Raw genomic sequence first — 115343 nt, 5'->3', positions numbered from 1 at the left:
GCAGTGGCGCTCCGCCCTCAAGGGGGGCGGTCGCATTGAAAACGGCGTTTCCGCCCGTGACGAGTGGGAGCAGTTTTTGCCCTATCTGCCCGCCACCCTGGGCGACATGCCCGCAGGCGAGATTCGCGACGCCCTCTTGGCGCGCGGACCGTGGCCGCTGGAGGAGCCGTTGCAGGAGCTGCTCGTTACCGACTTCTCCCGCATCGCCGTGCATCTGCGCCTGCCCGGCTGCGAAGCGGAGATGGCGCTGGATTGCGGACAGGTGCGCGCCAATGGCCTCGCTCATGATTTGGTGGAGGTGGAGTTGGAGTTGCTGGAAGGCGATTTCGCCCCGTTGGACGCCCTCGCCGCCGAGCTGCGCCAGCGCCACGATCTGACCCCCTCGCGCTACTCCAAGTACGCCCTGGGGCTGAAATTGATGACCGATCCGGGCTTGCCGGATGAGCTGTAATGCGTCCAACGCTTGCCGGTTGGGCGCGCGCTCAGTATAGTTTCGCCCAGTCATTGGTGTTGGATGTTGAAAGAGACTGGGGCTTCGCCCCAGACCCCAGCAGGGCTTCGCCCTGCACCCACGAGGGCGCCGCCCTCGACCCGCTGGGGTCGCGGACCCCAGACCCCGGAAGATCGCGCCAATAAATGTCGCGATCTTCCACCTTGGCGGCCTTTCGCCAATCCCGAATAGAGGAGCTTTTCCGTGCGTTATATCAGCACCCGAGGCGGGGTCGAGCCCGTCGCTTTCGCCGACGCCGTGATGATGGGCCTGGCCACCGATGGCGGTCTGTTGATCCCCGAATCCGTGCCCTTCATCCCCGCCGAAACCTTGCGGACTTGGGCCAAACTACCGTTCCAGACCCTCGCCTTTGAGGTGATGAGCCCCTTCATCGGCGACGAGATTCCCGCCGATGATCTCAAATCCCTCATCGATCGCGCCTACGCCTCGTTCGCCCACAAGGAGATCACCCCGGTGGTCAAAGTGGGCGACAAACGCATCCTGGAGCTGTTCCACGGCCCCACCCTGGCGTTCAAGGATGTGGCGCTGCAGTTCCTGGGCAATCTGTTCGAGTACCTGCTGGCCCGCGACGGCGGCCATTTGAATATCCTCGGCGCCACCTCTGGCGACACCGGCTCGGCGGCGATTCACGGCGTGCGCGGCAAGAGCAACATCCGCATCTTCATTCTGCACCCCGACGGACGGGTCTCCCCCATCCAGGAGCGGCAGATGACCACCGTACTGGATGACAACGTCCACAACATCGCCATTCGCGGCTCCTTCGATGACGGCCAGGCCATCGTCAAAGCACTGTTCAACGATCTGGAGTTCAAAAAGTCCCACAGCCTGGGGGCGGTCAACTCCATCAACTGGGCGCGCATCCTGGCGCAGATCGTCTACTACTTCTACGCCTGGGGCCGCGCCACCGGCGGCGATGACAGCCAACGTCTCGTCTTCTCCGTGCCCACCGGCAACTTCGGCGACATCTATGCGGGCTATCTGGCCATGCAGATGGGCTTGCCGGTGAGCAAGCTGATTCTGGCCACCAACCGCAACGACATCCTCTCGCGCTTTGTGCGCGAAGGGGTCTATGAAGTGGGCGATGTGCATCCCACCATCAGCCCCTCCATGGATATTCAGGTCTCCTCCAACTTCGAACGCTATCTGTTCGACCTACTCGGTCGCGACGCCGACGCCGTGCGCGCCTGCATGGCCGATCTGGCGGAGAAAGGCCGCTTCTCCATCAGCGAAGAGAAGCGCGCGTTGATGAACGAAACCTTCGCCGCCGCCGCCGTGAGCGAAGAGGAGACTCTGGAACAGATCCGCGCCACTCACAGTGAAACCGGCTATCTGCTCGACCCCCACACAGCCGTGGGCGTGGCCGCCGCCGCCGACTATCCTGGGGCCATCTGTCTGGCCACCGCGCACCCGGCCAAATTCGGCGCTGCAGTGCAGTCCGCCATTGGCCAAGAGCCCGAGTTGCCGGGCCCGCTGGCCGACCTGATGGATCGCGAAACCCGCCAAGTGTTGTTGGACGCCGACGCCGCCGTCATCAAGCAGCACATGCTGGACGTGATTGACGGCTAACGTTCCGCCCTCTTCAACGCCGCCGTGACGCGCGCCAGTCCCTCTCGGGCTGGCGCGATGTCATGGGCGGCGGCTTTGGCGTACCAGTGCTGCGCTTGGCGTAAGCTCTTTTCCACAACCACCCCCCGCTCATAAAAATCAGCCAAGTGATACTGTCCCGGGGCATACCCCTGCTGGGCGGACGTCTCATATAACCGATACGCTGCGGGCAGGTCTCGCACGCCGCCAAGCCCGTTTTCCAAAATATGTCCCAATTTGCTCATGGCGGCTGGATTCCCAAGCTTTACCGCTTTTTGATACCACTTACGCGCTTTGGCGGGATCGTACAGCGCGATAGAGGGATCAAAATAGGTTTCGCCCAGAAGATAGGGCGCTTCCGGATGCCCCTGACGGGCGGCCTTCTCCATCCACTGAGTCGCCGTCGCCATATCCTGTGGAGCCTGATCCCCAATAAACAGGATTAAGGCCAATTGGAATTGCGCCTCCCGCTCCCCCAACTGCGCAGCCTTGCGCATCCACGCCACAGCCGATGCCCTCTCATGCGCGGATGACGCCGCTTCCAACTGCAGTTTGCTGAGCAAACGCATCGCCACGGGATCTCCGCCTTCCGCCCCTTTGAAAAAGGCGCTGATCGCTTTGTGACGATCCGCTTGAACCCCCTGCCCCAGAAAATAGATCACGCCAATCTTGGTATGGCCCATGGGATCACCATGATCCGCAGCTTGACGAAACCAGTCGAGAGCAATGGCATAATCCCGGGGCGCCCCCTTTCCCAGGTAATAGATATGACCGATTCCGTGCATCGCAGTCGCCACGCCTTGGTCCGCTGCGAGGCGATACCAATGCAGCGCCTGAAGATCATCCTGTTTCACCCCTTGGCCTGTCTGATAGAGATACCCCAGATTGAACTGAGCTGTGCCGAATCCCTGCTCGGCGGCGGCGCGACACCACCGCGCCGCCTGCCGCGCATCCTGCGCCACCCCCGCGCCGCGCCGATAGAGATAGCCCAAATTACTCTGCCCCTGCGGCTCCCCCTGCTCGGCGGCGGCGCGACACCAGCGCGCCGCCTGCGCCACATCCTTGGGTCCGCCCTGGCCATTCAAATACATCCCGCACAGATTGGTCTGCGCTTCGGCCACCCCTTGCTCCGCCAACGGTTCAAACACCTCGCGCGCGGTGACGTAGATTCCCTGCTCCAGCGCCTCCACGCCTCTTTGAAATTGGCTCTTCGTCTCATTGTCGGCTGAGACAGAGAGTCCCAACGCCAGCACCACTCCAATGATTGGTTTCATTTTTTCACACCATACACACATTAAGATCAGCATCCACTCAATAAAATAATACTTTGCGGAATTATTTTACTCACGTTTTTTCATCCACTTAAGCAGGCGCCACTGGAAAGAACAATTTCTCCCTTATCATATTATTACGATATTGGTAGTATCACTCCAGATTCGTAGTATCGTTTTAATTTCTCTGCTGGAGATCACTGATGACCCGCCAACAGATGCTCGACGCACTCAAGTTGCGCGCCGACGACAGCCTCTCACAGAGCGTCGCTGACGCCCTGTGGAGCGCCGCCGATCTCATCATCATCGGCATGACGCCACTGTCCCACAGCGACGTGGACCAAAGCGGCTGGCAAGTGGACTCCCATTGGCGCGGATCCGTTGAACTCTGGCTGGCCGCCGTTGACGCCTCTGACGATCTGTGGCCTCTGCTCCAGAGTCTACACACTACGCCGGTCTTCTTTTCCCTCGACCCCAACGCGCTGCTGGATCAAACCGGCACTCTCGGCGCTCTACGCGCCAGCGGTTACCGCACCGAAATCGATAACGCCGCCACCCTGTTCCATGTGCTGACGCTCACCGTCGACAGCGCCATGATGCGCCGCACTGCGGATGACCCGCTGCAACCTGACGCACTGTTCGCACATGTCACCCCTGATCTGGGCCTCGCCCATGAGCCGGAATATGACCCGATCACCGATGCGGCGCGGGCGATTCGCACAGCAGAGGCGCAGGCATGAGCGCGCTGATCGCGGAAGTCTCCCGCCAACTGGAGAACCTGGTGCGGGTGGGGCGGGTGGAGAGCGTCAACTATGGGACAGCCCGCGCCCAAGTGCGGTTTGGCGATCTGGTCACCGCGCCACTGCCCTGGATCACCCAGCGCGCCCACGCAGATGTGACCTGGCGCGCCCCTGAAGAGGGCGAGCAGGTGCTGGTGCTCTCCCCCAGCGGCGAACTGACTCAGGGGGTGATTCTGCCAGCCCTCTATCAAAACGCCTATCCGCAACCGGATAACGTCGCCAGCCGCCACCGCGTGCGCTACGCCGATGGCGCGCTGATGGAGCACGACCGCGCTGCGCATCGCCTGCTCATCGACCTGACCGCCAGCGGCGGCACGCTGGAGATCAAGACTGGCAGCAGCCATGTGGTGATCGCGCCCCACTCGGTGACCATTCGCGGCGACGTCATCCACCTCAACGACGATCGGTGACGCCATGCCCAAATGCGTCCGCCTCGGCGATATCTGCACCGGCCACGGCTGCTGGCCCGCACGGCCCAATGTGGGCGCCAGCCCTAACGTCTTCATCAATGGACGCGCGGCGCATCGGGTCGGAGACCCCTGGGCGGCGCACACCTGCCCGCCTATTCCCGAGACCCACGCCTCGGTGATGGCGGGCGGCAGCCCCAACGTCATCGTCAATGGGTCTGCTCTGGCCCGCATCGGCGATCCGGTCGCCTGCGGCTCCGCCGCCGCCAGCGGCAGCCACAACGTATTTGCAAACGGAGGTTGAGATGAGCATTACGCCCCACGGCATGGATTCAACAACCGGGGTCGGCCTGGAGGCGATGGCGTCGCTGCGGCAGTCGGTGCGCGACATCCTCACCACCCCGCTGGGAACCCGGGTGATGCGACGCGACTATGGCTCGCGCCTGTTCGAATTGGTGGATGCGCCGCTCAACCAGGGGACTCTGCTGGCCATCTATGCCGCCACCGCAGAGGCGCTGGATCGCTGGGAGCCGCGTCTGCGATTGACCCGCACCCAAGCGCGCAGCGCTGGTCCGGGCCGGATTTCATTGGATATTGAAGCCGTCTATCTGCCCGACGGCGCGCCCATTCAACTGGAAGGAGTTGAGATATGAGCGTGGTGGATCTGTCGCAACTGCCCTCCCCCGATGTGGTGGAGGCGCCCGATTACGAGTCGATTCTCACCGAGATGAAGAGCTTCGTCAGCGCAGCGGCGCCGGAGTTGGCTCCTGCTCTGAGCCGCGAATCCGAACCCGTGGTCAAACTGCTCGAAGCGTTCGCCTATCGCGAACTACTCCTGCGCCAGCGCGTCAATGACGGCGCCCGCGCCGTGATGTTGGCGCACGCAGTGGGCGCGGATTTGGAGAATCTGGCCGCGCTCCTGGGGATCAGCCGTCAAGTGATCGACCCAGGCGATGTCGACGCCACTCCGCCGCTGGAGCCTGTCATGGAGTCTGACGACCGCCTACGTGAACGCGCTCGGCAGGCGTTGGAGGGCATCGCCGCCGCAGGACCGGTCAACGCCTATCGCTTTCACGCCTTCTCCGCCGATCCTCTGGTGAAAGATGTCGCCATCACCAGTCCGTCGCCGGGACAAGTGTTGGTGACCGTCCTCTCCGATACTGGCGACGGGACGCCGGATCAAACACTGCTGGAGACGGTCAACGCCGCCCTCAACGCCGAGAGTGTGCGTCCGCTGACCGATCAGGTCATGGTGCAGGGAGCAAGCATCACCCCCTATCAGGTGCAGGCGCAGCTGCACATTGAGGAGGGCCCCGACGCCGAAGTGGTGCGTCAGGCCTCGCTGTCCGCTGTCACCGCATACTGCTTTGCGCGCCATGGTTTGGGCCTGAGCGTCACACTCTCCGGCCTCTATGCGGCGCTGCATCAACCTGGCGTGCTGCGCGTCTCCCTGCTCACGCCCAGCGCAGACATCGACGTCGCCTATGATCACGCCCTGTTCGCCGACGCCATCAGCGTGGAGGCGGTCCCATGAGCGTGACCATCCTGCCCCCCAACGCCAGCGCATCGGAACTGGCGCTGGATCAAACCAGCGCACGCCTCGACGCGATCCCTTCGCCTCTGCGTCATCTGTGGAATCCGCAGCTCTGTCCGGAAGCGTTGCTGCCCTGGCTGGCCTGGGCGCTCTCCGTCGACGCCTGGGACCCCAACTGGCGCGTTGAAGCCAAGCGTCGAGTCTGCGCCGACGCGGTGGCGGTGCATCGCATCAAAGGGACCATTGGCGCCGTGCGTCAGGGGCTCGCCGCTTTGGGCGCCACGGCTGAAGTAAAAGAGTGGTTTGAGATTGCGGGCGAGCCACACACCTTCGAGCTTCTGGTGTGGGCCGGGCACAACCCCGACGCCACTGCCGAAGTGATGATCGACGCCGCCTTGATTGCGCAACTCCGCGACCTGGCGGAGCGGCTCAAACCTGCGCGCAGCCATCTGCAGAAGCTCACCATCGGCGCCCGCCTGGAACAGGCGCTCTTTGCAGGCTGCGTCCACAACAGCTTCGCCACGCTCAGAGAGTCGCTCACCCCCAGCCTGAGCGCACAGATCGATCTGCAAAACAGCGTCGGCGCACTGGCGCAGACGGGCGCCCTTGGCGTCAGCCGCGTCATCGCCCAACCCATCACTTCCGTTTCCCCCGTCGCCATCCAGGCTGGACAGTTGGCGGCGACCACCTACGCGACGGCGACCTTGCGCGCCACCGCAATCCTACAGGAGGCAGCATGAGTACAAACCCCATTATTCCCATCATCACGCAAGCTGGATTAACGGCGGTGTTCAATGCCGCCAGCGATGGTCTGCAAGCGCGCATCACCCATGTGGCGCTGGGCTCCGGGCAGTATCTCCCCACCGACGATATGACCGCGCTGCACAACGAAGTGACACGCGTTCCCGTCGCCGATGGCCGCATGGAGGGCGATCATCAACTCCATGTCACCTTCCTGGAAGACGGGACGGACGAATATTGGGTGGGTGAATTGGGCTTCTATCTGGAGAACGGCGCCCTGCTGGCCCTGTGGAGCCATGAGACCCAACCGCTGACCTTCAAGAGCGCCAGCACGCCGCTGCACTTGGCGTTCGATCTGGCCCTCACCGCGCTGCCTGCGCAATCCGTGAGCGTCACCGGCACAGGCCAGTCGCTGAATTTGAGCCTGACCACCGAACTGGTGAAATCCGCCAGCGCCCTGTCACGCTACGCCACCGCGCTGCTGAAATCCCAGCTGCGTCATATTCAGTTTAATGATCGACTTCTGACGATGGAGAACATGCAATGAGTTTGGAAACCGAAGTCACTCAACTCCAGCAAGATATTGGTGATCTGGTCATCGCTTCCGAGTCCCTGACGGCGGAAGTGACTGGCAAGATCAACGATATCAACACCACCTTGACCGGGGCCGTGTCGCAAGCGCAATCCGATGTGACCGCCGCCGTCACTCAAGCACAAAGCGATGTCTCCGCTGCTGTGACCCAGGCGCAGAGCAATGTCTCCACCGCCATCGCCAGCCTGCCCGACGCCATCGCGCTGGATGGAACCAGCGTCACCACCGCGCAGATTCCGTTCGCGCAGGGTGTTAACGTGATCAATAGCGTCACCTGTGACACGCTTTCCGCCAGCGGTTCAATCTCGACCAGCAGCGGTTTTGACAGCCCCTCTGTGTATGTCCATGGTGTGGCGCATGACCTGACTATCGAAGATGATGGTTCGCAGATCATGCTGCGCTCCTCATCCATGGGAACGCATCTGGTGTTCCGCGGCAAAGATGGTGGCGGGACCTATCATAACAACTTCCGCATCTCTCAAATCAGCGGCAGCGTTGATGCGCGCGGCGTCTTCAACGCCAGCCAATCTTTCGACGTGGCGGAGATGATGGAGTGGGCCGATGGCAATCCCGACGCCGAGGATCGCGTTGGCTACAGCGTGATCGCCACCGCCAACGGCAAAATTCGTAAAGCCCAGGCGGGCGAAACCCCTATCGGCGTCATCTCCGGCATCGCTGCGCTGAAGATGGGCACGGCGTGGGACGGCTGGAGTGGCCGCTATAGGAAAGACGCCTTCCTGCGCCCCATGAAAAACGCTGACGGCTCGCAGGTTGAAAACCCCGATTACAACGCCAGCCACGACTACGCCCCCCGCGATGAACGTGCGGAGTGGGCCCCGGTAGGATTGCTGGGCCAGGTGCCGCTTCGTAAAGGTCAACCCACGGCGTCGAATTGGATCAAGATGCGCGACTTGTCCGCTGACGTGGAGCTTTGGCTGGTGCGCTAACACGAACACAGCATCCCCCTACGCTCAAGCGCTCACATCAGTCAACAGCGTGTAGAGAACACAATCCTTATGGAGGATTTTAGTTATGCCGGAACAATTTTTACATGGCGTTGAAGTCATCGAAATCACCGATGGCGCCCGCCCCATCTCTACGGTAAAAAGCAGCGTTATTGGCATTGTGGGCACCGCCCCCGACGCCGACGCCGCCGCCTTTCCTCTCAATACCCCGGTGCTGGTGGCGGGCAGCCGCCTGGAAGCCGCTAAACTGGATACCACCGGCAATGGTCTGGGCACTCTGCCTGCGGCCATGGACGCCATCTTCGACCAAGCCGGCGCCATGGTGGCGGTGATTCGCGTGCAAGAGGGCGCCGATGACGCCGCCACCCTCTCCAACGTCATTGGCGGCGTCAATGCCGCCACCGGCGACTATGAGGGCGTGCAAGCCCTGCTGGCCGCCGAATCGGTGGCCAAGGTGCAACCGCGCATTCTGGTCACCCCCGGCTTCTCGCATCAAGCCGCGGTGCTGACCGAGATGCTGGGCATCGCCGACCGTCTGCGCGCGGTGATCATCGCCGACGGCCCCAATACCACCGACGCCGACGCCATCACCTACCGCGAAAGCTTCGGCTCCGACCGCGTGTTCATCGTCGACCCCTGGGTGCGGGTGTGGGACAGCGTGGCCAACGCCGAAACCGTGGCCCCGGCCAGCGCCCGGGTGGCGGGCATGATCGTCAAATCCGACAACGAGCGCGGCTTCTGGTGGAGCCCTTCCAACCGCGAGATGTACGGCATCATCGGCACGGCGCGCGCGGTGGACTTCTCCCTGGGCGACGTCAACGCCCGCGCCAACTATCTCAACGAAAACGAAGTCGCCACCATCATCCAGAAGGATGGCTACCGTCTGTGGGGCAACCGCTCCTGCTCGTCGGATTCCAAATGGGCCTTCCTGTCGGTGCGTCGCACCGCCGACATGATCAACGACTCCCTGCAACGCGCCCACATGTGGGCGGTGGATCGCAACATCACCCGCACCTACGTGGAGGACGTCACGGCGGGCGTGCAGGCCTATCTGGACCATCTGACCGCCATCGGCGCCATCCTCGGCGGCAAATGCTGGGCCGACCCGGAGTTGAACACCCCCGACCAGGTGACCCAAGGCAAAGTCTACTTCGACTTCGACTTCACCCCGCCCTATCCGGCCGAGCATGTGACCTTCCGCAGCCACATGATCAACGACTACATTGAAGAGGTGTTCTGATGATCGCCAAAGACGTTCTGCGCAATATGAATCTGTTTGTGGATGGCCACGGACATGCGGGCAATGTGGTGGAGATCACCCTGCCCAAACTGGCGCTCAAAACCGAAGAGCATCGCGCCGGCGGCATGGATGCGCCCATCGCCATCGATATGGGCATGGAGAAGATGGAGACCTCGTTCACCCTCTCCGGCTACAACAAAGAGGTCCTGAAACTGTTCGGCCTGGCGCCGGGCAACGCCAAACCCATCACCATTCGCGGCGCGCTCAAAAGCGAAGACTCCGACGCCGTGGTTGCGGTGGTGGTGCAACTGAACGGGACTTTCCGCGAAGTGGAGGCCGACGCCTGGAAGCCCGGCGACAAATCCAATCTCAAAGTCACCATGGACGTGCGCAAGTACGTCTACACTCAAGGTGGTGAAGAGATTCACAATATCGACGTGGTCAACATGACCCGCATCATCAATAAAGTGGATCAATTAAAAGGCATGCGTGACGCCATCATGGGCAAATCCTGATAGACCATCAGAATTCCGCCTTATACTCAGTCGAGTTCAGAATTGGACAGGGGTGATTTTGGAGAGGAAAGATATCGAGGGCGCCGCCCTCGAACTCCCCAAGATCAACAGCCAAACCGTGGGGCTCCGCCCCACACCTCGCTGGGGTCATAGACCCCAGACCCCGGAAAATCGGGCCAATAAATGTCCCGGTTTTCCACTTTCCGGCTTCGTGCAAACTGTCCAGTTTTGGCTTCGATATCCTATGCTTGTGTAACTGCGACGGCGGGCGTTCCATCGGTAGCCCGCCGCATTTTTGCCCTGCGTCCGCTCTCTGCTGGCCGCTACACAATGCGAATCGGCAGACGCCGTGCGCCCCAACTTCCTGGCTGCGCCTCAAACACCCCCGCCGCCTGCGTCCCGCAACGCCGACACGCTCCTTTTGCGTCCAGCCCCCATTGATCCAGTTCATAACTCACGCGGCCAATGAGCGTTGCGCCACACCCGGGACAATAGGTGGTGGCCGACTCATGGTCACGCACATTGCCCAGATAGACATACCGCAAACCGTTTCCCCGCGCGATGCGACGCGCTTGCTGTAGCGTCGCCATGGGCGTGCGCGGCAGATTGCGCATTTTGAAATCGGGGTGAAATGCGGAAAAGTGCAGCGGGACATCCACCCCCAGATTGTCCACGATCCACTGAGTCATGGCCTGCAACTCGGACTCGGAATCGTTATGCCCAGGAATCAATAGGGTGGTGATCTCAAACCAGACCGTGGTGTGATGCTTGAGGTAGATCAGCGTGTCCAACACGTTTTGCAGATGCCCGCCCGCCACCTTGCGATAGAACGTCTCCGAGAACGCCTTGAGGTCCACATTCGCCGCATCCATCTGCGCAAACAGCGCCTCGCGCGGCTTCTCCTGAATATAGCCCGCCGTCACCGCCACCGAGCGCACCCCAACCTCGCGACACGCCTGCGCGCAGTCCATGGCGTACTCCAGGAAAATCACCGGGTCGTTGTAGGTGTAGGCGACGCTGCGGCTGCGCGTCTGCTGCGCCGCGCGCGCCACCGCCTCTGGAGCCACTTGCGTGGTCAGCGCATCCTGATCGCGCGCTTTGCTGATCTCCCAATTCTGACAGAACTTACACGTCAGATTGCATCCCGCTGTGCCAAACGACAACACCGGCGTGCCCGGAAGAAAGTGGTGCAGCGGCTTCTTCTCGATCGGATCGACGCAGAAACCGCTGGAGCGGCCATACGCCTCCAACACCACCGCGCCGCCGTGGTTCATCCGCACATAACACAATCCACGCTGCCCCTCCTGCAGGGCGCACTCGCGCGGACACACCGTGCAGAGTGCGCGGCCATCATCTCCCGCACGCCAGAACGCTTTGGACTCCATCATCGCCGACACCTTTTATTCGCCGTTTGCAAACCCCACAAACGGCATGCTCCTGATCGCCTATTCCGTGCGCCTCCACCACAAAACAGTATCAGCATGTGATTATCCGCTTTCACTCAATCATTTTGATATGATATTGTCATATCACTTTACTCCACTCCGCCTCTGGCGCATTCCAATCTGAGGAGATTCCAACATGCAAACCACCAAATATCAACTCCGTCACCCGATTCAGATCGATGGACGCACGGTCCAGGAGATCAATCTGCGCCGCCTCACCGTGGGCGATCTGGAGGTGATGCAACATGAACAGAGCGACCTGGGAAAATCGATCCAGGCTATCGCGTTAAGCGCACAGCTCTCCCCGGAAGAAGTGCGTCTGCTCGACGCGGAGGATTTCACCCAACTGGGCGAGGTGTTGGGCGGTTTTTTCGGCTGAGCTTGAAAGAGGCCCACGAAGCGATGGCGGATTTGGCTCTGGTGTTCCACTGGCAGCCATCCGAGCTCAAGGCCCTGCCGCTCGAAGAGCTGAGCAAATGGCGACAGATGGCCATTGAACGTTTTGCCCTGCTCCGCCCTTAATTCAGCCGAGCGGCTCCGAGCCGCTCGTCACAACCGCAACCACCACGTCCATTTCAATAAGATGAATAGGAGCATCAAACCATGAGCGCGACGATTCCGGAGCATGCCGCGTTGGACAATGACTATCTGGAGCAGATGCGCACAGCGTTCGAACGGCGCGCAGTCAGTGAACAACGTTTCACACAACAGACCCTCGCCCACGCCAAACGCATGGAGAAGTTGCGTACGGATATGGCGCAGATGGAGACGGACATCTTCCGCGACGCCAGCATCGAGCGCCTTGCGCGCGCGCTGCAGCGGCTGTTTGACATCGCAGGCGGTTTGGCCGCTCTGCGATTCCCCACACGATCATGCTGCAAGTCCCAAGGTCCGAAGATCGAGACAAAATTTGAGTTGAGCGGCAAGCTTGATTTGGGCGGACTCAATCTTGGCGGGTTCAAACTCGGCGACCTGAACGTCGCCAAAGTCGGCGGCAACATCTCGAAACAGATCTGCTGCGCCCAGCCCGGAAGCGTCGCCAAGAGGGCGGTCGAGTTGGAGTCCAAAGCGCCGTTGGACGTGATCGTCAAAAACGAACGTCCCATTCTCGTCGCTCAAGAGACCTCCGAGCAGGCGGCCTTCAATGACGCTGTTTACGCTGCAAAAACACGCGAAGAGCGGCTCAATGCAATCAGCGACCAACTCCCCGATGGACGGGCGAAAATCGCACAAATTGAACAGAAAGCCATCGCGACGGCTGAAAGCCTACGCCTCTCCTCCTCACGGGTTCTGGACGCTTACGCCGTCGGCGCTGGCCGTAATCTGCAAGGCGGTGAGTTGGACCACTTTGCTCAGGAAGCCGCGAAAATGTCCATCGCCTTCCGCATGAGCGGCGAGGCGGCGGCGAAAATGCGTGGGCAGTGGCGCAAGGAGTTGAAGCTCAACGCCACGCAATCCGACGCCCTGGCCAACTATTTATCCACTCTGCCCAAAAGCGGGCCGGGCGCAGTCAAAAACGCTCACGCTGAACTCCTGGCCATGGGTGCGAAAAACCCCCAGCTTTCACCGCACGAGCTGCTCAACAAATGGATGGCGAAATCGCGCGCCAACGGGCAAGGCGGCGCGGCAAATCCCGCAGCGGCGCAGGGGGCGTTGACGCGCCTTGCGCAAACGCGCGGCGCAGGAATCGCCAATCAGCAAGGGCGCCTCGCCGACATCACGCACCGCATTGAATCTTCCAAAGGTCAGGCGCTCAAGCCCTTTATGGCCTCCTTCTCCGACGTCACCACCCCGCTGGTCAACGAACTGAGCAACCACTTTCAAACAATTATCGGACTGCTTGAGCGCGCCCAGGGATCGATCATGGGCTATCTGACCCTCGCCGCCGTCGGTCTCTACAAAAGCGCCCCTTTGCTGAAAAAACTCTTTGGCAAAACGCCCTGTGATGGCAATGGCGCCCTGGGCGCAGGACAAGCATCCTCAGGCAACACGCGACGAGGCGCGGACTCTCAGACAAAAGGGAAATCGCCCAAAATTGGCGGCGGGAAAGGACTCATTGGACGCCTGCTGAATCTGGGGACTCAATTCCTGAGCAGTTTAGCCAGTGGCGTTGGTCGTATCTGGTCATCGCTGAAGGGAAAACTGGCCAATGGATTGGCTCGAGCGGGGAGAGGATTGGCCACAGCGGCCAAGTCCGGCTTACGCAGCGCGCAACAACTGGCCAGAAAAGCCTTGCAGGGCGCCAAAGGGGGCGCGCGGCGCATGGCGACGACTCTAGGCGAGAAAGTCGCCACATTCGGCTCCGCATCCAGATCCATGGCCAAAGCCCTCTATAAACGCGTTTCGCCGGTTCAATGGGTGATGCGCGCCATGGCGGTGAAAGAGATCGCCATGGGCGATGCGCCTGTGAGCAAAAAATTGCAACAAGGCGCCGCTTTGGCGGGCGATATCGCCGGCGGCTCTCTGGGCGCATCCATTGGCGCCGCCGTTGGGACGATGATTCTCCCCGGCATCGGCACGGTTATCGGCGGATTATTGGGCGGGGCCCTCGGCAGCATCGGCGGCGAAGAGATTGGCGCCAGCCTTGGTGAGAAAATCTCCAGCTTTTTCGGCTTTGGCAACGCCTCACCAGCAGACGCCGCCCCCACAACGCCGCACGCCTTGAGTGCTATGCAAGCACCGCCGAGCCAACCCTCGGTGATCAACTACTCGCCGAACACCACCATTCAAATTCAAGCGCCCGCAGCCCTGCTTCAAGATCGCGCCGGGCTCTTGCAGTTGATTGAGCAAACGCTGCGCAAACGTGAACTTGAACACTCTGCAGAAGTCCGCAGCCTGTTTGCCGACGGACACGCCTTGGCGCTGAACGGATAAGAGAGGAGCGAACCATGCCACAACAAAACGCCCATAACGCCTACATGACTCTGGGCGACTTCGATTTCAGTCTCAGCACCGCAGCGCCCGCTTCCCTCAAGCACAGCGCGGCCTATCGCTGGCCCAGCCATGAGCGTCCTGGACAGCGCGCCGTACGTCAATTCACCGGCCCGGGTGATGAGCGCATCACACTGGACGGGGTGATCTACCCGCAGGAGAGCAAGCACGGTCTGGAGCAACTGCCGCGCATGCGCCGCATGGCTGAGGCGGGCAAAGCGCTGCAACTGGTGAGCAGTTGCGGCGCCGTGCACGGCCGCTGGATCATTCTCAATGTGCAGGAGACACGCAGCTATTTTCTCGATAACGGCGCGGCGCGCAAGATCGAGTTCTCATTGGAGCTCTCCCGCTATCACGACGACAAAGGATAAGCCCATGAAGGTGATCTACCACGCCAAAGAGGGTGAAATGGTCGACTGGATCTGCCATCGCCACTACGGCCACGAAAAAGCCGTCGTCATGGTGCTGGAGGCCAACCCGGGGCTGGCCGACCACGGCCCCAAATTGCCCGCGCGCACGCGCGTCATCCTGCCGCCTGCGCCAGCTGATGAACCGATTCAATCCACCGTGAGGCTGTGGGACTGATGCAACCAATCTATAAAATCGAAGCCGACAGCAAGGATATCACCGCCAATCTTGACCCACTGCTGATCGCCTTGTCCGTGAGCGATAAAGCCAGCATGAAGTCGGATTCCGCCTCCATCACGCTGGACGATGACGGCGGCCGCATCGCCCCGCCCCGGCTCGGCGCGCAACTCAAACTCTTCCTGGGATACGCAGGTCAGGGGCTGATCGATCTGGGCCAATTTGTCGTCGACGCCGTGGAGATGAGCGGACCGCCGCGTCAGATGCGCATTCGCGCCAACGCAGCGGACATGCGCAGCGCCCTGCGCGCGCCCATTGACCAATCCTGGCGCGGCCAGACGCTGGGCGCCATTGTGCAAACCATCGCCAAACGCCATGAGCTCACCCCCAGCATCGAGCCAAAACTGGCGGCTATCCTCATTGCCCACATCGATCAGACCAAAGAGAGCGACGCCAATTTCATCGCCCGTTTGGCGCACAAGTATGATGCGGTGGTCAAAATCGCGCAGAAGCAGTTGGTGTTCGTCCCCAAGGATGGCGCGCGCAGCGTCGGCGGCGCGCCGCTGAAATCACACGCCATCCCCTATGACGGCATCGTCAGTTGGAGCGTGACCCTGGCCGACCGCAATCAATACAATGGGGTGGAAGCCTACTGGCATGATTTGGATCAGGCGCAATCGAACTGTGAACGGGCGGGTGCGCCGCAGCAGCCGATCTATCGCATCCCCACTACCTACCCCACCGCAGAAGCGGCGCGTGCGGCGGCGAAAAGCTATCTGAACAAGCTCACCCGCACCCAGGCGTCGTTGTCCCTCACCCTGCCAGGACGGCCGGAGATTCAGGCCGAAGAGCAGATTGTGCTAAGCGGATTTGGTCCGTTGTTGGACGGCGCGTGGACAGTGGAGTCGGCGCAACACGACCTGGATGCCGGACGCGGCTTGAGCACGCGACTGGAGACGTCGCGCCCCGTTCTGGATGGCATGTTACAGGGAGCAGCAGACGGAGAAAAACCGGCTTAATAGATACGGATCGGCGCGCCATCGCTCACGGCGCGCCAGATCTCCTCCATGGCCACATTGCTCTCCACCGCCACGCAGCCCAGCGTCCAGTCCCGCCCCTGGAACCCCCAGGGAAACCAGCCCCAACCATTGGGCAGGCCATGAATCATGATCTCGCCCCCCGGCGAGACGCCGCGCGCTTCGGCAGCGGCGCTGTCCTGCGCGTTGGGGTAGGAGACATGCAGCGACTTGTGAAAGCGACTGTTGGGATTGCGCCAGTCCAGCAGGTAGTCCCCCTCCGGCGTGCGCTGATCCCCCTCTTGCTGTTTATGCCCCTGCGGCGCGCCGCCCAGACTCACGCGATAGCTGCGAATCACCGCATCATCGCGCATCAAATGCAAACGACGACGCTGTTTATCCACCAGCACCAAGTCCGCCTTGGGCAGGTCATCAGCCAGCCAACCCGGTAGCGTTGTATCAGCAAACCAACCCGCCCCGGTCAGCGCCAACAGCGTGATGACGATCCACTCCACTGGCTTACTTGTTGACGCTCTGCATCAGTTGCTGAATCTCAGGATTTTTGCTCAGCGCCTGCAGTTTTTTGCTCTTTTGCAGATAGCGCACATCGCCGTTTTTGATGGCGCGCATCAGATACTGGTCGTTGAGCACCGCCTGCACCTCCTTGGAGTTCTGCATCTGCAGAATTTTGACCATGGTTTGCGGGTCGGAGTTGAGAATCACCTGCTGCGCCTTGGTCATCTCTTCAGCCAGTTGCTGACGCGTTTTTTTCAGCGCCTCCTGCTTGGCGTTGGCGCTGATAAAGTTCGGCGCCTGCTGTTGCGCCTCCTGCTGCGGCGTATTGTTGGGGGGCGTCACGCCCGGCTCCGTGCCCAAACGCTCCAATCGCTTATGGTATTTCTGCTTTTCGCCACTCATGCACGGCTTGTTGCGCCACACGGACTGACCTTGGGCGTCCACGCATTCATAAATGTCGGCATTGGCCATGCGCGGCGCAGCCAGAATGAGAAAAGTCACAGCGACGAGGGATGCGCCGCAAAGAAAACGGTGGAATTTCATCATGCCATGCTCCGGTGCTTCCAGGACGTCGGATCGCGCCTGGATAGGAATGGATGGCTCTATGGTATCCGGGATCGCGCAAGGACGCCAGCGTCACTTGCCGCTTAAGAAGAGAAGTCGAAAACGCGGTCGGGGCTTACCAGTGGTCCAGATCGTCGGCCAGATCGTCGCGCTCCAGCAGCGGACCGATCTCAGTGCGATCCAGATAGAGCAGAATCTGATCGGCCTTCTGCGACGAGGCGGCCAGGGTGTAGCAGACCATGTAGACGCTGATGCCGCGCCAAAGGGCGGCGTAGTCGCGCTCGCCGCCATGGCGACTGAAGAGCTGTCCGCCGATGCCGAGAATCGACTTGCGCTGGGTGCGCAACTCATTCTCCAGCTGGGTCATGGTGGTGACGTCAACGTAGGCCAGATGCTCCAGCAATTTGTCGATGAAGGCGTCGTTATCCTGCACATTGACATTGATGGTGGCGGCCAGCCGGGCGTCCAGATCGCGACAGGTGGGGTTCTCGCGCACAAAGTCCAGCAACGCATCGCGCCCGACGGGATCGCGACGCACCTGCGGTTTATCCTCCGAGGCCGACTGCGCCGCCTCTTGCGCCTTACGCTGTTCGTAGGGCTTGAGGAATTGGTGGATCTCGTTGTACTCCTGATCAGCCAACTCCAGCAGTCCGGCGACGCGGGCGAACTGCCGACGGCGCTCCCGGGGGAAGCTCTCACGGGTGGTGTAGCCCATCACCGCTTCGATCTCCGCCCAACTGTGTTGCAGCAGGGAGCGCACTTGGATCTCCGCCTGACAACCGACGAAGCGCTTGTATTCGATCAAGCGCAGGCGCGACTCCAGCATGCTGGCGATGTAGTGGCGCGCGCCGTAGCCCCAGCGTTCCGGGTCCAGCGCCTCGCCGCGATCGAAGATGAAGGCTTCGTCGATCTGGAACTCTTTGCGGATCTGATCGGCCACCTGGTCCACTTCCGATTGGAAGAAGGTGACGATGCGGATCCCCACCAGATCCTTGACCTCTTCCAGACGAGTATAGGGGGGGCCGGAGAGGAGTTTGCGCCGCAGGCTGTCGCGGCTTTTGACGCGACCGGTGACGGAGAAGACGCGCGGGCCGTTTTCGGCCAGGAACTCGGTCAGCAGCGTGACCTGACGGCTCATAAAATCCTCATAGAGGTTGCGCCGTTCGTCATAACGCTCGATGATGCGCTCCAGGGTGATGTCGTCCACCGTGCTCATGCCGCTGCGAGGGCTCCAGAAGTTGTGCGCACCAAGCCGCGCCACGCGGTCAAAAATGCACAGGAGTTGAAACCAATGGGGCAAAATTGCGACACTATATTCAGGGAAACACCGTCCTGAGGGAAGAGAAATTCGCCCACAGCGGCCATTGAAACACAGACTTCGCCCGTATAACAGGAATCAAACGGGATAAACGTCCAGGAGATGCACACATGAGTCGGAATAAAAGCGCTGTTCTGAGTGGCATGATTGCGGTTGCCATCGCTGCGCCGCTGGCGCTCGCCGGCTGCGCCAACAACGCCCAACAGGGCGCTGGCGTCGGCGCTCTGGCGGGCGCCCTGGCCGGTTCGCTGACCAGCAAGTCCAAAAACAAGGAGCAGAACGCGCTCATCGGCGCGGCCATTGGCGGCGCCTTGGGCTACATGATTGGCAACGAGATGGACAAGGCGGATAAACAGCGCCTGCGCGACGTCTATGAGACCTCGCCCTCCAACAAGACCTCCAGCTGGGTCAACCCCGACTCCGGCAACCAGTATCGCGTCACCCCCAAACCGGCGGTCACCTCCCGCAGCGGCCAGGTGTGTCGCGACGCCGAGATCGAAGCGGTGATCGATGGCCGTCGCGAAACCGTGGTGCAGCGCGCCTGCCGTCTGCCCGATGGACGCTGGGAAGCGGGTTGATCCCGACAACTGCGCTCAGAAACAAAAGGCCCGCATGCGGTGCGGGCCTTGCGCCATATCAGCAGTTGACCAGCCCCTCCAGATAGCGCCGGTGCATGTAGCGCACCATGCCGTCTGACAGGCCGATCTGCGGCACGATGTAGCGCCCCAGTCCGGCCCAACGCGCCACCCGCAGGTAGATCTGCGCGGCGGGCACGATGACATCGGCGCGGTCGTGGCGCAGCCCCAACTGGCGCATGCGCGACTCCATACTCATCTCCGCCAACTCGCTGTGGATGGCGGCCAGGGCGGTCACCGGCAGCCCCTCCTTCTTCTTGCGCCCGGTCATTTTGAAGATCTTGTTGATGTTGCCGCCGGAGCCGATGCCGGTGAGGGGCTCATAGGCGGGCGTATGGACGAAGATCCACGCCTCCATGGCGCGCCACTCCTCCGGATTCACCAAACCCTGTTTCAGGCGCACAGTGCCGATTTTGAATGAGCGCGCCATCACCCGCGAGCCCTCGTGCAGAATGGTCAATTCCGTGCTGCCGCCGCCCACATCCACAAACAGATAGTCGCCCTTGTCGTACTGCCCTTCATCGCGGTTGAAGGCGATCAGATCCGCCTCGCGCTCACCGTCGATAATGTCGATACGCAAACCCAACTCGCGCCACACCCGTTCGACCGTGGCCGGGCCATTGGCGCAGCTGCGCAGCGCCGACGTGGCGCAAGCCATGAAATCCTCTGGCTCGAAAAAATCGATCAGCTGCTTGAACGCGCTCATCACTTGCAGAAAACGCTCCTGCGTGCGCGGGGTGAGCGCGCCATGGGTGAAGGCGTCCTCACCCAGCCGCAGCGGCACGCGGTAGAGGTCCTCCTTGCGCAACAGCGGCGGCGCGTCGTCGCTGGATTCATACACGCGGGCAATCAGCAGACGCACGGCGTTGGAGCCGATATCGATGGCGGCGAATCTCACGGGCTTTCCAAAGCAGTAGGGTCAAGCGCCACAGATGTGGGCGGGATGGGCGGGAACGCGCGGGGCAAAAAAAACCCGCCTAAAGTGGACTGGTGTGTTGCATCCTGTCGTCAAGGAGAGGCTGCAACCATCACGCGACTTCAGACGGGGTTATATTTAAAATAGGCTCATATTTGGCGCAAGGCAAATTCATTCTCCCAACAAGGTGGATTTCTTTTTCGAATGTTTGCCCGGGACCTTGCGCGCCCGTCACGGCGCGCCTGCACGCGGCGACTTGGCCTGGAGCGGGCAAATCGGCTATCTTCTCTCTCTTTCAGCATACGACGCCCGATCGTCGCTTCGGCATGGAGGCCACTATGGCGCGCCTGCGCACCCATCTTACCCGTTTTACCCACACCTTCTGGCTGGCTCTGTGGATGCTGGTCGGAACACTGAACTTCGCGCCCGCCCAGGCCGCTGGCGCGACAATCGCACTAGGAGACGAAGTCATGGTTCTGATTTCCACCACCAAAGGCGACATCAAGGTCGCTTTGAACGCCGACAAAGCCCCCATCAGCGTGGACAACTTCCTCGCCTATGTGGATAGCGGCTTTTACAACGGCACCATCTTCCACCGCGTCATCCCCAACTTCATGGTTCAGTGCGGCGGCATGGATGAGAACATGCGCGAGAAATCCACCAATGCGCCCATCAAGAACGAAGCCGACAACGGCCTGGGCAACAAACGCGGCACTCTGGCCATGGCCCGCACCAGCGTGGTGGACAGCGCCACCTCGCAGTTCTTTATCAACGTCAATGATAATGACTTCCTCAACCACGGCGGCCGCGACTTCGGCTATGCGGTGTTTGGCGAGGTGGTCGAGGGCATGGATGTGGTGGACGCCATCGTCAACTCCCCGACTGGCAACAAGGGTTTCCACCAGGATGTGCCGGTTGAGCCGATCTTCATCAACAGCGTCACGCGGTTGAGCGAATAAGCTTTGCGTCGCCCATGCGGCGGCGCATTGACAAACTCAGAGTGTATTTTGTAAAAAACCGACGCCTTGGCGTCGGTTTTTTTCGTTTATTGGCGAACAATTTTGCTAAACTCGGCAGAGTCGTGCAATTTAGCCCCTTGAGAACACACGCCTTACCCTGATCACACGCCACCGCAGCGGGCGCGCAGCCCCGCAATTGAGTTCATCAATGTCGAGTGCGTCGCGCATCCCCATATTTGCGGTCCTGACCGCCCTGTTTTGCGCTGTCAGCAGCAGCGCGCCCACCGCCGCCTCTGCCGCAGACGCCGAGGCCCCGCCGCACGCCGCCAAACTGCACAATCCCACGCCCTCCCCCGCGCCCTGGCTGGGCCTGACCGCACTGGCGCTGCTCGCCTCAGCAACACTGCTGGCTCTCCGCTCGCGCAACATCCAGCAAAAGACTCACAACAACGCAGACCTGGACGCCCAAAGCCATGAACTGGCGCTGCTGTCGGACCAATACGATAAACAGCACGCCGAGCTATTTCGTCTGCGTCAACGCGCCGAGCAGCTCAATTTGGCCCTGGCGAGCACCGAAGGGGCCATGTGGGAGTGGCATATTCTCAGCGGCCGCGCCGAGTTCAGCCCCCATTCGGAAACCGTTCTGGGCTACCCGCCCGGCGCCCTGACGCCCCATGTGGACACATGGATAGGCCTCCTGCACCCAGATGATCGGGATGCCGCCACCACCGCATTGAAAAACTATGTCGAAGGACGCGCCAGCAGCTACAGGCAGGAGTATCGGGTGCGTCGCGCTGACGGGAGCTGGTGTTGGATCCTCTCACGCGGGCTCATCAGCGAACGTGACGCCCAGGGACGTCCGCTGCGCATGGTGGGCTCCCACGTCAACATCACGGAGTGGCATGAACGGGAATCCTCGCTGCGCGAACAGGAGCAGCGCCTGCAGTACGCCATGCTCGGTTCCGGTGATGGCATCTGGGATTGGAATATCGCCAGCGGGCATGTCTATTACAGCCCCCGGTGGTTGGAGATGGTGGGACTGGATCCCGACCGGACTGACCTTAACGACTACACGGCATGGGAGTCGCGCATCCACCCGGATGACCGGGACGCCACCGTGGCAAAATTGCAAAAGGAGCTTCTCAACGGCTCTGGGGCATACAGCCGCGAGTTCCGCATGCGCCACGCTGAGGGCCACTGGGTGTGGATTCTCACCCGGGGACGCGTGGTGGAGCGGGATATCGCAGGCAAGCCCCTGCGCGCCGTGGGCGCCCACAGCGACATCACGGAACGCAAGAATTTGGAGTTGGCGTTGGCCGAAAGCGAAACGCGCCACCGGCAACTGTTCTATCAAAATAAAGCGGTAGAGCTACTCATCGACCCCGCCGATGGGCGCGTTATGGACGCCAACCAGGCCGCCCTGGAGTTCTATGGCTACTCCCGCGAGCAGCTGCAGAGCATGCGCATCGATCAGATCAACACGCTCACGCCACAAGAGGTAGCCGAGGAGATGAGTGCGGCGCGCTCGGAAGAGCGCACCCACTTCTTCTTCCGTCATCGGTTGGCCAATGGCGAAGAGCGTGATGTGGAGGTGCACTCCGGACCCATTCACACCGAGCAGGGCGACCTGCTCTACTCCATTGTCCACGATATCACCGACCGCCGACGCGCCGAGCGCTCGCTGCAGGAGAACCGCAGTAAACTGGCCGCATCGCATCAACGTCTACAAACGATTCTGGACGGCATTGACGGCATTGTGCTGGTGGCCTCGCTGCGCACCCATGAGGTGCTGTTCGTCAACCTGCATGGACGCAGCATGACGCCAGCAGGCGAACCGTGCTGGCGCTTGTATGGCGACTCGCTGGAAGCCGCCAAGTCGGCTGGGTTCCAGAGCAATGCGCTGGTGGCCTCACGCAGCGCAGTCACGCTCTATCGCAACGCCTTCAACCAACGCTGGTACGCCGCGCGCGTCAGTGTGATCACCTGGGTCGATGGCGGCCCGGCGCGACTGGAAGCGGCCACCGATGTCACCATGCAGCAGGAGATGATGGAAAGCCTGCGCGCCGCCAAACTGGAAGCCGAAGCCGCCAGTCGTGAAAAGAGTCGTTTCCTGGCCGCCATGAGCCACGATATTCGCACCCCCATGAACGCCGTGCTGGGGATGAGCGAGATGCTCTCTGAAGGCGAATTGAACGCCGAACAGCGCGGCTATGTGCGCACCATCAACCATGCGGGAGAAACCTTGCTGGCGCTGATCAACGACATTCTGGATCTCTCCAAAATCGAGGCGGGCCAACTGCAATTGGAGCCAGAACCCTTCAACCTGAAACAGTTGGCCTCCGCCACCTGCGACATCCTCGCCGTGCGCGCGGAACGCAAAGGGTTGATGCTGGAGCAGTCCTACTGCGACGACGCCGATGCGCTGTTCCTGGGCGACGCGCAGCGCCTGCGCCAAATTCTGCTCAATCTGCTGGGCAACGCCATCAAATTCACCCGCAGTGGCGGCGTGCGGTTAGAGGTCGAGCACGCCGAAGACGCCGAATCCATCTTCCACTTCCGCGTTATCGACGACGGTCCCGGCGTTCCGCTGGACCAACAGGAGGCGATTTTTGAACCCTTTGCCCAGGCCCACGCCAAGGATGAAGCAGGCATGGGGGGATCGGGCCTGGGTCTCTCCATCTGTCGCCACCTCACGGACATGATGGATGGTCATCTCTGGGTGGTGAGCGATGGACAATCCGGCAGCGTGTTTCACCTCGCCCTACCCTTGCCACACGCGCAGATGCACGCAGGAGAGCAGACCCCGAAAATCCCATCCGAACTCGTCAATCCAGGGCGCGCCGCCAGTTGGAGCGCCTCCGCCGAAGCGCTTCTGACGGTGCTGATTACCGATGACTCCGAGGACAATCGCTTCCTGATTCGCAGCTTTCTCAAACACACGCCGCACCGTCTACTGGAGGCGACCAATGGCGAACAGGCGATTCAGCGCTATGCAGAGGAGCGTCCCGACGTGGTGTTGATGGATGTACAGATGCCCGGCATGGATGGTTATGCCGCCGCAACCCAGATCCGTGAGTTGGAAGCGCGCAATGAGTGGCCCGCCGCCCGCATCATCGGCCTGACCGCGCACGCCATGCGGGAAGTGCAAGAGCGCATGATCCAAGCTGGCTGCGACATGTGCCTGACCAAGCCCATTCGCAAACTGCGTCTACTGGAGGCGATCACGCCGCAACAGACGCAATCCCAGCCCCGCCCAGGCGGCCAAATTTGACAAAATCCCGACACTCTTGATAAAAAGGGAGTTGGCGTTGATCGCATGCAGGCGATGCGGCGGCATACACAGCAAGACCATGATCCGTGCGTCACATTGCGAACCATGAAACGACTTTTGCCATCCTTCTCCCCTCTGCGCGCCCCAGCGCTTCTGGTTGGCGTGGCATTGGCGTGGATTGTCCTGACTGCGCCGCAGCCAGCGCTGGCGGACATCTACGCCTTTGTGGACAAGGATGGCGTTATTCACATCTCCAACAAGCCCTCGGATAAACGCTATCGGCGCTTGATGCGGGTGGAGAGCGACGGTCGGCGCAAAGGGGTCTATTCGGGCAAGTACGCCAGCCTGATTTATAAAGAGGCGCGGCGCAATCGCATCGACCCGGCCCTGGTGCGCGCGGTGATTCGCGTGGAGTCCAGCTTCAATCCCGACGCCGAGTCCCATAAGGGCGCAGTAGGGCTGATGCAGTTGATGCCCCGCACCGCCGCACAGTACGGCGTGCGCAATCGCCGCGACCCCAGCGCCAACGTGCGCGCCGGTTCAAAGCACCTGCGCAAACTGATGCTGATGTACAACAACGATCTGCGTCTGACCCTGGCTGCTTACAATGCGGGAGAAGGCGCGGTAAAAAAGTACGGCAATCGCATTCCTCCTTACCCGGAAACACAGAACTACGTGGCCAAAGTGCTGCGTTACTATCGCCAATATCAACGCGCCATGTGAGCAGGATACCGCATCCCATGCCCAAGAACGCCGCTGTCTCCTCCCGCGTCTCCTCGTTGCTGTTGGCGGCGGCCTGCTTCACCGTGCTGTGGTCGGCCGCCCCGCGCGCGGCGCAGGCTGAAGCGCCGCAATTTGGCTCACAGAAGTTCTTTGTGGATGATTTCAATCGCGCCCCCGGCCCCATTATCGGCAACGGCTGGCTGATTGGCCGCGCCCCAGAAGGGTGTGAAACCCTGGCCGAGGCGGGCGTGGCGCCGCCGCCGCCCCAGGTGGCGGTGTATCAGATGACCCCGGTGTCGCTGCAGGATGGCCGCATTCTGGTGCAGGAGAGCCGCAGCCAGGCCCCGTGGCAGATCTGGCGCGTGTTCAACCGTCCCATCGACCGCCTGGAGCTGGACATGATCCCCGAGCGGGTCATGGGCGGGACCGACGACCGTGCGCGCATCGGCGTGCGGGTGCAGTTCGTGGATGACCGCGATCAGGTCATTGGCGAGATCTGGCGCTATGTCTACAACACCCACTACCTGCCGCCGCGCAACACCCCCAACCGCTATGTGCAGGGCGTCAAAGCCTTCTTTGACGCGCAGCCGCGCCATGTGGTGATTGATGTCGCCGACATCGCCCGCGTGCATCTCAAAGACCTCGAGATGGACCGTGTGGCGCAGACCCGCGTGATGTTGGAGCTGACCGCCGGATGGTGCGGCTCAGACATCGCCGGGAGTTTCGACAATGTGGTCGCCTACGCCGAGCGCGAGCCGATTTTTGAGTTCTCGCCACAGGAGGTGCTGGCCATCACCCGCTCGGCGCAGACCTTTTTCACCAATCAGTCCGCCGGATTCCCCAACAACTGGATCATGGACCTGAAAGTGACCCATGGGGATCGCCGTCTGTCGCGCTGGGTGGAGGCGCTGCGCTCTTATCGCGCTCAACATCCGCGCGACTTCCCCTCCCTGACGGCGCAACTCAGCGACCAGACGGGACTGCCCGCCATGGCGACGGGGTTTGCGCTATTGACCCTGCTGGATAACTACGCGCCCATTCGCTAACGCGCGTCTGCGCCGCCGCCGAGCTTCATAGACGTGGCCAAGCATTGATTTAATAAGCCTCTTTCGTTCTGCATTCTTGACACTTATTATAATCTCGACGCAACACGTTCTTAAACTGAGGCTGCAGCCCCATCAAGCCGCGCCATTTGACGAGACCGCCAAAATGGAAGCGTATATTCCGATTCCCACCGCCGAATTGCCCTTAGAGAAGATTTACGACTTCAGCGTCTTCCTCATTCGCGGCGCCGAATACGTGCTGTTTCGCGAGGGCAACCTGCCCATGGAGTCCGCCGTTGTCTCCCGCTTGCGTGAGAACGGGACCGAGCATGTCTTCATCCATGCACGAGATTATGGCAAATACGCCGCTGCGTTTGTGCAGGATCAACCGCTTAAGCCTGGGGTGAACCCGCTGGCGCGCTACTGTCAGGAGCAGTTCGTGCCAGTCTCGCGCACTGCACTGCAAGAGGGGTGGACTCTGCCCATCACCCTCTACCGGCTGCACAAAGGCGCGCCTGTGCCCACAGCGGCCCCCAATCTGCCGGGAGTGGAGAAGCGAATACTTCCCGCGCACCGCAGCAAAGCTTATAAACTGCTCATCCGCAAACAGGATCTGGCGGCGTTTCAAGCCTTTCTGCAAGCCCAGCTGGCGCAACAGGCCACTTACGACCCGCTCAACGCCACAGGCGGCACGCTGCTGCGCGAATCGATGAAATTGGCCGCTTATGGCGCTTACGATACGGACGAGCCCGCAAAGGGACGCGAAGCCGCTGAAGCCGCCATTGCCCAGACGTTGCCCATCATTCTGAACAACAGGGATAGCTGCTATGGGCTGTTGATGGGGGATCAGGACAATTTCCACACCCTCACCCATGCGGTCAACGTGAGTGTGTTGAGCATGGGGTTGGGCGCCTACAAGAATCTCCCCGACGCTGACTTGGCGGTCTTGGGACTGGGCGCTCTATTGCATGACGTAGGACGGCGCATTCTCGACCCCACAGACATGTTTGAGATGATTGAGGCCAACCCGGCCTGGCATGAGGAGGTGGTGGAGCACCCGGAGGTGGGGGCGCGCTTCTGTGTGGAGCAGGCGGGATTGGATCACCAGGTGGCGCAGATTGTGGCGCAACATCACGAGTGTCCTAACGGAGAGGGTTTCCCTGCGGGGTTGCGCAATGAGGGATTGCCGCTGCTGTCGCGGATTGTGGCGTTTATGGAGGTGTACGACTCGCTGACCAGCCAGACGGGCAAGCGGGACGCCATGACGCCGTTCAAGGCGCTGGGGGCGATGCGCAAGATGGGCGATAAGGTTGATCAGGCGTTGCTGACGGATTTTGTGCGTTCGCTGGGCGAGTCATAAGTGTTTGCGTGACGCAGGTCGGCCCAACACTGTCTAATGGGCCGCCGACTGGTCGGCGGCGGGGTCTGGGGGCCGCTGTCCCCAGCGGGTGTGGGCAGCGCCCACGGTGTGGCAGTGGCAGTAGTCTTTGGCCGTTTCCCCATTGAACAAGGGTGGGCGCCAGTACGAAGTTGGATAAGAAGCGCGCAACGAGAAGCCAGCACGAAGGCCGTTGGGGAAACGGCGGGTGAGCAGGCGCGCAGCGCCGTCGCCCGCAGGGCGGCGAACTGCAGTAGAGCTTCGAGCTTGGGAAAGTTGAAAAGTGTTTTCTGGAATTAACTTAGCCAACCAAGCCCTTAAGAGTATACTCAATATAAATTATTTGTGAAAACATAACCGATGGAACTTATATGTTTAGTTTCGGACATCTTTTATCAGCCATTGTCGGTGCATCGATCGCCGCAATTGCCAATTATTATTTTAATACAAAACACCACGAAGCCAAAGTCAGAAGCGAAAGGAGCGAAATCGCTGCTTCCTATATTGCGTTAATGTGCAAAATCCTGGGAGCCAAAAGTTATGTTAAAGATGCGCTCAACATCACAAACAATAAAATGAAAAGCATTGAAAACGACATTCAATCGAGAGTTTCTAATTCTGGGGATACAGAAATTAATGAATGGTATTATTTATATGTTAGCTTTGCAGAGTTCATGAAATCAAATAGCCCAGAAATAAAAATTGAAAAAGAGAAATCCGCAGCATTGATGGCGCGAGAATTGAAAAACATGGAGGGCTATATACAGGACTATATAAAAGAATACAAGCTACCTTACGATATTTGGTAGTGGCTCCGTTTAGCTGATTTTGTATAAAACTTGCATGGATTTGGCCATCGTTCTCACATGGATAGTGGAGAAAACAGATGGCCATGATTACCGTGCATTGCCCAGAATGTGGAAGCCAAAACGTTGTAAAGAATGGCAAACAGTCCAATGGGAAGCCGCGCTTCCGCTGCGACAATCCAGACTGTAAACGCCGCTATTTCCAAACGACCTACACCCACAAAGGGCGTCAACCAGAGGTAAAACGTCAAATCCTTGAGATGACTCTTAACGGCGCTGGGATTCGTGACACCTCTCGCGTCCTGGGTGTCGGGCGCAACACCATCACCCGAGAGATAAAAAAACACCGGAATCTCACAGGTGAATCTTCCACTTCTGGCTGAACTGGCTTCCGATACGCCGGTCGACGTGGTTCGGGTTGATCAAGCAGAAGCTGATGAAATGTGGTCCTATGTCGGCAGCAAGGCCAACCCTCGATGGATTTGGCATGCCATCGAACGCCAGTCAGGCCGCGTCCTGGCATATGTCTTCGGAACTCGGAAAGATGCTGTGCTCAAAGAGCTGCGTAAACTGCTGGAGCCTTTTGGCATCGCCAACCTGTTTACCGATGATTGGGGCGCTTACCATCGCGTCCCATTGGCCCCAAATCATTTCGTGGGCAAGCGCAACACTCAGCGTATTGAGCGCAAGCATCTGACTTGGCGCACTCGCATCAAGCGACTGGCCAGAAAGACCATCTGCTTCTCCAAATGCGAGGTGATGCACGACACGGTCATTGGCCTGTTTATCAACCGCTACGAGTTTGGTCTGGAAATATAGTGATCAGCTAAACGGAGCCACTACCCGATATTTTATCAAAACTACCAATTACGGCACAGGTGGACTATCATGTCCTCAACGGGCATTTTGGAACCCTCACGGGCCATATCATGCAGTTTCAGGGCTTTCTCGACCGCAAAGAGGAAGTAAGCGAGAGCCTTATTATAGACATCTACCAGACAAGCCTAGAAATATTTGAGTGTTCTGGAAGATTAGTGTCAATGTTGGCAAAAACATTTGGCTTCTCAGAAGAATCAATAAAGAAAATCGCTGATAAATATAGTGCAAACATTTGGATGGAGCATCATGAGAAATCAAAGAAGAAAAAACAATATACGATAATAAAAGAAGATATTGCCACTAGAGGAAACATTATTAATTCAACTGAAAAGAAACAGAAAGACCAATACACCGAAAGTAAAGACTAAGAATTCTTGTGAAATCGGAGATTTATTTCTTCATACCACCGCCCGCAAACACTTTTTGACTTTCCCTGGCTTTGAGTCCTACTGCATTCGCCGTCCTGCGGACGACGGCCCTGCGGGCCTGCTCACCCGCCGTTTCCCCGACGGCCTCCGTGCTGGCTCGACGTTCCGAGCGTCTTCTCCAACTCCCTGCTGGCTCCACTCTCTTCAATGGGGAAACGGCTAAAGACTACTGCCACACCGTGGGCGCTGCCCACACCCGCTGGGGGCAGCGGCCCCCAGACCCCGCCGCCGACCAGTCGGCGGCCCGTTAGACAGCGCAAGACCAAGCTGCGTCACGCACACACTTTGACTCCGTGCTGGCGCAAAAAAAAGAGCCGCCCCTTTCGGGACGGCTCTCTTAATTTCTACCTCGCGCGACTTAGTAGCGATAGTGCGCAGGCTTGTACGGACCCTCCACCGGCACGCCAATATAATCGGCCTGCTTCTGGGTCAGGGTGGTCAGGTGCGCGCCAATCTTCTTGAGGTGCAAACGCGCCACCTTCTCATCCAGAATCTTGGGCAGAATGAAGACGTTGTTGGTGTACTCTTCGCTCTTGGTGAAGAGCTCAATCTGCGCCAGAGTCTGGTTGGTGAAGCTGGCGGACATCACGAAGCTGGGGTGGCCGGTGGCGCAACCCAGGTTCACCAGGCGGCCCTGCGCCAGCAGGGTGATCTTCTTGCCGTCGGGGAAGATGATGTGGTCCACCTGCGGCTTGATGTTGTCCCAATCATAGGTGCGCAGGGAGGCCACGTTGATCTCGTTGTCGAAGTGACCGATGTTGCAGACGATGGCTTCATCCTTCATCGCCGCCATATGGTCATGGTCGATCACGTTGAAGTTGCCGGTGGTGGTGACGAAGATATCGCCCACAGAGGCGGCTTCGTCCATGGTCACCACGCGGTAACCTTCCATCGCCGCCTGCAGCGCGCAGATGGGGTCGATCTCGGTGACCCAGGTGGTGGCGCCCATGCCGCGGAAGGCCTGCGCGCAACCCTTGCCCACGTCGCCATAACCCAACACCACGCAGATCTTGCCCGCCACCATCACGTCAGTGGCGCGCTTGATGCCGTCCAGCAGAGACTCGCGGCAACCGTAGAGGTTGTCGAATTTGGACTTGGTCACTGAGTCGTTGACGTTCATGGCCGGGAACATCAGCTCACCGGATTTCTCCATCTGATACAGACGGTGCACGCCGGTGGTGGTCTCCTCGGTCACGCCCTTGATCCCCTTGGCCATCTCGGTCCACTTGGTGGGGTTCTCGGCGTAGTTCTTGGCCAGCAGCTTGAGCACCTCGGTCCACTCTTCGCTGTCCTCAGCGGTGGGCTCGGGCACTTTGCCGGCTTTTTCGTACTCGGCGCCCTTGTGCACCAACAGGGTGGCGTCGCCGCCGTCGTCCAGAATCATGTTGGGGCCTTCGCCATTGCCCCAATCCAGCGCCTGCTCAGTACACCACCAGTACTCCTCCAGGGTCTCGCCTTTCCAGGCATAGACGGGCACGCCCGCAGCGGCAATGGCGGCGGCGGCGTGATCCTGGGTGGAGAAGATGTTGCAGGAGGCCCAACGCACCTGAGCGCCCAGATCCACCAGGGTCTCGATCAGCACGGCGGTCTGAATGGTCATATGCAGCGAGCCGGTGATGCGCGCGCCCTTGAGGGGTTGCGCGGCGCGGAACTCGTCGCGAATGGCCATCAGGCCGGGCATTTCGGTCTCGGCGATCTGAATCTCTTTACGGCCCCATTCGGCCAGGGCCATATCGGCGACTTTGTAATCCTGACCAGCGACCAGATTGGCTTTGTTAAGGGCTTCATTCATGACTTGGGATGCTCCCTGAAAGGTTTGCAACGCCCGGCGCGCCGTCACTGGACGCGGGACGAAATTCGGTTAGCGTAACGCAAACCGCTCCCGCCATCTGCATATGAGATGACGGGAGCGGCAAGAAAACTCTGATTTCCTGAAGGAAACTTACAGACCGGCGGCTTGGCGCAGGGCGTCGGCCTTGTCGGTGTTCTCCCAGGAGAAGCCGGGACGGCCAAAGTGACCGTAAGCGGCGGTGGGCTTGTAGATGGGACGCAGCAGGTCCAGCTGTTTCACAATGGAGCCCGCGCGCAGGTCGAAGTGCTCTTTGACCAGCTCGGCGATGCGCTCATCGGTCACCGCGCCGGTGCCGAAGGTCTCCACCATCAGCGACATCGGCTTGGAGACGCCGATGGCGTAGGCCACCTGCACTTCGCAGCGCTCGGCCAGACCGGCGGCGACGATGTTCTTGGCCACATAGCGCCCCATGTAAGCGGCGGAGCGGTCCACTTTGGAGGGGTCCTTGCCGGAGAAGGCGCCGCCGCCGTGGCGACCCATGCCGCCGTAGGTGTCGACGATGATCTTACGACCGGTCAAACCGCAGTCGCCCACCGGGCCGCCAATAACGAAGCGACCGGTCGGGTTGATGTGGTACTCGGTGCCCGCATGCAGCATTTCAGCGGGCAGAATCGGTTTGATGATCTCTTCCATCACCGCTTCGGTCAGCGTCTTATGCTCAATCTCCGGGCCGTGCTGGGTGGAGAGCACCACCGCATCGATGGCCACCGGCTTGCCGTTTTCGTAGCGGAAGCTGACCTGGGATTTGGCGTCCGGGCGCAGCCAAGACAGCGCGCCATTTTTGCGCACATGCGCCTGACGCTCCACCAGACGGTGCGCGTAGTAGATGGGCGCGGGCATCAGGTGTTCGGTTTCGTTGCAGGCGAAGCCGAACATCAGGCCCTGGTCGCCGGCGCCCTGGTCGAGGTCGATGCCCTCGCCTTCGTTGACGCCTTGGGCGATGTCCACGGACTGCTTGTCCAGGGAGACGAACACCGCGCAGGAGTCGGCGTCGAAGCCCATGGCGTCGCAGGAGGTGTAGCCGATTTCGCGAATGGTGTCGCGAGCGACGTTCTGGTAGTCCACCACAGCGTTGGTGGTGATCTCGCCGGCCAGGGTGACAAAGCCGGTGCTCACCATGGTTTCGCACGCCACGCGGGATTTGGGATCCTGCGCCAGCAGAGCGTCGAGAATCGCGTCGGAGACCTGATCGGCGACTTTGTCGGGATGGCCTTCAGAAACCGATTCGGAGGTGAACAGATAGTTACGGGACATGGTTGGTCTTCTCCAGTGCGCCGAATAGCGTGTTAAACGTGCCATAACGAACGCCGCTCAGGGCGACGCGAAAGAGAACCAGAACGCCTAACGCCCCGCAAATGGGGGCCATTCTGGTGGAAATATCACGACGGGCGGTTGCCTGATTGACGCATGCTTCCAGGTTCCACCGCCGCTGGCAAGGGTTTTCCCGCATCCCATGGCGGCGGGAGCGCGAAATCGCCTCAGATTCACAGGGAAACCGTGATCGTGTGCTGCTAGCAATTTTTTTGCCAGCTCGCTAACCGTGATGCCGATCCAGATCCCGGTGCCGCACCAGAGCCGCGTGACCATGCTGGTTCAGATGGTCGCGCAACCGCTCCACCAGGTAGACCGAACGGTGTCGGCCGCCAGTGCAACCAATATCAATGGTCAAATAGCGTTTACGCTCCGCGCGAAAACGGGGGATTAGATAGTCCAACAGATTGACCATGTGGGTCAGAAAACGCTCCGCTTCGTCATCCCGCTCGAGAAAATCGCGCACCGGCGCATCCAGCCCAGAGAGGTGACGCAGTTGCGGATCATAGTGGGGATTGGCCAAAAAGCGCCCATCGAACACCATATCGGCATCGGTGTTGGCCCCGTGCTTGAAGCCAAAGGAGCGCAAAAACACCGTCAAATCTTCGCCCATGGCGTCATGGTCGTAGAGTTTATCGAGCAGCTCTTTGAGCTCACGGGGGGTCATATTACTGGTGTCCACCACCAGATCGGCCATCTCCCGCAGCGGCTCCTGGAAGGCGATCTCCCGTTCAACCGCTTCACGCACGGTCACGCCCAAAGCCAAGGGGTGGCGACGGCGGGTCTCGCGATAGCGCGTCACCAGCATCTCCACATTGGCCTCCAGATAGAGGCTCTCCACCCGCAGCCCGGCGCAGGCGCGTTCGCGACACAGCTCTTGCAGATGAATCAGTCCGTGGGGGTCCGGCTCGCGCAGATGCACCCCCACCGCCACATGGCGACCGCTGCCGACAGAGAGTTCGGCCAATTGGGGAATCAGCTCCATGGGCGGGTTGTCCACCCATTGAAAGCCCAGATCCTCCAGATACTTCAACGCCACCGATTTGCCCGCGCCGGATAGTCCGGTCACCAACACCAGACGCTGTTGCGCACCACTCATCGGGTCTCCTTGCGGCGCCGCCGCCCTGCTTCAGATCGCGGCTTAGCCGCCCAACTGTTTGCGTCGCGAGGATGAAGGGATGCCCAGAGATTCTCGATACTTGGCCACCGTGCGACGGGCCACCTTGATGCCCTGTTCGCCCAACAGCTTGGCCAGTTTTTCATCGGAATAGGGGCGCCGCGGCGGCTCTTCGTCCACCAGTTTGCGAATCTTGTATTTGACCGCCTCCGAGGAGTGCGCTTCGCCAGTCTGCGAACCCAGGGAGGAGGAGAAGAAGTACTTCAACTCGAAGATGCCCCGGGGGGTGTGCATGTACTTGTTGCTGGTGACTCGGCTGGTGGTGGATTCGTGCACGCCGATGTCGTCAGCCACATCCTTGAGGATCAACGGCTTGAGATACTCCGGCCCCTTCTCCAGGAACTCCTCCTGGAAGCGCACGATGCTCTCGGCCACCCGGTAGATGGTGCTGGAGCGCTGCTCCAGGCTCTTGATGAGCCACTGCGCCGAGCGCGCGTTCTCCTGCAGGAAGCGCTTCTCCTGCGGCGACACCTGCCGCCCCAGGGAGTCCTGGTAGAGACGATTCAGACGCAGGCGCGGCTGGGTGTCAGGGTTGACCTCCACCACCCAGCGCCCCTGCAGCTTACGCACATAGACGTCGGGCACCACATAGCTGGGTTGGTCGCTGCCAAACGCCAGACCCGGTTTGGGATCCAGGCTCTGGATCACCGATACCGCATCGGCCAGCTCCTCTTCGGTCAACTTCAGCGTACGGCTGAGCTTGCGGAAGTCGCGCTTGGCCAGATCCTCCAGATTCTCCAACAGATCGGTATACGGAGGCTTGGCCAGCTTCTCGGCTTTGAGCTGCAGACGCAGACACTCGGCCAACGAGCGCGCGCCCACCCCGGAGGGTTCGAAGGACTGGATCAGCACCAGCACGTCGTCCAGATCCTCGAAGTCGGCGCCGGTGGCCTCGGCCAACGCCTCCAGACTCATGCACAGGTAGCCGTTCTCATCGATGGCGTCGATGATGGCCATGCCCAACACGCGCTCGGTGTCGTCACGGGCGGAGACGCCCAGCTGCCACATCAGATGGTCGGTGAGGGATTCGCCGCGGGAGATGGTGTTCTCCAGGGGCGGCGCTTCGCTGGATTGGTTGGCGGGGGCGTTTTCGAAGCTGCTGTGACTGGCGGCGTCGGAGTAGACATCCTCCCAGTTGGCGTCCACCGGCAGATCGTCGTTGATGCGGGCGTCGTCGGGGGTGGTCTCCGAGGCCATCTGATAGTCGGAATCGGAGTCCGAGCCGCCATCGTAATCATTGCCGCTGTCGAAGTCCGATCCACCGTCGTCGTCGCCTTCGCTGCGGCCGGATTCAGCATAGCTGGACTCCGCTTCGGTGGAGCCGCCGGAGCCCGAATCGATCATATCGCCGCCGCTGTCGGTCAAACCGTCGCCGCCGCCGTCATCCTCGCGCTCGAGCAGGGGGTTCTTCTCCAACTCCTCCTGCAGATACTCCTGGAGATCGAGGCTGGACATCTGCAGCAGACGGATGGCCATTTGCAACTGGGGCGTCATCACCAGTTGCATGCCCATGCGAAGTTTCAGCTCCAGACCCAACGCCATATTCGTTCTCTCCGTTCCCTCGCATTGTCGACGCCGCCCGAATGACGACGCCTCTGATTTCCGACCTTACCCACTTCAGAGGATCAGAACTGGAAATCTTCGCCCAGGTACATCCGTTTCACCTGTTCGTCCGCCACCACCGCCGCCGGGTCGCCGCTGGCCAACACCCGCCCTTGGGAGAGGATGTAGGCGCGATCGCAGATTCCCAGCGTCTCACGCACATTGTGATCGGTGATCAAAATGCCGATGCGCTTCTCTTTCAGATGGCGAATGATGGATTGAATATCCCCCACCGCCAGCGGATCCACCCCGGCAAACGGCTCATCGAGCAGAATGTAGCGGGGTTCGATGGCCAGCGCGCGGGCCACCTCCACCCGACGCCGCTCGCCGCCGGACAGCGCAAACCCCTTGGTGTTGGCCAGGTGCGCCACGCCCAACTCCAGCATCAGCGATTCAAGCCGTTGCAACTGCTTATCGCGGGGAATGGGCAACGTCTCCAGAATCGCCAGGATATTGTCGCGCACGGTGAGTTTGCGAAACACCGACGGCTCCTGCGGCAGATAAGCGATGCCCGCCCGGGCGCGCAGAAAAACCGGATCGCGGGTGATTTCGCGCCCATCGAGCACAATGCGCCCGGCGTCCGGCCCCACCAACCCCACAAACATGTAAAACGTGGTGGTTTTGCCCGCCCCATTGGGACCCAGCAGACCAACCACTTCGCCGGGGCGCACGTCGATGCTGACGCCATCCACCACCTGACGGGCGCGATAGCGCTTGACCAGATGGTCCGCCACCAACTCCCGGGGGGCGCCGTCCGACGCCGCGTCGGGCGCGCTCATCTGGGCGCCCGCCTCACTCATGGCTGCTGATCGCCCGCGCCGGCGCGCTCTTGCCCGGGAATGATTTTCATGGTCACCCGCCCGCCGGTGGCGCCGCCATCCACGCGCACGTTCTTCACCTGCCGGTTGGCGTTCAACGTCACCTTGATGCGCGCGCCGCGCACGTGATCTTTACCGAAGCGCACCGAAGCCGGTTCGCTCTTGCCGATCATCTCCAGACGGCGCTGTCCCACTTGATAGCGCGCCTCGCTGGCGTTGCCCTCGGTGTCGCCCTGCTTGAGGGTTACATCGCCCTGGGCGTAGATCTCTTGAATCAGCTCACGTTTATTGCGGCCATTTTCTGCGGGCAGATAGCGCACCGTCATGCGCCGCGCGGTCAGCCGCATCTCCCCCTCCACCGCTTCCACGCGGCCGGAGAAGACCGCCAACTGCTTGGCCTCATCCATCTCCAGGCGGTCTGAACTGATCACCAGCGCGGCGTTCTGGGAGGCGGCGTGCGTCGGCGCCGCGCCGAGGACTAGCGCCCATAATGCGCCCGCCAGGACGACTCCCCATCGTTTTGCCGACACGCCCGTTCTCGCTTTGCGCCGCACTGACCGTTTCCTCATCATCTGCCCGGCGACTCCACCCATTGGCGCGCGCCGCCCGTCAACCGCATTGTGACATCATGCAGAACCTCCAGGCGACGCCCCTCTTCGAGCAGTCGCATGCCCCGGCCCTGCAACTCGATTCCCTCTCTGACCGCCGTAAAAAACTCCTCATTATGGAGAATTTTTTGCTTCGGATCAAAGCGCAGCCGTTCAGTGAGCAAACGACCGCCATCGCCATCGTGCACCACCACGCTCTGCTCGAACGCCATCTCGCGATTGGCGCCCGCCACGCGACCGCTGCGGGCGGAGACCCGCACCACGCCGCCCTCGGCGCCATACAGCGTCAATCGTGGCTCCATCACGATGGTCCAGCCATCGGCGCCCTCCTGGGCGCGCGGCGCGCTCAAGGTCCAGCGCGTCTGACCGCCATCATACTGCACCAGATTGATGCCGGTCACCCGGGAACGGGCCGCGTCCTCGCCGGGGGTCGGATCGGCGACGTCCACGGTCTGGGTCTGATCCAGACGCCACAGCGCCGCGCCGATGATCGCCACCGGAATCAGCAAAAAGAGATTTTTGACGCCCTTGCGCACGCTTCTTCAGATCCTTCAACCGCCCGCGCGCTCTACTGAGCGGCGTGGCCATACGTCCCGGCGACCATGGCCGCGACGATCTCGTCCCAACGCCCCTGGGCGCGCAAAATATGATCGGCCAACTCGCGCACCGCGCCTTCGCCGCCCGCGGCGGAGGCTTGCCAATGGCTACGACGGCGCGTCTCTTCGTGGGCGTTGGCCGGACAGGCGGCCAAGCCAACGCGGCTCATCACGCCCAGATCCACCAGGTCATCGCCCATGAACGCGCACTGGTCGGCTGTCAGACCGCGCGTCGCCATCTCCTGTTCCAGGCAGGCCCATTTTTCATGCGCGCCCTGGTGGGCGAACGCCAGTTTCAACTCCCGCGCCCGCCGCGCCACCAGATCGGATTTGCGCGCGGTGATCACCCCCACCGCCACGCCCGCATCCAACAATAGACGCGCGCCCAGGCCATCCTGCACATTGAAGCGCTTCATCTCGCCGCCAGCGTTATCCAGATAGATGCCGCCATCGGTCAGCACGCCGTCCACATCCAGCGCCAACAGGCGAATCTTCGCTGCGCGTTCAGCCAGTTGCGGCGTCCACAGAGTGTTCTCTTCGCCTGCGTTCGGGATCATTTCGCCCCCTTGGCCTACGCCAGCCCGGCGCGCAGCAGATCGTGCAGATGCACCACCCCGGCCAGCGCGCCGCGATCCATCACGAACAGACTGGTGATCTGCCCCTGCTGCATCACCCGCAGCGCTTCGGCGGCCAATGCATCGGCCTCAATGGTTTTCGGGTTGCGCGTCATCATCTGCTTGGCGGTGGCGCTGAGCACGCCCTCGGCCTCCCACTCCAGATGGCGCCGCAAATCACCGTCAGTGATCACGCCCACCAACGCGCCGTCGGCGCTGCGCACGCCGGTTAGACCCAGCCGTTTGGCGGTCATCTCCAGCAGCGCCTCGCGCAGCGGCGCGTTCTCATCCACCAGGGGGATCTCCTCCCCCGCATGCATCACCCGGCGCACCGTGAGCAGCAGCTTGCGCCCCAGACTGCCGCCGGGATGGAACAGCGCAAAACGCTCCTCATCAAACCCACGCGCGGTCAGCAGCGCCACCGCCAGGGCGTCGCCCAAGGCGAGCGCGGCGGTGGTGGAGCTGGTGGGCGCCAGGTTCAGCGGGCACGCCTCGCGCGCCACCGACACGTCCAGCGCCACGTCGCTCATGCGCCCCAGAGTGGAGTCCAACTCCCCCACCAGGCTGATCAGTCCGGCGCCCAGACGTTTGATCACCGGCAGCAGGGCCAGCACCTCTTCGGTCTCGCCGCTGTTGGAAAACGCCAACACCACATCCTGCTGAGTCACCATGCCCAGATCGCCGTGGCTGCCGTCGCCGGGATGCAGAAACAGCGAGGGGGTCCCGGTGCTGGCCAGAGTGGCCGCCACCTTCTGCGCGATCAGGCCCGATTTGCCCATGCCGGTGGCCACCACCCGCCCCTGGCAGGCCAACAGCACGCGCACCGCCTCTTCAAAGCGGGCGTCGAGCCGATCGGCCACCGCGCGGATCGCCTCCGCCTCCAGGATCAGAACCTCTCGCGCCTGTTCGAGCATGATATTTGCATGAATGCGGTCTGTTAGGAAAGCCCATAATGCGCAACGCCGCCATTGCGTTTCAGGTCCGGTTAAGCGCACACGTTACCCTGTTTCCGCCGCTGGGGCAAAAAATCCGCGATGCGCGCCTGAGATTATTTCCGTTATTTTATCGGCATGGCGCGCTATCATGGGCGAATTCATCCGCCAAAGCACGCAGATCCACCCACGGCGCCCGCGCCCTTTCCGTTGCGCGCGGCTCACTGGTTGAGGCCCTGTCATGTACGTACGCGACCGCATGTTCCGCAATGTCATCACCCTCTCTCCCGGGGACACCCTGGCCGTGGCCATGCGCGCGGTGGCCCAGGGCGGCGGCCATGGACCGCCGGGGTTTGCGGTGGTGCTGGACCAGATGCGCTTGGTGGGGCTGCTCACCGAATTCGACATGCTCAAGTGGATCGTGCAGGGGCGCGACCCCCACAGCAAGACTCTGCGCGAGATGCGCCTGTCGGCGCCGGTGTCGGTGCGCGAGGAGACGCCGATTCAGGAGTTGATCGACCTGTATAACCAGCGCCGCTTCCGCCGCTTCCCCGTACTCAACGAGGATGGCGTACTCAGCGGCGGCATCATGGAGAAGCAGATTCTCGCCGCTCTGCCGCGCACCAGTCTGCTGATTCAGTTCCAGGTCGCCGACATGATCAGTCCGCCGCTGCCGGAGGTGGGACCCGACGTCAGTTATCGCGAAGCGGCCAAACTGATGATGGGCTGGCACCGCGGCTGTGTGGTGGTGGTGGCCGATCACGTCATGGTGGGCATCGTCACCGAGCGCGATCTGATCCGCCTGCGCATGGAGCCTGATTGGGATCCCGAACGACCGGTCTCCAGCTTCATGTCCCACAGCATCAACTATCTGACGCCGGAGACTGACCTCCTCAAGGCGCTGGACTTCTTTGTGGAGACCACCCACCGCCGCATCCCGGTGGCCGAGGCCGACGGCTCCTTCCGCGGCCTGCTCACACAGACGGCGGTGCTCAACGCCATGGTGCAGTCGGCGCGCTCGCACCAGGCGGTGCTCAATCCCGAGTCGATTCCTGAGCCCGCGCTGTGGTTCACCCCCGACGACAAACACGCCATCCTCGCCATCAACGCCATGGGCGGCAAACTGCTGCAGTTGAACCCCGAGGAGTGGGCCGGCCGCTCCGCTGAGGATCTGATGGAGGATCCAGACGTGCTGGACGCCCTGCACGTGCTGCTGCGCAACTGCGGCCACATCGACAATCTGAACCTGCCGGTGCGCACCGGCGCGGGCAATCGTCTGTGCGTGGCCTCCAGCTTCAGCCTGGTCAACACCCCCTCGGGGGGCTCGCGCATCTTCTGGAGCATCGGCGAGGAGACCCACTGCTCGGCGCCGAAATTTGGCCCTTAAATCAAATAGCTTGGAACTCTCTTCCGTTTACGGCAACAAATAGGTGAGACCCATGGATGACGCACAGATGATCGATCTGCTCAAACAGACCAAAACCATCGCCGTGGTGGGGCTGTCGCCCAAGCCCGAACGCGCCTCGCATCGCGTGGCCGCCTATTTGAAGGAGCAGGGCTACGTCATTATTCCGGTGCGCCCGGGCAGTGACGAGGTGTTGGGCGAAAAAGCCTATCCGTCGTTGGAGGCGATTCCGTCGGACATCGTTGTGGACATGGTGGATGTGTTCCGCAAGTCCGAAGACACCCCGGATGTGGTGCGCTCGGCGGCCGCCATCAAGGCCAAAAGCGTGTGGTTGCAGAAGGAGATTGCGCACCCGGAATCGGCGCGCATCGCTTCTGAGGCGGGCATGGCCTATGTGGAGGATCACTGCTTGATGGTGGAGCACCGCCGATTGGCTGATCAGCTGTAGCGTCTCTCACAAACAATAATAGGGAGAGACGGGATGCAAAAGTGGTTGGTTATGGCTGCGCTGGGCGTTTGTCTGCCCTTCGCCGCGCAGGCGGCGACGCCGCTGGACAAAGAGGCGGCGATCAAACTCTTCACAGACCACACGTTTGATGGGGTGTTTGTCCCCAAAGACAAGAGATTCCAGGCCTACGAAGCGCCGGATGGATCACATATCGTGCTGCGCCCCAATGGCAAGCGCGACAAGGGGCGCGTCTGGTCCATCAATGACCAGGGCCAACACTGCACCACCTCCCCCAAGAACGCGGATAAATTGCGCTGCTCCAGCGTGCTGGATATGGGCGGCGGCGTCTACCACAAGGTCAACGCCAAGGGCAAACACACCCACACCCTGACCAACTTCCGCCCCGGCAACCAACTGTAAAATGCACACGCGGCTTTGACGGCGCCGACGCCGTCAAAGCCGCGCCCCTGCCGACAACGGAATGCGCACGCAGCACAAACCAGACCGCGCCGCCCCCTCGCCCATCATGTCAGTCTCAATTGCAGTTCAACAGATTGCCTGAAATCACGCACTGCTGACCATCGCTGAAATAGACCATATCCCCCGATATCTGCGCCCAGGTTCCATCGGTATATAGTCAGTCAAATTCAAAATTGAACATTGGCGATTTTGAAAATGGAAGATATCGAGGGCTCCGCCCTCGAGCTCCCAACAACCAAACCTTGGGGCGCCGCCCCAAACCCCGCTGGGGGCGCCGCCCCCAGACCCCGCCGCCGACCAGTCGGCGGCCAAGAGTCAACGCCAGCCGGGCCTGCGTCACGCAAACATTGGCCGATCTGTGCCGTTTTGGTTTCGCGCCGTCAAACGTCCAGTAGACTATCGGACGCCCCCAGCGCCTCGGTAAATGGGCGCAGCGCCTCGTCCCCGTAACGCTTCCAACGCGCCACCGCGCCGCCGTAGATGGGTTGGCGCACCTGCGCCAGACTGGCGGTGCGCACCACCCGCTTACTGCGATGAAAATCCACACACGCCTGCTCAAACGGCAGGCCGCAGAAATCCAGCAATTGTCGAATCTCCGCCTCCGGCTGCGCCACCAACGTCTCATAACGCACGCGGTAAATCGCCTCCGGCGCCAAGGCCTTCCAATGCGCCATCAGGCGCTCATAGGCGGCGAAGTAGCGCCCCAGCTCCGCCAGATCATAGGCATAGGGCAACTCGCCGCTAAACCAGGTTTTGAAGATGGAGAGCGCCACATCGCGCGGGTCGCGCACGCAGTGGATGATGCGCGCGTTGGGCAGCATGCGCCGGATCAACCCGATGAACAGATAGTTGGCGGGCATCTTGTCGGTGATGCGGCGCGCCTGCTGGGGCGAAGCCACCTCCCGCAGACGCTGAAGGTACTCCTGCGCCATACGGGTCACGTCAGCGTTGGAAAGGGTTTGCATGCCGTCAGGGAAGCGCCAACCGCGCGCATCCCACCCCCCCAGCACGACGCGGCGCAGATCATTGCGCTCGCCGCCCCCCGCCACATGTGAGTGGCTGGCGAGAATCTGCTCCACCAGCGAGGTGCCCGAACGCGGCATGCCGAGAATAAAGATGGGCGTGGCGTCATCCACGCCGCTCTGCGGATCCCCATCCAGCGATGGCGTGGCCGCCATCAGCGCCGCGTGCTGCGCCACATCATCGGCCACATCATAGGTATAGCTGGCGCGCATGCGCGCGTTGGCGCGACTGAGCGCAGCGAACGCCGCGCCATAGTCGCCCTCCGCCTCCAGCAGCGCCGCCAAGCCGAAGCCCGCGCGCATGGCGGCGTCATCCACGCCCTCCGGGCGCGCCGCCAGGCGCTCCAGGGCGCTGCGATGCTCAGGCGCCACCGCGCTTCGATCCCACAACGCCAGCAGACGCAAGGCGTCGGCGTGTTCCGGGTTGAGTTTGAGCAGCTCCAGCAGCGCCGCCACCGCTTCGCTGCGTCGCCCAGCCTCCATCAGGCTCTGGGCCATATTGAAGCGCGCGTGGGGGTGCGCCGGATCCAACTTCAACGCTTTGGCGAAGTAACGCGCCGCATCGTCATTGCGCTCCATCTCGCGTAGACAACCACCCAGATTGTTCTGCGCATCGGCGTTGTGCGGCAGCTGCCTGGCGACGACCTCAAACGCCGTAAAGGCGGACGCGAACGCCCCCTGGGTGACTAGCAACATGCCGATCTCATGGGCCAGGGCGGCGTCACTGGGGCGCAGCGCCAACGACTCCTCCGCCACCACACGGGCCTCATCAGCGCGTCCGGTTTCGGCCAGCAGGCGCATCAGGGTTTGCCGCGCGGGCCAATGCTCCGCCTGCCGCTTCAGCGTCTCGCGCAGGGCGCGTTCGGCGGCGGCCAGATCCTGTACGGCCAACGCCGCCTGAACCTGACTCCAGGATTCCTGGGCGGCGGCGCGCAGATGCGCGGGGGCGGATTTGGATTTGGCGCGACGTTTGATCTTCACGGCGAACTCATCGGCTTGGCGTTGATTGCGCTCTCTTGAGAGTCAGCCTGAAAAACTCGCATAATTCCCCCTCTGACGCCACCCGGGTTGCCCACTGCGCGTCACCCATCAGGAGCCTTTATGCGTCGTCTTGCGCTGATTCTCACCCTCTTGCTGCTACTCAGCGCCCCCGCCCACGGGCAGAGCCCCAACGCCGACCAGTTGGTGGCGCTGGCCAAACAGCGCATGGCGCAGCGTCAGTTGATGTGGCCGCCGGGCAGAAGCGCCATAAGCGCGCTCAAACAGGCGTTGACGCTGGATCCCGACAACGCCGCAGCCAAACAGGCCATGGGCAAAATCGCGCAACGCTACTTGACGCTGGCCCACGCCGACTTGGCGAAGGGGCGGCGCACACAGGGGCACAAACGGCTGAAGCTTGCCCGCCGCATTATCGATCTGGGCTATGGCGATGCCGCCGCGTTGGCCAAACTGGAGGCGCGTCTACAGCGCAAACCCCAGCCGCGCGCCACAATCCGACCAGCGATCCCGCCCGCGCAACGCGCCGTCGCCACTGCGCCCAAATCGCATCAGGCGGCATCCACCATGCAGACACGGCAAGACGCGACGCCACCGGCTCCCCAGAAAACCGGCGCCGACGTCAAACAGAGGCGTCTGCTGGCGCAGGCCAACGCGTTAATCGCCCAACACAAGCTGATGTGGCCGCCAGGCAAGAGCGCCATGAGCCTGCTCAAACGGGCGTTGACCCGCGACCCCCACTCCAGCAGCGCGAAACAGGGCATGGCGGCCATCGCCGAGAAGTACATGACGCTGGCGCAAGCCGATCTGGCGGCGGGTCGCCTCACTCGGGCGCGCAAACGGCTCAATCGCGCCAGCAGAGTGGTGGACATGGGCTATGGCGACGCGGCGCGACTGGCGCAACTGCAAGCGCGCGCCAAATCTGGCGGCAAGCCGATAGCAGCGGCCCGTCCGCGCAAACCTGACACACCCCCGGCATCGCCCGCTCCAGCTCAACTGGTTGCGCAGCGGCATCCCACATCCGAGCCCACCACGACGCCAGCGCAAGCAGAATCCCCCTCTGCGCAATCCGGCCGCAGCGCCCATGCGCAGATCACCCCCATGTTTCGCGGCAAGCCGCCCACCATTCCTCGCCAGCAAGCGCCCGCAGTACAAGCGCCACCGCCTTCGGCTCCCATGCCCATTGCATCCGGCCCGCTGGACGCCACGTTGATTCCCAAGGCGGCGATCTTCACCGCCATGGAGCGCGGCGACTACGTCACCGCCGCCCAGGGGCTGCACTACTACGCCATCGCCGGGGTGGATGAGGCGCAATTCAACCTGGCGGTGATGTATGACACCGGCAAAGGAGTCGCGCAGGACTACAACGAGGCGCTCAAATGGTATCGCGGCGCCGCTTTGCAGGGGCATCCGCAGGCGCAAGCCAATCTGGCTGCGCTGTATGAGGCGGGATTGGGCGCGCCGCAGGACCCCTTCAAAGCGGCGACGTGGTTCCAACTGGCGGCGGATCAGGGCGTGCCCATGGCGCAGTATCGTCTGGCGCGCCTCTATGCCGAAGGGCGCGGCGTGGAGCATGACCCCGACGAAGCGCGACACTGGTATGCGCAAGCGGCGAAACGGGGGTTTGCCCCCGCACGCGCGGCGTTGGAGGAGATGGCGCCAGCTCCTGTCGGCGCCCAACAGTGATGCCGATCAATCCCGCCCGCGCGCGCTTGAGGGGTAATCCGGCAGGCATTGCCCCCGCATCGGCGTCACCCCTTGAGAGTGTGCGGCGATCCCTCGCATAATCTTCCCAACCGCCCCCAACGCCTGCTCGGAAAGTGACCCCATGCGCCTTGTGACGCTGATCGCGATTCTCGCCCTATGTCTGCCTGCGCCCGCGCATGCGCAGAGCAGCGAAGCGGATCAGCTGGTCGCCCAGGGCAAGCAGCTCCTCGCTCAACGCAAACTGATGTGGCCGCCAGGCAAGAGCGCCTACAGCATCCTCAAGCGCGCGCTGGAGTTGGAGCCCAATCATGTGGAGGCGCGGCGGGCCATGGCGGCCATCGCCCAACGCTACATGACGCTGGCGCGGGAGGATCTGGAGGCCGGACGGCGCAAGCAGGCGGCCTCGCGTCTCTACCGGGCGCGTAAGGTGGTGGACAAAGGCTATGGCGATGCGGCGCTGCTGGCGCAGTTGGAGGCGCGACTGCAGAAATCAACCCACACGCGCAAGAGGCGTCCGACGCCACAGCGCGTCGCCGCAAAACCGCCATCCGCCTCGAATTCCGCCAAATCAGAGCCCCCTGCCGTTCAGCCAGACCCGGCTTCCGCCCAAACAGCCGACGCCGACACTCCGGCTCCGACCAGAGCGCCACGCGCCATCGCTTCGTCTGCATCGACATCAGGCAAGGCGACGCCTCCAGGCGACAAACCAGCCCGGTCCAAGCCAAAACCCGCCATTGCGCAGCCTGTTGCAGCCCCCGCCCAGTCGCGGAGCGTCGCCGACGAGCCGGACTCCCCATCTTCAAAAAAACCGCCCGGTGCAGCCAAGATCGCCGCTGCGCCACAACAACTGGCCGAAACTCCGGACAAGCCGCCCGCCCCTGGCCCGATGCTCCATGCCGACATCGCCCCCAGGGCGCGCATGCGTCCGCAACAACCGGCGGTGGATGACCCCACGCCATCCACGCCAGCCGCATCCGCCGAGTTGGAACCCCTGCTTCTCTCCAAGGCGGAGATCTTCGCCGCGATCAATCGCGGCGATCTGCACACTGCGGCGCAGGGGTTCTACTACTACGCCATCGCCGGGGTGGCGGATGCGCAATATAATTTTGGCGTGATGTTCGATACCGGTAAAGGTCGGCCCCAGGACTACGCCCAGGCGTTCAAGTGGTATCGTCGCGCGGCCCTGCAAGGGCATGCGCGGGCGCAGACCAATCTGGGCACGCTGTATGACAGCGGCGCCGGGACGCACCAGGATTATATCAAAGCAGCCAAGTGGTATCGGCTGGCCGCCGAGCAGGGGTTGGCGGTGGCGCAATACAATCTGGGCGCGATGTATGAGAACGGCCAGGGCGTTGCGCGCGATCCCAAAAAGGCGCGCCATTGGTATGAGAAAGCCGCCGGACAGGGCCTGGGCCCGGCGCGCAAGGCGTTGGGCCTGGCTGACGTCGAGCCGGAATAACCCCGCCCCGCCGGGCTACTCTGTCGTCGCCCCCAGCGCCCGCGTGATGCCTCCGGTTGCGGCTTTTCGCTGTACAGCGTTGCAATCTCTCAACTATTCTCGTTACTGGTGAGTTTCCTACCCAGCACAGCAGGAGATGAAAGTTGTGGAGAGTCTGAAATCACTCCTGGCGGGATTACAGCCCTATGGCGGCCCAATTTTGATCTGGCTTCAGGACAACTGGATTGGCGCGCTGGCCGTCGCCATTCCCGTGGGGTTGTTCGTCAATTGGCTCTCGTCCAAGTGGTTCTCCTCGGACAAACCGACAAAGTTCACCCACAAATCCCACAGCGGCAACGTGCAACACACGGAAAACATGGCGCAGGGCGACCAATCCAATACCCATGTGACCGACCACAGCACTGCGCAAGGCGATATCACACACAATGGAGACCGCATTAATGGCGACAAGGTGGTTGTAAATAACACCTTTAGCGCAGAAACCATTGACGAAGTGAAGAAGGCAGGCTTGGCCGAAGCCGCAATCCACAACTTCTCCAAGCGTTTGGATATCCAGCAAGTCCCCCCCTATGAGTGGGACGCCATGCTGCGTGAGTTTGCCGAGCGCTATCTGAGATTGCAGGCGGAGTTGGATCAACTCAAAACCAACGATGCAGAAGTGGGGGCGCTCAAGGAGAAGGCGCAAGCATTCATGGCGGAAGGCCAATGGGTCGAAGCAGATGCCGCATTACAAGAGGCCAAAACCCTGGCTTGCGTGACTGCCCTGAAGCAAAAGCAACAAGCCGATGAGGGGCTGCGCACCGCCGCGCAACTGGCCAAGGCTCAAGCAAATGCACGTCTATCTCAATTGGATTATGCCGGAGCGCTCGACGCCTTGCAGGAGGCGGTGGAGTTGATGCCGCCAGGGCGGGATCGTGAATGGGAGCTTGAGCGCGCTGATCTACTGTTTGCCTTAGGCAGAGCAACAGGCGAGATGGGGAATTTTGCAGGTTCAGAAAATTACCACATCAAGTCAATGGAATTGCGGAACAAATATGACGCCTCTATCAATGAAAAGGTAAAATCCATACTTAGCTTGGCCTCAAGTGTTGAACATCAAGGACGCGTCACAGATAGCGAGAAACTGTACTTACAGGGTATAGAATTACTGAATATTTCAGAAAACGCCGACAAAAATCTCCTCTCAATAGCAACGGCTAACCTAGCAGGTTTATATAGCGACCAAGGGGACTTTGTTCAGGCTGAGAAGTTATTCATAAAGTCACTTGAAATAACTAAATCCTTACCTCATAAAAATCCATCTGATCTAGGCCGGATCATGAACAATATAGCACAAATGTATATTGTCCAAGAGCGTCTTCCTGAAGCAGAGTCTATTCTTCAGTCCATTGTAAATGAGTTTGAAGTTACCAAAAACCTTATGCATCCCACATTCGGGATAGTATTATCTAATCTTGCCAGCGTTCATAAGCTACAAGGGAATTTTAAAGCCGCGAGAGCCCTATATGAGCGTGATCTAGAAATTGTAGCTAATGCCTATGGAAGGGCTCACCCTGGTTACGCAAAAACATTAAACAATATGGGGTCACTTTGCTGGGAAGAGAAGGAGTTTCAGGAGGCTGAATCATTTTTTCAACAATCTATCGAAATATACGAAAATTTACTAGGACATGAACATCCAGACTTGGCCATGTCTTTACAAAATCTAGGTGGTGTGTATTTTTCACAAAAGAAAGAAAATCACGGGGAGGCATTAATTAAACGCGCCTCTGAGATCATGCTGGCCAAACTGCCCGAGAGCCCCAATACCGCCACTGTGTTAAAAAATCACGCCCAAGTCCTGGACGCCCTGAACCGCCCCCAAGAGGCCCAACAGCAGCGAGACTTGGCGGCGGAAGTGATGCGCCGCCACGAGGCGCGCAACGCTGAAAAGACTACACCCACCGTGGCGGAGGCGACAGAGTAACCCCTACCCCTCGCCGGTGCTCTCCGCGTCGGCCACCTCTTCTAGCAGAGCGGCCAGTTGGCGGGTGAGGCGGCGGCGTTCGTACTGGGCGGCCTTTTGCGGGTCCGGGGCGCTGGCTTGGCCGTCGCGCAGTTGCGCGATGAAGGCGGGCAGCGCGTCCACCATGGCGTCGGTGTGGTGCAGGGGGATGATCTCCCGCCCACCGCAATCGCGCAGCAGATTGGCCGCATCGCCGGTGGGATCGGCCAGAGCCAACACCGGACGCCCCAGACGCAGATATTCAAACAATTTGGCCGGAATCAGGTGGTGGAAGTTGGCCCCCTGGAACAGCATTAAACCGTCGGCCAGGGCCATCTCCCGCAGCGCCTCCTCGTAGGGAATTCCCGGCAGCACCTCCACCATATCCGCCACATGGTTGGCCACCGCCAGTTGGCGCAGGTAATCCTCCTCCTGGGAGCCGCGAAAACGCACGCGCAGGGTCTCCGGCCCCACCATGCCGTAGTGACGCAGCTTGCCCAGGGCCTCGAAGAAGCTCACCGGGTCGCGCTCCTCGTGGCCGGGATAGAGTCCGCCGCTGTGCAGCAGGGTCACCGGGCCGTCGATCTGCGCATTGGCCGGACGTTGGGGGAGCGTGGCGAAATCCGCCTCGTCATAGCCGTTGGCGATGACGGCGAAGTGCTCCGGCGGATTCACCGGGTAGCGGTTTTCATACAGCTTTTGAATGCCGGGGGTGGTGATCACGGCGCGACTGCACGAAGCCATGTGACGCGCCTCCAGCAACACGTGTTGGTCGTGGCGGGCGCGGTCGGCGGGGAAGGTGTTGGTCCACTGGGCGTCGCGGAAGTCGGCGATCCACGGCAGGCCGGTGAGGCCGCTCAGGGTGTGGGCGATCATGTGGCAACTGGCGATGGGGTATGTGGCCCAGATCACTTCGGGTTTGTGTTGTTTGATCAGTTGCAGGCCGCGGCGGATGGCGAAGGGGCGCCAGGTGGCCCAGCGGTCGGGGCTGGCGAGAAAGCCGGGGTAGCGTCCCAGAATCGACAGATGGCGTTTGGCGTCCCACGCCTGCGGGCGGGCCACGGGGGCGTCTTTGGGGATTTCGCCCAGTTGGGTGGTCCCGGTCTGTTCGTAGGCGCGGGGGTGGGCGGAAAGAATGATGGGATCCCAACCCCAATCGGGCAGGTAGCGACTGAATTTGAGGGCGCGTTGGGCGCCGCTGTAGCCTTGGGCGGGGGGTAGTGGAAGGCGATCATCAGCACGCGGCGGCGTGTGTCCATGACTGGCGACTCCCAAGCCCACTCTATCTGGATGCGGCGACCAAAGGTTGCGCGCGCACGGAGTAAAACTAATCGAGGTCCAGGAGGGCGTCCCTCCTGGCGGGTCCAGGGCGGCGCCCTGGCGGATCATTAAGGCGGAGCCTTAATATCTAACTTTTTTAAATTGCGCCCCCTTTTCAAAAGCAAAATCGCAGATTTTGCTGGGGCGCTTCCTGACTCAATTTGCTCTGGCAAATTGAGAGAGGGGTCTGGGGAGAGATCTCCCTAGCATGCCGCCGAAGGCGGCGGTCTTGGGCTGGCGACCAACTCTCCCGGATGCGGCAATCTTGGGCTCGCTCCCTCACTCCACCAAAGACGATGGTCTTGGGCGCGCTCCGATCTTCGTTAGTTGCTACAAGGGCAGACTACCCTAACCCCAGCGCTTTCCCGCACACACTTTTTGGCTTTCCCGAGTCCACAGCCCTAGAGCATTCGCTCCTGTCGGCTACGCCGACATATCGCTCACCGCCGTTTCCCGTTTTCCCCCGTGCTGGCTCAACCCTTCCAGCTTCTCTTCCAAATCCTGACTGGCTCAACCTTTTCTCAAGGGGGAAACGGCTGAAAGCTTAAAGATATTGGGGCGCTGCCCCAAACCCCGCCAGGGCGCCGCCCTGGACCCGCTTAAGGGGCGCAGCCCCTTAAGAATCCCGCCTCCGGCCAGCCGGAGGCCAATAGTCAGCGCCAGCTCAAGCTGCGTCACGCAAACACTTTTACTCCGCGTAGATCAGGCCTACGCCAGCTTGCCGTGGCAATGCTTGTACTTCTTGCCCGACCCACACGGACACGGATCGTTGCGCCCAATCTTATCGCCCTCACGCCGATACGGCGTATGCGCCGCATCCTGCTCCGGCTGCGGCGCCGACTCCCCCGCATAAGACTCAGCGTCCGCATGGATCATGTTCATCTCTTGCTGCCGCTGCGCCGCCAACTCCGCCTCACGCGCCTCAACCTCATCCGGCTGCTGCACCTCCACCTTGGCCAGGAACTCAATGGCGTCCATCTTAATGCGGTCCAGCAAGCCCTCAAACAGCTCAAACGCCTCGCGCTTGTACTCGTTCAACGGATCCTTCTGCGCATAACCCCGCAAGTGAATCCCCTCTTTCAAGTGGTCCATGTTGAGCAGATGCTCCTTCCACAGACCATCAAGCAGTTGCAGCAGGATCGATTTTTCCAGATAACGCATCAACGGCGCCGTCAAACGCTCCTCACGCGCCGCGCAATAGGCGTTCAGAGCCTCCTTGGCGCGCTCATGGGCCACCGCGCTGGTGACGCCCTCTTCATGCTTCCAGCTCTCGGCGTCCACCACCACGCCAAATTGATGCTGCACCGCGTCGCTAAAGGCCTTGGCGTCCCACTCCTCCGGGTAGATCTCCTCGTTGAGATGCTGCTCAACCAGGTCCGCCAAAATCTCCTCGCGAATCTCCTGGATGTAGGCCTGAATGTCCTCCGCCTCCATCAGCTCCTTGCGCTGCTCGTAGATCACCTTGCGCTGCTCGTTCATCACATCGTCGAACTTGAGCAGGTTCTTGCGGATATCGAAGTTGCGCCCCTCCACCTTCTTCTGCGCCGACTCCACCGCCTTGTTGATCCACGGATGGATGATCGCCTCCCCCTCCTCCAGACCAAATTTCTGCAGCATGGCGTCCATGCGATCGGAGCCGAAGATGCGCATCAGATCGTCCTGCAGCGACAGGTAGAAGGTGGACGAACCCGGGTCGCCCTGACGCCCGGAACGGCCACGCAACTGGTTGTCGATGCGGCGGGATTCGTGGCGCTCAGAGCCGATGATGTGCAGACCGCCCGCCGCCAGCACCTCGGCCTTCTCGGCGGCGCACTCGGCGCGAATCTGCGCTTCCAGCTCGGCGCGCTTCTCTTCCGGCGTGTCGGGCTTGATCTCATTTTTGATGCGCATGTCGGGGTTACCGCCCAACTGGATGTCGGTGCCGCGACCGGCCATGTTGGTGGCGATGGTCACCGCGCCCTTGCGACCCGCCTGGGCCACGATCTCCGCTTCGCGCTCGTGCTGCTTGGCGTTGAGGATTTCGTGCTTGATCTTGCGCTGCTTGAGGAATTTGGAGACCACCTCGGACATCTCGATGGAGACCGTGCCCACCAGCACCGGCTGCCCCTTGGCGTTGCGCTCGACGATATCTTCCGCCACCGCATTGAGCTTCTCCTGCAGGGTGCGGAACACCACATCGTCGTTATCGATGCGCACCATGGGCCGGTTGGTGGGGCAGATCACCACATCCAGATTATAGGTGCTGGAAAACTCCGACGCTTCGGTGTCGGCGGTGCCGGTCATGCCCGACAGTTTGTTGTAGAGACGGAACAGATTCTGGAAGGTGATGGAGGCCAGGGTTTGCGATTCATTCTGAATCATCACCTGCTCTTTGGCCTCCAGCGCCTGGTGCAGGCCGTCGGAGTAGCGACGACCGGGCATCATGCGGCCGGTGAACTCGTCGATGATCACCACTTCGCCATCTTTGACGATGTAGTCCTTGTCATTTTCGAACAGCGCATGGGCGCGCAACGCCTGGTTGACGTGGTGCACCATCTCCATGTTGCCCAGGTCATACAGATCGCCGTTGGTCAGCAGACCCGCCTCTTTGAGCAGAACCTCAATGGCCTCGTTGCCCTCTTCGGTGAAGGTCACCGTGCGCGCCTTCTCATCCACCGTGTAGTGGGTCTCGCGCTCCAGTTTGGGGATCACCGCGTTGACCTGATAGTACTTGTCGGTGTTGTCCTCGGTGGGACCGGAGATGATCAACGGCGTGCGCGCTTCGTCAATGAGGATGGAGTCCACCTCGTCGACGATGGCGTAGTTCAGCGGGCGCTGCACCATCTCCTCTAAGGAGAACTTCATGTTGTCGCGCAGGTAGTCGAAACCAAATTCGTTATTGGTGCCGTAGGTGATGTCGCAGGCGTAGGCCTCTTTGCGCTGGGCGTCGTCCAGCCCATGCACGATCACCCCGGTGGTGAGCCCCATGAAGCCGTAGAGCTTGCCCATCCACTCGGCGTCGCGTTTGGCCAGGTAGTCGTTCACCGTCACCAGATGCGCGCCGCGTCCGGCCAGCGCGTTGAGGTAGAGCGGCAGCGTGGCCACCAGCGTCTTACCCTCACCGGTCTTCATCTCGGTGATCTTGCCCTGGTGCAGCACCATGCCGCCCACCAACTGCACATCGTAGTGGCGCATGCCCAAGGCCCGCACGCCGCCTTCGCGCACCGCGGCAAACGCCTCGGGCAGCAGCGCGTCCAGCTCCTCGCCATTGTCCAGACGTTGGCGGAACTGGGCGGTGAGACCCTTCAGCTCTTCGTCGGAGAGCTTCTGCATCTGCGGCTCAAGCGCGTTGATCTGATCCACCAGCGGATTGAGGGATTTCAGATAGCGGTCGTTGGCGGAGCCGAAAATCTTGCGGGCGATAGCCTGAAACATGTCGTATTCCTGAAATGAACGAGTCGGGGGCCTGGGGAAACCGGCAAAGCGGTTCGCGCGCGCGGCCCGCCATACGGATGCGATTGCGCTGGAAGCGAGATTTGTACCACATTCGGCCCAATCAACGCCATCCCTGCTCGGCTTGAAACGGTCTGCGGCGCCGTTTCTGTTGGCCTGCGGTGAAATTTCATGCAGGAGACTGGACGAATCAACCCATTCGCGGCATCCTTGCACCAATTGAATTTTTGCATCCGCCCGGTTGCAAAAATTCAATTCACAACCCTATCAGCAAGTTGAAGAGCACACATGAGTGAAGCGGCGCAATTAATCGAACAGATCGGCAAACGCGCTCGCGCGGCCTCGCGCAAAGTCGCCTGGCTCGACGGCGAAGTCAAAGACAACGCCCTGCGCGCCATGGCCGACGTATTGCTGGCCAAGCGGGTCCATCTGCAAAACGAGAACGCCAAGGATCTGGAAGCCGGGCGCGCCAATGGCCTGACGTCGGCCATGCTCGACCGCCTGACCCTGAGCGATAAAGTGATCGAAGGCATGGCCGAAGGCATTCGCCAGATCGCCGCCCTGCCCGACCCCATTGGCGAGATCACCGGCGTCAAGCGTCGCCCCAACGGCATCCGCGTCGGTCATATGCGCGTGCCCCTGGGCGTCATCGGCATCATCTATGAGTCGCGCCCCAACGTCACCGCCGACGCCGCCGCCCTGGCGGTCAAATCCGGCAACGCGGTGATCCTGCGCGGCGGCTCCGAGGCGATCCACTCCAATCGCGCCATCGCCGCCTGTCTGGCCGAAGGGCTGGCCATGGCCGGCGCCCCCGCCGACGCCGTGCAGGTGGTGGAGACCACCGATCGCGCCGCCGTCGGCGCCCTGCTGCGCGCCGACAAGTATGTGGACATCATCATTCCGCGCGGCGGCAAGAGCCTGATTCAGCGCGTGATGGAAGACGCCACCATTCCGGTGATCAAGCACCTGGACGGCGTCTGCCACGCCTATGTGGATGAGCACGCCGACCTGCACATGGCCGAAGAGATCATCTGCAACGGCAAAATGCAGCGCACCGGCGTGTGCAACGCCCTGGAGACCATCCTCATTCACCAGGACGTGGCCACCACCTTTCTGCCCGCCATGGCCAAGCGCCTGCACACTGGCGGCTGCGCCCTGCGCGTCTGTCCTCGCAGCGCCGAAGCCATCGGCGAAGCCGCGCCCACTCAGCCCGCCACCGAGGCCGACTGGGAGGCTGAATATCTGGACGCCATTCTCGCCGTGCGCGTGGTGGACTCCATGGACGACGCCATGGATCACATCGACCAATACGGCTCACGCCACACCGAGGTGATCATCACCAAGGACTATGCGGCTTCGCAGCGTTTTCTGCGTCAGGTGGACGCCGCCGCCGTCATGGTCAACGCCTCCTCGCGCTTTAACGACGGCTTCCAGTTCGGCCTGGGCGCCGAAATGGGCATCTCCACCGATAAGCTCCACGTGCGCGGCCCGGTGGGTTTGGAAGGGCTCACCTGCCAGAAATGGATCGTGTTGGGCGATGGGCAGGTGCGCAGTTGACCAATTAAATTATTTGGGGTGATGGAAGATATTGGGGCTTCGCCCCAAACCCCATGAGGGCTCCGCCCTCAACCCACCAGGGCTTCGCCCTGGACCCACGAGGGCGCTGCCCTCGACCCGGCAGGGCGCCGCCCTGCACCCGCTGGGGGCAGCGGCCCCCAGACCCCGGAAAATCGCGCCAATAAATGTCGCGATTTTCCACCTTTTATTATCGTGCTTTCACGCAGTATCGCGTTTATTTGCGAATTTGGGAGACACACTTTATGCGAGTTATCACGCGCCCATGATTCAGGCGCAACGCATCGGTTTAATGGGCGGTAGTTTCGACCCGCCCCACCACGGCCATCTGCGCGCCGCCCTGGAAGCGGTGGAGGCGCTGCGGCTGGACCGTCTCCTCTTCATCCCCACCGGCGCGCATCCGTTCAAGGGCGAATCCCAGCGCATGCCCCCGCAACACCGTCTGGCCATGACCCGACTGGCCATCGCTGATGAACCCCGATTCGACGTATCGGATATCGAAATCCAACGCGCAGGAACCGCCTACACCATCGACACCCTGCGCGATCTGTCGCAGCAATTCCCAGCCGATGAGTTGATCCTACTGCTGGGCGCGGATCTTCTTGGCGAGTTGCACCTGTGGAAGGATTGGCGCGAGCTATTGGAGTATGCACACCTTTGTGTGATGAACCGTCCCGGTTATGATGCGCGCCCGGCGTGTTCGCTGGCTTCGGGAGTTCTGCTCAAGCATCAAGCGCCGCCGGATGGCGAACCGATTCCCGATTATGATGATCAATACTTCTATGGGGCGCTGACCATTCGCGACCTGGAGATCAGCAGCACGGATTTACGCCAACGCTTGCGCCAGGGGCGCAGTATCCGTTATTTCACCCCGGAGCCGGTGATCGCGTACATCCAGGAGCATGGCCTGTATGGTCAGGCGACCCAGTAAAAATGTTTGCCTGACCAAGCCCGAGCTCGCGCTGACTCAGGAGACAAATTTCCAAAGGAAATTCGTCGGGATTCTTAAGGGTCGGTGACCCTTAAGCGGTGTGTGGGGCGGGCCCCACGACTTTCCGGGAGCTTGAGGGCAAAGCCCTCGATATCTTTCATCTCCCAAAATTTTTCACAGAGAAGAATGACACTGATGCAATCAGGAGCGAAAAAACGCATGAGCGACGAAACGCTGTTCCCCATGATGCCCAGCGAAGAGCTTGTGGAGCTGATCCGCGAAACCCTGGATGACAAGAAGGGTGAAGACATTGTGGTGATGGACCTGCGCGAGCGTTCGGTCTTCACGGACTATTTTGTGATCTGCACAGGCCGCTCCACCACCCACGTGGCGTCGCTGGCCGATGCGGTGGACCAACTGGCCTCCAAGCCAGGCGTTGAGGTGATCGGCGTGGAAGGGTTGCCGGAAGCGCAGTGGGTGCTGCTGGACTTCGGCGACGTGCTGGCGCACATCTTCCTGGCCGAACAGCGGGAGTACTATGCGCTGGAGAAGCTGTGGGATGACGCCCACGACGCCCCCGATGAAGAGATTCTGGAGCGGGTGATGAAGCGCGAATCCGCCACCTCGTGAGGTTTCGCATCGTCGCTGTGGGCAAGGGGATGCCGCGTCCCATCACCCAACTATGCGACGACTACGCCAAGCGGCTCAAGCGCCACGGCGGGCTGGAGGTGATCGAGATCCCCGAGGCCCGCGCCGACCGTGAGCGCGAAGCGGGCCGCCGTCAGGCCATGGCCGACGAGGCGCAACGGCTATTGGCCAAAGTCCCCGATGGCGCCTTGGTGGTGACGCTGGATCGCGGCGGCAAGTTAATCGACTCCGAGGCGTTCGCCGCGCAGTTGGGGCGCTGGCGTGACGACGGCGAACGCAGCATCTGCTTTCTGCTGGGCGGCCCCGACGGCTTGGACGACTCGGTGCTGACCCAGGCGCGCTTCTCCCTCTCCTTTGGTCCCATGACCTTCCCCCACCCCCTGGCCCGCGCCATGCTCTGCGAGCAGGTCTACCGCGCGGTGACCATCCTGGAACGCATCCCGTATCACAGATAAAATCGTATTGATTCTATTGCGTGCGCATTTCTGGTATCCTCTTGCTGCGGCGGTATCTCCCATTCGCAGCAGTCGACGTTCATACGCACGCTGAAACGCCTTTATACGCGCCGCATGGTCTTCAACTTTCTTATGATTCCTGAAAGGAACACCCCATGCGACCTTTTGCACAACCCAACTGGACACAAGACCCACAACCGTGATACCCGCAGTCTTATGCGATTGATCCCCATCTGGCTGCACAGTACGATAACAAGTACCCGGAAGGATTTGAACAACAATACGGATTGGACAGCAACACCATGGGTTCACTGCGGCAACAGTACGAGCAGCAGCGCATTGATCACTACATGAACGAAGAGAACGGCGCCTACCGCACGCCCAAGGCGGCGCACATGGCCGCCATCTGGGATTGGAATCACGATGGCGGACGCCGCGATACGGCGTTGCAGTACGTCGCCCAGCAGCAAGCGGCCCCGCAACCAGCATTGGGCATGGCGCCCATGGCCGCGCCGCCACAATATGGGCAGGCTGCAGTGGGGTTTGCCCGGCAACAGCCTCCGACTATTGCGCCCATGGGCGCTACTCAACCGCAACGACCCTCCGTTGCGCCCATGCGCATGCCTCAACAGACTGCGCAACCCTCGGCGTTTGGCGCTCCCCAGTAACAGCAGCAAAGAGGGCTGGCGCAACAACCCTTTTCTGGATCACAAGCGCCTTCGACCTCACCCATGCACCTTTCGCGACCTAATGTGCAAATTGAGACAATAGGCGATATTCCTCAACAAGCGCCTCCACCTGCTCCCCAATATAAACGATCGGGCGACAGCATCTGGTTGGAAAGAAATCAAGCAAGTTTAAACGATCCTACTTTGCCTGGTGATGACTTGTTTTATCGTACAGGAAATGACATGGGCGTAAAGAGCAACGCACCATCTCAGAACAGAGCGGTTCCCTCTCCTCTCTACAATCGCGAGGGAGAGTTTCAGGAGCGCGCGGAGAAAGCGCTCAAGTAAAACCCTAAAGCTCTGCCTAACATTTACCCTACAGATGGTGGGTACATTCCACTCCCCAATGCTGAAGCAGGTACTGGCTACTACACCCATGCACCGGACCCCAACAACGTTCAAGTTCCTATCTCACCAGTGTATAAATGGGACGATCCAAAATACGGCAAAGTGTCGTTGGATGAAAACGTCCAAGCTGCAAGAGAAGCCACCCAAGGACAGTATTGGTTAGCTGGATCGAAGTGGTTCTATGACCATGTGAAGAATGCAAAAGATGCAAGAGGCATACTCGAGAAACATAAGCAGGATGTAAAGGACAACAACCCCAATAAAGCCAAGAATAAAGCTGTTGACTGGGCTCTTGAAACCATGGACTACAAGCAGTACAACACCAAGAAATACGAGAACTTCGGTAACTTCAACTATGGCCCCACTGCCGCTGCGCTGGGTATTCCTGAAGAGATCGCCCTTAGAGGAGCAGGGTTTGCCCAAACGCTAGGAGGGAACCATGAGTGGAAGAACGATATTTACACCGGCAACGCTCCTTATGGTGATGACCCAAAAGATCAATGGTGGATTCAACAGGGCATAAACTACTATAAGAAGCACTATGCACGATAGTCCCTGATTGATGGGAGGGCGCATATTGCGCCCTCCCATATTTATAAGTTTGGATGACACATGAAAAAGTCAAAAAAATCTAATGGCGGAATATTCATCAACCCGATATTCGAAGTCGCCTTCTACATTGCAAGCATAGGCGCTCTTTGGATGATATATCTCACAATGATCCTTTACATAACATTTGGGCCGGAAATGTCAGATGATTACGAACCAGACTATGACTATATAAAAGAACACCCTCCCAAACCACCAAAGACAGAAATCCTATTCAGACTCTCCTCTCCTGACGGTCAATGGGATGCTGTTCTCATGACAAGAGACAAGAATTACCTTGATCCATACAACTACTACCTATTCATTTTTCCAAAAGGAAAGCTATCTTCTATTAAAAAAAGTCAACTGTTCGATAAAGCTCTTAATAAGGAACTCTCCTTATTCTTCCAGCATGCATGGAATTGTCAGGGAAGCTGGAAGGATTCGGATTGGTTCGCGCTGGAGTGTGATGTCGGCCAATTGATGACCAGCAACAAAGTTGATGGGGTAGATGTCAGTTGGTACGCCAAAGCGCGTCCAGGTCCAGGAGCAGGGAGATTTCGACCTTTCGACCGAGGCTTCCTGCCTTTTTAAGGATTTTTGAAAATGACGAAACAAAAATGCCCAGGCATGACGAGAACGATGTTTTTCGTACTGTGGTTTCTCCTGCTGTGCGTAGTGGCGCGTATGATCATTGCTGTTCAATTCGCTATATACGAAAGTGGACTCTGGGTGCGCGAACTTGACCGCACGCCATCGGCCAATAAAATATGGGATGCCGTTCTTATCGAGGACCGTGGATTCCCATTAAGGAGCGAGCTGTTTCTGTTTATTCCACCCAATGGAGAGGAGATTCCTCTGATCTATAATGATCAAACCCCCTTTGAGGTTGCCCGCTTGATCGCGCCGTCAAATCAGAAATGCCACGGCCAATGGTTGAGCAACAAACGCTACGAACTGACGTGTGAAAAGGGCTACCTCTGGAAGCGATTCGACCACCCGGAGGTGCGTGTGGATTTAAAAATTGCCCACCCCATCTCCTATGATGATCCCTCAATTCAGTCGCAGCGGATGCGCTAGCCTTCTTCAGAGCTCAGTACTCCGGCCTATCTTCGCCACAGAGTGATTCGCGCAGCCCCCTCCCCACAGCGTGGCGCTACCGCGCAGAGTTGCGCGCCGCCGCCTGCAGCGTCTCAATGCGCGTCAGCCAAGTGGAGGCGTGGGCCTTGTCATCAACCTTGCGCAGCAGCTGCACGTAGTAGTTCAAACGATCAATGGTGCGCGGGTTTTTGGCGTCTCGGGTGAAGGCCAGATTGGCCCCGATGCGCATCGCCTTGATCGCGCCATCCAGATCGCCCATCTGCTCCTTGGCGCGCGCCAACCCGGTCCAACTCACCGCCAGTTGCGGGTTGTCGGCGCCCAGCAGATCGTTCTGAATCAGCAACGCTTGCTGATAATAGCCTGCAGCGGCGCGCCAGCGACTCAGCGCCAACTCCACCCGGCCCAGATTCACCAGCGTCACCACCCGATCCATATGGCTGGGCGGCAGATGCTTATCCGCAATGCTTAGATCGCGCTTGAGCAGCGGCTCCGCCTCGGCGAACTTGCCGCGCAAAATCTCCACATTGGCCAGATTGTTCAAGGTGACGGAAAGCTCAACGGCCTCGACGCCTAAATTCTGCTCCTTCACCCGCAAGGCGCGATTGTAGACCAACTCCGCCTCATCCAACTCGCCCGCCCGATGCAGCGTCAGCGCCCAACGGTCCAGCACATCGCCCAGCGCCGCCGCATGGCGTTTCTCATCCTGACCATAGATGGCCGCCGCCTCTTTCAGCCACCGCACCTGCTCGGCAGGCTGCTTGGTATGGTAGGCCACCCACGCCAACTGCGCGCGCATAAAAGCCGCCATCTCCTCGCCCGGCGCGCCCATCTTATCGGCCAGAGTCACCCCTTTGAGCAGCAAGGTCTGCGCAGCAGCATACTGTTTATGCTGGGCCAGGGTGCGACCTACATGCGCCAGGAAGGTCAGCAACCGGTTTGGCCCCACGCGCGCCGCCTGCTCCTGTTCCAGTTGAATCGCCAATTTGTAATAGGGCAACGCCTCACGCACCCGTTGCAATGCGATCAGATCATCGGCATAGGTCAGCAAGCGCAGCGCTTTGCTCTCCTGTGCATTGGGCGCAGGCAGAGTCAGACGCGGGAGATCCAATGGGTCGCCGGTCTCAGCCCTCTTTTCTGACTCAACAGAGGCGCCATCAGGCGTCGTTTTGTCGGCATCGTCCTCTGTTTTGGCATCCGCTTTAGCCGCCGCTGCAGAGTCGTTCCCCGTTTTGGGTTGAGCGCCACTGCTTGTCACACAGCCGCTTAACAACGCAATCAACGCCAGCGCCATCCACGCCGCTCGGAGCCGCTCACTCATGCCCATCCCCCCCACTGCGCAGTTGCACCATGTCGTCGCGATGCAGCACCTCTTCATCGCCTATGAAGCCGAGAATCGATTCAAACTCACTGGTATGATGGCCCGCGATCAAGCGCAGATGCTCGGCAGCGTAGTTGACCATCCCTTTGGCCAAGCGCCGTCCCTCCGGGTCGCAGCAAAACACCGCCGCGCCGCGATCAAACGCCCCATCCACCGCTGTGACGCCTTTGGCCAGCAAACTCTTGCCCGAAAGCAGCGCCCGCGCCGCGCCTGCGTCCAGATGCAGCGTCCCTTCACTCTTCAAACCATGGGCGATCCAACGTTTACGGCTGCTGATGGGATCCCCCGGGGCCAAAAACAACGTACCCACCGGACCATTATGGATCACCGCATCAATGGGCAGCGGGCGAAAGCCGTTGGTGAGCACGGTCTGGCACCCCACCCGCGCCGCCATCTTCGCCGCACGGAGTTTAGTCTCCATGCCGCCGGAACCCACCAGCGAACCGCCGCCATCGGCCAACTTCTCAATCTCCGGCGTCACCCGCTCAACGACGGGAATAGGCCGCGCATCCGGGTTCTGACGCGGATTGGCGTCGTACAGCGCATCCACATCGGAGAGCAGAATCAGCAGATCAGCCTCAATCAATCCCGCCACCAGCGCGCCCAGGGTATCGTTATCGCCAAAACGGATTTCGGCGGTGACCACACTGTCGTTTTCATTCACCACCGGGACCAACCCCAGCTCCAGCAGGGTCTCCAGGGTATCGCGGGCATTGAGATAGCGCCGCCGATGGGCCACGTCATCACGGGTAAGGAGAATCTGCGCCACGTGGCGACCATGGGCGGCGAACGCCTCCTCATAGACGCGCATCAACACGCCCTGCCCCGCCGCCGCCGCCGCCTGCTTCTCACGCAGGTTGGCCGGACGACGCCCCAGGCCCAACCGCTTGGTCCCCGCCGCCACCGAACCGGAGGTAACCACAACGATCTGGCGTCCTTCGTCCATCAGGCGCGCCAGCGTGGCGCAGCGCTCGGCGATCCAGTCGCGGCGCAGATCCTCGCCCGCCGCCAGCAGGTTGGAGCCGATCTTGACCACGATGCGCTTGGACTCGCGCACGCGTCGCCAGCCCGCCTCGGCCATCTGCTCCATAGTAGTGTCGGATTCAGACATTGGGTCGCTCAAAGCACAAAGTGGCCATATTGACAAACCGTAAAGTTGGAAAATCTGGACATTCATGGCCGGATTTTCCGGGGTCTGGGGTCCGCGACCCCAGCGGGGTGTGGGGCGGCGCCCCACGGTTTGGCTCTTGATCTTGGGAGCTCGAGGGCAAAGCCCTCGATATCTTCTATCTTCTAATAATGGCGTGATGTCTCATAGTCCAATCCAGAGTCACGACTCACTCACGCACCCAGATGCACTCGACGCCATCCTCATCTGCGTCATCCTCGTCGTCATCCCAGGCGTCCTCAGCCACCGCCTCCGCCACCGCGCCGCGACCGGCCTTGGTGGGCGCATCCATCAGGGCGTCATGAGCCGATTCGCCCATGGCGTTGCGCCACGCCTCCACCCGTTCGGCCAGGGTCATGCGCAGGTGATCCAGCCCTTCGCCACTGGTGGAAGAGATGAGGAAAATCGGCGGCAGATCATCGCCTAAACGGTCGCGGAACCACCCCAGCACCACCTCGCGATCCTCGGGTTCGAGCAGGTCAATCTTGCTCAACGCCAACAGACGGGGCTTGCTGGCCAGAGTGGGCGCATACTTGGTCAGCTCCGCCTCGATGGTCTGATAGCGCGCCACCGGGTCGAAATCCTCCAGCCCATCGATCTCCACCAGATGCAGCAGCACCGCGCAGCGTTCGATATGCTTTAAGAAACGGTGACCCAGCCCGGCTCCGTCGCCGGCGCCCTCAATCAGGCCCGGCACGTCGGCCATGACAAAGCTGCGGTCGATGTCCGCGCGCACCACCCCCAGGTTGGGCGTGGTGGTGGTGAAGGGGTAGTCGGCGATCTTGGGCCGCGCCGCTGAGAGTTTGGAGATGAGGGTGGATTTGCCCGCATTGGGCATGCCCACCAAACCGACGTCGGCCAGCAGCTTCAGCTCCAGACGCAGCCACAGCTCCTCGCCTTCGCGGCCTGGATCAGAGCGGCGTGGGGCGCGATTGGTGGAGGTCTTGAAGTGCAGGTTGCCGCGTCCGCCCTGACCGCCGCGCGCCACCACAATGCGCTCGCCGGGTTCGGTAAGGTCGGCCAGAATTTCGCCATCGGCGTCGTCGCGGATGATGGTCCCCACCGGCGCGCGGATGATCAGATCATCGGCGCTGCGACCGGTGCGCTGCTTGCCCATGCCGTTGCCGCCGCGTTTGGCGCGAAAGTGCTGGGTGTAGCGGAAGTCGATGAGGGTGTTCAGGTGGGCGTCGGCTTCGAAGATGACGTCGCCGCCGCGTCCGCCGTCGCCGCCGTCGGGGCCGCCCAGGGGGATATACTTCTCCCGACGAAACGACACACAGCCGGAACCGCCGTCCCCGGAGCGCACATAGATTTTACATTCGTCGAGAAATTTCATAACAGCACGTTATCCACACTGGGAAAAGTCGGACATTTATGGCCGACTTTTCCGGGGTCTGGGGTCCGCGACCCCAGCGGGGTGTGGGGCGGCGCCCCACGGTTTGGTCTTTGGGAGCTCGAGGGCAAAGCCCTCGATATCTTCGCTGCTCCCCAATTTCTTTCCCAAGACAGCAGCCAAACGCAAAACGGGGAAACGACGCCAGGCCGTTTCCCCGTTTATCTTGCTTCTCGGGCCGTCTGGGGCCCGGGCGCAGCGTCAGCCTGAGTTAGGCTTCCGCAGCCGCCGCCACAGTCACATACTGACGGTTGCGACGCTTGGTGAAGACGACTTTGCCGTCCACCAGCGCGAACAGGGTGTGGTCGCGGCCCATGCCCACGCCGTCGCCGGCCCACATTTTGGTGCCGCGCTGACGCACGAGGATGTTGCCGGCGATCACATTTTCGCCGCCATATTTTTTGACGCCCAAACGGCGACCCGCGGAATCGCGACCGTTACGCGAGCTACCGCCCGCCTTCTTATGTGCCATGACGTTATCTCCTGTGCTAAACGAGCCGAAGGATCAGGTCGGGTGCTTAGGCAATCCCGGTGATCTTCACTTCGGTGAGGTTCTGACGGTGGCCTTGGGTGCGCTTGTAGTCCTTGCGGCGTTTCTTTTTGAACACCAGAACCTTCTTGCCGCGACCCTGACGCACGATGGAGCCGGTGACTTTGGCGCCCTTGGCCGCCTCACCCATCTTCACTTCATCGCCGCCCACCATCAGCACGTCGTCAAAGGAGACCTCATCACCCGCTTCGCCAGCCAGGGATTCCACCTTCAACACGTCGCCTTCGGCCACTTTATACTGTTTGCCGCCGGTCCGGATCACCGCATACATTGCGCAACCTCCAAAAATCGAACGCGCGCCACCAGCGGCGGGTTCGAATTGATCATTCCAATATTACGTTCAGTCAGCCCACCGACTGCGGCGGCGTTCAGCACGCAACACACGACCGGTTGGCCCCTCATGGGAACGGGTCATTCTAATCATTGCGAACGTTCTGTCAAGCGCTATTTTCCCCGGCGTCACAGGCGCTCAAAATTCGGCCTGACTCATGGCATGAGTTCACTCAACATTTCCAGGGTTTCCGCCACCGGCAATCCCACAACGCCAGTATAGGACCCTTCTATCCGCGTGACCAGATAGCCGCCCAGCCCCTGGATCCCATATGCGCCCGCCTTGTCCATGGGCTCGCCGCTGTCGATATACGCGGACAGCTGCGCTGGAGTCGCCGCGCGCATCCACACATCGGTGGTCACCACCGCGCTGCGTTCGGCGCCGTCGGCCACCCGCACCCAGGCAACGGCGGTCATCACCTGATGCTGTCGGCCAGCCAAAGCGGTCAGCATGACCAGCGCCGCATCGGCGTCAGCGGGCTTGCCCAAAATCTCCCCCGCCAGCACGACTGAAGTGTCCGAGCCCAGGCAGTAGTCGGCATCTCCCGCTTGAGCGCCCAGACGCGCTTTTTCCAGCGCCAGACGCAGGACGTACGCGGGAGCCGTCTCCCCCGGCAACGGCGTCTCGTCGCAGTCGACGCCGCCCGCCACCGGATCCAAACCCATCTGCCGCATCAACTCCAGGCGGCGTGGCGAGGCCGAGGCCAAACGAATCCGCAGCGGCGCATCATCTGCAGCGCAAATCCATGGCGACAGGCGTTTTTTTGTCATCAATCCGGCTCCAATATCCGACAAGAGCAACAGGCGGCGCTCCCCTCTTTTGGCGCCCAGCGTGCCGGAAAACGCCACGAATGCGCAAGATCCACTTGACGCCACCCATAAGGGATTCTTAATATTCGTTGGTTCTGGAGTGGACACAGCACGCACATCACAAATCCACGAGCGCGCGGTGATAGCCATCGCGACGCCATGCAACTCTATTTCCGAAGGTCCAATGGCCGACACCACACCCGAAGCGCTCGCTCGCCTGCGCGAGCTGGTCAGCGATGATCTCGAGCGCACCAACCGCATTATCATTGAGCAGTTGGATTCTCACGTGGAGATGATCCCCACGCTGGGCCAACACCTGCTCAATAGCGGCGGCAAACGGTTGCGGCCCATCTTGACCCTGATCGCGGCCAAACTGTTTGGCTACCAGGGCAATGACCACGCGCTGCTGGCGGCGGTGGTGGAGTTTATTCACACCGCCACCCTGCTGCATGACGACGTAGTGGATAAATCGAATACCCGTCGCGGACGCGCCACCGCCAATTCGGTGTGGGGCAACAAAGCGCCGGTGCTGGTGGGCGATTTCCTCTTCTCCCGTTCGTTCCAGATTCTGGTGGAGCATGGCGATCTGCGCGTATTGCGCATCATGGCCGACTGCTGCGCCATCATCTCCGAAGGCGAAGTGATGCAGTTGGTGGCGAGCAACGACTTGGCCACCAATGAGGCGCGCTACCTGGACGTGGTCAAGCACAAGACCGCCTCCCTGTTCGCCTCCGCCTCGCAACTGGGCGCGGTGGCGGCGGGTCGTTCTGATGAAGAGGCCGCGAAACTGTCCGAGTTTGGCCTGAAGCTGGGCATCGCTTATCAGGTGGTGGACGACGCGCTGGATTACGCCTCTCAGTCCGATGAACTGGGCAAGAACGTAGGCGACGATTTCCAGGAGGGCAAGATGACCCTGCCGGTGATTCACGCCTACGCCCATGCCGAGGGCGAAGAGAAAGAGTTCTGGCAAAAGTGTCTGGAAGAGGACGAGCAGCCCGAGGGCAGCTTTGAGCGCGCCATCGCGTTAATCCGCGAGCGGGGCTCGTTGGAGTACGCCATGGGCAAGGCGCGACAGTTCGCCGCCGAGGCCAAAGCGGCCCTGGAGGGGCTGCCGGATACGCCGGAAAAGCAGGCGTTGGCCAACCTGGCTGATTTTTCTGTTGACCGCAGCTACTAAGCGGCATATTTTAGCCGACTCGCAGATCATCTCGCGAGCCAGTCATACACAAGCGCCAGCAGGCGTAAATGGTCGATCGGGGTGTAGCTCAGCCTGGTAGAGCACTGTCTTCGGGAGGCAGGGGCCGATGGTTCGAATCCATTCACCCCGACCATTGAAAAAGCGCTTGGAGTTCTCTCCAGGCGCTTTTTTTTGTTTCTCTTTTCACTGCCCCCACCGTTGTGATATCTGACGCTGCCGACGCATTCAGGGATGAGCGCCACGCCCGCAGACGCCATGCGCACACGTTGTACATAAATGGCGACATCTGAGTCGAATTCTGGAATTCTATAGAACACGGCTCGGGGGCCGAGTTGTCTGGTGGTGGGATTCACCAACGCGGGCAAGCCGATTCACGTTGTCTGCGGGCGACTGCGCGAACAGATGGTGATCATCACGGTCTATATTCCCGGACCGCCCAAGTTCAAGACCCCCTTTGTCAGAGGGAGATAAACCATGTCCGACCCCTGCCCCTTCTGCGGGCATCAGCAGATGGACTCCAAACAGGTGGAGTACATCCACCGCTCCGGCGAGCAGCTTATGGTGGTGACCGAGGTTCCGTGCCTGGAGTGCGAGTTCTGCGGCGAGCGCTATTTTGAAGCCAAGGTGCTCAAGCGCATCGAAGCGGATTTCGAGGCGATCCAATCCGGCGCCCGCAAACCGGTAAAGACCATTCAGGCCCCTGTGGAGGCTTATTCGAGCCTTTGAAGCTTGGTCAGGTCAGGATTTTGTCTCTCTCCTACTTTCATAATCCTGAATGACCTTCAATATACGGTCTAAAATACCTTTGAATCGTTCAAAATTAATTTTGCCTTTGTTCGGCCTAATCACTTTTTCTGCAAAGATGTGCTTAGAGTAGTATTTTCTATTGTCCGATTCATTTGATTTTGCAAGTGATTTTCCATCAATTTTTGTTTCCCTTACACTTTTTTCAAAAAAATCCTCGATAGCAACACTACTTACATTGTTTATCTTTGGAAGTGCTATAAGGTAAAGATTTTGTGTTATATAGTAGAAATCTTCATCACCTGTTACATTTTCGTTATTGCCAATCACTTCTTTTGCTGCTGAAAAGACTTTTTTTGAGCCTTGGTCACTGTCAACCAGAATAATAACCGGGAACCTTTTCCCTTTACAAAGAAATGGTTTCATCTTTTTATTGTAGTCTTTAATGAGGTATCTACTATCTCCTGTGCCGCCTGAAAACTGCAACAGATCTTGGTTAGATTTTGAATGCTTAAAAAAATCTATTGCGTAATTTACTTCTCCATTAGAAACTTGTATTAGGTCCGGGTACTCTGACGCTAAAGAGTATAGCGCGCACTTTAAATACACACTATCCGTTTTACCTTCACAAAATATTAATGGTTTTCTTAAGTTATGGAACTTTTCGAACAAGACAAACTTCTCGTACAGTTTATGGATCGCTGTTGGCTTACCCCAACGTTCCTTCTGATCTCTTTTGTCGTTGAGTCTCTTTACGTTATAAATATGAGACAGAACCCCCCTCAATACATTAATACTTCCTAAATCCTTCCCACTGATGCTGGCTGAGCGCCCCTTCCTAACTTCTGTCCCGATATAGAAAGCTCCCGTCTTAAACAACGAGCTACACATTGCTCGTGCTTGACGGTAGTAAGAAGCCTTAATATTGACTTTCCTATTTACTACGAGCCCTGTTGTAACTTGTCGGTAAGCGTGGTGCTGCATTGTTGTTTTGTTATGGTTGACTTCAAATCCTGATTTTCTAATTATACATAATAGCTTACTGCTAGGATGCCAACATCCAGCATCGTCTTGAGTAGCAATAGTTGAGGGGAATTGTTTTTCTCTTGTTGAGAATGTTATATCATCTGCATATCGAGAATATTGGCATTTTGTCTTTTTGGCTAAAATAACAAGCCTTACGTCAAGTATATGCCCTATCAAATTCGATAAGACTGGAGATGTTGGACTACCTTGTGGTAGCTCATTATTATAACACACTATCTGTGCTATAACTGTGGCGACATTAGGGTGAAGACCGAAATCTGTATTCTTGATGAAATACCCTCGCACCCTACCAAAATTAATTGAGGGGAAAAAATCTATCAGATCGATATTAAATACATACCTCTTGTTTTTGTGTGCTCTTGCATTCGTGATAATCGAGTGGTCTTTTCGGAAAGCGTGGGAAAGGGAGTGATTGTAACGTTCTCGACCATATATTTCTTCGAAACAGTTTTGTAAAAGATTTGCTAATCGTTTTTGCAACCCCTTGAGTCGAGGATCTGGAGCGTTTATTTCTCTCTCTCCCCCACTTTTTTTAGGGATTTTGAAGGTAGTATATTTTGAATTGTCAGGCAGTTTGTAAAGCAGGAAAGAGAGTGCCTTTGGCCGAAACCCTAGAAGTCTGGCCAAGTCTGACAGTGAAGCTGTTTTTTTAATTTATCAATGTTTCTCAATCACCCACTCCAAAATAAATAAAAGGCTTACAGGCACTCCTATGCGGAACGTTGCACAGCATAGCGAAACGCCAAGCTGACAGAAGGAACGTTAGGGAGCAAAGCCTACCTAACATTGGTTACGTATATCACGAAACATGATAACAAGTCTGCCTGTAAGCCTAATTCAGCTTAAGTCCTCAAGAGATGGAGATCAACCAATTCTCTTCGGCCAAAAAATTCCATCCCCCCTGTGGGGGAAACTGTGCGCCACAATTCGCCCCGCATGGGGGCGGATATCCCAGAATCCGCAATTTTGGCTGATGGGGCCGCATTCTGGCGAATGGAATTTCAATAGGTTACAGACGAACTGCGTCTTCGGGAGGCAGGGGCCGATGGTTCGAATCCATTCACCCGACCATTTTAGTTCAAAGGCTTACGTCACTCCGGCGTAGGCCTTTTTCTTTCCTGGCACAGAACGTCCGCACGTCTGCCCGACAGTGTTGAGTCGCTCCAAACGCCGTATAACCATACCTGATTTTATTCGGCGCTCTGACTCTCCTCTCTCATTTGCCTTGACTCACCCGCGCGCCGCAGCCCCCCTTTTGAAAAGTTAACGTCTGAGCAACCAGCCTCCATAACAGCGCATTCCAAATGCTTTTGCAGGCGCTGGTTCTCCGAATCGTCACGGGAGATTTCGTTGCATAACATTATTTTTGTCTGTAAAAATGGAGTTATATATTTCATCTCATTGCGCCGGAGAGAGTTATGCATCATCGCCGACTTCTTACCCGCAGATCCCCTTACGCCCTCCTTGCACTCCTTGGCTTGTTGGTTGTCTCCGACGCCTGGGCGCTCTCCTATGAACACCCCAAACCGCTGCGTGAGGTTGTGACTGCGGCGGCGCGGGATTGCCGCTTAGGGAAAACCCTCCCCCTGCCCACCATCGCCTGGGGCGCCGATGTGGCCACCTCCCTGGCCAACGGCAACGCCAAACAAACCGCTCCAGGAAGCCCATTCGACCGCGCCGGGCTCTCCTTCTCCCTCTACCGGCAGGACCAGTTCACCCAACAGTTGGACGATTACCTCGCCTGCAGAACGCCCTTCCTGCGCGGCACGCTGGGTATGGTGGGCATGGCCACGGAGGCGCTGTCCAAGGATCCCGGCGCCAAGCCGGTGGTGATCTATCAACTCTCCTGGTCGGCGGGGGGCGACGCACTGGTGGTCAAACAGGGCATCCGTTCGCCCAAGGATCTGCGTGGCAAGACCATCGCCGTGCAAGCCTACGGGCCCCATGTGGACTACCTGACCACCATCCTGAAAGACGCCGGTTTGACGGTGGATGACGTGCGCATCAAGTGGGTGCGCGATCTGCTGCAACTGGATGACAACTCGGTCTCCCCCTCCCGCGCATTCCGGGAAGATAGTTCCGTTGACGCCGCCTTCGTCATCATCCCCGAAGCCCTGGCGCTGACCAGCGGCGGCCAGGTGGGCGCCGGCGCCGAGGATTCGGTGCGCGGGGCGCACATTCTACTCTCCACCAAAACCGCCAACCGCATCATCGCCGATGTCTACGCCGTGCGCGCCGACTATCTGCAACAGAACCGCGCCAAGGTGCAGGGCTTTGTGAATGCGCTGCTGCGCGCAGAAGAGCAGATGGCGCAACTGGCGAAATCCAACGCCGCCGCCTGGCGCCGCGCCCTGGCCCCGGCGGCGGATCTGCTGCTGGACAGCGCCGCGGCGGTGGATGACGCCGCCGCCATGGTGGCCGACGCCGAGATGGCGGGCTATCGCGGCAATGTGAGCTTCTTTGGCGACCCGCAATATCCGCGCGGGTTCGAACATCTGGACAAGGAGATTCAATCCTCATTCAAGGCGTTGGGGCTGCTGCGCAAATCCACCCCGCTGCAACAGGCAAAGTGGGACTATGCCGCGCTGGCCAAAGGGCTCTCCGATACCCGCAACGTGACGCTGCCGCGCTTCGATACCGCCGCCGTGGCGCAGTTGATGGAGCGGCGCGGACGCACCCAGGCCGATGAGGATGGGGTGCTGTTCAGCTTTGAGATCTACTTCCAGCCCAACCAGAACCAGTTCCCAGCGCAGAGCTACCAACAGGCGTATGACAAGGCGATTCAGCTGGCCTCCACCTACGGCGGCGCGCTGCTCACGGTGGAGGGGCACAGCGATCCGCTGGGCTATTTGCGACAGAAGAAAAAAGGCGCGTCGACGGTGGTGCTGAACCGTCTGCGGCAAGCCGCCAAAAACCTCTCATTTAGCCGCGCCAATGCGGTCAAGGACAGCCTCATCGCCCACGCCAACGCCCAAGGGACCACCCTGGACGCCAGCCAGTTTGGCGTTACCGGCCACGGCGTCTCCAAACCCAATACGGCCCAGTGCACCCACAACGCCTCGGGAGACATCAATCTCAACTGTGCGCCGCGCAATAAACAGGAGTGGGACGCCACACGCCGGGTGGTGTTCAAGATCATCCAGGTCGAAGCCGAGTCCAACGTCTTCCAACCCCTGTAATAAGGAGAGAAGCGATGACGACACTCAAACGGCTTCTTCTGTGGATCAGTGTGGGGCTGGCGGCGGCGATCTTCTACCACCTCAACCCGACCAAACAGACCTCGAACACCGCGCCCACTGCGCCCGCCGCGGCGCCCGATCCGGATCCGGACGGCATGTACAGCTCCTGGTCATCGGAGTGGCCCAGCAGCGACGCCGAACCCGCCAAACTGGCCAACAACCTGCTGGCCGACAACTACCTGGTGGTGCTGGACACCTCCGGCTCCATGAACAAAAAGGAGTGTTCTGGTTGGGAGACCAAATTCACGGTGGCGCGCGAGGCGCTTAAGAGCTTTGCTGCGCAAATCCCCGCATCGGCCAACCTCGCCATGGCGGTGTTTCACGAGCTGAGCGCGCGCATGGTGGTTCCATTTGGCCATGGCGCCAACCATCGCGCCGCCTTCAATCAGATGGTCGATAATCTGGCCGCCGACGGCGGCACGCCGCTCAACGGCGCCATCACCTTCGCCTATGCCGCCTTGACCGAACAGGGGCGTCGCCAAACCGGCTACGGCTCCTATCGTCTCATCGTCATCACCGACGGCGTCTCCGGGGATGGAACCCCCGCCCCGCTGGCGCGGGAAATCGTCGAACAGTCGCCGGTGGAACTGCACGTCATCGGTTTCTGCACCGGACCCGACCACTCGCTCAACCTCCCCGGGGTGACGCGCTACTATACGGCGGACAATCCCGAGCAGTTGGCTGAGGGGCTCAAAGCGGTGCAGGCGGAAACGCCTGACTTTACCGTCACCCAGTTCCAGTGAGCCCGCACGGATCATGGACGCACAGCGGAATTTGACACAGGAGCGCATGCGATGAACACCAGCGCCAAGGGAGCCTTGTGGCTGCTGCTGATCGGACTGGCTGTGCTGGCGGGGCTGTATGGCTGGAATCAGTTCCAGAGCGGACGTCAGGTCACCGCCACCAGCGACGCCTCCCGCGCCAAGGGCGCGTTGACCCTGGGGATGGACAATTTCATCGGCTACTTCCCTCTGTGCAGCCCCCGCATGCGCCAGTTGATGCTGGCCGACGGCTATAAACTGGACTGCGTGGACGACAAGGCCGACTACGCCCATCGCTTTGAAAAACTGGCCCGGGGCGAGTTGGATCTCGCCGTGGCCACGGTGGACGCCTATCTGTTGGGGGGCATGGCCGTCAACTACCCTGGGGTGATCATCGCCGTAGTGGATGAGAGCCAGGGCGGCGACGCCATTGTGGCGCGGCAGACCGCAGCGCCCAATCTGACTCAACTCAAAGAGCGCCAGGATCTCAAAGTGGCGTTCACCCCGGACTCCCCCAGCCACCACCTGCTCAAAGCGGTGGGGGTGCACTTCGACATCCCCCTGTTCCGCCGCAAGGACAGCGGATGGCGGGTGGAGTCCAACGGCTCCTCCGACGCTCTCAAAGCGCTGCTGGATGGCAAAGCGCAGGTGGCGGCGTTGTGGGAGCCGGACGTAAGCAAGGCGCTGAGCCAACCGGGCATGGTCAAACTGCTGGGCAGCGACCAGACCGACAAGCTCATCGTGGATATCCTCATCGTCAATCGCGACTTTTTGGCGCGTAACGGCGACGCCGTGCGGCGTCTGCTGGATAACGCCTTCCAGACCCTGGCCCACTATCGCCAGCACCCCACTGAGCGCCACGCCGATGCCGCCGCCTACGCCGGGGTCACGCCGGATGTGGCCAAACGCATGCTCGAAGGGGTGCGCTGGATCTCCCTGCCGCAGAACGCCACCCAGTGGTTCGGCGTCGCCCAAGGCGGCGTGACCCCCACCTATGGCCTGTTCGAAACCATTGAACGCACACTGAAGATTCTACAGGAGTTTGGCGACATCAGCGGCAATCCTCTGCCCGGCCAGGATCCGCGCGGCATTCTCAACTCCGATCTGCTGCGTCAGCTCTATCAGCAACAGGCGGGCCCCGCTCCCGCCGCCGCAAACTTCCTACCCACGCGGGAGAAGTCCTCGCTGGAGGCGGAGTTCGCCCCACTCACCACCCAAGCCTGGGAGCGCCTGCGCGAAGTCGGGGCGCTCAAAGTGCGGCCCATTCTGTTCCAATCGGGAACCGCGCTGCTGGATCTGGCCGACAAACAGCAGTTGGATCAGGCCGCCGACGCCCTGCGCAGCTATCCAGGCTTCCGCATTGAGATCCAGGGCCACGCCAAACCCGGCGGCGACGAAGCGGCCAACCTCAAGCTCAGTCAACAGCGCGCCGACGCCGTCACCCGCTACCTGCGGGTCGCCTACGGGCTGGACCCGGATCGGGTGCGCAGCGTCGGTTATGGCGCCAGCCAGCCGTTGGCGCGTCAGCCGGGCGAGAAGTTTCGCGCCTGGCGCGATCGCCAGTCGCGGGTGACTCTGGTGCTCAAGCAGGAGTCCTTCTGATGAGTGACGACGCGCAGCTGCCCAGCGTCGCCCATCCTGCGCCGCTCGCCATCGCCGACTACAGCCCACAGGCGATCCGTCGCGCGGTAATCCGCAACGCCGCGCAGAGCCCGTGGACGCTCTATCCGCTGGTCATCGGCATCCTTGGCGGCGTGGCCGGGGCGCTGTTTTCCCTGGCCGAAGGGTGGATCGCCTGCGGCCTGGGCGTGGTGGGCGGATTGTCCTATTGGGGCGTGCAGATCTCCGTGCGCCACAACGCCAACGCCCACCACTATCTGGCCGCGCTGCACGAACAGCGCCGCGCCCACCGGCTGGAGGCGCCCAAGCGTCTGCGCCAAACCCTCACCGAGCTGAACTATCTGGCGGGGGTGGAGCAACTGGATAAGTTGGACGCCAAATTCAGCAGCCTCAAACAGGTGCTTGAGAGCAAATTCTCGCCCCAGGAGATCACCTACAGCCGCTATCTGGGCATGGCCGAGCAGGTGCATCTGGCGGCGCTGGACCGCCTGGAGGATGTCGCCTCGGTGCTGTTGAGCGTGCGCAGCATCGACCCGGCCTACATTCAGCGACGCCTGGACGAACTGGGCTACAGCGAGGGCCAGGAGCCCCCTGCCGAAGGCGATGTCGCCGCGCTGCTGGCGCGCATGGCGCTGCTGCACAAATCCCAGGAGACCGCGCTGGAGATCTCCCGGGTCAATGAACAGGCCATGACTGCGCTGGATCTCACCGCCGTCAAGCTGGCCAATATCCGCACCCGTCAGGGCCGCGCCGCCATCGACATGGAGACCGCCATGACCGAACTGGCGGCGCTGGCGGAGCGTTCGCACCTGTATCAAGTTCACGACCGCACGATTTCATAAACCAAATTTTCAGGAGACCGCCCCATGTCCGCCACCAACCCCTTTGCGCCCGCGCCCACCCCGCCGCATCTGGCCGCGCCGCTCTCTCTGGACATCGGCCAGATCAAGGGCGCGCTCACAGCCCAGGTCAATCCCCATGATCTGCAGCTCGACCCTCAAACCGACGCCCCTCTGTTCGACCGCGCCGATGAGGTGATCCAGCGTTTTCTGGATACCGACCTCAACGACTCGGCGGCGCGCGAATCCCTGGTCAACGCCGTGGCCGGGGCCGGTTTCTCCACTGAGAAGAACGCCATGCACCGCAGCAAGATGCTGCAACAGCGCATGGGGACTCTGCGCAAGGACACCGAGGATGGCGGGCCGGTGGCCAGCGCCCTGTCCAACCTGCGTTCGCAGGTGGAGAGCCTCAACCCGGCGGGGATCGACTTCACCAATCCCAAGCAGGCGGCGCGGCGGCTGCTGGGCTTCATCCCCATGGGCAACAAGGTCAAAGAGTACTTCGAGCGCTACGAGAGCGCCGATGCGGTGATCAATGACATCGTCGAGGAGGTCAAGCGCGGTCGCGAGGTGCTGGAGCGGGACACCACCACATTGCAGCAGGATCGCACCGAATATTGGCAGGTGGCGTTGGATCTGACGCGTCAGGTCAAAGTGCTCATGGCCATCGACCAACGCCTCTCCGAGCGCATCGACGCGGGCAAAATCACCGACCCCGAGCAGGTCAAATTTCTCCAGGACGAGATCCTCTTCACCCTGCGTCAGCGCACCCAGGATCTGCAGCAACGGGTGCTGGTCAACATCCAGGGGTCGGCCAGTTGCGACATTCTCATCCGCACCAACAAGGAGCTGATGCGCGGCGTGGATCGCGCCCTGCATGTCACCGTAGACGCCCTGCGCATCGCCGTCTCCGTAGCCCTGGCGTTGAGCAATCAAAAGCTGGTGCTGCGCGCCACCCAGGCCCTCAACGCCACCACCAACAATCTGCTCGCTTCCACCGCGCAGATGCTCAATCATCAAGGCGCCGAGATCCTGGAGGAGGCCGCCAAGGGGCAGCTCTCACAAACCGCCATGCGCGAAGCCTTCGCCAACATCTTTGAGGCGTTTGACAAAATCTCCACCTTCAAACAGGAGGCGCTGCCGCACATGGCGCAACAGATTCTCGAATTTGACCAACTCACCGAAGAGGCGGCCAAACGGGTGCAGACCCTGGAGGCGGGCAACCGCATCTCCGAGGATCTGATTCAATTCACCGTTTAAACGCTTTTTATTGCCATATGCCAAAATTGAACACGCGACTCTCTGCGCTAGCGCGGAAAGTTAACTCACGAGGGTCCAGGGAAATCATTTCCCTGGCGGGTCGAGGGCGGCGCCCTCGTGGGGTCTGGGGCAACGCCCCAGTCTCTCTCCTGCCACGTTGTATTGTTCAGTTTTGTATGCACCACCTTATTCAACGCACCACATACGACGCCATCACGAGGAAATCGCCATGAGCCTGATTCGCCATTTCAGCCGCGCCCTGATCGGTCTGACCCTGCTCTCCGCCAGCGCCGCCCACGCCGCCGCGCCGCGCTGCCACATCGCCTGGTCCCACTACACCGGTTGGGAGCCGGTGGGGTATATCCAGGACTCTGGCATCGCCGCCCGTTGGGGCAAAAAGATGGGCGTGGATCTGCAATTCACCCTCATCAACGACTACATTGAGAGCGTCAATCAGTACACCGCCGGCAGCTTCGACGGCGTCACCGTGACCAATATGGATGGTCTGACCATCCCGGCGGTGGGCGGGGTGGACACCACCGTGCTGGTGGTGGGCGACTTCAGCAACGGCAACGACGCCATTTTAGTCAAATCCGCCGACAACAAGGCTTCCGTCCACTCTCTCAAGAGCAAACCGGTGAAGCTGGTGGAGCTGTCGGTGAGCCACTACCTGCTGGCCCGCGCGCTGGATAAAAACGGCATGGCGGAGAGGGATCTGTCGGTGGTCAACACCAGCGACGCCGACCTGGGCGGCCTCATCGCCGCAGCGGCCGACGGCGACGCCTTCGTCACCTGGAACCCCATCGTCATGACCGCCCTGCAGCAGCCCGGCGTGGTCAATGTGTTTGACTCGGCGCAGATCCCCGGCGAGATCATCGACACCATCATGGTGCGCACCGACGCCGATGACGCCTGCAAACGCGCGGTCACCGGCGCCTGGTATGAGGCCATGGGGCAGATGTCCCAAGGCGGCGCCAAAACCCAACAAGCCCTGAGCAGCATGGCCGCGCAAGCGGGCGGCTCCGAAGCCGAATTCCAGGCCCAGTTGCGCACCACGCGCATGTTCTACGAGCCCAAGCAGGCCGCCGAATTCAGCCGCAGTCAGCAGTTGAAGGACACCATGCGCTTTGTGGCCAAGTTCTCCTTTGACCATGGGCTCTACGGCAACGGCGCCAGCGATGAGACCTTCATCGGCATCGCCTATCCCGACGGCTCGGTGTGGGGCAACGCCGATTTCGTCAAACTGCGCTTCGACGCGACCTACATGCAGATGGCCGCCGACGGCAAGCTGTAAGAGTGTTTATCCCGGTCCCCGCAGAGTGTGTGGGGACCGGGTGATACTTCTTCTGATAGTTTGGATGATGAAAGATGTTGGGGCTTCGCCCCAAACCCCATGAGGGCGCTGCCCTCAACCCGCACGGGCTCTGCCCGTGACCCGGCAGGGCTTTGCCCTGCACCCACCAGGGAAATGATTTCCCTGGACCCTCGTTAGTTCTTACTCTGTGCGCGCTCGCTATTATTGTACGTTCCGCATGCTCGTTTCTGGCGCTTAGATTTCTTCGACGATCTGGGAGGCTTGGCTCTTGAAAATCCGCCGTTTGTCCGGCCTGCACGCCCAGCCCGGCCGCTGGACCCGCATCATCCTGGCGCTGCTGCCGCTGCTGTTGCTGGTCGCGCTCTACGCCGTCGCCTCGCAGATCCGTCTGGCGGACAACCCCCACGACAAGCTCATGCCCGGCTTCGGCAAAATGGCCGACGCCTTCTGGCGCTTGGCCACCGAACCCGACCGCCGCAGCGGCGAAATCCTGCTGTGGATGGACACCCTCGCCAGCCTCAGCAGGCTGGGCATTGGGATGGCCTTGAGCGCGGTGCTGGGCCTGCTGATCGGCCTCAACACCGCGCTGTTCCCCACCCTGCGCGCGGCGCTCAATCCCCTGCTCACCGTACTCAGCATCATCCCGCCGCTGACCCTGTTGCCGATTCTGTTCATCGTCTTCGGCGTCGGCGAAGAGGCCAAAGTGATGCTGATCTTCATCGGCACGGTGTTTGTCATCTCACGGGATATCCACTTGGCCACCCGCGCCATTCCCCATGAGCAGATCATCAAGGCGCTGACCCTGGGCGCCACCCAACTGGGTGTGGTCTATCGGGTGGTGCTGCCGCAGATCATGCCGCGCTTGATCAACACCACCCGCCTCACCCTGGGCGCGGCGTGGCTGTTCCTCATCGCCGCCGAAGCGGTGGCCTCCACCGACGGCCTGGGCTATCGCATCTATCTGGTGCGGCGCTATCTGGCCATGGATGTGATCATCCCCTATGTGGCGTGGATCACCCTGTTGGGCTTCACCATGGATTGGCTGCTGCGGCTGACCGTGCGCTGGGTCTATCCCTGGCATGATCGCGATGCATAGGTGGTGTTCGAGCTGAACTTGGTGGAATGCTGTTGAAGCGAAAAGAGACTGGGGCTTCGCCCCAGACCCCGACCAGGGCGCCGCCCTGGACCCGCGAGGGCTCTGCCCTCGACCCGCCAGGGAAATGATTTCCCTGGACCCTCGTGAGTTTTGCTTTTGCGCACGTATGGAGTCTTGTGCATCAACTTTGGAATCTAGCCGCTATATTTCACAAGAAGATAGACTGACAAGTTCGCTATTCGGAGTAGAACATGCCCGACCGCTTTCGCAATTCGACCCTGCTGCACGTGGAGGACCTCTATCAGGCCTTCGGCGGCAAGGTGGTGCTGGACAACATCGACCTCTCCGTGGCCGCAGGCGAACTGGTCACCGTGGTGGGGCCTTCGGGGTGCGGCAAGTCCACTCTTCTACGCATTATCATCGGGCAGGATCGCCCGGCGGGCGGGCAGGTGTGGCTGGATGGTCATCAGTTGGACACCCCCAACCGCGAACGTGGGGTGGTCTATCAGCACTATTCGCTGTTCCCCAACCTGACCGTGCTGGACAACGTGCTGGCGGGGCATCGGCTGCGCGGCTGGCCGTGGCAAAAGCCCCCCGCCGAGGCCTGCGAGCTGGCCGAGCATCTACTGGCCAAAACCGGCATGGATCGGCACCTGGAGAAGTACCCGCATCAACTCTCCGGCGGCCAGCGTCAGCGCGTGGCCATCGCTCAGGCGTTGATGCAGAAGCCGCGCATTCTGTGCATGGACGAACCCTTCTCCGCCCTCGACCCCGGCACCCGCGAGACCATGCAACTGCTGCTGTTGGAGCTGTGGGAGGCGTTCGGCATGACGGTGTTCTTCGTCACCCACGATCTGGAGGAGGCGGTCTATCTGGGCACCCGACTGGTGGCGCTCTCCCCCTACTACACCGATGATCGCGGCGACGGCGACGGCGTCAATCGCGGCGCCCGGGTGGTGGTGGATCGCTCCTTACGCCCCATCGGCACGGCGGTGTCGCCGCGCATCAAGACCGATCAAGCCTTCGCGCAGTGCATTCAGGAGATCCGTCGCGACGCCTTCGACCCGGACCATCGCCAGCACGTGAGCACCTTCGACCTCTCCCACCCCCACAGCTGGGTCACCTTCACCGCCGACGAGGTGCGCCCTGCGGAGTCACAGGCGGCGGAGTAGTCACCACGCTCATGCGCCATGGCGGAAAAAGGGCATTTCACCGAACGCTACTCACACTTGCCCGACCGATTGCCCAATTTGGTGGATTTGCTCTGCGGCTCCTCCATCAGGCGATCCAGTTCGTCATCGGAGTGCGGTTTGGAAGCCTGCGCCGCGCTAGAGTCCGCCGCCCCGGTGGGCGGTTGGCCATCGCTGGCGCAGCCTCCCAGTAAAACGCCCAACGCCAACGCCATCCCCATCGCTCTTTGCATCTGCAATCTCCTGTTATTCTGGATATTTCCAGATCCACAATGGCCGCGCGCTGCGCAGTGATCAAGCAATTGAGCGGGTCTTCTCTGATGCTGCCATCACTCTTATAGTCGCCGCAGAAGAGAATTAGACATTTGAAGCGAGAAGATATCGAGGGCTCCGCCCTCGAGCTCCCAAGATCAACAGCTACACCGTGGGCTCCGCCCACACCCGCTTAAGGGTCACAGACCCTTAAGAATCCCGCCTCCGGCCAGCCGGAGGCCAATAGTCAGCGCAAGCTTTACCTGTGTCACACAAACATTGAGGAGCCTGTGCAATTCTGAATTGCGGTGACTATATTGCCAAATGATTTGGTGACTTTGGAACCTCGGCTTTATTCCATCTATAGCGTCGCAATTTAGAGCCGCCCGCCGACGCGCCGCTTAACGCGCCGGGCTGCCTTCCCGGCTTAACGCTGCTGTGCGGCCCGCGCCCGCTCCTCGGCTTTGCGGATGAAGATCCTGGCCAAGCTGGCGTAGTAGCCCTTGGGGTACTGTTTGAGGTAAGCGCGATAGAGGGCCGGGTCGCCCTCGGCGTGCACCGACTCCCAGAAGGTGCGCTCGGCCTCGGCGGCCAACGAGCTGTCTCTGGGAGCCGATGATGGCGGGGTCGCGGCGGGCGGCGGCGGTTTGGGCGCGGGCAGCGGCGCCAGCTTCACCTGAAACACAAAGTCGCCCTGATCAAAACGCCGGTCGCGCAACTTGCCATAGCGTGGGGTTTGCCGCGCATTGCTCAAGTTGGTCAGACGATCGGTGAGAAACAGCCCCAGTTCGCTGCCGGTCAAGTAGCCGTCGCGGTTGGCGTCGGCGCTGCCCTTGCCTTGGAGCGCATCCAGGAACACCTGCCGAAACAGGCCGTCGTCAGAGACCTCCTGCTTGGCGTCGCCGGAGGAGATGAACTGCCGCACCGGCTCTGTGACCGCGCGGGTGATGGCGGCGGGGGGCAGCGAACGTTGAGCGCTGAAGATGGTGCCGGAGAAGCAGGAATCGAACACCGCCATGACGTGTTTGGAGACCGCCGAGCGCACATACACGCCAAAATTGCGCAATGATAGCGCGCGCAGTTTGAACAGCGCTTCGTTATCGGTGGGGCGCGGCGCATCGGCGGGCGCCAGATAGCCTTCGCCGTTCAGCGTATGGCCGTGGCCAGCGTACCAGACGAACAACCGCGCCTGAGGATCGGCGCCTTTGAGAATATGGAACTCCTCCAGCGCCGATTTTAACTCCGCAGAGTTCAGATCCTGCTTGAAGGTGACCTCAAACCCCTTCTCGCGCAGAGCGTCGGCCACCATTTTGGCGTCGCGCACGGCGTTGGAGAGCGGCGGCCAGCCATTGGTGTAGTGGTCGATGCCGATCACCAGGGCGTAGCTCTTGTTGTACAGCTGCACTGAACCAGCGGATTTGGCGTCGGGGCGATCCTGCGATTTGAGTTCGACGGTCAGCCCCCGCGACGCACTCTCTTTTATGCGCTGTAAGCCCGCCTGCGCGTCATGCAACGGCCACATGGCGAGCAGACAGGCGACGCCTAACAGCCAAAGGGTTGCACAGGCGGCTCTCTGTCGGCATCGGTTCATCGCTTATCGCCCCTGTTTGAGCAAAACGGGCTCTGGGAGTTTGGCCGAATAACCCTTCTCCGCCAGCGCGCGGGTCAACTCCGACTCCAACATTGACAGCTTGGATGAGCCGGGTCCGTAATAGTCCACATACATGGTTTTGAGATTGACCCCGGAGCCGTGATAGTGGAGCTGGTCGGGGCGCAGACTCAGATCGGTAAAGGTGTAGAAGGGGCGCCCATTGAGGAAGACGCGGGCGTTGCCAGAGCCATCGTTTGGAATCCAGATCACATAATCGATGGTCAAGTCGTGTTTGGCCAGATCGACGCTGGAGTTTTTGGTCAGATAGATCTTGCGCTCGCCGTTCACCCGCCCCTCTGCGGTGTAGAGATTGCGCATCACGCGCTCGCCGCTCTTATCCTTTACGCTGGCGCGGACGTACTTCAAATAGGCGCTGTTCTTTTTATCCTGGCGGAAGCTGGTGGAGGCGAAGCTCATCCACTTTTCATGCAGATTCCAATTGGCCAGACGAATGCGGTATTGGATCACGCCGGAATTGAAACGGCTGGGCAGTTGCAGATCCTGGCTCACAAAGTGGCCGCCAGTGATATTGCGGGCCTGGATCAACAGATGGGTCTCGCCACGGCTCTCCTTCCGCGTGATCCAGGAGGGCGTTTTCGGCTGCTTGCTGGGCGCCTTGCTCAAGGCGATGGGCACACGCAGATCCGCCTGTTTCAGCGTGACCCACTGCCTGCGTTTCAGATAGCCGTCGCGACTCACCTCCACATGATAGCTGCCAGGCTCAAGGCGCATGCCCGGGGCGTAGCGCGGTTTGATATTGAGAATCCGCACCCGCGCGTCAGCAGGCTCGACATCAATGGTGAACGCATAGCGTTGCGTTGCGGGTTCGGGAGCGCTCTGTGCGACCGGCGGCGCTGGCGGCGCGTCGACATCATCATCCGCCTCTTGTTGCGCCGCCAGCAGCTTGTCGCGCTTGACCTTGGCCAACACCGCGTAGATGCCGTTGGGGAACTGCGCCAGATAGGCGTCATAGAGCTCGGGATCGTCGCTCTCCTGGATCGATTTCCAGAAGGTCAGATCCATCAGGCGTTGGTCGTCAGCCGAGAGTTTCGCCAGCAGGATCTCTCCTGGCGCGGCCTGTGCGGTGACCGGCGCGCCGCTCACAGACAGGGCGCAAAGAAGCAGAGCGATGCAGACGATGCGGTTAAATTTCGTCATCATACTTGTATAGCGAAAGAGTTGGCGAAGTTCGATATTCTACTGGAAACCCGCGAGAATGGCTATCCCACGATACTTTCGCCGGATTATGACTCCGGCTGTTGCGCCAATAAAACCACGGGACGAAGCGTGGCGGGTAAAGATTGAAATTCAGGCAGGAGAAAGTATTTCTTACAAAAACTATAGACAAACGCCGCGCGCAGAGTCAGTTCACGGCGACCATCAACCATGCCCCACTCCTTCTCCGTGATGCAGCGCTGACCATCGCTCAAATCCGGGTGCGGGGCCAGAATCAGCGTCATCAGATTGCGCCAGTCGGCGTCATCAGCGGCGTCGCGCCACGGCGCATCGGGCAGCAGCTCCGCCTCCCAGATACGGCTTAAGGCGAAATTGCGGTAGGTCTGCTTCAGATGACACCAACCGCGCGCCACCACCTGTTCGCCATTGTCATACACGGCGTGGAAGCTCACCACGCGCTCGCTCTCCTCCAGCGAGGTCATGGCCTGATAGCGTATGCGCACGCTGCGCTGTTTGCGCAGGCCACTGAGCACGCCACGAGCCACCAGCGGCTCCACCGCGCGCTCCACCCGCCCCACGCCGTCCAGACCGGGACGCTCCAGCCCGGCCCCGCCGCTCTGCAACCGCAGCCAGCGCGCCAGCTCCGGCTTGACCAGTTTGGGCGTGAATCTCGGCGCGGCGCGATAGCAGCGCCAGGCGGCGGCGCGGTCGTAGGTGACCTGCCGCGCGCTCACCACCTGTTCGAGCAGATACTTCAGATCCGCCGCCGCCTGCGCCCGACCGATGCCGAAGCGGGCGGTCAGATCCTCGCGATTGAGCATGCCGCGCCAATACAGCGTCTCCTCGGCCCAGCGCAGGCGCGCCAGCCGCACCGCGCCGCCACGGGAGGCGAGAATCGCTTTTTCCAAGGATTCCGGCGTTTTTTTCACAGTCTGACAACCTAAGAAATCATCATGAAACTTCAGAGAGTTGCACCATCTTACGTCAATCGCGCGCCAGAATCCAGACCAATCGACTGAATAAACCTGTTGACACATTCGACGGGTCTGCTTACTGTACCTATCACGCCGGGCCGAATGGGTGGGGTTATTGCTCCATAAAAGCGCAGCTTCCGCACTCCCCGCTCAGCCACACGCCCGGCTCTTTTGACTCTGCTCACCTCCAATAGGGAGACGCGCCATGATCTGTTCCAAGCTGTTGACTCTGCACGCCAACGCGCGTCTGCCCATACCGTTTGCCAATCCGCTCGAACCCGTCGTGCTGAACGGCGCCATGCGCCCGTTTGGCGGCAATGAACAGGGTCAATGGAGCTTGGATTCCACAACCCTGTTGGGCAATAGCCAACACACCCTGAGTTTACCCTCCGTTTAACGCGCCAACAGCGCACGGAGGGGCAGGCCCCTCCGCGACGCTGACCTCACCGTCCGCCTCCCCAGGGCCCTGCCGCAACCGGCCCGGGCCGGAGGATTCGGATTATTGGCGACGCGCGCACTGTGGTACGTCCTTGGAAGCCGACGGAAGCACTGCGCAGCAACTGGGTTCAAATCCCAGACTCCGTATCCCACACACGCCCGGGCCTTCCGCCCTCCCACTGGACTTGCGCCCGTGGGAGGCCACAAGACCTGTTTGACGATGCAAATCCTTCTAAACAGGCCATTACGCTTGCTGGAAAACAAAATTGAACACGTCTGCCTTCATGCTTGCAAAGAAGGTTAACTCACGAGGGTCCAGGGAAATCATTTCCCTGGTGGGTCCAGGGCAAAGCCCTGGTCGGGGTCTGGGGCGAAGCCCCAATCTCTTTCCGCTGCCGAGACATTGTTCAGTTTTCATTTCTGGCGCGTTTAGGAAGAGCCATGAACACCCTGATGCACGCTTGGAATTGGCTGCGCGGCAGAGCGCCCGCGCCTGCTGGCGCCACCCGCAACAACGCGGGCGGCTACGCCTTCGCCGTGGACGACTGGACCCGACTGGATCGCTTTCTGATTCTCGGCGCAGAGGACGGAACCTACTACGTGGGTGAACGCGCCCTGAAGCGGGAGCATGCGCAGAGCATACAACGGCTGTTGTGCGCTGATGGTCTGCGGGTGGTGCGGCGCATCGTCGAGATCGCCGAATCGGGCCGCGCGCCCAAGAGCGATCCGGCGCTGTTCGCCCTGGCCATGGCCTGCGCGGCGGAGTCCGACGCGGTGCGTGCGGCGGCGCTGTCCGCCCTGCTGCGGGTGGCGCGCACGGGAACGCACCTGTTCCACTTCGCCGCCTTTGTGCAGGCGCAACGCGGCTGGGGCCGGGGTCTGCGCCGGGCGGTGTCGGCCTGGTACAACAACCGCCCGCTGGATGAACTGGCCTATCAGACGGTGAAGTATCGTCAGCGCGACGGCTGGCGCCATCGCGATCTGCTGCGGCTGGCGCATCCGCTGGTGAATGCCGATGACGTCGCTCGGCGCGCGCTCTATGGTTGGATTCTGCGCCAGGAGCCCCACGCCGAACTGCCGCGTCTGGTGGAGGGATTTCAAATCCTCGACGAGGCCCAGGCCGACGTCATCGCCTCGGCGGAGATCATCGCCGCCTATGGGCTGCCCCGGGAGGCGGTTCCCTCAACGCTGTTGAAGGAAGCGTCCATCTGGATGGCCCTACTAGAGCGCATGCCGCTCACGGCGATGCTGCGCAATCTGGAGGTGATGGCGTCATTGGGCATGTTGACGCCGGACGCCGAGGCCACCCGGCAGGTCGTCGCTGCGCTGGGCAACACCGAAGCGCTGCGGCGGGCGCGCGCGCACCCGCTGGCGATTCTCACCGCGCTGCGCATCTACAGCGCCGGGCGCGGATTGCGCGGATCGCTCACCTGGAGCCCCACGCCGGCCATTACGGCGGCGTTGGAGGCGGCGTTTTTCAACGCCTTTAGCAATGTGGCGCCCACCGGGCGGCGCATTCTGCTGGCGCTGGATGTCTCCGGCTCCATGGATTGGGGCAATATCGCCGCCTCGCCGCTCACCCCGCGTGAGGCCTCCGCCGCCATGGCGCTGGTCACCGCGCGGGTGGAGCCGGAGGTGCGCATCGTCGCCTTTTGCCACAAGCTGCGGGAGTTGAACCTCTCCAAAGCCCACGGCGTGGACGATGTGGTGGATCGTGTCAGGCGTCTGCCGTTTGGCGGCACCGACTGCGCGCAGCCTATGTTGTATGCACTCAAGCATGATCTGCCGGTGGACTGCTTTATCGTCTACACCGACAGTGAAACCTGGGCTGGGCGCGTTTCGCCGGTGAAGGCGCTGCGTCGCTACCGCGAGCGCACCGGCATTGACGCCAAATTGGTGGTGGTGGGGATGCTCTCCAACGGCTTCTCCATCGCCGATCCCAACGATGGCGGTATGTTGGACGTGGTGGGTTTCGACACCGCCGCGCCCGCTGTCATCAACCAGTTTATCCAGAGCAGCGCGGAAGCTGCGTGATCTCTGGATCGGGGCCTTGCCTGTCAAATGGAGGCAAGGCCCCCAACTTGGATGTTAGGGAAAATAAAAGATATCGAGGGCTTTGCCCTCGAGCTCCCAAGACCAAGAGACAAACCGTGGGGCTCTGCCCCACGCCCCGCTGGGGGCGCGGCCCCCAGACCCCGGACAAGCTCGGCCATAAATGTCCGGCTTGTCCACCTATCTGGCTGGGAGCTTATCTTTCACTTGTCTACAGTTCGACAGAGTGTCGAGAACATCAGATTAGAGTCAGAACAATGAACGATCACATGAAGAATTATACCGAGATTCCCACCGACGGCGTGCCCATCCGCGCCTGGACCCACGGCGTGCCGGTGGAGGAAGCCGCCGAGCTGCAACTGCGCAACGTCGCCTCCCTGCCCTTTGTCCATAGCCACGTCGCCGCCATGCCCGACGTGCACTGGGGCAAAGGCGCCACCGTGGGCTCGGTCATCCCCTGCCTGGGGGCGATCATCCCGGCGGCGGTGGGAGTGGATATCGGCTGCGGCATGATGGCGGTGCGCACCACCCTCAAAAGCCGCCATCTGCCGGATAATCTGGAGGGGCTGCGCGCAGGCATCGAACAGGCGATTCCCCATGGCCGCACCGGTCGCGGCGACAACCGCAACGACCGTGGCGCGTGGGGCAATCCACCCGATGACGTCACGAGCGCCTGGGGCGACAAACCCTATCGCGACGGCACCCTGCGCAGCGCGCTGGAGACGATCACCGACAAGCATCCCAAGCTGAAGAAGGCCAACAGCGTGGTCCATCTGGGCACGCTGGGCGCCGGCAACCACTTCATCGAAGTGTGCCTGGATGAGTCCGACGCGGTGTGGGTGATGCTGCACTCAGGCTCGCGCGGCATTGGCAACCGCATCGGCTCCTACTTCATCGAGATGGCCAAAAAGGAGATGGCGCGTTGGTTTATCAACCTGCCCGACGCCGATCTGGCCTATCTACCGGAGGGGAGCGAAGGGTTCAATGACTACATCCAGGCGGTGGCCTGGGCGCAAGCCTTCGCCCAGACCAATCGTGAGGTGATGATGCATCGGGTCATGACCGTGCTGGCGACGCAGTTCACCGACTTCGGCGTCAGCGAGCTGGCCATCAACTGCCACCACAACTACGTGGCGCAGGAGAAGCACTACGGCAAGCAGGTGTGGATCACCCGTAAGGGCGCGGTGCGCGCGGGCGTCGGCGAGCTGGGGATTATCCCCGGCTCCATGGGCGCGCGCTCGTACATCGTGCGCGGCAAAGGCAATTGGCAATCGTTCTGCTCCTGCTCCCACGGCGCCGGGCGGGCGATGTCGCGTAACGAAGCCAAGCGCCGTTTCACCGTTGATGACCACGTGCACGCAACGGAAGGCGTAGCGTGCCGCAAGGACGCCGGGGTGATCGACGAAACCCCCATGGCCTATAAGGATATCGATGCGGTCATGGCGGCTCAGAGCGATCTGGTGGAGATCGTCCACACCCTTAAGCAGGTGGTGTGCGTCAAAGGGTAAGGGATGGGGCTTCGGCCCCTATCCCTGGATTGAAGTCTATAAATGGGGAGATGAAAGATATCGAGGGCTGCGCCCTCGAGCTCCCCTCACACCGTGGGCTCCGCCCACACCCGCTGGGGGCGCGGCCCCCAGACCCCGAAAAATCGCGCCAGTAAATGTCGCGATTTTCCACCTATCGATAGCCGAGCAAGCCCATACAGTCGAGTAACCGACAAAGTTTTGGATAAGCACGGCGCAAAACTCACGAGGGTCCAGGGAAATCATTTCCCTGGTGGGTCCAGGGCAACGCCCTGGCGGGTCGAGGGCGGAGCCCTCGTGGGGTTTGGGGCAGCGCCCCAATATCTTTCATCTTCCCCAAACAAATTGAGAAGAACCATGATGCGCCAGACGATTTTGCAAAAACTGGAAGAGATCGAATGGACCGAAGAGGTGCGGATTCTCTACGCCTGCGAGTCGGGCAGCCGCGCCTGGGGCTTCGCCTCGCCGGATAGCGATTGGGACGTGCGCTTCATCTACGTGCGCCCGCCGGAGTGGTACCTGTCGGTGGATGTGGAGCGCAAACGCGACGTCATCGAACGCCCCATTACCGATGATCTGGACATCAACGGCTGGGACCTGCGCAAGGCGCTGTGGTTGATGGGCAAGAGCAATCCGGGGCTATTGGAGTGGCTCGCCTCCCCTATCGTCTATCGTGAGGATGGCGTCACGCCACAGCGTTTGCGCGCCTTGCGCGATGAGTGCTTTTCGCCCCGTGCGGCGTGGCATCACTACGTGAGCATGGCGCACAACAATCTGCGTGAGTCCCTGCAAGGTGAAACCGTGCGGCTGAAGAAGTACTTCTACGTACTGCGTCCGCTCTTGGCGGCGCGTTGGGTGGCGCGCGGCATGGGAGCGCCGCCGGTGCTGTTTGAGGATCTGCTTTCCGGCGTACTGGAGGAGCAATCGGTGCGCAACGCCATCGATGACCTCACCCGGCGTAAGCGCCAGAGCGGGGAATTGGATGCCGAACCGCGCATCCCGGTTCTGCATGAGTTCATCGACACGGAGTTTGCGTGGATCGAGCGGGAGAGCGCAACACTGCTGGACGCCATGCCTGCCGACAAACCGCTCGCCGAGCCGCTCAACCGCGCCTTTCGTGAGATCATCGATCAAGCGGCCTAAACCGAGGAGGGGAGCCTCTCCCCTCCTCGCTCACGGGCTCTTGATCACCCAGCCGCTGTAGTGCGTCACATGCCCCACCACAGGGAACGCTACATCGATATCGAAGAAAAATCGCTCCCCTTCGCCGCTCTCCAGGCATTCGATAACGGGTCGGCTCCATCCTGGCAGTGGAATCTTCAGCAGCTTCCATCCCACCAACGACCACGCCAGCCCCTTCGGCTCAGGCGTGAGACGAAACAGCAGATCAAACGGGCCAAAATGTTCAATCAGAAGCCCAGCATCGCGCCCGCCCCCCGCTTGCATCACACTGCCATAGCGTCGCGTATCAAACCGTCTCCGCCAGCGTTCGCTCCCCTTTCCATCAGGCTGAAAATGGATCTCCACCGGCACATCGACGCCCGCCTTGGGCAATCCCGCCACGCGAGAGATCATCCACGGAAGAATCCCCCTGGCCGTGGTGATCTGCGCGTGCCCTATCACAGTCAAATCTCCGGACAGGCTGTGCAGCACCTGCACTGCGGCGGGCAATCCATCAAAAGATGATCCCAAAATGCGTTGAAAGGGGGAAGGCTGGGTCATGCTCGCTCTCCTGTATGTCCGCGCAAGACAAAGTTGGGCATTGGCGATTTTGAAAATGGAAGATATCGAGGGCTTTGCCCTCGAGCTCCCAAGATCAATTGCCAAACCGTGGGGCGCCGCCCCACGCCCCGCTGGGGGCACGGCCCCCAGACCCCGCCGCCGACCAGTCGGCGGCCCATAGTCAGCGCAAGCCCGGCCTGCGTCACGCAAACATTGGTTATTCCGTACCGTTTTGGTTTGATTCACTCTATATTCCATATTTGTTATTTCTGAAATATTCGAAATATTTGCTTAAAAAAACACCTCCCCCGCTACATCGCCTTGCCGAGCAACTTGGCGATTTTGCCACCCATTTTGAACATCTTCATCTGCACCGGCTGGGGCAGCTTCTCCACCTCGTCATACCAGGTGGTGAGGAGTTCAAGGAACTCCAACACATCGCTGATGCGCTGTTTGGAGGTTGCAGGCAGCTTGGCGTCCTCTTCCGAATCCAACAGGCATTGGCGCAGAGTGGTCAGGGTGGGGTCGATCTCCCGCTGCTTGCGCCCTTTGACGATGAGCAGGAAGGCTTTCCACGGGTCCGTCTCCGCCGTGAAGTGGTCGCGGCGATCCCCCATCACGCTGATGCGCTTGATCAACCCCCACCCCTCCAGCTCCTTCAAGCTGGTGCTCACATTGGAACGCGCAATGGAGAGCGTCTCGGTGATCTGTTCAGCGGTAATGGGCTCTTCGCTGAGGAACAGCAGCGCATGCACCTGGGCCACAGAGCGGCTCACGCCCCAGCGGGTTCCCATCTCGCCCCAGTGGAGAATATAGCGTTCCATGGTTGGGCTCAGTTGCATCGCGCTCACCTACCTGATTATTTCTGAATTTTCTGAAACTCTATAACGCCGTGCGCGATATGTCAAGCACCCCACCCCTCTCGTCCAATAGCCGGATATCCCTCATGGCGTAGTGGTAAAGCGCCACTCGGCCTCGTGGAACTCCGCTACGCCAGCAGTGGACCCCTGCGCGCCGCCGGTGGGGGTGAGGGTCAGACCCCGCGTGACATTGGCCAATGAGGCGCGATCCCCCGCGTATTGACCCAGCCCCATGCCGATCTCCCGCGTCGCCGCTGCGCCCAACGGGTTGCTGCTGGCGTAGACCACGATGCGATCCTCGCCAAACGGCGGCGAAACGGTGAGTTGGAAGCGATCGCCCTGCTGGGGATCGGGCAGGGTGTGGGTGACGCCGCCTTTGAACAGCGTCTCGCTGCGGTAGCGGTTGGGCGCCAATTGCACAATGGAGCCGTCGGCCATGACATCCACCACGCGGGCGTAAAAGTCGCGATTTCCCCACAGATGAATGGTCACGCTCTGCCCGGCGGTGTAGTGCTTCTGATCGGTCCAGGCGCGCACCGTCAGCGGCGCGCTGGCGCTGGTGAGCGCCTTCACCTCCTGCCCCTTGGGCGGGGTCAGATCATAGCGCACCTCGGCCTTGATCCAGATGTGATAGCGGCCATCCTGCAGGCCGTGGTCCTTCTGCTCCAGCACCCGCACCGAGCCGCGCGTTTTGGCCTCAATGCGGTCCGAGGAGAGCATGCCGTTCTCCACCGTGGTGCTGGAGTCGATATAGGTGTGGGCGCTCTGCAGCGCCAGACGTTTGGCCTCGGCCAGGGCGGTCAGGCGCGCTTGGCGCAGGGTGACGTCATCGCCCAGATAGGCGTAGCCGTCGGCCTGCACGATGAGGGAGCGCGACTCCTCGTCGGTCTTGGCCGGGCCCAGACTGCGCATTCCCATGCCCACGCGCGAACCCGGTTTGCCGATATCGCCGGGGTCGAACATTGCTTCCTGGGCCTGGGCGGAAGCCACGCCCCACGCAATAAACAGCGCCAGCAAACGGATTGTGAATCGGCTCATCTGGATACTCCGGTCTCTTTCGAGAGGTTTCTTGGGGAAGATGAAAGATATTGAGGGCTGCGCCCTCAAACTCCCCTGACAACCAAACCTTGGGGCGCCGCCCCAAACCCCGCTGGGGGCGCGGCCCCCAGACCCCGTCAAAGTCGGCCATAAATGTCCAACTTTGCCTCGTTTTCGTTTCGTGCTTATCCGCTGCGTCACCCACCTAACCCAGCTCATCCGGGGACGGCCCCAGCGGTCCCAACGCCGTCAGCAGCGGCCCCAGTTGCGCGCGGTGACGCTTCCAGCGCCCCACCGAACTGGCATAGAGGGGCTGACGCGCCTGCATCACGCTAGCGGTCTGAATGGGACGCCGATTCTGGTGGAAATCCAGACAGCCGGGATGCCAATCCAAGCCACAATGCTCCAACATGCGCCGCGTATTGGCCTCCGGCTCGGCCACCAGGGCTTCATAGTCCACCTCCAACATCATCCCCGCAGGCAACGCCGTGCGCCAATGCGCCATCAACCGCGCATAGGCGTGATAATAGCGAGCCAGCTCACTGAAATCATAGCTGAAACTCTGTCCGCTGCCAAAATAGGTGGTAAAGCAGGAGACGCAAGTGTCGGCAGGATCGCGCCGCACGTGAATGACCCGCGCCTGCGGCAGTGCGGCGGCGATGAAGCCCAGATAGAGGAAATTGCCCGGCATCTTGTCGGTAAAGCGCGGCGCGGTGGGATTGAGCCCCGCCACCTCGCGCAGATACTGCTGGCCGATCTGCGCCACCGTCTGCGGCGTCACCCCCTCCAGGAAGCGCCCCACGCCACGCGGATCCGACTGATAGCGCTGGGTCACCGCCAAAGAGAGGAACTCCAACTCATCGCAGCCATGCACATCCGGGTGGCTGGCGACGATCTGCTCCACCAGCGTGGTGCCCGAACGCGGCATGCCAACGATGAAGATGGGCGCGTCTGTCGGAGCAGGCTCCGAGCGGCGCGATGCGATCCACTGGGGGTCGCAAAAATGGGCGATGGCGGCCATCTCCACATCGGTGGAATCAGCGCTGTAGGTGATGGTTTTGCGGCGATGCGCCGCCCCTTGCTGAAAATGGTCAAAGGCGCGCCCATGCTCGCCGATGTCGCTCCACGCCTTGCCCGCCGCATAGTGCAGATGCGCCCAATCGCCATCGCCCCAACCGCCGCGCTGCAGCAGGGAGTCAATGGCGGAGAAATTGGGATCACCTTCGGAAAAGCGGATGATCACCGAGCGGTTGCGATGAGCCGCCGCATAGTCGGGCTTGATCAAAATCGCTTGGGAGAAGGCCGCTCTGGCCTCCTCCTCCCGGCCTGTGGCGGCCAACAGATTGCCCAGGTTGGAGTAGGCCTCCGGCGACAAGGGATTGCGCGCCAACGCCTCCCGCAGACTGGCTTCGGCCTCCATAAAGCGTTTGCGCGCCATCAGCAGCGCGCCCTGATTGATCCACGCCAGCACGCAGTTGGGGTCGATGGCCAACGCCCGCGCATAGCACGCTTCGGACTCCGCGTAGCGTTTCAGCGTCGCCAACGCGCTGCCCAGGTTGGCATGGGTGGCGGCGCGGTCCGGCGCCAGCTCCAGCACGCGGCGATAGAGCCCTTCGGCTTGGTCATGGCGCTGCAACTCGCACAGCACGTTGCCGCGATTGTTCAGCGCCTCCACATCATCCGGGCGCACCCGCAGCAGTTGCGTATAGATGAGGTCGGCGTCCTCCAAGCGTTGATGCTTGGTCAGCAGGCGCGCCAGATTGCTCAATGCGGCGACGTGGTCGGTATTGGCGTTGAGGGCGCGACTGTAGCTCTCGATGGCCGCCTCCTCGTCACCGCCACGCTCCTGCAGCAGCGCCAAGTTGAAATGCGCATCGGCGAAATCCGGGGCCAGCTGCAGACAGCGCTGATAGTGTGCCAACGCCTCCCGGGCGTCGCCCATCTCCTGCGACAGATTGCCCAAAGTGTTGTAGAGCCGCGCCTCCTGGGGCTGATGGGCGATGGCGGCGCGGCACGCCTCTGCGGCCTCCGCCGGGCGCCCCTGTTGACGCAGAAAGCGCAGTAGCGGCGCCACCCCCGTCAGGGTGTCCGGCTGCAGACGCACCGCCTCGCGCAAACACGCCTCGGCCTCCTCCGGACGATCCAGGGAGATCAGCGTAATCCCCAGGTTGGCGTGGGCCGGGGCGTAGTCCGGTTGAATGCGGATCGCCGCGCGGTAGAACGCTTCCGCCTCGGCGGCGCGGCCTGAGCGCTCCAGTAGGGAACCCAGATTGTTATGGGCATTCAGATGCTCCGGCTGCGCGGCGATGGCGGCCTTGTAGGAGGTTTCCGCCGCCTCCCCCAGCCCCGCCTCTTGCAGCATCACGCCCAAATTGAAGTGCGGCTCGGCGTAGTCGGGTTTGAGATCCGCCGCCTGCCGCCACAGCGCCACCGCCTGCTCGGCCGCGCCCAAGCGCCAATGGCACAGCGCCATCAGGTTGAGCAGATAGGGATCATCCGCATGGGCGGCCTGTTGCGCCGCCGCCAGCGCGCCGGGCGCGTCTCCGGCCACGTAGAGGTCAAACGCACGCTCCCGCCACGGCGTCTCCATCGCCGAAGCTGTTGATTCAACAGGCGCAGGCGCGCTCTGCGTTGGAGCCACAGGCGTTTTGGCTGCGCGCCGTTTTTTGTGCAGATTCTTACGCTTTTTCGACATCCGGTCTCATCCCTGGCGGTTGGCTACGCTCCAGCGTGTCGCCTTGCCGCCCGCGAGTCAACATGCGCCCCGTCGTCGGGCGGAGAAATCGTCCATGCGGACCATTTCCACGATGGCGCCCAACCGGGAGATTTGTCACAATCAGATTCGAAAAGTTGGGAATTAGCCGGATTTGTACACCATTTTTCCCTATTTTGACGCATCGGCGCCGCCGCGCGCAGGAGAGTTCCATGAGCAAGCACGATCACGACGCCCCCTCCAAGCAACCCACGATTGCCGCCGATCAGATCGATCCGCGCATCTATGATCTGTATGACGACTACTGCCACACCACCATGAGCCGCCGGGACTTCCTCGACCGCGCCGGCGCCCTGGCGGTGGCGGGGGGCGCGGGTCTGGCCATGGCCCAGGCGCTACTGCCGCGTTATGCCGAGGCGCAGATGGTGTCGTTTACCGATACACGCATCAAACCAGCGTACGTCGCCTATGATTCGCCGGGCGGGACCTCCGGCAAAATGCGCGGCTATCTGGTAACCCCCACCGAGGGCAAGACCTTCGGCGCGGTGTTGGTGATTCATGAGAATCGCGGCCTCAACCCCTACATTGAGGATGTGGCGCGGCGCTTGGCCACGGAGGGGTTCCTCGCCTTTGCGCCGGACGGCTTGGCCCCCATTGGCGGCTATCCGGGCAATGACGACGATGGCAAGGTGATGCAGAAGTCGCTGGACAAGGAGAAGTTGTTCACCGATCTGCTCAACGGCGCCAAGTTCCTCAAAGCGCACCCGCAGTGCAACGGCAAGCTGGGCGCGGTGGGCTTCTGTTATGGCGGCTGGGCGGTGAACCAGTTGGCGGTGGAGTTGGGCGATGAGCTGACGGCGGCGGTTCCGTTCTATGGCCGCGCGCCGACGTTGGAGAGCGTGGGGCGGATTCGCGCGGCGCTGTTGATGAACTACGCCGAGGACGATCCCAAGGTCAACGCCACCCGCGCGGATTACGAGGCGGAACTCAAGGCCAGCGAAGCGGAGTATCAGGCGTTCCAATACCCCGGCACACGGCACGGTTTCCACAACAACTCCACCCCGCGCTACAACCCCGAGCAGGCCAAGATCGCCTGGGATCGCACCCTGGCCTTCTTCAAGCAGCACTTGGCGTAAACCGATCCGCCATTCGCACAGATCTGCTCACACGGACCGAAGCTGGACACTTGGAAGATCGCGACATTGATTGGCGCGATCTTCCGAGGTCTGGGGTCTGCGACCCCAGCGGGGTGTGGGGCGAAGCCCCACGGTGTGGCTGTTGATCTTAGGGGAGTCTGAGGGCGCAGCCCTCGATATCTCCACTTCGCCAAATATCACATGCCAAATTGTGCCGACTCGAAAGCCGCCCCCAATCTCAATAACCCGCCTCCACAGCGAGCTGCTTAATGGCCGGGTGATTCAACTTGCCCGTACCCAGCAGCGGCATGCTCTTGACCACGATCATCTCCCGGGGCAGCGCCAACTCCGGTAGGCCATCAACCTGGAACGCCTGCCGCAGCGCCGCCGTGTGCGCCCCCTCCTGCTCGGTCACCAGCACCAGCTTTTCGCCTTTGCGGGCATCGGGCAGATTCACCACCGCGTGGGGCACGCCCGGCCACACCCGACCCACCGCCTCCTCCACCGCGCCCAGCGAGATCATCTCCCCGGCGATTTTGGCGAAACGCTTGGCCCGACCCTGAATGGTGACGAAGCCGTCTTCGTCGATGGAGACGATGTCGCCGGTGTCATACTCGCCATCGGCAGGCGGCTGCAATACGCCGGGATTGTCCGCCTTCAAGTAGCCCTTCATCACGTTGGGGCCGCGCACCACCAGTCGCCCGCCGGTGTCGATGCCGGGCACCGGCTCCAATCGATAGGTAATGCCCGGCAGCAGCCGCCCCACCGTGCCGATGCGGCAGTGCATGGCGGTGTTGGCGCTCAAGGCCGGACTGGTCTCGGTGGCGCCATACCCCTCCAGAATGCGCAGACCGAACTGCTCAAACCACGCATCGCGGGTGCTCTGACGCACCTTCTCCGCCCCGGCGAAGACCCGCCGCAGGGAGTAGAAATCATACGCATTGGCCACCCGCGCATAGCCCGCCAGGAAGGTGTCGGTGCCGAAAAGGATGGTGCTGTTGGTGTCGTAGACCAACTCGGGAATCACCCGATAGTGCAGCGGCGAGGGGTAGAGGAAGCCGCGCACGCCGGACAGCAGCGGCAACAACAGACCGCCAGTGAGGCCGAAGGAGTGGAACACCGGCAGGGCGTTGAAGATGCGGTCGGTGGCGTCGTAATCCAAGCGCGCCGAGAGCTGCTGACAGTTGGCCAGCAGATTGCGGTGGCTCAACACCACCCCCTTGGGCGCGCCCTCGCTGCCGGAGGTGAAGAGAATCACCGCCGCCTCATCGGCCCGCTTGCGCGCTGGACGCGCCAGACGCCGCCGCCACGCCGCCGCCAACGCGCGCAGCTTGTCCACACGGCCAATGTTGGCCGCAATCTCCTCCAGATAGACGATGCGTCGCCCGTCGGCTTGCAGCGCCTCGATCACCGGCTCCAGTTTGCCTGCGGCGATGAATTTGCAGCTGGTGACCACGCTCTTCAGACAGGCGGTGCGCGCCGCCGAGGCGATGCTGGCGGGCCCGGCGCTGAAGTTGAGCATGGCGGGAATCCGCCCCGTCACCGACAAGCCAAAGAATGTGCTCACCGTGGCCACGCTGTTGGGCAGCAGCAGCCCCACCGCCTCTTCGGGCTGAGTGAAGGCGGCCAATGGACGCCCCAACGCCTGCGCCCCCACCATCACCCGCGCGTAGGTGACCGGCTTGCGGGTGATGTCCTCCAGAATGGGCCGCTCGTCGCCATGGATGCGCCACGCATCGGCCAGGGCGTCGGTGAGGGTGCGCGCATCGTTGCCGCTGCGCACCTGCATCTCACACATCAGGTCATACAGCGCCGCGCCGATGCGCTTACGCCGTCCGCGCCCCTTGATCTCAGCGGGAACCTGCATGCGCCGGGGCGGCAGAATGGTCATGCGAATGTGGGGGAACAGGCGCGGTTTGATCTTATCGCGAATGCGCGAGAAGTGGGTGTACTGCGCCCCCTCCAGTTGAATCGGCAGCAAGGTTGCGTCGGCGCGGTCGGCGATGACGCCGGGGCCTTCGTAGACTTTCATCAGCGCGCCGGTGACGGTGATGCGCCCTTCGGGGAAGATCGCCAGGCGATTGCCCTCGCCCACCCGCCGGGCCATGGCGCGAATGGAGAAGGGGTCCGCCGGATCCACCGGGTACGCCTCCACCAGGTGCAGAAAAGGCCGCACCCACCAGCGTTTGGCGATGCCGCTGTTGACCGCGAACAGGGGCCGTTCGGGCAGAAACGCCGCCAGCAGCACCGGGTCCAGGAACGACAGGTGGTTGACCACGATCACCACCCGCTCGCCCGCAGCGGCGAAGTGCTCAACGCCGCTCACCTCCACCCGGTAGAGCAGGCGCAACACCCCTTGCAGCAGACGCTTGAGCACCACGTCGGGCAGCAGCCCCACCACATAGATGGCGACGATCAGATTGATCAGGCCGATGCTCAATACGATCTCCGGCAGGCCGACGCCAAACCCACGCAGCGCCATCACCGCCAGCGCCGAGACCACCATGAAGCCCGCATTGACGATATTGTTGGCGGCGATGGTCTGGCTGCGTTCGCCCTCCTCGCTGCGGGTCTGCAGCAGCGCATACAGCGGCACGATGAACAGACCGCCGCTCACCGCCAGCCCCATCAGGTCCACGCTCACCCGCCACCCCAGGAAGGTGGAGAGGAACGCCCCCACCCCGAGCGACTCGGCGCTGCTCGGGGTCACGCCGGAGAGGGCCAGATAGAGATCCGCCGCAAACAGGGTGATGCCCAGCGCCCCCACCGGCACATAGCGCGCATCCACGCGCCCGGCCAGCAGCTTGTTGCACAACATGGAGCCGATGCCGATGCCCACCGAGAACAGGGTCAGGAACAGCGTCACCACCCCCGCCGTGGCCCCCAGCAGCTCCTTGCCGATGAGGGGAAACAGCGACAGAAACGCCGCCCCCACCAGCCAGAACCAGGAGATGCCCAGAATCGACAACCGCAACGCCCGTTCGCTGAGCGCCTGTTTGAGGATGGCGCCGGTGGCGCGGGGAACATGCCAATCGATGGGCGCAGCGCCGCCGCCCCGTTGCGGCTCGGCGGCGGGGATGAAGCGGCTGGCGGCAAAGCCCAGCGCCGCCACCGTCAGCAGCATCCAGCCGATCGCCTGGGCGCCGCCCTCGCTGGCGATCACCACGCCGCCGATAATCGAGCCCAACAAAATGGCGATAAACGTCCCGGTCTCGATCCAGGCGTTGCCGCCGATCAGTTCATCTTCATGCAGATGGTCCGGCAGAATCCCGTATTTGAGCGGGCCAAAGAAGGTCGATTGTGTTCCCATCAGGAACAGCGTGGCCAGCAGCATCCAGCCGTTGCCCAGCCAGAACCCCAGCGTGGCCAGCCCCATGATGGGGATCTCGATTAGTTTGATGCGACGGATCAGACGCGATTTTTCCCGCTGATCGGCCAGTTGACCGGCGCTGGCCGAGAACAGGAAGAAGGGCAGAATGAACACCCCGGCGGCGGCGGCCACCAGCACCCCGGCGTCGGCCCCCATGCGCTCGGCCAGGGTGAAGGTGACCAGAATCACCACCGCGTTCTTGAACAGATTGTCATTGAACGCGCCGAGAAACTGGGTGACGAACAGCGGCAAAAAACGCGTGGTGCGCAAAAAATGCAGCGGGCTGGACATGATGTCGCTCTCCTCAATTTATCCAAAATTGGATCAATACTGGCGCATTCCGCCCTGCGACGGAATCCCGCGCGAACTGAACACTGTTCAATTTATAAATGAACGATGTTCATCTAGCAAGAGAAAACGCTCTCTCCTCCTCTTTAACCCGAAAGTCAGGTTGCCTTTTGCCCCATGGCGCCGTCACACTCCTGAACACAGTATGGCGCAACCGACCGCACGGGCGCGCCACACAAGAATTTGATCCAGCCCATAATCCGCCCCCAGCGGGAGAACGACGATGCCGACCTCACAACGCGCTACGCGCTTTGGCCTTCTGCTTCTGGCCCTGACCCTGCTGAGTCTGCTCGCCGCGCCGCTGGCGCGCGCCGCCGACAAACCGCTCACCGTGCTGAAAATGGAGGAGCGGCAACTGGATGGCGCGCCCGCTCTCATGGCGCTCTTCTCCGAACCACTGGACAGCACCATCCTGTATGAGAACCACATTCAGACCAGCCAGGGCGGCGAACCGCTATCGGCGGCGTGGGTGGTGGGCAAGAATCCGCAGCAACTGTTCCTGCCCCATGTGGAGCCGCAGACCCGTTATGAGATCCTCTTCCGCGCCGGACTGCCCGCCCTCTCCGGGGCCAAACTGGCGCGCAACGCCCGCGGCAAGCTGACCACCAAAAAGGTGCGCCCGGCGTTCGGTTTCGCCAGCAGCAAAGCGGTGCTGCCCGCCTCAGTGGGCGCCGGTCTGCCGGTGATGACGGTGAATGTGCCGGAGGTGGACATCCAGTTCTTCCGCATTCAGCCGGATAACATGGCCGCCTTTGTCAGTGAGTACTATCTGGGTTGGGATGGCGCCCCCTCCGAATGGCGCTTAAAGCGCATGACCAGCTTGAGCGATCTGGTCTACGCCGGACGCTTCGCCACCGCCAACGCCCCCAACGCCCAGGTCACCACCCACATTGCGGTGAAACAGATCCCGCAATTGACCCAGCCGGGGCTCTATCTGGCGGTGATGGAGCGACCGGGCAAATTTGACGACTATCGCGCCCTGCCCTTCACCATCACCGACATCGGCATCAACGCGCGCGCCTTTGCCGAGCATGTGGAGATCTTCACCCAGTCGCTGGCCGACGGCAAAGCGCTGGGGCAGGTGGAGCTGACCCTGCGCACCCGCAAGGGCAAGGTGATCGCCCACGCCCGCACCGATAGCGAAGGCCGCGCCCGCCTGCAACGGCGCAACGCCGCCGACGGCTTCCTCACCGCCGAATTGGGCAATCAACTCTCCTTCCTCTCCTTTGCCGAACCGGCGCTGGATCTCTCCGCCTTCCCCATCGACGGCCAGCCGCACCGCCCGGTTGAACTGTTCGCCTATCTGCCGCGCGACCTGTTCCGCCCCGGCGAGTCGTTCCCGCTGTCGGTGCTGGCGCGGGATCATGATGGCCGCCCCATCGCCGCGCGTCCGGTAAGCGGCGTGCTGCTGCGCCCTGACGGCAAGGAGGCCAAGCGCTTCACCCTGCGCCCGGACCCCCGCGCCGGGGAGCTGGGCTACTATGAACAGACCCTTGAACTGCCCGCCGACGCCGCCACCGGCGCCTGGCGCATCGCCCTGCGCGCCGATCCGGCGGACAAGCAGCCCACCACCGAACTGGCCCTCAAAGTGGAGGAGTTCCTCCCCGAGCGCATGAAGCTCACCCTCTCCAGCGAGGCCGAGACGCTCAAGCCTGATCAGGAGTGGGCCATCTCGGTACAGGGGGATTACCTCTACGGCGCCCCGGCGGCGGGCAACACTCTGCAACGGGTGGTCAATCGCCGCTTCGACCCCCATCCGGTCAAATCCCTGCCCAAATACTTCTTCGGCGACGCCTCCCAACGCGACAAACTGGGCGATCGCAGCACCCTTGATGACGTCAAGCTGGACGCCAAGGGCGCGTTTGCTTTCAAACTCCCGCCCCTGGACAAGAAACCCACCGCGCCGGTGGCGTTCAAACTCTCCGCCAGCCTGCTGGAGAGCGGCGGGCGCCCGGTGACCCGCTCGCTGACCCGCACCGTCTGGCCCGCCGAGGCCCTGGTAGGGGTGCGTCCGCTCTACAGCGGCGACTACGCCCCCTCGGACCAGGATCTGACCATCGAGATCGTGCGCGCCGCGCCCGATGGGTCATTACTGGCGGCCAAGGGTTTGGCGGTGACGGTCATCCATGAGGAGCGCCAGTACCACTGGAGCTTCAGCTCCACTGGCTGGCGCGTGGAGTACTCTGACGACCACTACCCGGTGCTGCAGCGCACCCTGGATATCGCCGCGGGCGCCGCCGCCCATGTAGAGGTTCCGCTCAAGTGGGGCAGCTACCGCATTGAGGTGGTCGATCCGGCCACCGGCCTGAAGAGCCTGCACCGTTTTGAAGCCGGATGGCGCTGGAATGAGCGCGCGCAGTCCGCCGGGGTGCGCCCGGACCGGGTCGGGCTCACTTGGGACCGCGACGCCTACAACCCCGGCGACGTGGCGCGTCTAACCCTCAAACCGCCCCATGGCGGCGAAGCCCTGGTGCTGGTGGAGGCCGACAGGATCCTGTGGCGGAAGCGCGTGAGCCTGCCCGCCGAGGGGACGGTGGTGGAGATCCCGGTGGATGCGGCGTGGGACCGCCATGACATCCACGCCACCGTGCTGGCGTTCCGCCCCGCTTCCGACGCCGACCGCATCACCCCCAACCGCGCCATGGGGGTGATCCACCTGCCGCTGGATCGCAGCGTGCGCAAGGTGGCCGTCAAGCTGACGGCGCCGGCCAAGATGGTCCCGGAAACCACCCTCTCCGTGGGCGTGGACGCGCCCGCGCTCAAAGGCAAAACCGCCATGGTCACCGTGGCGGCGGTGGATGTGGGCATTCTCAACATCACCGACTTCACAACCCCCGACCCCTGGAGCCAGTTCTTTGGCCGCAAGGCGTTGATCCCGCGCTCTTATGATCTCTATGGGCGCATCATCGAACTGGTGGCGGGCGAGCGCGCCACGCTGCGCTTCGGCGGTGACGCGGACCTTTCGCGCATGCGCCGTGGGGCCAAGGAGAAGGCCGAGGTGCGTCTGGTCTCCCTGTTCAGCGGTCCGGTGGCGCTGGACGCCGAGGGCCATGCCGACGTCTCTTTGAATGTGCCGGATTTCAACGGCAGCCTGCGACTAATGGCGGTGGCCTTCAGCGCCGACGCCTTTGGCTCGGCGGAAAGCAACGTCACCGTGGCCGCGCCGCTGGTGGCGGAGAGTTCGTTGCCGCGCTTCCTGTCGGTGGGCGATGAGTCGGTGATGACGCTGGATCTGCACAATCTGAGCGGGCAGACGCTCATGCTGGGCGTGGAGATGCAAGCGCAAGCGCCGCTGATTGTTCAGGGCCCGCTCCAGGTCATCGAATTGGCTGACCAACAGCGCCGCGTCCTGACCTTCCCCATCGCCACCACCGGCGCCCCCGGCGTGGGAGCCGCAACAGTCAAAGTGCGCGGTGAGGGCATCGATCTGACGCGCCGTTGGCCCATCGCCGTGCGCAGCCCCTTTACCGCCCTGCGGCGCGCGCAGGAGGCGATCATCAGCGCCAATGACAGACCATTCACACTGGATGGGACTCTGCTCGCTGGCCTGATGCCCGGCAACGCCGAGCTGTGGCTGCAGCTCTCGCCGGAGCCCATTCTCAACGCCCGCGAGATGTTCCGCGGACTGGTGCAGTACCCCTACGGCTGCCTGGAGCAGACCTCCAGCCGCACCTTCCCGCTGCTGTATGTGGATGAGGCGCTGGCGCAGCGCTATGGCTTGAAGCAGATGAGCCGCGCCGAGCGCGCCGAGCAGATCGGCAAGGCGTTCGAGCGGTTGGGCGGCATGTGGCGCCCCACCGGCGGCTATGGCCTGTGGAGCGGCGACAGCCCGCTGGAGCCATGGCTCTCCGCCTATGTGGGCGACCTGATGCAGAGCGCCAAGGAGCGCGGCTTTGCGGTCCCGGAGGCGCAGTTCAAACGCACCCTGAGCCACCTGACGTGGCAACTGAAAGGGCATCGCAAGACCCTGCGCAACGCCGAGTCCAAGGCCAACGTGTTCGCCGCGCGCGCCTACGCCGGCTATGTGCTGGCGCGCTTGGGCCGCGCATCACTCTCGGACCTGCGCGCCCTGGCGCAGCATGAACAGAGTGATGGCGCGGGCCTGCCGCGCATCCATCTGGGCTTGGCGCTGCTGCTGCAAGGGGATCAAACCCGCGGACTGGATCTGGTTGAACGCGGCGTCGCCAGCATCGCTACAAAGGATGCGCCGTGGCTGCACTACGGCGGGCCGCTGCGCGACACCGCCCTGGCGGCGGCGCTACTCAAACGGCACGACGCGCTGCCCGAGGCGCGCGCCAAACTGCTGGTGGATCTGCTGGAGAAACTGCGCAAGCGGCGTTACCTGAGCACCCAGGAGAAGCTGGCGGCGTTCCTGGCGGCGGTGGGCCCGGCGTTGGACGCCCAGGCGGGCGAGCCGCGTCGCGTCACGCTGACCCGCAATGGCGAGAAACAGACGCTGGAACTGCGCCAACCCAAAGGGCTCCTGTGGCTGGATGCGCAGACCTGGCAGGATCTGGCCATCAGCCCGCCTGAGTCTGGCCTGCTGCACGCCCGCGCCACCGTCACCGGCTATCCGGCGATTCCGCCCGCGCCGGTCTCTGAAGGGCTGTCGGTGGAGCGCGATCTATTCACCATGGACGGCGAGGCGGTGGATCCCGAGCAACCCCTGCAAGCGGGCGATCTGTTTGTGATGCACATGACCGTGCACAGCGATGAACATATCGAACATGGCTTGTTGGAGGCGCGCATCCCCGCCGGACTGGAGCTGGAGAATCCGGCGGTAATGAAGGGCGAGACCCTGGCGGATCTGGAGCTGTCCGGCGTCAAACCAGCCCAGGAGATGCGCAGCGACGCCATCCGCCACCAGGAGTTCCGCGAGGATCGCTATGCGGCGGCGGTGGAGTTCAGCTCCTACCGCCCCATTCACCTCTACGCCATCGTGCGCGCGGTGACCCCGGGAACCTACACCTGGCCCGCGCTGGCGGCGGAGGATATGTACGACCCGGAGACCCGCGCCATGGGCAAGACCACCACCCTGACGGTGATCCCGGCCACAGCGCCTTAAGACTGTGACTAAAACTGGCGGGGAAGAGGAAAGATATTGGGGCTCAGCCCCAAACCCCGCCAGGGCTTTGCCCTGGACCCAGCAGGGCTTTGCCCTGCACCCACGAGGGCTCTGCCCTCGACCCGCCAGGGAAATGATTTCCCTGGACCCTCGTGAGTTTTGCTTTTGCGCATACACGAGGGCAATGCGCACATCATTGAGTTTGTACTGGCTTGATGCGACGCATCTTTTTGCGCCTGGGCGTGGCGACGCTTCTGCTCCTGGGAGCGTTGCTGCTGCTTGATCGGCTCTATCCGCCGCCCGCGCCCACAGGCCAGGACGCGGTCACCGTGGTGGATCGCCACGGCGAACCCCTGCGCGCCTTCGCCGACAGCCGCGGCGTGTGGCGTCGCCCCATCGCCCCCGAACAGGTCTCGCCGCTCTACCTCGAAGCCCTGCTCGGGTATGAGGACCGCTGGTTTCCTATCCACCCCGGCGTCAACCCCATCGCCCTGCTGCGCGCCGCCTGGCAGAATCTGCGCAGCGGCGGCATCGTCTCCGGCGGCTCCACCCTCACCATGCAGGTCGCCCGCCTGCTGGAGCCCCACGACCGCACCTACAGCGGCAAACTGCGGCAGATCCTGCGCGCCCTGCAACTCACGTGGCGCTACTCCAAAGCCGAAGTCCTCACCCTCTATCTGAACCACGCCCCTTTTGGCGGTCCGCTGGAGGGGGTGGAGACGGCCAGCCGCGCCTATCTGGGCAAATCCGCCCGCGAACTGAGTCACGCCGAAGCGGCGCTGCTGGCGGTGCTGCCCCAAGCCCCCTCGCGCCTGCGCCCGGACCGCTACCCGCAGCGCGCCCGTCGCGCCCGCGACAAGGTGCTGCAACGGTTGCTGGATCAAGGCGTCTGGAGTGCGCAAGCAGTGGCCGATGCGCGCATGGAGACGGTGTGGGCGCAAACCCCGCGCGCGCCGTTTCTGGCCCCCATCCTGGCGCGTCGGCTGAAACAGGAGGGCGGCGCTGAGCGTGGCGTCATCGTCAGCGCCATCGACGCCGGGTTGCAGTGGCGGCTGGAGGAGCGACTCACCACACGCATCAACGGAACCCCCGCCGGAACCTCGGCGGCGGCGCTCATCGTCGAGTCCGATACCCTGTTGGTGCGCGCCTATGCTGGGTCGGCGGATTTCCACGATGACGCCGCCCATGGCCAAGTGGATATCGTGCAGGCGGCGCGCTCGCCGGGCTCCACCCTCAAACCGTTCGTCTATGCGCTGGCGCTGGAACAGGGATTGATCCACTCGCAGTCGCTGCTGTCCGATGTGCCCCGCGCCTTTGCCGACTACGCGCCGGAGAACTTCGACCACGCCTATCTCGGCCCACTCAGCGCCGCCGAGGCGTTGGCGCGTTCGCGCAACGTGCCAGCGGTGGATCTGCTCACCCGCATCGGCGCCAATCTGTTCTCGGCGCGACTGCGTCAGGGTGGGCTCACCCTCAGCCTGCCGAGCGGGGCGCGGCCCAATCCGTCGCTGATCCTGGGCGGCGCGGGCGTCACGCTGGAGCAGCTCACCGGCGCCTATGCCGCTCTGGCGCGGGGCGGGCTCTCCGGCGCGCTGCGCTTGCGCCCCCATGCGCCGTTGCAGGAGCGTCGTCTGCTCACCCCTGGCGCGGCGTGGATCGTGCGCCATATGCTGGCCAGCCATCGCCCCGGCGTGGCGCGGGATGCGGGACTGGCCATGGCGCAATCACGCAAATTGGCGTGGAAAACCGGCACCAGCTACGGCTTTCGCGACGCCTGGGCCATGGGGGTTTCGGACCGCTATGTGATCGGCGTGTGGGTGGGGCGTCCGGACGGGACCCCCTCCCCCGGTCAATACGGGGCGATCTCCGCCCTGCCGCTGCTGTTCGATATCGTCGATTCGCTGCCGCGCCATCAACAGTGGAGCGCGGCCCAGGCGCCGCCGCCTTCGGTCTCCCATGTGGAGATCTGTTGGCCGCTGGGAACCCTGCCGGATCCGCATCAACCCCAGCTATGTCATGAGAAGCGCATGGCCTGGGCGCTGGGTGGGGCAGTCCCGCCCACCCTGCCGGACCTGGATCATTGGCGCCCTCTGCGCGTCTCCCTGGCGCTGGACGCCGACTCCGGCAAGCGGGTGGATGCGTCAGGATGCGGCGCGCGGCGCGTGATCACCCGGGAGTTCGCGCGCTGGCCCACACGACTGGAGCCATGGCTCTCGCCCAATCGGCTGCAGCGCTCTGCCTTGCCCGAGTGGGCCTGCGCGCCGCAACAGGCGCCGCCAGTGGCCGCGCCGCTGCGCATTGTCGGCGCCCGCGATGGCGACGTCATCCGCCGCGCTGGCCCCGGCGCGCCGCCCCCCACTCTTGAGCTGCGCGCGCTGGGCGGTGACAGCGCGCAACACTATTGGCTGCTCAATGGCAAACAAACACATCAGGGCGAACGGTTCTCCCTACAAATGACGACCCCCGGGAGCTATGCCATCACTTTGCTGGATGAGACTGGCGTATATGACCGGGTAACGGTGATCCACGCCGCTAATTGAAAGCCCTAATGCAAACCGACGGTTCATTGAAATATCTTTTCAATGTGTTAATTTTGAGCTAAACACAGAGGATGGCGAATATTAGGCTCTGGAATCAAACCTGATGAAGTCTTGACAGCCGCTGGTCGCGTGTTCGTTAAACCTTGGCGCGTCGAACGTTCTATTCGCGCAATGACATCAAGTGAGTTTGCCCTCTATGATCGCTCCCACGCCACGCACGACACCGAATTCTCAATCCGGCATCGCTCTGCTGGCCGTCATCGCGCTGCTGCTGCTGGCGGCGGGTGTGTTCATGAACACCACCCTCAACAAAATCACCAAAACCCAGATCCAAAGCAACACGCAGCTGCAGAGTCAGAACACCGACGATGTCGACATGATGTTCCAGGCGCTCGCCGGTTATGCGCGCGCCAACGACAAATTCCCCTGCCCCGACTCCGATCTGGATGGCGTGGCGGAAACCAGTTGCACCGGAACCAACGCCGTTGGCTGGATTCCCTATGTTACGTTGGGATTGAGCACCAATCTCGACCCTTACGGCAACCCCTACCGCTATGGGGTGGACGTCGGCTATCGCAAAGATACCGACAACAGCGACGCCGATATCAATCTGACCAATCCGTTGGCCACCAACAGCACCTCGACTCCTTCGACCTCCGAGGCCCTGTGTCGCGCCATTGAAGGCACGCCCGCCACCACGCGGACCTATCAGATCAACATTACGACGCCCAGCTCGGTCAGCAGCAGCTATATCCACACCACCGGCTCCAGCAGCCAGAACATCCCCCTGATCATCGCCAGCGGCGGCCCCACCAACGCTGATAACAACGGCGGCGACTACGCATTTGACGGCGACAATGAAAACGCCACCGCCTTGGACTTCAACGATACCGGCGAAATCGCCTCTTCCACATACGATGACCAGGTGTGGTACAAAACATATTCGCAAGTGTTTGACTATACCGATACCAGCAGCCTGCTCTACAGCTACTGCAAAAACGCCATCGATACCGGTGAGTCCACGCGCTCGGCGGCCAGCGCACAGAGTTTTCTCTCCTCCGGCACCGGCACTGACCCCTTGGCCAACACCAGCATAGGCGTCTCAGACAGCCTCATCGCCGTGACCGGGAGCGGCGCCACCGGCTCCATCACCTCAAGCAGCACCATCAGCGATGGCAACAGCAACACCAATGACAATATTGGCAGTGGTTGCAGCGCATCCTATGTGTCGAATATTGACCGCTATGGCACAGGCGCCGCAATCTATATCGGCGACTGCACAATCAGTTTCAACTACACCAGCAGCACGCCCACAGACGCCACCTTCACGCTCTGGGTGAAAGAAGTTGACGCCAGTTTGACCAACACCGACTATTTGGGCATCACGCTCAGCACGCCCAGCAACCAGGTCTCTTCTCTCTACAGCAGCTCCCTGGCGATGAAGTTTGACGTTGGCAGTACGGTCAACGATCTGTCGGATACGATCTCTCGCGGGGTGTGGAACCAAGTGGCGATTGTCATCAATGGAACCAGCGACACGATATCCTATTATCGGAACGGCTCGCAGATTGGCTCCTCGATCAGCCAATCCATCACCAACTCAACCGCCTTTGAGTTGAGCAACACCTCTGCGAACAATCCGGCCTATTACGATGACCTGCGCGTATTTGAGTCGGCGCTCACAGCCACGGATATCAAAACCATCTATGATCTTGAATGCGTCTATGACGCCACGCTACACACCAGTTGCCCCAATGGCGCGCCTTAAGAGGCGGTTTTATGACCCAAACAGCATTGTTTAACCACCTTAACTTTCAGCCAAATGAGACAGATTTCATGAAAGCGCACACATCTCATAGCCGCTCTGGTTTCACCATGGTGGAGATGTCCATTGTGCTGGTGGTGATCGGCATCATCCTCTCCATCAGCTTCTCCATCCTGCCCGGCGCCACCGACTTCGGCAACGCCGCCGCCACCAAAACCGAGATGGAATCCATTGTCGAGGCCATTGAGGGCTTTGCTCTGGCCAACAATCGCCTACCCGGACCCGCCGCCACCGGCACCTCCGGCGTTGAGGTGGTTGGCGGCTCTGGAACCGCAAGTTCGGGAATAGGCTTCCTGCCCTTTACCACCCTGGGGCTCAATTCCGGCGCCGATGCCTGGGGCAACTACTATCGCTACGCCATCTACGTCAGCGCCGCTGCAACTGATCTGTCCGATCCGCTGGACAATGGCGGGACCTCCTCCACCAGCGCCAACTTCTGTCAGGATCTACAAACCGCCGCGGCTGCGGCTATTTCCACCGGCGTGCTTCACATCGCCAGCCCCACAGATTCGACCTGTAGCAGCAATGAAACCAACGTGGCGTTTGTGGTGATGAGCCCGGGGCGCAGTGAGTCCAAGACCTCTGCGGGCGCCGATGACAGCAGCGATTTCAACACCTTCAACGGCAACAACGCCACGGCGATAGGTGGTGTGAATCTGTGCGTTGATAACCCGACGCGAAAAATGCGCGCCAGCGGCACGGGCAGCGACCAGTATGACGACATCGTCAAAGCCTACGGCTTGACCACCATGATTGGGCGTTTGAACTGCACCTCGTTCACACCCTAAGAAACTGGTCGTCGCAGTCACAATAACGGCTCCTGCTATCAGGAGCCGTTTTTTTTGGCTGTCCGAGAGGCGGTCGTCACGAGAAGCAAAAACGGGACAGGTTTCGCCTTCTCTGTCTCAAAGTGGCGCATGTGTCGTTGCGTCTCACTCCTTGAAGCCGACTCAAATCGTTTGACGCAGCTATATTGTCAGTTGAAATCAGAATCGGACAGTTTGGGTATTGGTCATGAAAGATATCGAGGGCTACGCCCTCGAGCTCCCAAGATCAACAGCTACACCGTGGGCTCCGCCCACACCCGCTTAAGGGTCACAGACCCTATGACGATTTGGCAGGATGGCCAAATCGGACTCGCGCAGCGAGCCCGCAGGGTGAGGGCCATGGATGGCCCGAATCAATCCCGCCTCCGGCCAGCCGGAGGCCAAGAGTCAGCGCAAGCTTTACCTGTGTCACACAAACATTGAGGAGCCTGTGCAATTCTGAATTGCGGTGACTATATACTCGTTAGAAATCAGAAATGGACAAGCACAGATCATGAATGTGAGCTCAAAAGCCAACTCACCGAGGTCTAGGAGGGCGTCCCTCCTGGCAGGTCGAGGGAGATTTTGTCCCCTTTGGCCTCGCGGGTCACGGGCAGCGCCCGTGTGGGGTCTGGGGCGAAGCCCCAGTCTCTTTAAGCTTCCATCACTGTGTTCAGTTTCAATTCTAGCGACTATACCCCCCCTCTCGGTCAGCCCAAAAAAATCCCCCGGCACCGAAGCGCCGGGGGTGGGGGAATCGCTCTTAAATGAAGAGCGATCAGGAAGAAACGGGGGATTTTTTGCTGAAGACTTTGCGGATTGCCACAAAGAACAGCGGCACAAAGAAGATGCCCAGCAGCGTGCCCGCCGCCATGCCGCCCAGCACGCTGGTTCCGATGGCGTTCTGACTGCCCGAGCCCGCGCCGGTGTTGATGGCCAGCGGCAACACGCCAAAACCGAACGCCAACGAGGTCATCAGAATCGGGCGCAGTCGGATGCGCGCCGCCTCCAACGCCGCCTCGATGAGTCCCATGCCCTGCTCATTGAGCGACTTGGCGAACTCCACAATCAAAATGGCGTTTTTGGAGGAGAGACCAATGGTGGCCAGCAGGCCCACCTGGAAGTAGACGTCATTGGGCAACCCGCGCAGCAGCACCGCAGCCACCGCGCCCAGCAACCCCAACGGGGCCACCATCATCACCGAAAACGGCACGCTCCAGCTCTCATACAGCGCCGCCAAGGCCAGGAACACCACCAGCACCGACAGCGCATAGAGCATCGGCGCCTGCGCCCCGGCCAGACGCTCCTCATAGGAGAGGCCGGTCCACGCCATGCCCACCCCGGTGGGCAGTTTGGCGGTCATCTCCTCCACCTGCGCCATGACGTCGCCGGAGCTGATCCCCGGCGCCGGTTGTCCGGCGATCTCCAATGACGGCAGACCGTTGTAGCGCTCCAGCTGCGGCGAGCCTTGGGTCCAACGCGAGTCGGCAAAGGCGGAGAAGGGAACCATCTCGCCCTTGTTGTTGCGCACATGCCATTGACTCAGATTGTCTGGCTGCATGCGGTAAGGCGCATCGGCCTGCATAAACACCTTTTTGACCCGCCCCTGATGCACGAAATCATCCACATAGGTGCTGCCCCAGGCGCTGGAGAGCACATTGTTGACGTCGCTCACCGCCACGCCCAATGCGGTGGCTTTGGCGTGGTCGATCTCCACTTGCAGCTGCGGCGTATCGTTCAGACCGTTGGGGCGCACCCCCACCATGTTGGGGTTCTTGCCCGCCATGCCAAGGAACTGGTTGCGCGCGGCCATCAGCTTGTCATGACCCAGTCCGGCCTGGTCCTGTAGATGGAAGTTGAAGCCGGTGGCGCTGCCCAGCTCCAACACCGCAGGCGGAGCAAAGGCGAAGGCCATGGCGTCGCGGATTTTGGAAAACGCCCCCATGGCGCGTCCAGCAACAGCCTTAACGCTTAGTGAGGGATCGTCGCGCTCTTCCCACGGACGGAAGCGCACGAAGGCGATGGCCATGTTCTGCCCGGAACCGGCGAAGCTAAAGCCGGCCACAGTGATAATGGAGGCCATGGCCTTCTGCTCGTTGGCGATGAAGTGATCCTCAACCTGCTTGATCACTTCCATGGTGCGCTCCTGAGTCGCTCCAGCGGGCAGCACGATCTGCGCAAACAGAATGCCCTGGTCCTCATCGGGCAGGAACGAGGTGGGCAGACGTTGGAACAGCACGCCCATGCCCACCGCCAGCGCCAGATAGATCAGCAGAATCCGCACCGGACGCTTGAGAATGCCGCCGATGCTGCGGTGGTATCCGCCCACCAGCTTCTCAAAGCCCTTGTTGAACCACGCGAACGGACCGTGATGGGCGAAGTGGTCCTCGCCCTTTTTCAGTGGTTTGAGCATGGTGGCGCACAGCGCCGGGGTGAGGGTGAGCGCCACCAGCACCGACAGCAGCATGGCCGAGACGATGGTGATGGAGAATTGCCGGTAGATCACCCCGGTTGAGCCGCCAAAGAAGGCCATGGGCACGAACACCGCCGACAGCACCAGCGCGATGCCCACCAGGGCGCTGGTGATCTGCTTCATGGATCGCCGCGTCGCTTCGCGCGGGGGCAGCCCCTCTTCGCGCATCACCCGTTCGACGTTCTCCACCACCACGATGGCGTCATCCACCAGCAGGCCGATGGTGAGCACCATGGCGAACATGGTCAGGGTGTTGATGGAGAAGCCCAGCGCCTCAAGAATGGCGAACACCCCCAGCAGCACCACCGGCACCGCGATAGTCGGGATCAAAGTGGCGCGGAAGTTCTGCAAGAACACCCACATCACCAGGAACACCAAAAACACCGCTTCAATGAGCGTCTGCACCACACCTTCGATGGAGATGCGCACAAACGGCGTGGTGTCGTAGGGGTAGACCGCTTTCAGACCCGGCGGGAAGGCTTTGCCCAGCTCCTCCATTTTGGCGCGCACCGCATCGGCGGTCTCCAGGGCGTTGGCCCCGGTGGCCAGACGGATCGCCATACCGGCGGCGGGCTGACGATTGAAGCGCGGCGCCTTGTCGTAGCGTTCGCTGCCGATCTCCACCCGCGCCACGTCAGCAAGCCGCACGGTCGAGCCGTCGGCGTCAGTGCGCAGGATGATTTTGCGGAAATCCTCCGGGTCGCGCAGACGGCTCTGCACGGTGACGCTCACATTGATCTGCTGACCTTCAATATTGGGCAGCGCGCCCAACTGACCACCGGAGATCTGCGCATTTTGCGCACGCACGGCGGCGGCCACATCGGCGGGGGTGAGGCCGAATTGGGTGAGCTTGGCCGGATCCAACCAGATGCGCAGGGCGTATTGGGAGGAGAATTGCGTAATCTCGCCCACCCCAGGCACGCGGCTGATGGGCTCGTTGAGGCGGCTGGTCATGTAGTCGCCCAGGTCGGCCACGTCCATGGCGCCATCCTCGGAGACCAGCGCCACCACCATGAGGAAGTTGCGCACCGACTTGGCCACGCGCATGCCCTGTTCCTGCACGGCGGAGGGGAGCAGCGGCGTGGCCAGTTGCAGCTTATTCTGCACCTGCATCTGCGCGATGTCGGGATCGATACCGTTATCGAAGGTCAGGGTAATGGTGGCTGTACCGCTGGACTGGCTCTTGGAGGACATGTAGCGCATGCCGTCCAGGCCGGTCATCTGCTGCTCAATCACCTGGGTGACGGTGTCCTCCATGGCTTGCGCCGTGGCCCCCGGATAGGAGGCGGTGATGGAGATCTGCGGCGAAGCGATGGGCGGATACTGGGCGATGGGCAGGCTTTTGATCGCCAGCGCCCCCGCCAGCATGATGAACAGCGCAATCACCCACGCGAAGATGGGTCTATCGATAAAAAACGGCGCCATGGAGTCTCTCCTTACTGCGCCGCCGCAGCGGAATCCGAGGTCAGATTGGCGGGCTTGGGCGTGGCTTTGGAGCCCGGACGCGCCTTGAGCGAGCCTTCAACTATGAGGCGATCGCCCGGCTTGAGGCCCTCTTTGACCAACCAATTGCTGGCCACGGACTGACCCAAGGCAATGGTGCGCGCGGTAACGGTATTGTCCTCAGACAGCACCATAGCAGTGGCGCGGCCACGGGCGTCGTGGGTCACCCCCTGCTGCGGCGCCAGGATCACTGCCGGAGCCACGCCGTCAGTAACAAAGGCGCGCACGTACATGCCCGGCAACAGCACGCCATCAGGATTGGGCACGGTGGCCCGCTGGGTCACCGCGCCGGTGGATTCGGAGACGCTCACTTCGGTAAACGCCAAGCGACCCGCCTGGGGATAGTCCTGACCATGCTCCAGGGTCAGACGCACAGTAGCGGAGTCCGCGGCGGGCGGTTTCAGCGCGCCGCTGGTTTGGGCCAGTTTCAAGCGCGTCAAATCGGCGCTGGCGCGGGTGATGTCCACATAGATGGGATCCAGCTGACGGATCACCGCCAGGGCGTTCTGCTGATTGGCGCCCACCAGTTCGCCCACGGTGATGAGCGAGCGGCCAATGCGTCCGGCGATGGGGGCTCTGATGACGCAGCGTTTCAAATCCAACTCGGCGCTACGCAGCGCCGCGCGGCTCAGCGCGACATTGGCTTCCGCTTCTTTCAGACTGGCCAGAACCTCATCCAGCACCTCTTGGCTGATGGTTTTGGAGGCGCGGAGTTTCTGCGTGCGTTCTGCCTTGATGCGGGCAATGGACAGCCGCGCCAGATCCCGCGCCACGGCGGCGCGAGCTTGATCGCGCGCGGCTTCGTAGCTGGCCGGGTCGATGCGATAGAGGGGTTGGCCTACGCTGACCTGGGCGCCCTCTTCGAAGAGACGCTCCTGAATGATGCCGGTCACCTGCGGGCGCACGCTGGCGGTGAGCGGCGCGGCCACACGGCCCGGCAGTTCGCTCACCAAGGAGGCGTCTTGCGGTTGCAGGGTGATGAAGCCGACCTCCGGCGCGCCGCCGGGCGCGCCTTGGGCCCATGCCGAGGTGGCGAGGCCAAATGTGAAACCCAGCGCGACAAGGGCGCGGGAGAGATGCGGGTGCTTGGCGAATGTCATCGTGTGCTTTCCGGAATAGACGTCATTTCTGTTTCTAGAATGATTGTTCTAGAATGGTCATTCAATGTATGCTGAGGCACGCAAACGGGTCAAGATAATCCGCACAGCAACCACAATTTGATGGATTTGAGTATGTCGCAACCGACTGAAACCCGCGCTGAACAACGCCGCAAACAGGTATTGGATGCGGCGGCTGAGTGTTTTCTCAAGTATGGGTTTCGCGGCGCGAGCATTGCGCGCATCTCCAAGGTGGCGGGGATGAGTCCAGGACACATCTACCACTTCTTCCCCAACAAAGAGGCGATCATTGCAGGGATTGTGGCGCGGCGGTTGGAGATTGGTTTGGAGTTGGTGGCGGGGTTTGAGGCGGCGGAGCAGCCGTTTGAGGCGATGGTGCGGGATGTGGACACCATCATGGCGCGCAAGACCGAGTCGGAGTATTCGGGCATGTGGCTGGAGATCTTGGCTGAATCGGCGCGCAACCCGAAGATCGCCGCCATCATTCAGGAGGCGGACCGCGCCATGCGTGAGCGCATCACCAAATTGGAGGCGCTGGCGCGGCAGCGGCGTGGGGTGGAGTCGAGCTTGCCCACTGAGGCGGTGACGGAGGTGGCCATGGCGCTGTTTGAGGGGATGTCCAACCGCATCGTGCTGAACCCGGAGATGGATCGCAAGCAGGCGGAAGCGGTGTTGCGGCATGCGTTGGAGGCGATTCTGCTGGCGTAAAGGCGGGAAGCAAAACGGGCCGCCGACTAGTCGGCGGCGGGGTCTGGGGGCCGCTGCCCCCAGCGGGTGTGGGCGGCGCCCACGGTGTTGTCTTCGTCTGTTGCCGTTTCCCCATAGCAGGGAGAGCGCACCTGTAAGAGGTTGGGGATGGAGCGCGGAACGTCGAGCCAGCACGAAGGGAAAACGGGGAAATGGCAGATAAGCAGGCCAGAAGGGCCGTCGTCCGCAGGACGGCGAACTGCACCAGAATTTCATGCAGGGAAATTCAAAAAGTGTTTGTGGGAAGGGGTACAGATTTACTGTCAGTGAGCATCATATCAATTTAATTAAGTGACCATCGCTGGAATTCACCATACCTTTGACCTATATCAAATTAATTAGGTGAGTGTCCCCTGAACTCC

The 115343-nt window shown here is 61.3% G+C and carries 97 protein-coding genes, 1 tRNA gene and 1 pseudogene (1 of these 99 cut by a window edge); 63 read left to right on the top strand and 36 right to left on the bottom strand.

Annotation, left to right across the window (positions count from 1 at the left end):
- Positions 1 to 451, top strand: partial view of a CYTH domain-containing protein gene (locus MAIT1_RS13990; RefSeq protein ID WP_085443735.1) — the 3' portion only. Its footprint begins 197 nt before the window's first position; only the last 451 of its 648 coding nucleotides appear in the window; its start codon lies beyond the left edge, outside the window; the stop codon is at positions 449 to 451.
- 243 nt (positions 452 to 694) lie between these two features.
- Positions 695 to 2077 (top strand): threonine synthase, encoded by a 1383-nt coding sequence (gene thrC / locus MAIT1_RS13985; RefSeq protein WP_085443690.1) that lies wholly within the window; start codon positions 695 to 697, stop codon positions 2075 to 2077.
- Here thrC and MAIT1_RS13980 read toward each other — a convergent pair.
- Positions 2074 to 3369: a tetratricopeptide repeat protein gene (locus MAIT1_RS13980; protein WP_158089501.1), complete on the bottom strand. Its 1296-nt coding sequence runs from the start codon at positions 3367 to 3369 to the stop codon at positions 2074 to 2076. The genes thrC and MAIT1_RS13980 overlap by 4 nt on opposite strands.
- Before the next feature lie 200 nt (positions 3370 to 3569).
- Here MAIT1_RS13980 and MAIT1_RS13975 point away from each other — a divergent pair, with 200 nt between their 5' ends.
- The 10 genes from MAIT1_RS13975 to MAIT1_RS13930 all read left to right on the top strand — a co-directional run bounded on the left by MAIT1_RS13975 (position 3570) and on the right by MAIT1_RS13930 (position 10160).
- Positions 3570 to 4106 (top strand): hypothetical protein, encoded by a 537-nt coding sequence (locus MAIT1_RS13975; RefSeq protein ID WP_085443608.1) that lies wholly within the window; start codon positions 3570 to 3572, stop codon positions 4104 to 4106.
- A complete protein-coding gene (locus MAIT1_RS13970) occupies positions 4103 to 4576 on the top strand; it encodes a phage baseplate assembly protein V (RefSeq protein ID WP_085443556.1) in 474 nt (157 codons plus the stop codon). The genes MAIT1_RS13975 and MAIT1_RS13970 overlap by 4 nt, the downstream gene beginning before the upstream one ends.
- Before the next feature lie 4 nt (positions 4577 to 4580).
- Positions 4581 to 4877, top strand: a complete 297-nt coding sequence (locus MAIT1_RS13965) for a PAAR domain-containing protein (RefSeq protein ID WP_085443528.1) — start codon at positions 4581 to 4583, stop codon at positions 4875 to 4877.
- Between the two features lies 1 nt (position 4878).
- The gene (locus MAIT1_RS13960) at positions 4879 to 5226 is read left to right on the top strand and encodes a GPW/gp25 family protein (RefSeq protein ID WP_198947899.1); all 348 of its coding nucleotides are present in this window, start codon (positions 4879 to 4881) and stop codon (positions 5224 to 5226) included.
- Positions 5223 to 6107 carry a baseplate assembly protein gene (locus tag MAIT1_RS13955; RefSeq protein WP_085443527.1) on the top strand — a complete coding sequence of 295 codons (885 nt, stop codon included), beginning with the start codon at positions 5223 to 5225 and terminating at the stop codon, positions 6105 to 6107. The genes MAIT1_RS13960 and MAIT1_RS13955 overlap by 4 nt, the downstream gene beginning before the upstream one ends.
- Positions 6104 to 6847, top strand: coding sequence for a phage tail protein I (locus MAIT1_RS13950; protein WP_085443526.1), 744 nt, complete (start codon positions 6104 to 6106; stop codon positions 6845 to 6847). The genes MAIT1_RS13955 and MAIT1_RS13950 overlap by 4 nt, the downstream gene beginning before the upstream one ends.
- Positions 6844 to 7395 (top strand): phage tail-collar fiber domain-containing protein, encoded by a 552-nt coding sequence (locus MAIT1_RS13945; protein WP_085443525.1) that lies wholly within the window; start codon positions 6844 to 6846, stop codon positions 7393 to 7395. Before MAIT1_RS13950 ends, MAIT1_RS13945 begins: the two co-directional genes overlap by 4 nt.
- Positions 7392 to 8387 (top strand): peptidase G2 autoproteolytic cleavage domain-containing protein, encoded by a 996-nt coding sequence (locus tag MAIT1_RS13940; protein ID WP_085443524.1) that lies wholly within the window; start codon positions 7392 to 7394, stop codon positions 8385 to 8387. The genes MAIT1_RS13945 and MAIT1_RS13940 overlap by 4 nt, the downstream gene beginning before the upstream one ends.
- 85 nt (positions 8388 to 8472) lie before the next feature.
- On the top strand, positions 8473 to 9645 hold the full coding sequence (locus MAIT1_RS13935) for a phage tail sheath subtilisin-like domain-containing protein (RefSeq protein ID WP_085443523.1): 1173 nt from the start codon (positions 8473 to 8475) through the stop codon (positions 9643 to 9645).
- On the top strand, positions 9645 to 10160 hold the full coding sequence (locus tag MAIT1_RS13930) for a phage major tail tube protein (protein WP_085443522.1): 516 nt from the start codon (positions 9645 to 9647) through the stop codon (positions 10158 to 10160). The genes MAIT1_RS13935 and MAIT1_RS13930 overlap by 1 nt, the downstream gene beginning before the upstream one ends.
- Before the next feature lie 323 nt (positions 10161 to 10483).
- Here MAIT1_RS13930 and amrS read toward each other — a convergent pair whose 3' ends face one another.
- Complete coding sequence (gene amrS, locus MAIT1_RS13920; protein WP_143814850.1) at positions 10484 to 11548, bottom strand: AmmeMemoRadiSam system radical SAM enzyme; 1065 nt, start codon at positions 11546 to 11548, stop codon at positions 10484 to 10486.
- 193 nt (positions 11549 to 11741) lie between these two features.
- On the opposite strand from amrS, the gene MAIT1_RS13915 reads away from it, so the two are divergent.
- The 6 genes from MAIT1_RS13915 to MAIT1_RS13890 all read left to right on the top strand — a co-directional run bounded on the left by MAIT1_RS13915 (position 11742) and on the right by MAIT1_RS13890 (position 16140).
- Positions 11742 to 11984, top strand: coding sequence for a phage tail assembly protein (locus tag MAIT1_RS13915; protein WP_085443520.1), 243 nt, complete (start codon positions 11742 to 11744; stop codon positions 11982 to 11984).
- A 23-nt stretch (positions 11985 to 12007) separates the two neighbouring features.
- Positions 12008 to 12127, top strand: a complete 120-nt coding sequence (locus MAIT1_RS13910) for a GpE family phage tail protein (protein ID WP_143814849.1) — start codon at positions 12008 to 12010, stop codon at positions 12125 to 12127.
- Positions 12128 to 12208: 81 nt separating this feature from the next.
- Positions 12209 to 14479 (top strand): hypothetical protein, encoded by a 2271-nt coding sequence (locus MAIT1_RS13905; protein WP_085443518.1) that lies wholly within the window; start codon positions 12209 to 12211, stop codon positions 14477 to 14479.
- A gap of 14 nt (positions 14480 to 14493) precedes the next feature.
- A complete protein-coding gene (locus MAIT1_RS13900) occupies positions 14494 to 14907 on the top strand; it encodes a phage tail protein (RefSeq protein WP_085443517.1) in 414 nt (137 codons plus the stop codon).
- A 4-nt stretch (positions 14908 to 14911) separates the two neighbouring features.
- A complete protein-coding gene (locus tag MAIT1_RS13895; protein ID WP_085443516.1) occupies positions 14912 to 15121 on the top strand; it encodes a tail protein X in 210 nt (69 codons plus the stop codon).
- Positions 15121 to 16140 carry a contractile injection system protein, VgrG/Pvc8 family gene (locus tag MAIT1_RS13890; RefSeq protein WP_085443515.1) on the top strand — a complete coding sequence of 340 codons (1020 nt, stop codon included), beginning with the start codon at positions 15121 to 15123 and terminating at the stop codon, positions 16138 to 16140. The genes MAIT1_RS13895 and MAIT1_RS13890 overlap by 1 nt, the downstream gene beginning before the upstream one ends.
- Here the strand turns inward: MAIT1_RS13890 and MAIT1_RS13885 are convergent.
- The 3 genes from MAIT1_RS13885 to MAIT1_RS13875 form a co-directional block, all read right to left on the bottom strand.
- Positions 16137 to 16652, bottom strand: coding sequence for a L,D-transpeptidase family protein (locus MAIT1_RS13885; RefSeq protein WP_085443514.1), 516 nt, complete (start codon positions 16650 to 16652; stop codon positions 16137 to 16139). The genes MAIT1_RS13890 and MAIT1_RS13885 overlap by 4 nt on opposite strands.
- Before the next feature lie 4 nt (positions 16653 to 16656).
- Positions 16657 to 17199, bottom strand: coding sequence for a DUF4124 domain-containing protein (locus tag MAIT1_RS13880; RefSeq protein ID WP_085443513.1), 543 nt, complete (start codon positions 17197 to 17199; stop codon positions 16657 to 16659).
- A 133-nt stretch (positions 17200 to 17332) separates the two neighbouring features.
- Positions 17333 to 18433: a GTP pyrophosphokinase gene (locus tag MAIT1_RS13875; RefSeq protein ID WP_085443512.1), complete on the bottom strand. Its 1101-nt coding sequence runs from the start codon at positions 18431 to 18433 to the stop codon at positions 17333 to 17335.
- Between the two features lie 212 nt (positions 18434 to 18645).
- Here MAIT1_RS13875 and MAIT1_RS13870 point away from each other — a divergent pair, with 212 nt between their 5' ends.
- Positions 18646 to 19113 carry a YMGG-like glycine zipper-containing protein gene (locus tag MAIT1_RS13870; protein ID WP_198947898.1) on the top strand — a complete coding sequence of 156 codons (468 nt, stop codon included), beginning with the start codon at positions 18646 to 18648 and terminating at the stop codon, positions 19111 to 19113.
- A gap of 58 nt (positions 19114 to 19171) precedes the next feature.
- Here MAIT1_RS13870 and MAIT1_RS13865 read toward each other — a convergent pair whose 3' ends face one another.
- Positions 19172 to 20068 carry a Ppx/GppA phosphatase family protein gene (locus tag MAIT1_RS13865; RefSeq protein ID WP_085443511.1) on the bottom strand — a complete coding sequence of 299 codons (897 nt, stop codon included), beginning with the start codon at positions 20066 to 20068 and terminating at the stop codon, positions 19172 to 19174.
- Positions 20069 to 20484: 416 nt separating this feature from the next.
- Between MAIT1_RS13865 and MAIT1_RS13860 the strand changes: the two genes are divergently transcribed.
- The 8 genes from MAIT1_RS13860 to MAIT1_RS13825 all read left to right on the top strand — a co-directional run bounded on the left by MAIT1_RS13860 (position 20485) and on the right by MAIT1_RS13825 (position 29513).
- A complete protein-coding gene (locus MAIT1_RS13860) occupies positions 20485 to 21045 on the top strand; it encodes a peptidylprolyl isomerase (RefSeq protein WP_414673649.1) in 561 nt (186 codons plus the stop codon).
- A gap of 208 nt (positions 21046 to 21253) precedes the next feature.
- Entirely contained in the window at positions 21254 to 24316 is a 3063-nt protein-coding gene (locus MAIT1_RS13855) for a PAS domain-containing protein (protein WP_085443510.1), read from the top strand.
- A gap of 162 nt (positions 24317 to 24478) precedes the next feature.
- The gene (locus MAIT1_RS13850) at positions 24479 to 25039 is read left to right on the top strand and encodes a transglycosylase SLT domain-containing protein (RefSeq protein WP_349678496.1); all 561 of its coding nucleotides are present in this window, start codon (positions 24479 to 24481) and stop codon (positions 25037 to 25039) included.
- Between the two features lie 17 nt (positions 25040 to 25056).
- Complete coding sequence (locus MAIT1_RS13845) at positions 25057 to 26085, top strand: hypothetical protein (RefSeq protein WP_085443508.1); 1029 nt, start codon at positions 25057 to 25059, stop codon at positions 26083 to 26085.
- Between the two features lie 163 nt (positions 26086 to 26248).
- Complete coding sequence (locus MAIT1_RS13840) at positions 26249 to 27442, top strand: HD-GYP domain-containing protein (RefSeq protein WP_085443507.1); 1194 nt, start codon at positions 26249 to 26251, stop codon at positions 27440 to 27442.
- A gap of 389 nt (positions 27443 to 27831) precedes the next feature.
- Complete coding sequence (locus tag MAIT1_RS13835) at positions 27832 to 28269, top strand: hypothetical protein (RefSeq protein ID WP_085443506.1); 438 nt, start codon at positions 27832 to 27834, stop codon at positions 28267 to 28269.
- A gap of 77 nt (positions 28270 to 28346) precedes the next feature.
- A protein-coding gene (locus tag MAIT1_RS13830; RefSeq protein WP_414673634.1) for an IS1 family transposase occupies positions 28347 to 29085 on the top strand; the annotation gives its coding sequence in 2 pieces (ribosomal slippage) (positions 28347 to 28643 and positions 28645 to 29085; 738 coding nt in all).
- Positions 29086 to 29144: 59 nt separating this feature from the next.
- On the top strand, positions 29145 to 29513 hold the full coding sequence (locus MAIT1_RS13825; protein WP_143814847.1) for a hypothetical protein: 369 nt from the start codon (positions 29145 to 29147) through the stop codon (positions 29511 to 29513).
- A 418-nt stretch (positions 29514 to 29931) separates the two neighbouring features.
- Here the strand turns inward: MAIT1_RS13825 and ahcY are convergent, their stop codons facing one another.
- From ahcY to MAIT1_RS13780, 9 genes are all read right to left on the bottom strand, one after another.
- Complete coding sequence (ahcY, locus tag MAIT1_RS13820) at positions 29932 to 31365, bottom strand: adenosylhomocysteinase (RefSeq protein ID WP_085443504.1); 1434 nt, start codon at positions 31363 to 31365, stop codon at positions 29932 to 29934.
- A gap of 150 nt (positions 31366 to 31515) precedes the next feature.
- Positions 31516 to 32679 carry a methionine adenosyltransferase gene (gene metK, locus MAIT1_RS13815; RefSeq protein WP_085443503.1) on the bottom strand — a complete coding sequence of 388 codons (1164 nt, stop codon included), beginning with the start codon at positions 32677 to 32679 and terminating at the stop codon, positions 31516 to 31518.
- A gap of 280 nt (positions 32680 to 32959) precedes the next feature.
- Complete coding sequence (gene rapZ / locus MAIT1_RS13810; RefSeq protein ID WP_085443502.1) at positions 32960 to 33835, bottom strand: RNase adapter RapZ; 876 nt, start codon at positions 33833 to 33835, stop codon at positions 32960 to 32962.
- 42 nt (positions 33836 to 33877) lie between these two features.
- Positions 33878 to 35455, bottom strand: a complete 1578-nt coding sequence (locus MAIT1_RS13805) for an RNA polymerase factor sigma-54 (RefSeq protein ID WP_085443501.1) — start codon at positions 35453 to 35455, stop codon at positions 33878 to 33880.
- Positions 35456 to 35538: 83 nt separating this feature from the next.
- Positions 35539 to 36294, bottom strand: a complete 756-nt coding sequence (gene lptB / locus MAIT1_RS13800; RefSeq protein ID WP_085445467.1) for an LPS export ABC transporter ATP-binding protein — start codon at positions 36292 to 36294, stop codon at positions 35539 to 35541.
- A gap of 17 nt (positions 36295 to 36311) precedes the next feature.
- Entirely contained in the window at positions 36312 to 36863 is a 552-nt protein-coding gene (locus tag MAIT1_RS13795) for an LptA/OstA family protein (RefSeq protein ID WP_158089500.1), read from the bottom strand.
- A gap of 38 nt (positions 36864 to 36901) precedes the next feature.
- The gene (lptC, locus tag MAIT1_RS13790) at positions 36902 to 37477 is read right to left on the bottom strand and encodes an LPS export ABC transporter periplasmic protein LptC (RefSeq protein ID WP_085443499.1); all 576 of its coding nucleotides are present in this window, start codon (positions 37475 to 37477) and stop codon (positions 36902 to 36904) included.
- A gap of 32 nt (positions 37478 to 37509) precedes the next feature.
- Positions 37510 to 38094: a KdsC family phosphatase gene (locus MAIT1_RS13785; RefSeq protein WP_085443498.1), complete on the bottom strand. Its 585-nt coding sequence runs from the start codon at positions 38092 to 38094 to the stop codon at positions 37510 to 37512.
- A 14-nt stretch (positions 38095 to 38108) separates the two neighbouring features.
- Positions 38109 to 39068 carry a KpsF/GutQ family sugar-phosphate isomerase gene (locus tag MAIT1_RS13780; protein ID WP_085445466.1) on the bottom strand — a complete coding sequence of 320 codons (960 nt, stop codon included), beginning with the start codon at positions 39066 to 39068 and terminating at the stop codon, positions 38109 to 38111.
- 256 nt (positions 39069 to 39324) lie between these two features.
- Between MAIT1_RS13780 and MAIT1_RS13775 the strand changes: the two genes are divergently transcribed.
- Genes MAIT1_RS13775 through MAIT1_RS13765 form a run of 3 tightly spaced genes read left to right on the top strand, consistent with a single transcriptional unit; the run spans position 39325 to position 41356 of the window.
- Entirely contained in the window at positions 39325 to 40470 is a 1146-nt protein-coding gene (locus tag MAIT1_RS13775) for a CBS domain-containing protein (RefSeq protein ID WP_085443497.1), read from the top strand.
- Between the two features lie 52 nt (positions 40471 to 40522).
- Positions 40523 to 40936 carry a CoA-binding protein gene (locus tag MAIT1_RS13770; RefSeq protein WP_085443496.1) on the top strand — a complete coding sequence of 138 codons (414 nt, stop codon included), beginning with the start codon at positions 40523 to 40525 and terminating at the stop codon, positions 40934 to 40936.
- 33 nt (positions 40937 to 40969) lie between these two features.
- A complete protein-coding gene (locus tag MAIT1_RS13765) occupies positions 40970 to 41356 on the top strand; it encodes a hypothetical protein (RefSeq protein WP_085443495.1) in 387 nt (128 codons plus the stop codon).
- 440 nt (positions 41357 to 41796) lie between these two features.
- On the opposite strand, the gene MAIT1_RS13760 is transcribed toward MAIT1_RS13765, so the two are convergent.
- A complete protein-coding gene (locus tag MAIT1_RS13760) occupies positions 41797 to 43419 on the bottom strand; it encodes a tetratricopeptide repeat-containing sulfotransferase family protein (protein WP_085443494.1) in 1623 nt (540 codons plus the stop codon).
- Positions 43420 to 43539: 120 nt separating this feature from the next.
- Between MAIT1_RS13760 and MAIT1_RS13755 the strand changes: the two genes are divergently transcribed.
- From MAIT1_RS13755 to MAIT1_RS13745, 3 genes are all read left to right on the top strand, one after another.
- Positions 43540 to 45120 carry a tetratricopeptide repeat protein gene (locus tag MAIT1_RS13755; RefSeq protein WP_085443493.1) on the top strand — a complete coding sequence of 527 codons (1581 nt, stop codon included), beginning with the start codon at positions 43540 to 43542 and terminating at the stop codon, positions 45118 to 45120.
- A gap of 142 nt (positions 45121 to 45262) precedes the next feature.
- A complete protein-coding gene (locus tag MAIT1_RS22060; RefSeq protein WP_198947894.1) occupies positions 45263 to 46600 on the top strand; it encodes a tetratricopeptide repeat protein in 1338 nt (445 codons plus the stop codon).
- A 145-nt stretch (positions 46601 to 46745) separates the two neighbouring features.
- Positions 46746 to 48566: a tetratricopeptide repeat protein gene (locus MAIT1_RS13745; protein ID WP_158089499.1), complete on the top strand. Its 1821-nt coding sequence runs from the start codon at positions 46746 to 46748 to the stop codon at positions 48564 to 48566.
- A gap of 3 nt (positions 48567 to 48569) precedes the next feature.
- On the opposite strand, the gene MAIT1_RS13740 is transcribed toward MAIT1_RS13745, so the two are convergent.
- Both MAIT1_RS13740 and secA read right to left on the bottom strand, forming a co-directional pair.
- Positions 48570 to 49859 carry a glycosyltransferase family protein gene (locus tag MAIT1_RS13740; RefSeq protein ID WP_085443491.1) on the bottom strand — a complete coding sequence of 430 codons (1290 nt, stop codon included), beginning with the start codon at positions 49857 to 49859 and terminating at the stop codon, positions 48570 to 48572.
- A 753-nt stretch (positions 49860 to 50612) separates the two neighbouring features.
- Positions 50613 to 53318: a preprotein translocase subunit SecA gene (gene secA / locus MAIT1_RS13735; RefSeq protein ID WP_085443490.1), complete on the bottom strand. Its 2706-nt coding sequence runs from the start codon at positions 53316 to 53318 to the stop codon at positions 50613 to 50615.
- Between the two features lie 306 nt (positions 53319 to 53624).
- Between secA and MAIT1_RS13730 the strand changes: the two genes are divergently transcribed.
- From MAIT1_RS13730 to MAIT1_RS13695, 8 genes are all read left to right on the top strand, one after another.
- Positions 53625 to 54893 (top strand): glutamate-5-semialdehyde dehydrogenase, encoded by a 1269-nt coding sequence (locus tag MAIT1_RS13730; protein WP_085443489.1) that lies wholly within the window; start codon positions 53625 to 53627, stop codon positions 54891 to 54893.
- A 283-nt stretch (positions 54894 to 55176) separates the two neighbouring features.
- Positions 55177 to 55842, top strand: coding sequence for a nicotinate-nucleotide adenylyltransferase (gene nadD / locus MAIT1_RS13725; RefSeq protein WP_085443488.1), 666 nt, complete (start codon positions 55177 to 55179; stop codon positions 55840 to 55842).
- A gap of 219 nt (positions 55843 to 56061) precedes the next feature.
- The gene (gene rsfS / locus MAIT1_RS13720) at positions 56062 to 56472 is read left to right on the top strand and encodes a ribosome silencing factor (protein ID WP_241893483.1); all 411 of its coding nucleotides are present in this window, start codon (positions 56062 to 56064) and stop codon (positions 56470 to 56472) included.
- On the top strand, positions 56469 to 56945 hold the full coding sequence (gene rlmH, locus MAIT1_RS13715) for a 23S rRNA (pseudouridine(1915)-N(3))-methyltransferase RlmH (RefSeq protein WP_085443487.1): 477 nt from the start codon (positions 56469 to 56471) through the stop codon (positions 56943 to 56945). The genes rsfS and rlmH overlap by 4 nt, the downstream gene beginning before the upstream one ends.
- A gap of 302 nt (positions 56946 to 57247) precedes the next feature.
- Positions 57248 to 57613, top strand: a complete 366-nt coding sequence (locus MAIT1_RS13710) for a hypothetical protein (RefSeq protein WP_085443486.1) — start codon at positions 57248 to 57250, stop codon at positions 57611 to 57613.
- 516 nt (positions 57614 to 58129) lie between these two features.
- Positions 58130 to 58573, top strand: a complete 444-nt coding sequence (locus MAIT1_RS21570) for a polymorphic toxin type 44 domain-containing protein (RefSeq protein ID WP_158089498.1) — start codon at positions 58130 to 58132, stop codon at positions 58571 to 58573.
- 60 nt (positions 58574 to 58633) lie between these two features.
- On the top strand, positions 58634 to 59203 hold the full coding sequence (locus tag MAIT1_RS13700; RefSeq protein WP_085443485.1) for a hypothetical protein: 570 nt from the start codon (positions 58634 to 58636) through the stop codon (positions 59201 to 59203).
- A 12-nt stretch (positions 59204 to 59215) separates the two neighbouring features.
- Positions 59216 to 59689 carry a hypothetical protein gene (locus tag MAIT1_RS13695; RefSeq protein ID WP_085443484.1) on the top strand — a complete coding sequence of 158 codons (474 nt, stop codon included), beginning with the start codon at positions 59216 to 59218 and terminating at the stop codon, positions 59687 to 59689.
- Between the two features lie 76 nt (positions 59690 to 59765).
- Here the strand turns inward: MAIT1_RS13695 and MAIT1_RS13690 are convergent, their stop codons facing one another.
- From MAIT1_RS13690 to MAIT1_RS13665, 6 genes are all read right to left on the bottom strand, one after another.
- Positions 59766 to 61028, bottom strand: a complete 1263-nt coding sequence (locus MAIT1_RS13690) for a tetratricopeptide repeat protein (protein WP_158089497.1) — start codon at positions 61026 to 61028, stop codon at positions 59766 to 59768.
- Positions 61021 to 62169: a glutamate 5-kinase gene (gene proB / locus MAIT1_RS13685; RefSeq protein WP_085445462.1), complete on the bottom strand. Its 1149-nt coding sequence runs from the start codon at positions 62167 to 62169 to the stop codon at positions 61021 to 61023. Before proB ends, MAIT1_RS13690 begins: the two co-directional genes overlap by 8 nt.
- A 256-nt stretch (positions 62170 to 62425) precedes the next feature.
- Positions 62426 to 63592 carry a GTPase ObgE gene (gene obgE, locus MAIT1_RS13680; protein ID WP_085443482.1) on the bottom strand — a complete coding sequence of 389 codons (1167 nt, stop codon included), beginning with the start codon at positions 63590 to 63592 and terminating at the stop codon, positions 62426 to 62428.
- 268 nt (positions 63593 to 63860) lie between these two features.
- Complete coding sequence (gene rpmA, locus MAIT1_RS13675; RefSeq protein WP_085443481.1) at positions 63861 to 64121, bottom strand: 50S ribosomal protein L27; 261 nt, start codon at positions 64119 to 64121, stop codon at positions 63861 to 63863.
- A gap of 46 nt (positions 64122 to 64167) precedes the next feature.
- A complete protein-coding gene (gene rplU / locus MAIT1_RS13670) occupies positions 64168 to 64470 on the bottom strand; it encodes a 50S ribosomal protein L21 (protein WP_085443480.1) in 303 nt (100 codons plus the stop codon).
- 215 nt (positions 64471 to 64685) lie between these two features.
- Positions 64686 to 65300 carry a Maf family protein gene (locus tag MAIT1_RS13665; protein ID WP_085445461.1) on the bottom strand — a complete coding sequence of 205 codons (615 nt, stop codon included), beginning with the start codon at positions 65298 to 65300 and terminating at the stop codon, positions 64686 to 64688.
- A 223-nt stretch (positions 65301 to 65523) separates the two neighbouring features.
- Between MAIT1_RS13665 and MAIT1_RS13660 the strand changes: the two genes are divergently transcribed.
- The 4 genes and pseudogenes from MAIT1_RS13660 to MAIT1_RS13650 all read left to right on the top strand — a co-directional run bounded on the left by MAIT1_RS13660 (position 65524) and on the right by MAIT1_RS13650 (position 67263).
- Positions 65524 to 66516: a polyprenyl synthetase family protein gene (locus MAIT1_RS13660; RefSeq protein WP_085443479.1), complete on the top strand. Its 993-nt coding sequence runs from the start codon at positions 65524 to 65526 to the stop codon at positions 66514 to 66516.
- 77 nt (positions 66517 to 66593) lie between these two features.
- Positions 66594 to 66670 (top strand) — tRNA-Pro (locus MAIT1_RS13655).
- Between the two features lie 197 nt (positions 66671 to 66867).
- A pseudogene (locus tag MAIT1_RS22590) lies at positions 66868 to 67008 on the top strand (DUF4258 domain-containing protein); the annotation flags it as partial.
- 3 nt (positions 67009 to 67011) lie between these two features.
- Complete coding sequence (locus MAIT1_RS13650) at positions 67012 to 67263, top strand: type II toxin-antitoxin system MqsA family antitoxin (protein WP_085443478.1); 252 nt, start codon at positions 67012 to 67014, stop codon at positions 67261 to 67263.
- Positions 67264 to 67275: 12 nt separating this feature from the next.
- On the opposite strand, the gene MAIT1_RS13645 is transcribed toward MAIT1_RS13650, so the two are convergent.
- Positions 67276 to 68982 carry a retron Ec67 family RNA-directed DNA polymerase/endonuclease gene (locus MAIT1_RS13645; RefSeq protein ID WP_085443477.1) on the bottom strand — a complete coding sequence of 569 codons (1707 nt, stop codon included), beginning with the start codon at positions 68980 to 68982 and terminating at the stop codon, positions 67276 to 67278.
- Positions 68983 to 69746: 764 nt separating this feature from the next.
- On the opposite strand from MAIT1_RS13645, the gene MAIT1_RS13635 reads away from it, so the two are divergent.
- The 8 genes from MAIT1_RS13635 (at position 69747) to MAIT1_RS13600 (ending at position 79630) form a co-directional block, all read left to right on the top strand.
- A complete protein-coding gene (locus tag MAIT1_RS13635; protein ID WP_085443475.1) occupies positions 69747 to 71507 on the top strand; it encodes an ABC transporter substrate-binding protein in 1761 nt (586 codons plus the stop codon).
- 14 nt (positions 71508 to 71521) lie between these two features.
- A complete protein-coding gene (locus MAIT1_RS13630; protein ID WP_085443474.1) occupies positions 71522 to 72310 on the top strand; it encodes a vWA domain-containing protein in 789 nt (262 codons plus the stop codon).
- 51 nt (positions 72311 to 72361) lie between these two features.
- On the top strand, positions 72362 to 73930 hold the full coding sequence (locus tag MAIT1_RS13625; RefSeq protein WP_085443473.1) for a phosphate ABC transporter substrate-binding/OmpA family protein: 1569 nt from the start codon (positions 72362 to 72364) through the stop codon (positions 73928 to 73930).
- Positions 73930 to 74790, top strand: coding sequence for a hypothetical protein (locus MAIT1_RS13620; RefSeq protein ID WP_085443472.1), 861 nt, complete (start codon positions 73930 to 73932; stop codon positions 74788 to 74790). The genes MAIT1_RS13625 and MAIT1_RS13620 overlap by 1 nt, the downstream gene beginning before the upstream one ends.
- A 24-nt stretch (positions 74791 to 74814) precedes the next feature.
- Positions 74815 to 76047 carry a toxic anion resistance protein gene (locus tag MAIT1_RS13615; protein WP_085443471.1) on the top strand — a complete coding sequence of 411 codons (1233 nt, stop codon included), beginning with the start codon at positions 74815 to 74817 and terminating at the stop codon, positions 76045 to 76047.
- 229 nt (positions 76048 to 76276) lie between these two features.
- Positions 76277 to 77341 (top strand): putative urea ABC transporter substrate-binding protein, encoded by a 1065-nt coding sequence (locus MAIT1_RS13610; RefSeq protein ID WP_085443470.1) that lies wholly within the window; start codon positions 76277 to 76279, stop codon positions 77339 to 77341.
- A 289-nt stretch (positions 77342 to 77630) separates the two neighbouring features.
- Positions 77631 to 78458 carry an ABC transporter permease gene (locus MAIT1_RS13605; RefSeq protein ID WP_241893481.1) on the top strand — a complete coding sequence of 276 codons (828 nt, stop codon included), beginning with the start codon at positions 77631 to 77633 and terminating at the stop codon, positions 78456 to 78458.
- Positions 78459 to 78709: 251 nt separating this feature from the next.
- Entirely contained in the window at positions 78710 to 79630 is a 921-nt protein-coding gene (locus MAIT1_RS13600) for an ABC transporter ATP-binding protein (RefSeq protein WP_143814845.1), read from the top strand.
- A 47-nt stretch (positions 79631 to 79677) separates the two neighbouring features.
- On the opposite strand, the gene MAIT1_RS13595 is transcribed toward MAIT1_RS13600, so the two are convergent.
- The 4 genes from MAIT1_RS13595 to MAIT1_RS13580 all read right to left on the bottom strand — a co-directional run bounded on the left by MAIT1_RS13595 (position 79678) and on the right by MAIT1_RS13580 (position 83656).
- A complete protein-coding gene (locus tag MAIT1_RS13595; protein WP_143814844.1) occupies positions 79678 to 79881 on the bottom strand; it encodes a hypothetical protein in 204 nt (67 codons plus the stop codon).
- A 446-nt stretch (positions 79882 to 80327) separates the two neighbouring features.
- Complete coding sequence (locus tag MAIT1_RS13590) at positions 80328 to 81491, bottom strand: caspase family protein (protein WP_085443468.1); 1164 nt, start codon at positions 81489 to 81491, stop codon at positions 80328 to 80330.
- A gap of 3 nt (positions 81492 to 81494) precedes the next feature.
- The gene (locus MAIT1_RS13585; RefSeq protein WP_143814843.1) at positions 81495 to 82712 is read right to left on the bottom strand and encodes a hypothetical protein; all 1218 of its coding nucleotides are present in this window, start codon (positions 82710 to 82712) and stop codon (positions 81495 to 81497) included.
- A gap of 83 nt (positions 82713 to 82795) precedes the next feature.
- Positions 82796 to 83656 carry a BrxR family transcriptional regulator gene (locus MAIT1_RS13580; RefSeq protein WP_085443466.1) on the bottom strand — a complete coding sequence of 287 codons (861 nt, stop codon included), beginning with the start codon at positions 83654 to 83656 and terminating at the stop codon, positions 82796 to 82798.
- Between the two features lie 250 nt (positions 83657 to 83906).
- On the opposite strand from MAIT1_RS13580, the gene MAIT1_RS13575 reads away from it, so the two are divergent.
- The 4 genes from MAIT1_RS13575 (at position 83907) to MAIT1_RS13560 (ending at position 88860) form a co-directional block, all read left to right on the top strand.
- On the top strand, positions 83907 to 84098 hold the full coding sequence (locus tag MAIT1_RS13575; RefSeq protein WP_085443465.1) for a hypothetical protein: 192 nt from the start codon (positions 83907 to 83909) through the stop codon (positions 84096 to 84098).
- 482 nt (positions 84099 to 84580) lie between these two features.
- Positions 84581 to 86173, top strand: a complete 1593-nt coding sequence (locus MAIT1_RS13570; protein WP_085443464.1) for a TROVE domain-containing protein — start codon at positions 84581 to 84583, stop codon at positions 86171 to 86173.
- Between the two features lie 287 nt (positions 86174 to 86460).
- Entirely contained in the window at positions 86461 to 87699 is a 1239-nt protein-coding gene (locus MAIT1_RS13565) for an RtcB family protein (RefSeq protein WP_085445459.1), read from the top strand.
- 378 nt (positions 87700 to 88077) lie between these two features.
- Positions 88078 to 88860, top strand: coding sequence for a nucleotidyltransferase domain-containing protein (locus tag MAIT1_RS13560; RefSeq protein WP_085445458.1), 783 nt, complete (start codon positions 88078 to 88080; stop codon positions 88858 to 88860).
- A gap of 30 nt (positions 88861 to 88890) precedes the next feature.
- Here the strand turns inward: MAIT1_RS13560 and MAIT1_RS13555 are convergent, their stop codons facing one another.
- The 4 genes from MAIT1_RS13555 to MAIT1_RS13540 all read right to left on the bottom strand — a co-directional run bounded on the left by MAIT1_RS13555 (position 88891) and on the right by MAIT1_RS13540 (position 94032).
- Positions 88891 to 89439, bottom strand: coding sequence for a DUF4166 domain-containing protein (locus MAIT1_RS13555; protein ID WP_158089495.1), 549 nt, complete (start codon positions 89437 to 89439; stop codon positions 88891 to 88893).
- A 311-nt stretch (positions 89440 to 89750) separates the two neighbouring features.
- Positions 89751 to 90263, bottom strand: coding sequence for a GbsR/MarR family transcriptional regulator (locus MAIT1_RS13550; protein WP_198947893.1), 513 nt, complete (start codon positions 90261 to 90263; stop codon positions 89751 to 89753).
- Positions 90264 to 90383: 120 nt separating this feature from the next.
- Positions 90384 to 91337: a DUF4384 domain-containing protein gene (locus tag MAIT1_RS13545; RefSeq protein WP_158089494.1), complete on the bottom strand. Its 954-nt coding sequence runs from the start codon at positions 91335 to 91337 to the stop codon at positions 90384 to 90386.
- 205 nt (positions 91338 to 91542) lie between these two features.
- Entirely contained in the window at positions 91543 to 94032 is a 2490-nt protein-coding gene (locus MAIT1_RS13540; RefSeq protein ID WP_085443460.1) for a tetratricopeptide repeat protein, read from the bottom strand.
- A gap of 230 nt (positions 94033 to 94262) precedes the next feature.
- Here MAIT1_RS13540 and MAIT1_RS13535 point away from each other — a divergent pair, with 230 nt between their 5' ends.
- Positions 94263 to 95186: a dienelactone hydrolase family protein gene (locus MAIT1_RS13535; protein ID WP_085443459.1), complete on the top strand. Its 924-nt coding sequence runs from the start codon at positions 94263 to 94265 to the stop codon at positions 95184 to 95186.
- A 238-nt stretch (positions 95187 to 95424) separates the two neighbouring features.
- On the opposite strand, the gene MAIT1_RS13530 is transcribed toward MAIT1_RS13535, so the two are convergent.
- A complete protein-coding gene (locus MAIT1_RS13530; RefSeq protein WP_085443458.1) occupies positions 95425 to 98847 on the bottom strand; it encodes an acyl-[ACP]--phospholipid O-acyltransferase in 3423 nt (1140 codons plus the stop codon).
- Positions 98848 to 99127: 280 nt separating this feature from the next.
- Here MAIT1_RS13530 and MAIT1_RS13525 point away from each other — a divergent pair, with 280 nt between their 5' ends.
- The 4 genes from MAIT1_RS13525 (at position 99128) to MAIT1_RS13510 (ending at position 109122) form a co-directional block, all read left to right on the top strand.
- A complete protein-coding gene (locus MAIT1_RS13525) occupies positions 99128 to 103969 on the top strand; it encodes an alpha-2-macroglobulin family protein (protein ID WP_085443457.1) in 4842 nt (1613 codons plus the stop codon).
- Positions 103970 to 104184: 215 nt separating this feature from the next.
- Positions 104185 to 106509 (top strand): penicillin-binding protein 1C, encoded by a 2325-nt coding sequence (gene pbpC, locus MAIT1_RS13520; RefSeq protein ID WP_085443456.1) that lies wholly within the window; start codon positions 104185 to 104187, stop codon positions 106507 to 106509.
- Between the two features lie 196 nt (positions 106510 to 106705).
- Entirely contained in the window at positions 106706 to 108277 is a 1572-nt protein-coding gene (locus tag MAIT1_RS13515) for a LamG domain-containing protein (protein WP_085443455.1), read from the top strand.
- Between the two features lie 68 nt (positions 108278 to 108345).
- Positions 108346 to 109122 (top strand): type II secretion system protein, encoded by a 777-nt coding sequence (locus tag MAIT1_RS13510; protein ID WP_158089493.1) that lies wholly within the window; start codon positions 108346 to 108348, stop codon positions 109120 to 109122.
- Between the two features lie 796 nt (positions 109123 to 109918).
- Here MAIT1_RS13510 and MAIT1_RS13505 read toward each other — a convergent pair.
- Together MAIT1_RS13505 and MAIT1_RS13500 are read right to left on the bottom strand one after the other, a co-directional pair.
- The gene (locus MAIT1_RS13505) at positions 109919 to 113038 is read right to left on the bottom strand and encodes an efflux RND transporter permease subunit (RefSeq protein ID WP_085443453.1); all 3120 of its coding nucleotides are present in this window, start codon (positions 113036 to 113038) and stop codon (positions 109919 to 109921) included.
- Positions 113039 to 113049: 11 nt separating this feature from the next.
- Positions 113050 to 114216 carry an efflux RND transporter periplasmic adaptor subunit gene (locus tag MAIT1_RS13500; protein WP_085443452.1) on the bottom strand — a complete coding sequence of 389 codons (1167 nt, stop codon included), beginning with the start codon at positions 114214 to 114216 and terminating at the stop codon, positions 113050 to 113052.
- A 132-nt stretch (positions 114217 to 114348) separates the two neighbouring features.
- Here MAIT1_RS13500 and MAIT1_RS13495 point away from each other — a divergent pair, with 132 nt between their 5' ends.
- The gene (locus MAIT1_RS13495; protein ID WP_085443451.1) at positions 114349 to 114942 is read left to right on the top strand and encodes a TetR/AcrR family transcriptional regulator; all 594 of its coding nucleotides are present in this window, start codon (positions 114349 to 114351) and stop codon (positions 114940 to 114942) included.
- Positions 114943 to 115343 lie beyond the last annotated feature (401 nt).

It is taken from the genome of Magnetofaba australis IT-1 (assembly GCF_002109495.1).
Lineage (GTDB): Bacteria > Pseudomonadota > Magnetococcia > Magnetococcales > Magnetococcaceae > Magnetofaba > Magnetofaba australis.
Note: the sequence above shows the minus strand (reverse complement) of the source record. Positions and strands in the feature narration are given on the sequence as shown.

Excerpts from the sequence above, each read along its gene's own strand:
- MAIT1_RS13980 (WP_158089501.1), bottom strand. The coding sequence starts at position 3,369 with ATGAAACCAATCATTGGAGTGGTGCTGGCGTTGGGACTCTCTGTCTCA.
- MAIT1_RS13975 (WP_085443608.1), top strand. The coding sequence starts at position 3,570 with ATGACCCGCCAACAGATGCTCGACGCACTCAAGTTGCGCGCCGACGAC.
- MAIT1_RS13970 (WP_085443556.1), top strand. The coding sequence starts at position 4,103 with ATGAGCGCGCTGATCGCGGAAGTCTCCCGCCAACTGGAGAACCTGGTG.
- MAIT1_RS13965 (WP_085443528.1), top strand. The coding sequence starts at position 4,581 with ATGCCCAAATGCGTCCGCCTCGGCGATATCTGCACCGGCCACGGCTGC.
- MAIT1_RS13960 (WP_198947899.1), top strand. The coding sequence starts at position 4,879 with ATGAGCATTACGCCCCACGGCATGGATTCAACAACCGGGGTCGGCCTG.
- MAIT1_RS13955 (WP_085443527.1), top strand. The coding sequence starts at position 5,223 with ATGAGCGTGGTGGATCTGTCGCAACTGCCCTCCCCCGATGTGGTGGAG.
- MAIT1_RS13950 (WP_085443526.1), top strand. The coding sequence starts at position 6,104 with ATGAGCGTGACCATCCTGCCCCCCAACGCCAGCGCATCGGAACTGGCG.
- MAIT1_RS13945 (WP_085443525.1), top strand. The coding sequence starts at position 6,844 with ATGAGTACAAACCCCATTATTCCCATCATCACGCAAGCTGGATTAACG.
- MAIT1_RS13940 (WP_085443524.1), top strand. The coding sequence starts at position 7,392 with ATGAGTTTGGAAACCGAAGTCACTCAACTCCAGCAAGATATTGGTGAT.
- MAIT1_RS13935 (WP_085443523.1), top strand. The coding sequence starts at position 8,473 with ATGCCGGAACAATTTTTACATGGCGTTGAAGTCATCGAAATCACCGAT.
- MAIT1_RS13930 (WP_085443522.1), top strand. The coding sequence starts at position 9,645 with ATGATCGCCAAAGACGTTCTGCGCAATATGAATCTGTTTGTGGATGGC.
- amrS (WP_143814850.1), bottom strand. The coding sequence starts at position 11,548 with ATGATGGAGTCCAAAGCGTTCTGGCGTGCGGGAGATGATGGCCGCGCA.
- MAIT1_RS13915 (WP_085443520.1), top strand. The coding sequence starts at position 11,742 with ATGCAAACCACCAAATATCAACTCCGTCACCCGATTCAGATCGATGGA.
- MAIT1_RS13910 (WP_143814849.1), top strand. The coding sequence starts at position 12,008 with ATGGCGGATTTGGCTCTGGTGTTCCACTGGCAGCCATCCGAGCTCAAG.
- MAIT1_RS13905 (WP_085443518.1), top strand. The coding sequence starts at position 12,209 with ATGAGCGCGACGATTCCGGAGCATGCCGCGTTGGACAATGACTATCTG.
- MAIT1_RS13900 (WP_085443517.1), top strand. The coding sequence starts at position 14,494 with ATGCCACAACAAAACGCCCATAACGCCTACATGACTCTGGGCGACTTC.
- MAIT1_RS13895 (WP_085443516.1), top strand. The coding sequence starts at position 14,912 with ATGAAGGTGATCTACCACGCCAAAGAGGGTGAAATGGTCGACTGGATC.
- MAIT1_RS13890 (WP_085443515.1), top strand. The coding sequence starts at position 15,121 with ATGCAACCAATCTATAAAATCGAAGCCGACAGCAAGGATATCACCGCC.
- MAIT1_RS13880 (WP_085443513.1), bottom strand. The coding sequence starts at position 17,199 with ATGATGAAATTCCACCGTTTTCTTTGCGGCGCATCCCTCGTCGCTGTG.
- MAIT1_RS13875 (WP_085443512.1), bottom strand. The coding sequence starts at position 18,433 with ATGAGCACGGTGGACGACATCACCCTGGAGCGCATCATCGAGCGTTAT.
- MAIT1_RS13870 (WP_198947898.1), top strand. The coding sequence starts at position 18,646 with ATGAGTCGGAATAAAAGCGCTGTTCTGAGTGGCATGATTGCGGTTGCC.
- MAIT1_RS13860 (WP_414673649.1), top strand. The coding sequence starts at position 20,485 with ATGCTGGTCGGAACACTGAACTTCGCGCCCGCCCAGGCCGCTGGCGCG.
- MAIT1_RS13855 (WP_085443510.1), top strand. The coding sequence starts at position 21,254 with ATGTCGAGTGCGTCGCGCATCCCCATATTTGCGGTCCTGACCGCCCTG.
- MAIT1_RS13845 (WP_085443508.1), top strand. The coding sequence starts at position 25,057 with ATGCCCAAGAACGCCGCTGTCTCCTCCCGCGTCTCCTCGTTGCTGTTG.
- MAIT1_RS13840 (WP_085443507.1), top strand. The coding sequence starts at position 26,249 with ATGGAAGCGTATATTCCGATTCCCACCGCCGAATTGCCCTTAGAGAAG.
- MAIT1_RS13835 (WP_085443506.1), top strand. The coding sequence starts at position 27,832 with ATGTTTAGTTTCGGACATCTTTTATCAGCCATTGTCGGTGCATCGATC.
- ahcY (WP_085443504.1), bottom strand. The coding sequence starts at position 31,365 with ATGAATGAAGCCCTTAACAAAGCCAATCTGGTCGCTGGTCAGGATTAC.
- metK (WP_085443503.1), bottom strand. The coding sequence starts at position 32,679 with ATGTCCCGTAACTATCTGTTCACCTCCGAATCGGTTTCTGAAGGCCAT.
- rapZ (WP_085443502.1), bottom strand. The coding sequence starts at position 33,835 with ATGAGTGGTGCGCAACAGCGTCTGGTGTTGGTGACCGGACTATCCGGC.
- MAIT1_RS13805 (WP_085443501.1), bottom strand. The coding sequence starts at position 35,455 with ATGGCGTTGGGTCTGGAGCTGAAACTTCGCATGGGCATGCAACTGGTG.
- lptB (WP_085445467.1), bottom strand. The coding sequence starts at position 36,294 with ATGAGCGCGCCCGACGCGGCGTCGGACGGCGCCCCCCGGGAGTTGGTG.
- MAIT1_RS13785 (WP_085443498.1), bottom strand. The coding sequence starts at position 38,094 with ATGATCCCGAACGCAGGCGAAGAGAACACTCTGTGGACGCCGCAACTG.
- MAIT1_RS13775 (WP_085443497.1), top strand. The coding sequence starts at position 39,325 with ATGTACGTACGCGACCGCATGTTCCGCAATGTCATCACCCTCTCTCCC.
- MAIT1_RS13770 (WP_085443496.1), top strand. The coding sequence starts at position 40,523 with ATGGATGACGCACAGATGATCGATCTGCTCAAACAGACCAAAACCATC.
- MAIT1_RS13765 (WP_085443495.1), top strand. The coding sequence starts at position 40,970 with ATGCAAAAGTGGTTGGTTATGGCTGCGCTGGGCGTTTGTCTGCCCTTC.
- MAIT1_RS13755 (WP_085443493.1), top strand. The coding sequence starts at position 43,540 with ATGCGTCGTCTTGCGCTGATTCTCACCCTCTTGCTGCTACTCAGCGCC.
- MAIT1_RS22060 (WP_198947894.1), top strand. The coding sequence starts at position 45,263 with ATGCGCCTTGTGACGCTGATCGCGATTCTCGCCCTATGTCTGCCTGCG.
- secA (WP_085443490.1), bottom strand. The coding sequence starts at position 53,318 with ATGTTTCAGGCTATCGCCCGCAAGATTTTCGGCTCCGCCAACGACCGC.
- MAIT1_RS13730 (WP_085443489.1), top strand. The coding sequence starts at position 53,625 with ATGAGTGAAGCGGCGCAATTAATCGAACAGATCGGCAAACGCGCTCGC.
- nadD (WP_085443488.1), top strand. The coding sequence starts at position 55,177 with ATGATTCAGGCGCAACGCATCGGTTTAATGGGCGGTAGTTTCGACCCG.
- rsfS (WP_241893483.1), top strand. The coding sequence starts at position 56,062 with ATGAGCGACGAAACGCTGTTCCCCATGATGCCCAGCGAAGAGCTTGTG.
- MAIT1_RS13710 (WP_085443486.1), top strand. The coding sequence starts at position 57,248 with ATGGGTTCACTGCGGCAACAGTACGAGCAGCAGCGCATTGATCACTAC.
- MAIT1_RS13700 (WP_085443485.1), top strand. The coding sequence starts at position 58,634 with ATGAAAAAGTCAAAAAAATCTAATGGCGGAATATTCATCAACCCGATA.
- MAIT1_RS13695 (WP_085443484.1), top strand. The coding sequence starts at position 59,216 with ATGACGAAACAAAAATGCCCAGGCATGACGAGAACGATGTTTTTCGTA.
- MAIT1_RS13690 (WP_158089497.1), bottom strand. The coding sequence starts at position 61,028 with ATGAGTGAGCGGCTCCGAGCGGCGTGGATGGCGCTGGCGTTGATTGCG.
- proB (WP_085445462.1), bottom strand. The coding sequence starts at position 62,169 with ATGGCCGAGGCGGGCTGGCGACGCGTGCGCGAGTCCAAGCGCATCGTG.
- obgE (WP_085443482.1), bottom strand. The coding sequence starts at position 63,592 with ATGAAATTTCTCGACGAATGTAAAATCTATGTGCGCTCCGGGGACGGC.
- rpmA (WP_085443481.1), bottom strand. The coding sequence starts at position 64,121 with ATGGCACATAAGAAGGCGGGCGGTAGCTCGCGTAACGGTCGCGATTCC.
- rplU (WP_085443480.1), bottom strand. The coding sequence starts at position 64,470 with ATGTATGCGGTGATCCGGACCGGCGGCAAACAGTATAAAGTGGCCGAA.
- MAIT1_RS13665 (WP_085445461.1), bottom strand. The coding sequence starts at position 65,300 with ATGACAAAAAAACGCCTGTCGCCATGGATTTGCGCTGCAGATGATGCG.
- MAIT1_RS13660 (WP_085443479.1), top strand. The coding sequence starts at position 65,524 with ATGGCCGACACCACACCCGAAGCGCTCGCTCGCCTGCGCGAGCTGGTC.
- MAIT1_RS13650 (WP_085443478.1), top strand. The coding sequence starts at position 67,012 with ATGTCCGACCCCTGCCCCTTCTGCGGGCATCAGCAGATGGACTCCAAA.
- MAIT1_RS13635 (WP_085443475.1), top strand. The coding sequence starts at position 69,747 with ATGCATCATCGCCGACTTCTTACCCGCAGATCCCCTTACGCCCTCCTT.
- MAIT1_RS13630 (WP_085443474.1), top strand. The coding sequence starts at position 71,522 with ATGACGACACTCAAACGGCTTCTTCTGTGGATCAGTGTGGGGCTGGCG.
- MAIT1_RS13625 (WP_085443473.1), top strand. The coding sequence starts at position 72,362 with ATGAACACCAGCGCCAAGGGAGCCTTGTGGCTGCTGCTGATCGGACTG.
- MAIT1_RS13620 (WP_085443472.1), top strand. The coding sequence starts at position 73,930 with ATGAGTGACGACGCGCAGCTGCCCAGCGTCGCCCATCCTGCGCCGCTC.
- MAIT1_RS13615 (WP_085443471.1), top strand. The coding sequence starts at position 74,815 with ATGTCCGCCACCAACCCCTTTGCGCCCGCGCCCACCCCGCCGCATCTG.
- MAIT1_RS13610 (WP_085443470.1), top strand. The coding sequence starts at position 76,277 with ATGAGCCTGATTCGCCATTTCAGCCGCGCCCTGATCGGTCTGACCCTG.
- MAIT1_RS13600 (WP_143814845.1), top strand. The coding sequence starts at position 78,710 with ATGCCCGACCGCTTTCGCAATTCGACCCTGCTGCACGTGGAGGACCTC.
- MAIT1_RS13595 (WP_143814844.1), bottom strand. The coding sequence starts at position 79,881 with ATGCAAAGAGCGATGGGGATGGCGTTGGCGTTGGGCGTTTTACTGGGA.
- MAIT1_RS13590 (WP_085443468.1), bottom strand. The coding sequence starts at position 81,491 with ATGAACCGATGCCGACAGAGAGCCGCCTGTGCAACCCTTTGGCTGTTA.
- MAIT1_RS13585 (WP_143814843.1), bottom strand. The coding sequence starts at position 82,712 with ATGATGACGAAATTTAACCGCATCGTCTGCATCGCTCTGCTTCTTTGC.
- MAIT1_RS13575 (WP_085443465.1), top strand. The coding sequence starts at position 83,907 with ATGATCTGTTCCAAGCTGTTGACTCTGCACGCCAACGCGCGTCTGCCC.
- MAIT1_RS13570 (WP_085443464.1), top strand. The coding sequence starts at position 84,581 with ATGAACACCCTGATGCACGCTTGGAATTGGCTGCGCGGCAGAGCGCCC.
- MAIT1_RS13565 (WP_085445459.1), top strand. The coding sequence starts at position 86,461 with ATGAAGAATTATACCGAGATTCCCACCGACGGCGTGCCCATCCGCGCC.
- MAIT1_RS13560 (WP_085445458.1), top strand. The coding sequence starts at position 88,078 with ATGCGCCAGACGATTTTGCAAAAACTGGAAGAGATCGAATGGACCGAA.
- MAIT1_RS13555 (WP_158089495.1), bottom strand. The coding sequence starts at position 89,439 with ATGACCCAGCCTTCCCCCTTTCAACGCATTTTGGGATCATCTTTTGAT.
- MAIT1_RS13550 (WP_198947893.1), bottom strand. The coding sequence starts at position 90,263 with ATGGAACGCTATATTCTCCACTGGGGCGAGATGGGAACCCGCTGGGGC.
- MAIT1_RS13545 (WP_158089494.1), bottom strand. The coding sequence starts at position 91,337 with ATGAGCCGATTCACAATCCGTTTGCTGGCGCTGTTTATTGCGTGGGGC.
- MAIT1_RS13540 (WP_085443460.1), bottom strand. The coding sequence starts at position 94,032 with ATGTCGAAAAAGCGTAAGAATCTGCACAAAAAACGGCGCGCAGCCAAA.
- MAIT1_RS13535 (WP_085443459.1), top strand. The coding sequence starts at position 94,263 with ATGAGCAAGCACGATCACGACGCCCCCTCCAAGCAACCCACGATTGCC.
- MAIT1_RS13530 (WP_085443458.1), bottom strand. The coding sequence starts at position 98,847 with ATGTCCAGCCCGCTGCATTTTTTGCGCACCACGCGTTTTTTGCCGCTG.
- MAIT1_RS13525 (WP_085443457.1), top strand. The coding sequence starts at position 99,128 with ATGCCGACCTCACAACGCGCTACGCGCTTTGGCCTTCTGCTTCTGGCC.
- pbpC (WP_085443456.1), top strand. The coding sequence starts at position 104,185 with ATGCGACGCATCTTTTTGCGCCTGGGCGTGGCGACGCTTCTGCTCCTG.
- MAIT1_RS13515 (WP_085443455.1), top strand. The coding sequence starts at position 106,706 with ATGATCGCTCCCACGCCACGCACGACACCGAATTCTCAATCCGGCATC.
- MAIT1_RS13510 (WP_158089493.1), top strand. The coding sequence starts at position 108,346 with ATGAAAGCGCACACATCTCATAGCCGCTCTGGTTTCACCATGGTGGAG.
- MAIT1_RS13505 (WP_085443453.1), bottom strand. The coding sequence starts at position 113,038 with ATGGCGCCGTTTTTTATCGATAGACCCATCTTCGCGTGGGTGATTGCG.
- MAIT1_RS13500 (WP_085443452.1), bottom strand. The coding sequence starts at position 114,216 with ATGACATTCGCCAAGCACCCGCATCTCTCCCGCGCCCTTGTCGCGCTG.
- MAIT1_RS13495 (WP_085443451.1), top strand. The coding sequence starts at position 114,349 with ATGTCGCAACCGACTGAAACCCGCGCTGAACAACGCCGCAAACAGGTA.